Origin of the sequence: Cupriavidus necator (assembly GCF_013141915.1) — a bacterium.
Taxonomy (GTDB): Bacteria; Pseudomonadota; Gammaproteobacteria; order Burkholderiales; family Burkholderiaceae; genus Cupriavidus; species Cupriavidus necator_B.
Genome location: NZ_SROX01000006.1, coordinates 114,150 through 229,492, shown reverse-complemented (window position 1 = coordinate 229,492; position 115,343 = coordinate 114,150). Strand labels below are relative to the sequence as shown.

The window sequence follows — 115,343 nt, the reverse complement described above, 5'->3', positions numbered from 1 at the left end:
TTCATCCGGGTGGCGCGCGCCGAGCCGGGCGTGGCGCCAGACCCGGCCGCGTTCTCGGCCCCGCAGCGCATCGAAGTCATCGCCATGCTGCGCGATGGGCAGGGCGGCGCAATCGGCTCGGGCGACCGGCCGGACGGCGGTGGCCGCATCCGGCTCCACTGACGCTCCCGGCCCGCCGGGCGCGCACGCAGAGTGGCGTGCGGCAGGGCGCGCATTCGGCCAGCGCACGCTGGTCGAATGGTGCCTGCTGGCCGCCGCGGTGCTGGCGCTGGTGATGCTGGCGGCGCGCCAGGGCTGGACCGAACGCGCCGACCTGGCCGCCTACGACATCGCCATCGCGGCCCAGCATCATTCCGCCCGCAACGACATCGTCATCGTCGGCATCGACGACGCCAGCCTTACCGCCATCGGCCGCTGGCCGTGGCGCCGCGCGGTGCTGGCGCAACTGCTCGAACGCATTGCCGCCGGCCGCCCGCGCGTGATCGGCCTCGACGTGATCCTGTCCGAGCGCGATACCCGCTATCCGCAGGATGATGCCGTGCTGGCGCGCAGCATGGCGCTGGCCGGCAACGTGGTGCTGCCGGTGGTGGCCGAGCCCGGCCCCGGCGGCATGCTGGTGCGCTACCCGCTGGCGGGGCTGGGCGCCGCCGTCGGCCATATCAACATGGTGGTCGATACCGACGGGGTGGCGCGCCAGGTCTACCTGCGCGAGGGCCCGCACCCGGTGGCCGCCGCCGGCGTGCCGCATCTGGCCGCGGTGATGGCGGGCTTCGGGCGCGCCGGCGGGCAGCCCGCCGGCGTGCGCCAGGAGCCGGCCGTGGTCACCGAAGCCAATGGCTGGGAACGCAGCGGCCGCCTGCGCATTCCGTACGCCGGCCCGCCCGGCACCTTTGCCCGCGTGTCGGTGCGCGAGGTGCTGGAGGGCCGCATCGATCCGGCCATCTTTGCCGGCAAGGCGGTGCTGATCGGCGCGCTCGCCACCGGCATGGGCGACGTGCTGCCGACGCCGGTCTCGCGCGATGGCCGCGGCATGAGCGGGGTAGAGATCCTGGCCAACGCGGTGCAGGCGGTGACCGACGGCGATGCCATCGTCGCGGTATCCCCGGCGTGGCAGGCCGGCGGCACGCTGCTGGCGCTGCTGCTGGCGGCGCTGGCCGCGTTGCGGCTGCCGCCGCGCGGCGCGCTGGTGGCCACCGGGTTGCTGCTGGCGGGCCTGCTGCTGGGCTCCCTGGCGCTGCTGGCGCTGGCGCGGCTATGGTTTGCCCCGGCCGCCGCGGTGCTCGGCTGCGTGCTGTTCTATCCGCTGTGGAGTTGGCTGCGCCAGGAGGCGGCACTGCGCTTTCTCAGCGACGAACTGGCGCGGCTCGAGCGCGAGCCCGGCGTGATGCCCGCGCCGCGCCACACCGGCGCCACGCTCGACAGCCGCATGCGCGCGGTCTACGGCGTGGGCGCGCAGTTGCGCGGGCTGCGGCGTTTTCTCTCCGACGGGCTGGAAAGCCTGCCCGACGCCACCGCCATCTGCGACCTGGACGGCGGCGTGCTGCTGGCCAACCGGCGCTGCGTGGCGCTGGCCCCGGACGTCCTGGAGCGCGAGTCGCCGCGCGCGCCGGGAGAGCCGGGTCCCCCGCGCGCCGGCATCCGCGCCCTGATCGAGGCGCTGTGTCCCGCGCCGGAACCGGCCCTGGCCTACTGGCAGGCGCTGCACGAGCGTTACGCTGCCGCGTCCACCGCCCCGGCAACGGTGCCCGAGGGCGGCATCGAAGTGGCCGGGCGCGGTGATCGCCGCTACCTGCTGCATGGCGCGCCGCTGCATGGCGAAACCGGCGCCGCGGCCGGGCTGATCGTCAGCGTGATCGACATCACCGCGATCCGCCTGGCGGAGCGCCAGCGCGAGCAGATGCTGCGCTTCCTGTCGCACGACATGCGCTCGCCGCAGGCGTCGATCTTGGCGCTGATCGAATTGCAGGGGCGCCGCGCAGGCCATGCGGCCACGGCCAGCGGCGATGCCGCGCCGGACAGCGGCGTGCTGGCCCGCATCGCGGCCCATGCGCGCCGGACCCTGACGCTGGCCGACGATTTCATCAGCGTCGCGCGCGCGGAGTCGAAGGCGCTGGCGTTCATGGAGGTGGAGCTGGGCGGACTGGTGCTCGATGCCACCGACCAGTTGTGGGCGCTGGCCAAGGCACGCGAGGTCACGCTGCAGATCGACCTGCCCGACGATCCCGCGGTGTTGCAGGGCGACCCGACCTTGCTGGCGCGCGCCATCGCCAACCTGGTCAGCAACGCGATCAAGTTCAGCCCGCAGGGCGGGACCGTGACGGTCGCGCTGACGCGCGAGCCGGAGCGCTGGGTGGTGGCCGTGCAGGACCATGGGCCGGGCATTGCCGAGGCCGACCAGGCCCGGCTGTTCGAGCCGTTTGCGCGGCTGCATGAAGGCCAGCAGGGCGCACCGGAAGGGACCGGCCTGGGCCTGGTGCTGGTGCGCGCGGTGGCCGAGCGGCATGGCGGCAAGGCCAGCGTGCGCAGCCAGGCCGGCATGGGTGCGGTGTTCCGCATCGAGCTGCCTGCGGCGCCGCCCGCGTCCTGAGGCGTGACGCAGGCGCAGACCGGCACACGTTCAGGGGCACTGCTTGTTACGGCCGCCGACACAATTGTTGGCAGTCGCAAAGGGGGGAATTGCGTAGCATCGGAGCACCGCTGGAGCCGCATCCGGCGGTCTTCACGCCCACGCCAGCTCCCCCAAAGCCGTAACTGGCGTGGGCGGCTTTTTTCAGCCCCCGGCGCGAAGCCAGGCCGGAAACGTCAGGGTAAAGCGCGTCCTGCCTGCCGCTGACGCCACCGCGATGGCGCCGCCGTGCGCGGCGACGATGGCCTGTGTGATTGCCAGCCCCAGACCCAGTCCCGCGCCGTCGGACTCGGGCCGCGCGCGCGACTTGTCGGCGCGGAAGAAGCGGTCGAACAGCGCCGGCAGCAACTCGGGCCCGATGGTATCGCCTTCGTTCTCTACCACCACCTGCACGGTGTCGGCAGCGGGTGTGATTTCGACCACGATACCCTTGCCCGCGGGCGTATGCCGCAGCGCATTCGACAACAGGTTGCTCAGCGCCCGCCGCAGCATCAGCCGGTCGCCGGTGATGCGGCCGCGCCCGCGCAGGCCGAGCCGCACGCCCTTGTCCTCGGCGAGCGCATCGTAGAAATCGAACAGCGCCTCGACTTCATCCGCCACCTCGATCGGTTCCGCATTGGGCAACGTGATGCCGTGTTCGGTCTTGGCCAGGTACAGCATGTCCGACACCATGCGCGAGAGTCGCTGCAGCTCTTCCACGTTGGAGGCCAGCACGTCGCGGTAGCGCGCCGCGTCGCGCGGCTGCGACAGCACCACCTGGGTTTGCGTCATCAGGTTGGTGATGGGCGTGCGCAGTTCGTGCGCCAGGTCCGACGAGAATTCCGACAGGCGGGCGAAGTCGCGCTGCAGGCGCTCCAGCATCGCGTTGAGGGTGGCGGCCAGGTCTGCCATTTCCACCGGCACGGCATCGACCGGCATGCGCTCGTCCAGCTTGTGCGCGGTGACGGTGCGGGCGCGCGAGGCCATGGTGCGCAGCGGCGCCAGGCCGCGGCGCGCGGCCCACCAGCCCAGCAGCCCGCTCGCCAGCGCCGCCAGCGTGCCGTAGAACGCCAGCGAACTGCGGAACGCGTGCAGGAAATGGTCGTGCAGCGCCGTGTCCATGCCGACCAGCACCTGCAGCGCGCCCGGCGGTCCGCCGGCGGGCGCGACCGGCACCTGCACGCGCAGGCCGCGGTAGGTCTGGCCATCCTGCTCCCAGGTAAAGGCGTCGCGCCGTGCCGGAAGCTGCGCCGCGGCGGCCAGCGCCAGGCTGAAGTCGAAGTCCTCGGTCGCGTACAGGCGCTGGCCATCGGCGCCTCGCACTTCGGCGACGAAGCCGGCGTGGTGTTCCAGCGCCGGCCCGAGCCGTTGCGGCAGCGACGCCGCCGGCCCGTCGGCGGCGATCGTCCCGATCAGGCGCACGTTGTCGCCCAGCACGGCGTAGTCCTCGTCGGCGAAATGATGGTCGATCGCCAGCCAGATCAGCACGCCCAGGCCCAGCAGCACCGCCGCCGACGACAGCGAGAACAGGATGGTGAGCCGCGCCGTCAGCGACAGCCGGGGCTTCATGAGAGTTGCCCGTCGGCTTCGTCGGCCGCTTCGGGTGCTTCCAGCACATAGCCCATGCCGCGCACGGTCTGGATCAGCCTGGCCTCGAAGCCGTCGTCGATCTTGGCGCGCAAGCGCCGGATGGCGACGTCGATGACATTGCTGTCGCTGTCAAAGTTCATGTCCCAGACCTGCGAGGCGATCAGCGAGCGCGGCAGCACCTCGCCGCGGCGGCGCGCCAGCAGTTCCAGCAGCGCGAACTCCTTGCTGGTCAGCGTGATGCGGCGTCCGGCGCGCGTGGCGCGGCGGCGGGTCAGGTCCAGCACCAGGTCGGCCACCTGGATGCGGTCCAGCGTCATCTGCGCGCTGCCGCGGCGCAGCAGCGTGCGCACGCGCGCGAGCAGTTCAGAGAAGGCGAAGGGCTTGACCAGGTAGTCATCCGCGCCCAGCTCGAGGCCCTTGACGCGGTCCGCCACGCTGTCGCGCGCGGTCAGGAACAGCACCGGCACGGCATTCTGCGCCGCGCGCAGCGCCTGCACGATGCGCCAGCCGTCCACGTCCGGCAGCATCACGTCCAGGATGATCAGGTCGTACGGCTCGGTCATGGCCATATGCTGGCCGTCCAGCCCGTTGCGCACCAGGTCAACGACGAAGCCCGCCTCGGTCAGCCCCTGGCGCAGGTATTCGCCGGTCTTGGACTCGTCTTCCACCACAAGCAGTTTCATCAGCGCTTTCCTTGCTCGATTGGCTCTTGCACAGAGCCTGGCAACTCTACGCCGGCGTCGCCGGCGCCAACATGACCGCAAGATTACCGGATTGTCATGTTCCGGTCAGACCGCGGTAGGGTGGCTTTCGCTACGCTTGGCGGGCGATCTACACGGACTGATGTGACATGCGACGCCATCCAAGCTCCGGCAGCCTGCTGCTGCCTCATTCGTTACCCCAAGCGCCCGACCTGCGCCGCCGCCGCTTCGTGCAGGGGCTGGCCGCCGGCGGCGTGGTGGCCGGCCTTGCCGGGGCAGGGTTGGGCGGCAGCGCCTGGGCCCAGCATGCGGGGCACGGCGGCGCGCGCGCGGGCCAGCCCGCGCCGGCAGGCAGCGGTTCGGCGCCGGTGCTGCGCGGCACCGAGTTCGAGCTGGAGATCGGCGAAGCGCTGGTCAACTACACCGGCACGCCGACCATTGCCACCACCATCAACGGCATGCTGCCCGGCCCGACGCTGCGCTGGCGCGAGGGCGACACCGTCACCATCCGCGTGACCAACCGCCTGCGCGAGGCCACCTCGATCCACTGGCACGGCATCATCCTGCCGTTCCAGATGGACGGCGTGCCCGGCATCAGCTTTCCCGGCATTGCCCCCGGCGAAACCTTCACCTACCGCTTCAAGGTGGCGCAGACCGGCAGCTACTGGTATCACTCGCATTCCGGCTTCCAGGAGATGACTGGCGTGTACGGCGGCATCGTCATCGATCCGGCGTCGGGGCATGAGCGTGCGCACGCCGACCGCGACCATACCGTGCTGCTGTCGGACTGGACCGACGAAGACCCGATGCGGGTGCTGAACAAGCTCAAGATCCAGGGCGACTACTACAACTACAACCAGCCCACGGTGGTCGACTTCTTCCGCGACGTGTCGCGCGACGGGCTGAAGCAGGCACTGGACAAGCGCCGCATGTGGAACCAGATGCGGATGAGCCCGACCGACCTGGCCGACCTGTCCAGCGCCACCCTGACCCACCTGGCCAACGGCGTCACGCCGGCGGGCAACTGGACCGCGCTGTTCCGCCGCGGCGAGACCGTGCGCCTGCGCTTTATCAACGGCTCGGGCAATACCTTCTACGACGTGCGCATTCCGGGGCTTAGGCTGCGCGTGGTGCAGGTCGACGGCCAGGACATCGAGCCCGTCACCGTCGACGAATTCCGCTTCGGTCCGGGCGAGACCTGCGACGCCGTCGTGACGCCGCGCGACGATGCCTACACGCTGTTCGCGCAGTCGATGGACCGCACCGGCTATGCGCGCGGCACGCTGGCGGTGCGCGAAGGCCTGTCGGCGCCGGTGCCCGCGCTCGACCGGGCCGAATGGCTGACCATGACCGACATGATGGGCGCGATGACGGGCCACGGCGGGCAGGCAGGACATGGGGGCCACGGCGGCGATGGCGGACACGGCGGCCATGCCGGGCATGGAGCCATGCCGATGGCGGGCATGGACCACGCCGGCATGGACCACGGCCAGCACGCGATGGCGCCCGCCGATCCGCTGCGGGTGCCCAGCAAGACTGCGCGGCATGCCCGCACCGAATACGGCGCCAGCACCGACATGCGCGTCGACATGGCCCGCACCAACCTGGACGACCCCGGCATCGGCCTGCGCAACAACGGCAGGCGCGTGCTGACGCTGGCCGACCAGCACACCATCGGTGGGGCCATGGATGCGCGCGGGCCGGGGCGCGAGGTCGAACTGCACCTGACCGGCAATATGGAGCGCTATACCTGGTCGTTCGACGGCGTCGAGTTCGGCAAGTCCACGCCGATCTACTTCAAGCACGGCGAACGGCTGCGCGTGATCCTGCACAACGACACCATGATGACCCACCCGATGCACCTGCACGGCATGTGGAGCGAACTGGAGGCACCCGACGGCAGCTTCCAGGCGCGTCGCCACACGATCCCGGTGCAGCCGGCACAACGCATCAGCTTCCTGGTCACCGCGGACGCCCTGGGACGCTGGGCCTGGCATTGCCACCTGATGCTGCATATGGATGCGGGCATGTTCCGCGAAGTGGTGGTGGCGTGATGATGCAACGTGAACCTTCGATCCTGATGCACGGACCCAGGCAGACCCTGCTGGCGGCGGCACTGGCGCTGGGCGCCATGGGCGCTGCCTTTGCGCAAGACCCCCATGCCGGCCACGCGCACGGCCAGGCGCAACCGGCAGCGCCGGCGGCGCCCGCCACGATGCAAGGCATGGACCACAGCCAGATGCAGGGCATGGACCAGCAGGAGATCCAGACCATGGACGGCGCCAATGCGCCGCCGCAGGATGCGGCCCCCCCCATGGACCATGGCGACATGAAGATGCAGGGCGGCAGCGCGCCGCCCGACGCGCGCGATCCGCATGCGTATTCCGGCGGCTACCAGCTGGGCGTCGGCCAGTACGCGCTGGGCGACAAGCGCCAGCTGGTGATGGCCGACGAGCACCTGTTCGCCTCGGTGCTGGTCGACCGCCTCGAATGGGCCCATGCCGACGGCAACAATGCCGCCGCCTACGAGGCGCAGGCATGGTTCGGCAACAGCTACGACAAGCTGGTGGTCAAGGCCGAGGGCGAGGCCGCCCACGGCAAGCTGCACGAAGCCCGCACCGAACTGCTGTGGGGCCACGCCGTGGCCAGCTACTGGGACACCCAGCTGGGCCTGCGCAACGACACCGGCAGCGGCCGTCCGGGGCGCAACTGGCTGGCGTTCGGCGTGCAGGGCCTGGCACCATACTGGTTCGAGGTCGATGCCACTGCCTATGTCGGCACCAGCGGCCGCACCGCGCTGCGGCTATCGGCGGAATATGAACTGTTGCTGACGCAGCGCCTGATCCTGCAGCCGCGCATCGAAGCCAATCTTTATGGCAAGAACGATCCGGAAGTGGGCATCGGCAGCGGCTTGTCCAACGGCACCGTGGGGCTGCGGCTGCGCTATGAGTTCAGCCGGCAGTTCGCGCCGTATATTGGCGTGGAGCGCTACCAGACCTTCGGCAATACCGCGGACATGGTCCGCACCGCGGGCGGCAAGGCTGGCGAAACCCGCTTCGTCGCCGGCGTCCGCGTCTGGTTCTGACGCGATCGCCACCACCACGACCCCTTTGACATTCCCGAGCGGAGACCACCATGCATGCCCATCGCCCCCTCATCCACGCCATGATTGCGGCCGCGACCGCGCTGGCCAGCAGCCTTGCCTTCGCGCATCCGAAACTGGTGTCGTCGGCGCCCGCCGACAAGGCCGAGGTGCCGGCGCCGCAGAAGATCGAACTGCGCTTCTCCGAGAATCTGGTCACCCAGTTTTCCGGCGCCAACCTGCTGATGACCGGCATGCCGGGCATGGCCGACCATGCGCCGATGAAAATGGCCGTGAAGGTGTCAGGCAGCGACGACCCCAAGACCATGGTCATCACGCCCACGCAACCGCTGCCGCCGGGCAGCTACCGGGTGGACTGGCGCGCGGTCTCGTCCGACACCCATCCCGTCAATGGCAACCTCGCTTTCACGGTGAAGTAATTGGCGCAGCCGGAGTGGCTGGCCGCCGGCTTGCGCCTAGCGCTGTATCTCGACCTGGCCCTGGTGTTCGGGCTGCCGCTGTTCTGCCTCTATGCACTGCACCGGGACGAACGCACCGGCCGCTTCGCGCGGCGTTGCCGGGCACTGGCGCTGGCTTGTGCCGGCGCCGGCATCGTGCTGTCGCTGGGCGCCCTGGCCGAGATGGCGCGCGCCATGACGGGCGCGACGGATTATGCGGCGTTGCAGGGCCATGTCTTCGCGATGATCGTTACCGGGACGGATTTCGGCGTGGCCTGGACCGTGCGCGTGGCGGCCCTGCTGCTGTTCCTGCTGGCCGGCATCAATACGCGCCGCCTCGGTGCATCCTTTGCCGTGCTTGCCACGTACGGCGGCGCGGCGCTGGCCACGCTGGCCTGGAGCGGGCATGGCGCGATGCACGACGGCGCGATGCGCGCCCTGCACCTGGCGTCGGACGTGACGCACTTGCTGGCCGCAGGCGCATGGGTCGGGGCGCTGGCGGCGCTCCTGCTGCTGGCGCGGCCCAGCCCAGTGGCGCCCGGCGCGGCGCTCGCGCTGCTGAGCCGCGCAGTTGATGGTTTCGCGCGCATCGGCACCCGCATCGTTGCCTTGCTGGTGTTCACCGGCGCGCTCAACTACTGGTTCATCGTCGGGCCGGCCATGCCGGCATTGGCGCCCATGTCCTATGGCGGGCTGCTGGCCGTCAAGCTCGCGCTGTTTGCCGTCATGCTCGGGCTGGCGGCGGCGAACCGCTTTGCCCTGGCCCCGCGCCTGGCCGCCGCCGTGCGCGCGGGCGAGCCGGGCCCGGCGTTGCGCGCGATACGGGCGCTGCGGCGCAGTCTGCTGCTGGAGGCCGGCGCCGCCGTGCTGGTGCTGGCCTTGGTGGCGGTGCTGGGCATGCTGTCGCCGGGGTGAACCGGCGGCGGCGCTAGCGCTCGCGCAAGGCCTCGGCGGCGCGGCGCAGCGGCTTGAGCAGGTAATCCAGCACGGTGCGGCGGCCGGTCCGGATCTCGGTGGTGGCGACCATGCCGGGCAGGATCGGGTGGCGTTTGCCGTCGCTGGTTTCCAGGTAGGCGTGGTCGGTCAGCACGTAGACGCGGTAGTAGTAGATACGCTTGTCGACCTGGTCTTCGATGGTGTCGGGCGAGATCCGGTCCACGCGCGCCGGCAGCGTGCCGTAGATCGACGGCTCGAACGCCGTGATCTTGACCGTGGCCGGCTGCGCCGGGTGGATGAAGGCGATGTCGCGCGGACTCAGCCGTGCCTCGATCAGCAACTGGTCGCCCAGCGGCACGATTTCCATCAGCACGCCGCCGGGGCCGACCACGCCGCCGATGGTGGAGACGCGGATGTCCTTGACGATGCCGCGCGCCGGCGAGTTGATGGCGGTGCGGCGCAACTGGTCGGCGCGGCCTTCGCGTACCTTCAGCAGCGGACCGAGGTCGGCCATGGTGGTGGCATAGTCGGCCTTCAGCGCCACGTAATACTCGCTTTGCGTGGCGGCCAGCTTGGTGGAGAACTCGGCTACCTTCTGCCGCAGCCGCAGCACCTCGACTTCATTGGTGGCGCCGGTGCGCAGCAGCGGGATGGCGATCTGCAATTCATTCTCGGCCAGCCGCAGCTGCTCGCGCAGGTTGCCCACGTTCTCGCGGAAGGCGCGCCGGTTGGCGGCAAAGAGCTGGCGCTCGCGTTCCACCACCGCGGCGTTGCCGGCCAGCTCCGCCGGAAAGGCCACGTTGGCGGCATCGTTCATTTCGGCATGCAGCCGCGCCGCGCGGGCCTGCAGCGCCGCGATCCGCTCCAGCGTCTCTTCCATCGACGCCCGCGCCTGCACCGGGTCGAGCGTGGCCAGCTGCTGGCCGGCGTCGACCACGTCGCCCTCGCGCACCGCCAGTTCGGCCAGGATGCCGCCTTCCAGGCTCTGGATGATCTGCCCCTTGGAGGCCGGCGTCACGCGGCCCTCGCCGATCGCCACTTCGTCCAGCCCGGCCAGCGCCGCCCACAGCAGGAACAGTGTCAGCGCGCCCACGATCACCCATAGCAGGTAGCGCGGACCCTGGGGCTGCCCGCCGACGCGCATCCAGTTCGCGGTCTCGTTCACGCGCGTGCCCATGGCTCAGTCTCCCTTCGCGTCGAGCGGGCCGGCCGGCTGAGCCGCACCTTTGCCGCGCAGCGCCCCCAGCACCGCGTCGCGGGGGCCGTCGCGCACGATGCGACCGTTGTCGACGACGATGATGCGGTCGACCAGCGCCAGCACCGCGTAGCGGTGCGTGGCCACCACCAGCGTGCGCTGGGCCAGCCACGGCCGCAGCCGCGCAATCACGTCCTGCTCGGTGGCCTCGTCCAGCGACGCGGTGGGTTCGTCCAGCAGCAGCACGCTGGGCGCGCGCAGCAGCGTGCGCGCCAGGACCAGCGCCTGCTTCTGGCCGCCCGACAGGCCCACGCCGTTTTCGCGGATGGTCAGGTCCAGCCCGTGCACCTGGTTGAGCAGCAGGCGGTCGGCGCACGCCAGCCGCAGCGCCTGCAGCATCGCTTCATCGGTGGCGAGCGGATCGGCGACCAGCAGGTTGTCGCGCAAGGTGCCGTAAAACAGGCTGGATTCCTGCATCACCATGCCGACGTCGCGGCGCACGTCGGCGGGATCGATCAGCGGCAGCGGCGTGTCGTTGAACAGGATGCGGCCCTGTACCGGCGTCGCCAGCCCGCCCAGCAGGCGCAGCAGCGTGGACTTGCCGGCGCCGACGCGACCCAGCACCGCAATCCGCTCGCCGGGCGCGATCTGCAGCTGCGGGATGTTCAGTACCGGCTTTTCCTGCGGATCGAAGCCGTACACCACCTGCTCGAAGCGATACCGTCCCACCAGCGCGGGCCGGTGGTACGCGTCGCGCGCCGGGTCGTGATCGAGCGGCAGGCTCAGCAGCGCGTCCAGGCCTTGCTTGCCGACGCGCGCGTTCTGGATACGCCCCAGCACCGCGGGGATCTGCGCCAGCGGCGCGATAGTGCGGCTGGTCAGGATCGAGCAGGCCAGCACCGCGCCGAACGACAGGCCGCCGTCCAGGATGCCATGCACGCCGGCCACCAGCACCCCGACATAGGCCAGTTGCTGCACCGTCTGCGACAGGTTCAGCAGCAGCCCGGCGATAAAGCGCTGTTTCAGGCCGATCTCGCCGTTGACCGCGTTGGCCTGGTCCCACAGCTTGCGAAAGCGCGGCTCGGCCTGCAGGGTCTTGATGTCCTCGGCCCGGTAGATCGATTCCATCAGGATTGCGTTGCGCAGCGCCGCCTCGCTCATGCCCTGCGTCGACAGCCGCGCCAGCGGAATCTGCGCCACCAGGCCGGGCAGCACCAGCAGCGGGATGGCCGCCAGTGGCACCAGCACCAGCCAGCCGCCCAGCAGCCAGATGATGACCAGGAAGCCCGCCACAAAGGGCAGGTCGATCAGCACCCCGAGCGTGCTGGAGGTGAGCAGCTCGCGCAGCTGCTCCAGGTCGCGCAGCTGCGCCACCAGGGTGCCGGGCGAACGCGGGCGCGCATCGTTGCGGATATCGAGCACTCGCGCGAAGAACATCGCCGACAGCCGCTGGTCGACCTGCTTGCCGAAATGGTCGGCGATCGACACCCGCACGGTGCGGATCAGCAGCTCCAGCACCAGAGCCAGCGCCACGCCGCTGGCCAGCACCCACAGCGTATGCAGCGAACGCGCCGGCACCACGCGGTCCCACACCTGCATCGCGAACAGCGAGGTGCCCACCGCCAGCAGGTTGCCGAACAGCGAGCCCGCGCCCAGTTCCACCAGCGTGCGCCAGTTGGCGGTGAAGATGCTGCCGAGCCAGCCTTCCGGGCGTGCCGCCAGGTAGGCGTCGAGACGGCCGCTGCGCGGCGCCACCCGTTCGCGCACCAGCAGCAGGCGCACGGTGCCGTTGCCGGCCTGCCGCGCCAGTGCCGCCAGCGCGGGGGTGCGTTCGATGGTGCCGGCTTCGGTAGGCAGCTGCAGCACCGCCTTGCCGTCGGCGATGCTCGTCAGCAGGCCCACCTGGTTGCCATCGAGCGCCACCAGCGCAGGGAGCAGCAGCGGCGACAGCGCGGCCGCCGGCAGGTCGGTAAATTGGGCGGACAAGCCGGCGGCGGCGGCCATTTCGACCACGGCGCGGTCAGCATCGGCGCGGTCGGCCCACGCGGCGGCGCCGCGCACCAGTTGCGGCGATGGCGACAGCCCGAGATGGCGGGCCGCCAGCAGCACGGCCTCGGCCCAGGCCTGCGGCAGCTGCCCCGGCTGCGCCGGTGCGCCCCCGTGATCGGGTCTGGCGCCGGCAGGCGTGTTGTCGTCAACCGGTGCGTCAAGGGTGGCTTGCACTGTCGTGCTCCCGCAGCAAGGCCACGAACCTGCCGGTGGCGGCGTGCGCCTTGATGCGCGCCAGCATGCCATCGGCGACCGCGCCGATCCACTCCTGCTCGGCCAGGAAGATCTCGCGCTCGGGATTGAGCACGTCGGTCAGGGTTCGCTTGTTAAGGATGTATTCCTGCCAGTACAGGTCGCGCGACGCGCGCAGCAGCGCGATCATCTGCGCATAGCTTTGCGTGCGCGCCGCGGCGCCGGCCGCCTCGGTGGCGGCGGAATTCAGCGTGGTGCGGGCCAGCAGCCGTTCGTTGTCGAGCGCCTGCTGCGCGGCACGCTGGCCGGCGCGGGCGGCGTCGATGCGGTGCCGGTTCAGCCCGCCCAGCGAGAAATCGCCGGCGATGGCCACGCCGATCCAGGTGTCGTCGTTGGCATTGGCACGCCCGGTCGACACCGAGCGGCTGACGCCGACACTGACCGACGGAAAGCGCTCGGCCTCGGCCAGCGACACACGCGCGTGCGCGGCTGCGGCCGCAGCCGCGGCGGCCAGCACCTTGGGGGTGTGCTCGATGTCGTCGCCCTCGTCCCCCAGGCCGCGGATCTCGTCTTCGGTGCGTGCCAGTTCGGCCACGCGCGCGGGCCGCACCCCGATCAGCTCTGCCAGGCGCGACGCGGCCACGTCGAAGCGGGTGCGCGCGCGCAGCACTTCGGTGCGGGCACGCTGGATCGCCACGTCCGCCATGGTGCCGTCCGAGCTGACCGACAACCCCGCGCGCACCCGCTGGCCGATCTTGTCGCGCGTGACCGCCAGCGTCTCGAGCTGGCGCTGCGCGGCCGCCATCACCGCCTGGCTCGCGGCCAGCTCGATATAGATCGAGGCGGTGTTGTAGGCGATCTGCTCGACCGTGTCAGACAGCTCATGGCGACGCTGTACCAGCGACGCGTCCGCGGCGGAGATCTTGCTGGCGGTGCGGCCGAAGTCGTACAGCAGCTGGGAGACGCCGACCGAGGCGCGCGCGCCCACGTCATTGCCGCCGCTGCCGAAGCTGCCGCCATAGCCGGGGCGCACGCCGTATTCCAGCTTGGGGTACCAGGCCGCGCGGGCCACCGCGATCTCGGCCTCGCTCTGCGCCACCACCGCGTTGGCGCGGCCGATATCGGGATGGCGCGAGATCGCAATGCCGACGGCCTCGTGCAGCGCCATGCCCGCCAGCGGGATGCGCAAGGCCGCCGGCACGCCGTCCGGTACGGCAGCACCTGGCGCCTGCGCGGGGGCCAGCGTGGCCGTGGCGGCAAGCGCTGGCACCGGCGCTGCGGCGGCCGGCACGTCCATCAGCGTGGTCGCCAGCAGTGTGGCGAGGAAAAAGCCTGCCGCGCGCGAGGCGGTGGAACCGGGGAACAGAACGAGGCCGAAGCCGGGGCCGGCGCCTGCGCCGGCATCAAGGGTCAGTCTGACTGTGAACAAAATGGCGATGCCGTCCGGATGTGTCGATTGCGCCGGCATGCACGCATGGCTGCCGGCGCCACGGCCGGCCCGGCTGCTCGCGCATGCCGCCGGGCCGGGGGCTTCAGGGTCAGACCAGGATCTGTTGGTTGGCCAGCAAGGTCTCCAGGTTGGTGGTCACGTTGGTCAGCGTCACCAGCGTTTGCGCGCTGTAGGTGGCCCCGGCGCCGTCGCGGTCGATGGTGATCACGGTGTCGGCGCCGGACTGCGTGGCGCTGAGGTACTGGCCGATGTCGTCGCCGGCATCGATGGTGGCCACGCCGTTCTGGTAGTGGGCCGGGCCGTTGGCATCGGCGGCGTAGCCCTGCAGCAGCGCGGACACATCGAGCACGTCGTTGCCGGCTAGCCCCGGCGCGGAGCCCACGGTGAAATCCGTGATCGTGTCGGTGCCGTTGCCGCCGGTGTTGTCGTTGCCGCGGTCTTCCCACAGGAACACATCGGTGCCGGCGCCACCGCTCATGGTGTCGTTGCCGGCACCGCCGATCAGCACGTCATTGCCGCCCTCGCCGTCCAGGATGTCGTCGCCGGTGCCGCCGCGCACCAGGTCGTTGCCGTCGCCGGCATTGATGGTGTCGTTGCCGCCGTAGCCATAGAGCCGGTCATTGCCGGCGCTGCCCGTGAGCGTATTGCCGCTGGCATCGCCTTCGATGATCGCCGACGGCTGGCTTGCGCCGAGCAGGCTGGTCAGCACGCCGGCGCTGACCAGCTGGCTGCCGGTCGACGTGGTGGTCAGGCCCGTGGTGTCGGTGGCGGTGATTGTCATGGCGTCGAGCAGGCTCACGCTGACACCCAGCAGGCCGCCTTCCAGCGTGATCGAACCAAGCAGTTCGTTCAGGCTCAGGTTGTCGATCGCGCCGCCGTCCAGTGCCGTGATCGTCAGCGTGGACGACGGGCCGATGACCCCAAGAATGCCGGGGCTGTTCACCACGTCAAAGTCCAGCCCGAGTTCGGCAGCCAGCGCGGCGCTGGCGTTCAGCTGCTGCATTCCGACGCCCAGCACGCCGCCATATCGGACCACAACGTTATCGATGTTCTCGTTGTAGTCGCTGGCGGTGAAGAACTGCTGCGCGCTCAGGTCGATCAGTCCCAGCAAATTGGCATCGGCAATGCCGAGCAATCCGCCGGCTTCATTCACGGCAGCCTCGGGCGCCACCTGCTGCGCCACCGTGAAGTTCTGGGTGGTGACCGTGCCGAGGTTGCCGGCGCTGTCGGTCACGTGCGTGGTGATCGTATAGATGCCGTCCGCGAGCTGTCCGGGCGCGAACCATTGCCACGTGGTGCCCGTGACGACGGCATCGGTCCAGGTGGCGCCGCCGTCGATGCTGACTTGCAGCGTCTCGTCGGGCGCCAGCGCCGCGCTGAGCGTGCCGGTGACGACGGGGGTGGTGTCGCCGGTAACCCAGTCGCCGGTGGTACCGGTGTCGTCGGTCAGCGCGGTGACCGTCGCCGTGGCGGTCGGCGCGAGCGTATCGACCGTCAGGTTGAACGCAGGGGTCGGGTTGCTGATATTGCCCGCCGCATCGGTGGCGGTGGCGGTCAACACATAGGGGCCATCGGTCAGCGGCGGGGTGGGGGTGAAGCTCCACGCCCCGGTGGTGGCATCGGCGGTGGTGGTGCCGAGCAGCGTGGTGCCGTTGTAGATGCTGATGGTGCTGCCGGCATCGGCGGTGCCGGCGAGTGTCGGTGTGGCATCGTTGGTGCTGTCGCCGGACGCGAGCGGGCTGGGGGCCGGGTCGTCGTCGGTGACGCTGGTGATCGCCGGGATGGCGGGCGGCACGGCGTCAATCGTCACCGTCGCGGGGCCGCTGGTATTGCCGGCGGCATCGGTGGCGGTGACGCTGGCCACCGCGCCATCGGGCAGTCCACCGGCGGGCGAGTAGGTCCACGCGCCGGTGGTGGCATCGGCTGTGGCGGTGCCCTCCGGGATGCCGTCGCCGTTCAGGTCGATATTGACCATGCTGCCGGGCTCGGCGTTGCCGGCCAGCGTGGTGCCGTTGGCAACGGTGATGCCCGGGTCAGCGGGCGGCGCCGTATCGACCGTCAGGTTGAAGGCGGCGGTCGGCCCACTGATGTTGCCCGCCGCATCGCTCGCGGTGGCGGTCAGCGCATAGGGCCCATCGGCCAGTGGCGTGGTCGGCGTGAAGCTCCAGGCGCCGGTGGTGGCATCGGCAGTAGTGGTGCCGATCAGCGTGGTGCCGTTGAAGAGGCTGATGGTGCTGCCGGCATCGGCGGTGCCGGTGAGGGTCGGTGTGGCATCGTTGGTGCTGTCGCCGGAGTTCAGCGGGCCGGGGAGGGGGTTGTCGTCGGTGGCACCGGTGATCGCCGGGATTGCGGGCGGCACGGCATCGATGGTCACCGTCGCGGGGCCGCTGGTATTGCCGGCGGCATCGGTGGCGGTGACGCTGGCCACCGCGCCATCGGGCAGTCCGCCGGTGGGAGAGTAGCTCCACGCCCCGGTGGTGGCATCGGCGGGGACCGTGCCCTCCGGGGTGCCGTCGCCGTCCAGGTCGATGTCGACCGTGCTGCCGGGCTCGGCAGTGCCGGCCAGCGTGGTGCCGTTGGCAACGGTGATGCTCGGGTCAGCGGGCGGCGCCGTGTCGACCGTCAGGTTGAAGGCGGCGGTCGGTGCGCTGACGTTGCCTGATGCATCGGTGGCGGTGGCGGTCAGTGCATAAGGCCCATCGGTCAGCGGCGTGGTCGGCGTGAAGCTCCAGGCGCCGGTGGTGGTATCGGCGGTGGTGGTGCCGATCAGCGTGGTGCCGTTGTAGAGGCTGATGGTGCTGCCGGCCTCGGCGGTGCCGGTGAGGGTCGGCGTGGCATCGTTGGTACTGTCGCCGGAGTTCAGCGGGCCGGGGACGGGGTTGTCGTCGGTGACGCTGGTGATGCTGGGCGCGGACGGTGCGAGGGCATCGACGGTGGCGGTAGCCGGTGCGCTGGTGTTGCCGGCGGCATCGGTGGCGGTGACGCTGATGGCGGTGCCGTCCGGCAGCGGCGCGCCGGGCGTATAGGTCCAGGCCCCGGTGGTGGCATCGGCGGTGACGGTGGCGTCCGGCGTGCCATCGCCATCGAGGTCGATATCAACGGTGCTGCCGGCCTCGGCAGTGCCCGCAATCGTAGTGCCGCTGGCAATGTTGATGCTCGGATCGGCGGGCGGTGCCGTATCGACCGTCAGGTTGAAGGCGGCGGTCGGCGCGCTCACGTTGCCGGATGCATCGGTGGCGGTGGCGGTCAGCGCATGGGGTCCATCGGTCAGCGGCGTGGTCGGCGTGAAGCTCCAGGCGCCGGTGGTGGCATCGGCGGTGGTGGTGCCGATCAGCGTGGTGCCGTTGAAGAGGCTGATGGTGCTGCCGGCATCGGCGGTGCCGGTGAGGGTCGGCGTGGCATCGTTGGTACTGTCGCCGGAGTTCAGCGGGCCTGGGACGGGGTCGTCGTCGGTGACGCTGGTAATGGCCGGCGTCGCCGGCGGCGTGGCGTCCAGCGTCAACGTGAAGGCAGTGGTGGGCGCGCTGGTATTGCCCGCGGCATCGGTGGCGGTCACCGACAGGGACACGGCGCCGTCGGGCAGGGGTGACGTGGGCGTGAAAGTCCACGTGCCAGTGGTGGCATCGGCGATGGTGGTGCCGAGCAGCGTGGTCCCGTTGTAGACGCTGATGGTGCTGCCGGCTTCGGCGGTGCCCGACAGTGTCGGCATGCCATCGTTGGTGCTGTCGCCGTCAGCAAGCGGGCCCGTCGACGGCATGGCGTCGTCGGTCACGCTGGCGAGCACCGGCGTGGCGGGCGCGCTGGCATCGACGGTGGCGGTGGCCGGCGCACTGGTATTGCCGGCGGCGTCGGTGGCGGTGACGCTGACCACGGTGCCGTCGCCCAGTGCCGGCGAAGGGGTATAGGTCCAGTTGCCGCTGTCGTTGGCGGTGACGGTGGCATCGACGGTACCGTCGCCGTTCAGGTCGATATTGACCGTGCTGCCGGGCTCGGCGGTGCCGGCGATCACGGTGCCATCGCCCGGCGTGATCGCGGGGGCCGCGGGCGCTGCCGTATCGACCGTCAGCAGGAAGGGCGCGCTGGCAGGCCCGGTATTGCCGACCGCGTCGGTGGCGGTGACCGTCAGCGCATAGTTGCCATCGGTGAGCCCGGCTGGCGGCGTGAAGCTCCAGTGGCCCGCCGCGTCGGCGGTGGTGGTGCCCAGCAGGGTCGTGCCGTTGTAGATGCTGATAGTGCTGCCCGCTTCAGCGCTGCCGGAGAGGGTGGGCGTGGTGTCGCTGGTGCTGCTTCCCGCGACGATTGCCGTGCCGGCATCATTGCTGACCGCGTTGATCGTCGGTGCCACCGGTGCCGCGCCATCCACGGTGGCCGTGGCCGGCGGGCTGGTGTTGCCGGAGGCGTCGGTGGCGGTCACGCTGACCACGGTGCCGTCGGCCAGCTTCTGGGGCGGCGTGTAAGTCCAGTTGCCCGCGGCATCGGCGGTGACCGTGGCATCGGCCTTGCCGTCGCCGGTGAAATCGATGCCGACCGTGCTGCCGGCGGGCGCCGTGCCGGACAGGGTCGCGCCGTTGGAGGGCGCAACCGTTGGCCTGGCAGGTGCGGTGCCGCCGCCGGAGCCGACGCCGACGCCGCCACCGCCATCGTCCCCGCCGCCGCTGCTGGCCGCGGCCGCAATGATGCCGGCACCGGCCGCGGCGCCCAGCAGCCCCAGCAGCAACGCCGTGGAACTGCTGTCACCGATCGGCTCGTACAGCATTGCCGCCTCGGCAATGCCGTCGCCCTGCGCGCCCAGCGCCTGGCCGAAATCGGCCAGCCACTGGCCGTCTTCCTGCACGAACACCAGGTTGTTGAACTGCGCGCCGTGGGTGAAGAAACCCTGGATCCGCAGCGTGTTGCCATCGCGCATCGTCAGCAGCAGGTCGTTGCCTTCGCGCGCGTAGTTGGCGACGCTGTCGCGCTGCGCGGCAATCAGGAAGTTGGCGGGGCCGTCAGGTGAGGCGACGGTGCGGGTGCCAGTGGCGACAGGAACATCCGTGTGGTTGAGCAGAACGCCTGACGAAGCCATGCTGAGTCTCCTTCATCCTGAGTGACCGGTAGGTGGTGCATGCACAGTATTCGCGCCTGCCCACATTCGTCCATGCGTGATCTGTTTCAGATTCGATACAGTGCGCCGGTTTGATAGGCGCTGCGCAATCCCGATAGCGACAGGCCCGGTGTTGCGCGGGCGCGGCTCAGCCGGGCATGCCGCCGCGGCTGGCGAAGGCCTCGTCGTTTGACGCGCTCTGGCGTGCGCGCCGCGTTTCAGAGGGCGTTTCGCCGAAGGCCATGCGGTAGTCATGGGCGAACTGGCCGAGGTGGCTGAAGCCCCATTGCCGCGCGATCTGCGCCACCGAGTGCTCGAGCTCGCCGCCGCGCAGCGCGCCATAGACGCCTTCCAGCCGCACGCGCTTGGCATACTGCATCGGCGAGCAGCCCTGGAAGCGGGCAAAGCCGGCCTGCAGCGTACGCACGCTGACGCGCGCGGCCCGCGCAATGTCGTCCAGCGCCAGCGCGGCGCGGGCATTGGCATGGATATAGTCGATCGCGCGCTTGACGTGCCGCGGCGAGGGCCCGGCGTGGCGCTGTTCCAGCAGCAGCGAGTAGTTGTGCGGGATATCGTCCAGCACGGCGTAGGCCAGGGCATCGGCCAGGCTCAGCGCCAGCTCTGCCGCGCAAGCGCGCATGCGTGCGTCATCGCGCCGCAAGCCCGGCGCGGCCCCGGCCAGCGCGCGCGCGAGCTGCAGCGCCGGGGCATCGGGCGGGACCGACGGGTGGAATTTCACGCGCTGCACCAGCGGGCGTTCCAGCAGGTGCCGCAGCCGGTTGTGCAGGCGCGCGCCGTCGATCATGACCATGTCGTAGCTGCCGGGCTGCCAGCGCCAGACGCCCACTTGCTGCATGTCCAGCACGAACGATGGTGGCATCGGCGACAGCGGCGCGGACGGGCTCTTGCCGATTTGAAGGCCGGCCCCCTGCGCGGCGGTCAGCAGCAGGTAGCCGTCAACACGCTGCACCAGGTTCAGCTGGATTGCCGCGCTGGTCGACAGCCGGATCACCGCCAGTTCGCCAAACTGGTGTTGCTGCAGTTCGAAGTCCAGCGCTGGCGACGCGCTGTGTACCGCAACCCCGGGATAGAGCGGCGACAGCGCCGCGCGGATCTGGTCCGGATGGTTTCCCGCGATGCGTGCGGTCTGGATCGTGGCTTTGCTCATGTGCCGATGCGTTTCCTGGGTGACAGCCGAAGCCGGCCTGGCGGAGCGGATGCGCCGCCAAGTTTCCCCCACGAAAACCACGGCAAGGCCGTGATGGCAAACCGGACTTCATGTTGGCCCCCACCCTTGCAGCCATGCAAAGGGGTTCCCCACGCGCCGCGGCGTACGGACCCTGCCTGCAAGGCTCGCCGCAGCCCATGTCGGGCCGCATCCGCGGGAGCCAGGTATTGCCAGCAAGACCGTCGCCGATCATTTTTATCGGCAAGCCAGACCTGAATAAAATTAATATCTGGCAGCAAAATTTCCATTTCCGACAATGCGTGACACTTTAATCGAATGTCAAAAATGTGAATACATTGTGCTTGGCCGGAAATCCGACGGGGATTGGCGTTTACGCGCAGGGGCGCGTGCCTGGCGCGGGCATGCTTCGTGCCGGTGTGCCGGTGTGCCGGGTCAGGCGTGGGCGATCAGCCGTGCGGTGCAGATCACGAGCAGCCATGCGGCGATGGAGAGGATGGCATTCAGGCGTGCGCCGGCTGGCGGCGGTGCGTCGGCGTCCCAGCCGCGCTTCCACGATGGCGCCGAATAGCAGCGCCATGCCGGCGAGATGGACAATCTCCACCGCGGGACAGGTGCGGTATAGGCGCCGGTTCCCGCCGTTGCCGCAGCGCCGGGCGCTGCCTCAGCGCTGCGCGCGGCAGGTGTCGGCGCGCTGCACCAGCCGGCGCAGGCTGGGGCTCATGGGCTTGAGCGCGGCGCGCTCGGCCGTGAGCGCGAGCGCCAGGTTGCCGCTGCCCTTGCGCAGCGCCGCTTCGATCAGGGTCAGGCCGATCACGTCGCGCTGGGCGTGGCTGCCGCCGAAGCGGTGGGCAACCAGGCGCACCGGCATCAGCAGCTCGATGGCCGTGCCGTAATCGCCCTGCGCGAATGCCACCAGCGCATCGGCCATTGGCAACCCCACCTCGCGCGACATCATCGCGTTGGTGCCGTTGCCCAGCGCGGCACGCTCCAGCGCGGCGCGGACCTGATCGACCGCCGCGGGGCGCTGCGCGGCCAGGCTGGCCATGATCGCATGCACGTCGTTGAAGGCGTAGTAGCCCGCCGCACCGCGGCCGAGCCAGTCGTCGGCCACCGCGTGCCAGCGCCGGCCCACGTCGACGCCGCGCAGGTGCAGCCGCCACAGCAGCGCGGAAGCGTCGACCAGGTCGAGCGCAATGGCGGGCGCGGGCCGGCTGATGGCGTTGTCATACAGCGCCAGCACGTCGTCGGTCCGGTCCTCTTCCAGCAGGAACAGCGCCAGGTGCCACCAGTTGTGCACGGCCAGCATGTTGTCTGGGGCCCAGTCCTGGCGGCGGCCTTCCAGCCAGGCAATGCCGTCGGCCAGCCGGCCCTGCATCTCCATCACGTGCGCCACCGCGTGCACCGCCCATGGGTCGCGCGGCTGGCATTCCAGCGCGCGCCGTCCGGTTTCCTCGGCACGCTCGTACAGTTGGGTCTCTTCCAGGCCGAAGGCGTGCATGCCAAGCAGGTAGCCGTAGCCGGGCATGCCGGCATCCCAGTGCGGCAGCGCCTGCGCCACGCGGTCGCGCAGCATGGTCGACTGGCCGAGCAGGAAGTCGCCCAGGTGCGCGGTCTGGAGCGCCAGCAGGTCGCGTGGATAATCGATCACGATGTCGCCATAGCAACGCACGGCGCGCTCGAAATCCCCGTCGAGCCAGGCGCGCGCCGCGGCGATGTGGCGGCGCTCGCGCTCGTTGGCGCGGGCGTGCAGCGCTTCGCCGGCTTCGACGCTCTGGCGCAGCATGGGTTCGGCGGTGCCATCGCCGGCGGTCAGCGCCAGCGCGGCGCGAAGGGCATGGCCCATGGCGAATCCCGGGTCATCGGCGAGCGCCGCGTCGATCACCGCGAGCGGGTCGCCATAGTAGCCATTCAGCAGGCGCAAGGCCGTCTCGTACTGCGCCACCGAGCGCGCGTTCTGGGTCGAGACCGCGAGGTCCCTGGAATCCGTCAGTGCCATGGCCGTCTCCATGTGCCCGCGCGGCAGCGGGCTGTCACGAACCATCGTAGACGGCAAAACGCCCGGTGTAACGGGCGCGGCGCGGTGCGGCGCACCATGCCCGTGGCGCGTCCGCCGTTGCCGCCCGGCGCTGCCGGGTGCGCGATATGCCGCCGCCGCCATACCGGTGGCGTGCGTCGGTTAAACTGCCGCATCCCCAATCAGACCTCGAGACCAGGCCTTCCATGAAAACACTCGCGCTCTTCCTTGGCACCCTGACCCTTGCCGGCGCAGCCTGCGCTGCCGGGCCGGCCGCTTCGGCCCCTGCCGCGTCTGCCGCCTCTGCCGCAGCCGCGGCGCCGCAGACACTGGCGTCGGGCATGACCATCCAGCACCTGGTGAAGGGCAACGGTGCCTCGCCCAAGGCCACCGACACGGTACAGGTGCACTACCGCGGCACCCTGGCCGACGGCACCGAGTTCGACAGCTCGTACAAGCGCGGCCAGCCGATCTCGTTTCCGCTCAACCGTGTGATCCCGTGCTGGACCGAGGGCGTGCAGGCCATGCAAGTGGGCGGCAAGGCCCGCCTGACCTGCCCGCCGGGCACCGCCTACGGCGCGCGCGGCGTGCCCGGCACGATCCCGCCGAACGCCACGCTGACCTTCGAGGTGGTGCTGCTGGGCGTCGGCGGCTAAGCGCCTCGGCGCGGCGCCTGCGGCTGTGCGGGCGCTGGCGTGGCTGCGGGCGTGGCGGGCGTGGCGGACGAGTTTGATGCCGGCTCCGCGCCGCCGTCTTCGTCATCGCCGTAGTCCGGCAACGCGGTGTTCTCGCCGAGCAGGTAGCGCCGCCGCTGCAGGTACGCGTCGCGCACGAACGCGTACCGGTCCAGCGCCGCCAGCTTGAGCAGGTCGGTCGCCCCCAGCAGGTTGGTGCGCACGTCGACCACGTTCATTCCGTACAGCGAGTTGCGCACCGCCGGCTCGGCATAGGTGGTGGGATCGAACCAGAAATTCACATACAGGCCAGCGCCGTCGCGAAAAGAACTGGGGCCAAACAGCGGCAGCACCAGGTAGGGCCCTGACGGCACGCCCCACGTGCCCAGCGTCAGCCCGAAGTCCTGCGAATGCTTGGGCAGGCCGGCGGGCGTCGCAAGGTCGATCAGTCCGCCCAGTCCCAGCACGGAATTCATCGCCACCCGCATGAAGCTCTCGGCTGCCGCCACGCCCTTGCCCTGCAGCAGGTTGTTGGCAAAGTTGCCGATGTCCGCAAGGTTCGAATAGAAGTTGCTGACCGCCGTGCGCACCGGCGCCGGCGTTACCGCCTGGTAGCCCTTGGCCACCGGCACGGCGACATACTGGTCCAGCTTGTCGTTGACGGTGAAGATGGCGCGGTTCATCGGTTCCAGCGGATCGTCCGGACTGGCTTGCGGGCCGGTGGCGCAGCCGGTGAGCATGGCGGTGGCGAGGGTAATCGTGGCGAGCGTCGGAAAGCGAAGCGGAACAGGCATCAAATCAGGCAGGATCGGTCGCGCGAGAAGAACGGTTCAGGGCCGGGCCGGCCGGTCCGGGCCGTGATGGCCGCCTTCGCGCGGGCGGCCCATCAGGATCGGCTGGAAGAACACGGCCCCCACCAGCGTGCAGGCCAGCGCCAGCGCCAGCAGCTTGCCCATGCTGGCGGTGCCGGGATGATGCGACAGCCACAGGCTGCCGAAGGCGACCGCGGTGGTCGCCGCGCTGTACAGCACGGCGTGCGTCAGGCTGGATTGCAGCAACTGGGTCTTGCCGTGCCGCCACGCGATCACGTAGTAGATCTTGAAGGCGACGCCCACGCCGAGCAGCAGCGGCAGCGCGATCACGTTGGCAAAGTTCAGCGCAATGCCGGACACCACGCACAATTCCAGCGTGACAATGGCCGACACCAGCAGCGGGATCAGCGTGCGCAGCACGTCGCCGAAGCGGCGCAGCGTAATCCACAGCAGGATGGTGATCGACAGCACCGCCCAGGCGCCCGCCTGCGCAAACGCGGTCATGATGGTATCGGCCGAGCCGCGGATGGCGATCGGTCCGCCGGTGGCCTCGGGCGCCACGCGCTGCACCGCGGCCATGAAGCGCGTCAGCTCGGCTTCGCGCCGTGCGCTGGCGGGCGGCGGCAGCCTGGGGCTGACGTTGACCAGTGCGCGGCCATCCGGTGTGACCCAGTCGCGCACCAGCTCGGGCGGCAGCGTCTGCCGGCTGACCGCTTGCGGGTCCAGCGCCAGCTTCAGCCTGGCCAGCGCCAGTTGCAGCGGCACGGCGATGGCGCGCTCGGCGCGGTCGCGCATGGGCGCATCCGCGCTGGCCAGCTGTTTCAGCGTGGCGGCCAGGTGCGCCGCTTCGGCGGCGCCCGGGCCGGGATGTTCGTCGGCGGCGATGGCCAGTTGCCGCGCGGCGTTGCGCAGCGCATTGACGCGCGCGCTGTCGGTGGCGGGCGTCGCGGTGGGCTGCGTCAGCGCCGGCATCAGCGCGGCCGAGGCCTGGCCGATGGCCTGCCGCTTGGGCGGCTGGTCGTCGGGAATAAAGCTCTGCAGCGTGACCGCGCGCGCGACTTCGGGCAGTGCCGCAAGCTGGCCGGCAAGCGCGTGCGCGGCCGGCAGCGACGCGGCCAGCACGGTGACATCGTCGGTGCCGGCCTGGGGGGAATCCTTGAGCGCCACCAGCGTGGCCATGGATTCGGACTGCGGATCCTTCAGGTGCAGCGGGTCGAAGTCGAAGCGCAGGTGGGGCAGCAGCGGCGCGCCAGCCAGGATCGCGAGCACCGCGACCAGCAGCACCGGCTTGCGGTAGCGGTCGAAGAAGCGGTCCGCGGGCGCCAGCCAGGCAAAGCCGGGTGACGCCGATTCGCCACCGGGCTTGAGCACGGCAATCAGCGCCGGCAGCAGCGTGAAGGTGGTGGTGAACGCCACCATCATGCCGACGCCGGCGATCAGGCCCAGTTCGGCCACGCCGCGGTAGGCGGTGGGCAGGAAGCAGAAGAACGCCGCCGCGGTGGCCGCCGCGGCCAGCGCCAGCGGCGCGCCGACGGCACGCGCGGCCAGCCCGAGCGCATCGACGATATGGTCGCGGTCATGGCGCTCGGCGCGGTAGCGTACGCCGAACTGGATGCCGAAGTCCACGCCCAGCCCGACGAACAGCACCGCGAATGCCACCGAGATCATGTTCAGCGCGCCGACCATGGCCAGCCCGAGCGCGGCGGTGATCAGCAGCCCGGCGAACAGGCTCGCCAGCACCGCCACGATCAGCCGCGCCGACCGCAGCGCCAGCCAAAGGATCAGCACCACCGCCAGCACGGTCAGCACGCCGTTGAGCACGGCACCTTCGCTGACCGAGGCGAATTCATCGTCGGCCAGCGCCTGCGGGCCGGTCAGCCGCACCGTGGCCTGGTAGCGCTGCGCCAGCCGCAGCTCGGCCGCGGCCTGCCGGATCGCGCCCGCGGCCGCGGCGCCGGCTTTCAGGTCGCTGTAGTCGAGCACCGGGCTGAGCGCAACATAGCGGTAGACCAGGCCGTCCGGGCCGGGCCTGAGGCTGTCGTCGAGCAGCCCCGCCCACGACAGCGCGGCGGCTTTGCCGGCCAGCACCTGGTCCAGCGTGCTGGCGCTGCGGTCCAGCAGCCCCGCCATGTCGCCCAGTTTGACCTGTCCCATCTGCAGCGGCAGCGCCAGCGTGGTGGCGAGCACATCGGACAGGCCGCGCAGCGTCGGGTCGTGCGCGAGGGCGTTGATCAGCGGGCGCGCCTGCGTCAGCTGCTGCGTCAGCTGGCGGACTTCACCGGTGCCGGCAAAGAGCAGGCCGTTGCGCGCGAAGAAGGCGCCGCCCCCCGGCTGGCTGACCGCAGTGAAACGCGCCGGCTGCTGGCGCAAGGCGCCGGCCAGCGCATCGGCGGCGGCATCGGCCAGTTCCGCGGCCGGCGCCTGCACCACGGCCAGGATCATCTGGCCGCGCTGTGGGAAGGCCTTGCCGATGGCCTCGTCGCGCACCGCCCACGGGGCGTCAGAGTCGAGCAGGCGGCCGATGTCGGTGTTGATGGCAAAGTTGCGGGCCACATAGATGCCGCTGGCGGCCGTCAGCAATGCCGCCAGCACGATGACGCGCCACGGCCAGGCGGTGGCAAGCCGGACGATGCGTGTCAGCAGCGAAGTCAGCATGGACGGATCCGGAAAGAGCACGAACCGCGAGTATATCGGCTGGCGCCGCGCGGCATGCGCGCTGCGGCGCCGGAGCCGCAGCGATGCGGGCGGATCCGCTATACACTGTCAGCCGCGCGCCGGCCGTTGGCGCGGTGCCGCCGCGTCACGCTCGTTGGTTATTTCTCCGCTCTTGCATCCATGACGATTCACCGCTTGCTTTCCGTGGCGCCGCTCGCGGCGATGGCCATCGCTTCCGTCGCGCACGCCCAGGCCGTCCAGCCGGGGGACCTGCGCACCAGCCCCGAGCGGCAGGTGCAGGCCGCGGTGGAGGGCGTGATCGGCACCATCCAGTCCCAGCCCGAAACCCGCGCGGGCGACCTCGGCAAGATCACCGCGGTGGTACAGAAGCAGTTCCTGCCCTACACCGATTTCCAGCGCACCACGCGGCTGGCGCTGGGGGGCGCCTGGCGCACGGCCACGCCGGAGCAGCAGCAACAGCTTTACGAGCAGTTCCAGACGCTGCTGGTGCGCAGCTATGCGGTATCGCTGGCGCAACTGCGCGAGCAGAATGTGAGGTTCCGCTACCAGCCGGTCAAGGCCGCCGGCGGCGCCAACGACGTGGTGGTGCAGACGCGCGTGATCAACAATGCCGACGAGATGCAGATCGACTACCGGCTGCAGCGCACCGCCGCCGGGTGGAAGATCTATGACATCAACATGATGGGGGCGTGGCTGATCGAGGTCTACCGCAAGCAGTTTGCCGACATCGTCGCGCGTGGCGGCGTCGACGGCCTGGTGAAGTATCTGACCACACACAACGCGCGCCAGGCGTCGGACATCTGAGCGGTTGCGCCGGAGCGCGCGCTAGCGCGCGGCGTGCCCGCTATCGTCGCGGTTGCCATCAGCGCTGCGAGTGCCGCCGCGCCGCCAGCGGCGCAGTTCGACCCATTGCCATGACAGCAGCGCCGGCACCCCGAACAGGACCTCGCGCGCGCGCTTGACCAGCGCCAGCGCCAGCGCCACCTGCGCGTCCATTCCCAGCACCTGGCCCAGCAGCATCACCACGGCTTCCTGCACGCCCAGCCCGGCCGGCACGAAAAACGCCACGTTGCGCGCGGCCTGCGTCAGCGACTCGATGGCCAGCGCCTGCCAGAACGGCACCGGATGGCCCAGCAGCCACAGCGCCAGCCAGATCTCGAGCGTACCGCTGAGCAGTCCGGCGAGCTGCCAGCACAAGGCCTTGGCCAGTTCGCGGTGGCGCCGGTTGAGGGCGCGGATATGCGCGTCCAGGCGCGCGCCGTCGATGATCGCGACGATGCGGTGGTCGGCGCCGAACAGCCGGCGCGCCGCGCCTTCCAGTTTCTCGAACAACGCGGCGTGGCGCAGCGACAGCGCGAACAGCACCGGCACCGGCAGCGACAGCAGCAGGCCGGCCAGGATGATCCACGCGCCGGCGCGTTGCTGCAGCGCGGCCACCAGCATCAGCACGCCGGTAGCGGCGAACAGGTATTGCGAGAACATTGTCACCATCACTTCGACCACCACGCTGGCGGTGACCGCGGTGGTGTCGTGGATGCGCAGGCGCGTCAGGCGGATGCCGACCAGCTCGCCGCCCACGCCCACGGTGGGCAGCAGGCGGCCCACCGCCTCGCGCACGGCGGCGACCCACCACAGGAAGCCCAGGCCGGCGCGTTCATCGGGATCGGCGGATGTCAGCAGCACGCGCCAGCCCTGCGCGTCGAGCAGCAGCGGCAGCGCGTGCAGCGGCACCAGCAGCAGCAGCGGCCAGCCGCCCCGGGCCATGAGGGCGGCGATATCGCCGGCGCCCTGGTGCATCACCAGCGCGGTCAGCGCCAGCAGCCCGAGCAGTCCGGTCAGGTAAGCCAGGCGTTTCATCGGCAAGCTTCAGGAGAGCGCGCCGCCGCCGAGCACATCGGCAAAGCCGCCGCGCCGCCGGGCCGTGCGCTCCAGTGCCGCGCGCACGCGCGGCGACAGCAGCGCGGCCAGCTCGTCGGCATGGCGGTACCCGCGCATCGATGGAGCGATCGCCGCGCCGGAGACCACCGCCGGGTGCAGGTAGATCTCGCCCACGCCCGCGGGCAGTTGCGCCAGCGCCTGCAGCAGCGCCGCCTCATCCATCTGGCCGCTGCGCGCGATGCCGACCACGTAGTCATTGTGCGCAATGCCGGCGCGCTCCAGCCGGCGCCGCAGCAACGCCAGCCAGGGCCGCAGCAGCCATGGCGCGCCCGCCTCGCGCGGCAGCCGCATCGCGCGCAGGCCGTAGTCGCGCCCGATCGAGAGGATCAGCGATAGCACGGTCGGATGCAGGTGGAAATGCTTGTGGGTATTGACGTGGTCCAGCGGCAGGCCGGTGGCGGCGAAGGCCTCGAACTGCGCGCGGATTTCCGCGGCAAGCTGGCGGCGCACCGCGGGCAGAAAGAAGAAGCGGCAGCCGTCCAGCGCCATGGCCGAGCCGAAGCGGCCGTGCGCATCGACCAGGTCGGGGATACGCGCGCGCGGCAGCGTGGCCGGGCCATCGGCCAGCACCACGTGCAGTCCCACGCGCAACGCGGGCAGCCGGCGCGCGCGCGCCACCGCGTCCGCCATGGCCGGTGCACCCACCATCAGGCTGGCGGCGTTGAGCACGCCGTCGCGGTGGGCCAGCTCCACCGCTTCGTTGACGGCCAGGTGCAGCCCGAAGTCGTCGGCGGTGACGATCAGCGCGCGCTGCGACGCACAGGAAAGCGCCCGGGCCAGGATCAGGCCTCGTGCGAGCGCAGGAAGCGGAAAAACTCCACGCCTTCGCGCAGGCGCCGCTTCATCATGTCCCAGCTGCCGAGCATTTCGCGCACGATTTCCCAGATCTTGCCGGGGCGGAAGTAAAAGCGCTTATAGAAGGTCTCGACGCCGTGGTAGATGTCTTCCTTCGACAGGTGCGGGTAGCTGATTGCCGCGAGCTGCACGCCTTGGTCGTTGACCAGGTTGATGACCTTGTTTTCCTCGAGCCAGCCGTTCTCCACCGCCTGGCGGTACAGCGTGGTGCCGGGGTAGGGAGCCGCCAGCGAGACCTGGATGGTATGCGGGTTGATTTCCTTGGCGTACTCGATGGTCTTCTCGATGGTCTCGCGCGTCTCGCCCGGCAGGCCCAGGATGAAGGTGCCGTGGATCTGGATGCCCAGCTTGCGGCAGTCTTCGGTGAAGCGGCGCGCGATGTCGGTACGCAGGCCCTTCTTGATGTTCAGCAGGATCTGGTCGTCGCCGGATTCATAGCCCACCAGCAACAGGCGCAGCCCGTTTTCCTTCATGATCTTGAGCGTGCTGTACGGCACGTTGGCCTTGGCATTGCACGACCACGTCACGCCCAGCTGGCCCAGTCCGCGTGCGATCTCTTCCACGCGCGGCTTGAAGTCGGTGAAGGTGTCGTCGTCGAACATGATCTCCTTGACCTCGGGCATGTTCTCCTTGATCCATTTCACCTCCGCGATCACGCTCTCGGCCGAGCGCGTGCGGTAGCGGTGCCCGCCCACGGTCTGCGGCCACAGGCAGAAGGTGCAGCGCGAACGGCAGCCGCGGCCGGTGTAGATCGAGACGTAAGGGTGCTTCAGGTAGCCGATGAAGTAGTTGTCGATCTTCAGGTCGCGCTGGTAGACCGGCGCGACGAACGGCAGCTCGTCCATGTTCTCGATCATCGGGCGCTGCCCGTTGTGTTCGAGCGATCCGTCCGGCAGCCGGTAGGAGAGGCCCAGGATGTCCTTGAGCGGCTTGCCGGCGGCCACGTCCTGGCAGGTGTAGTCGAATTCCTCGCGGCAGACGAAGTCGATGGCGTCGCTCGCGCCCAGCGTGCCGCCCGGATCGACCGCGGGCTTGGCACCGACCATGCCGATCATCACGCCGGGGTGGCGCTGCTTCAGTTCCTCGGCGAATTTGGCATCGGTGGGGAAGGATGGCGTGCTGGTGTGGATGATGACCAGTTCATAGTCCGCGGCAATCTCCAGCGTCTGCGCCACGCTCAGGCCGTCGGCCGGGGCATCGAGCACGCGGCTGCCGGGCACCAGTGCGGCCGGCTGTGCCAGCCAGGTGGGATACCAGAACGACTTGATCTCCCGCTTGGCCTGGTAGCGCGAGCCGGCGCCGCCGTCGAAGCCGTCGAAGGACGGGGCCTGCAGAAACAGGGTTTTTTTCATAGCGGCCTCTGGGTATGGATGCCGGTGAAGGGTGGGGTGTCAGGGGAGGACTTCGTGACCATCGCGGATTCCGAGCCCGCTTGTTTTCTCGCCTCTCCCGCTTGGGGGAGAGGGGCCGGGGAGAGGGTGGGCGCTTGCCCGGCGTGCAGGGCCTCACATACCGTAAACGTTTGCTCCCGCCACTGCACGCGCCTGCCAAGCAGCGCAAACACCCACCCCGCCAGCAACAACGCATCGCGCAGCGGCGCCCGCAGTGCCGCGGCGATGCTGCCGGCCAGCACGCTGCGTGCCACCACGCCCAAGGCCGCCACGGCGAGCACCAGCGGCAGCGGCGCCAGCCACGCCCCCAGCGCCAGCATCGGCCAGGTGAATGTGATGAAGGTAAAGGCAAAGCCAGCCGGATTCAGCGAGCGCACCGTGCGCAGCCAGCGCAATTCATGCCGCCACAAATCGGCGAAGCGGTCTTCGGCGATATCGGTCGTCACCACCACATCCGACAACACCGTTCGCAATCCCTGCCGCCGCGTCAGCTCGCCCAGCCAGAAGTCGTCGGCCAGCCGGTCGCGCAGGGTTGCGAATCCGCCGATGGCCGCCAGCGTATCGCGGCGCAGCGCGATGGTCGCGCCAAAGGCAAAGCGCCGCGAGCCGCCCGCATGCGCGATGCGCACCGCCGGCGCGAACCAGTCGTCGATAAACTGCGCGCCGATACGCGACCAGAACCCGCCGATGGCATGGCCGCGGTACAGGCAGGTGACCACGCCGACGCCGGCATCGGCCAACGGCGCCGTCACGCGCGCCAGGTAGTCGGGCGCCACCGCGATGTCGCTGTCGGCGATGACCAGCGCATCGTGCCTGGCGGCGCCCAACAGGTTGATCAGGTTGCTGACCTTCAGGTTGCTGCCATGCACCTGCGGATCGATCACCAGCGTCATGTCGCAGGCCGGGAAGTCGCGGCGCAGCCGCTCGACCACGGCGATGGCAGGATCGTCCGCGGCGCGCACGCCGAACACCAGCTGGAACGACGGATGCCGCTGCCGGCAGAACGTCGCCAGGTTGGCGTAGAGCCGGGGTTCGGCGCCGCACAGCGGCTTGAGCACGCTGACCGGCGCGGTGGCCGTGCCGGCGCTTGCCACGGGTGCGCGGCGCGACAACCAGGCCGCCGCCAGCGCATAGCCCGCCGACACGCAGGTCAGCGCTACGCCGGGCAGGGTGGCAACCAGTTCCGCGGCCATCGCAATCGGTTCAGTGCGTGACCGCGTTGGCTTGCGCCTTGGCCGGCCCGGGCTTGTTGGCGGGCGGTTTGGCGCGCTGGATTTCCTCAAGCTTGATCTCGACGTGGCGCGAGAACACGTACTCGGCCGGCCGCTGCCGGTCCAGCGCAATGTCAGGCGCCATCTGGCCGCTGGTGCGCACGCCGCGCAGGCTGACGCCGAGTGCCTTGAGCGGATGGGCGAAGGTGTCGGCCACGGCGGTGGCTTCGTAGCCGCTGTGCACCATGCAGTCGGCGCATTTCTCGTAGTTGCCGGTGCCGTAGGCGTCCCAGTCGGTCTCGTCCATCAGCTCGCGGAAGGTGGCGGCGTAGCCTTCGCCCAACAGGTAGCACGGCCGCTGCCAGCCGAATACCGTGCGCGCGGGGTTGCCCCACGGGGTGCAGTGGTAGGTCTGGTTGCCGGCCAGGAAGTCCAGGAACAGTGTCGACTGGCTGAACGCCCAGTTCTTGCCCGCGCGGCCGCGGCTGAGGATGTCGCGGAACAGCTGCCGGGTCTTGCCTCGGTTCAGGAAGTGCTGCTGGTCCGGGGCGCGTTCATAGGCATAGCCCGGCGACACGGTGATGCCATCGACGCCCAGCGCCTTGACCGAGTCGAAGAACTTCGCCACGCGCTCGGGCTGCGCATCGTTGAACAGCGTGCAATTGATATTGACGCGGAAGCCGCGCGCCTTGGCCAGGCGGATCGCCTCGATGCAGCGGTCGTACACGCCCTCCTGGCACACCGAGCGGTCATGCATCTCGCGATCGCCGTCCAGGTGCACCGACCAGATGAAATACGGGCTGGGCTGGTACTGGTCCAGCTTCTTTTCCATCAGCAGCGCATTGGTGCACAGGTAGACAAACTTGCGCCGCTTGATGATGCCTTGCACGATCTCCGGCATGTCCTTGTGCAGCAGCGGCTCGCCGCCGGCGATGGACACCACCGGGGCACCGCATTCATCGACCGCCTCCAGGCATTGCTGCACCGACAGGCGCTGGTTCAGGATGGGATCGGGGTAGTCGATCTTGCCGCAGCCCGAGCACGCCAGGTTGCAGCGGAACAGCGGTTCGAGCATCAGGGCAAGCGGATAGCGCTTTTGCCGCGACAGGTGCTTGCCGACGATATAGGCGCCCACGCGGGCAACCTGCAGGAACGGAATGGCCACGACAGCTTCCTCTGGTTGGTTCAGCCTGCAATCTTCTCGCTGGCGGTGGCCGGCGCGGCGTCCGTGTCAGGCTGGCGCGGTGCCGGAGCCGGGCTCACGTCGGCCAGCTCGGCCGGCAGCCGGAATTCGGCATGCTCCTCGCGCCCGGCCATGGTGCTGACCTCGACCGGGCCCAGCCGGCGCAGCGTCGCGATCACGTCTTCGACCATGGCCTCGGGGGCCGAGGCCCCGGCGGTGATGCCGACCACGTTGGCGTCGCGCACCCAGGCCGGGTCCAGCTCGCTGCCGTCGGCGATCAGGTAGCTGGGCACGCCGCTTTCGGTGCCGATCTCGCGCAGCCGGTTGGAGTTGGAACTGTTGGTCGCGCCGATCACCAGGATCACGTCGGCCAGCTTGCAGAGGTCGCGCACCGCGCTCTGGCGGTTCTGCGTGGCGTAGCAGATATCGCGGGTATCGGGACCGACCAGGTTGCTGAAGCGCCGTGCGAGCGCGGCGATGATGTTGCGGGTATCGTCCACGCTCAGCGTGGTCTGGGTGACGTAGGCGACCGGGGAATCGTCGGGCAGCTCGAGCTTGCCGACATCGGCCTCGTTCTGCACCAGGATCACCTTGCCGGGGATCTGGCCCATGGTGCCTTCGACCTCGGGGTGGCCGGCATGGCCGATCAGGATGACCGTGCGGCCGCTGGCGGCGTACTGGCGGCCCTGGGTGTGGACCTTGATCACCAGCGGGCAGGTGGCGTCAATGGCATGCAGCTGACGCTGGCTGGCATCGGCGACGACCGCGCGCGAAACCCCATGCGCGCTGAAGATGGTCACCGCGTTGGCCGGCACTTCGTCCAGTTCCTCGACGAAACGCGCGCCCTTCTCCTTCAGTCCCTGTACGACGTGCTTGTTATGCACGATCTCATGCCGCACGAACACCGGCGCACCGTGCTTCACGAGGGCGCGGTCGACAATCTCGATCGCGCGCACCACGCCGGCACAGAAGCCCCGGGGCTGAGCAAGAATCACCTGCATGGAGTAGGCCCCCGACCCATTTGCAACGGGTTTCAGTGTTTGGGATCGCGCAACGGAAAACGGTGCCCGGTATCCAGCCAGACCCACCGGAGATCCCACCACGGATCACATTTTCCTCGCACGGTGGTTACTATATACCCGACACGCCGGCTTTGTCTGGAGCCGCCATGATCGGCGCAGGGCCGGCCCCGGCGATGCCGCCTTACAGGACAACGGGCTGATGACCAAAAACGATGACGTGCTGGTAACCGGTGCAGCGGGCTTCCTGGGATCGGCGGTGGCGCGCCAGGCGCTGCTGCGCGGCTGGCGCGTGCGCGTGCTGGTGCGCCCGCAAAGCCCCCGCACCAATCTTGCCGGCCTGCCGGTGACCGTGGCGCAGGGCGACATGCGCGACGCCGCAGCCGTGGCCGCGGCGCTGCAGGGCGTGCGCTACGTGTTCCATGTGGCCGCCGACTACCGGCTGTGGGCGCGCGACCCGGAAGACATCGTGCGCACTAACGTCGACGGCACGCTGGCGGTGATGGAAGCGGCGCAGCGCGCCGGCGTGGAGCGCGTGGTCTACACCAGCAGCGTGGCGACGCTGCGCGTCGCCGGCGCGCAGGCGCCGGTGGACGAGACCGCGGCGCTGCGTCCGCACGAGGCCATCGGCGCCTACAAGCGCAGCAAGGTACTGGCCGAGCGCGTGGTCGAACAACGCGTAGCCGAGCACGGCCTGCCGGCGGTCATCGTCAACCCGTCCACGCCCATCGGCCCGCGCGACGTGCGGCCTACGCCGACCGGCCGCATCATCGTCGAGGCCGCCACCGGCAAGATCCCGGCCTTTGTCGATACCGGGCTCAACCTGGCCCATGTGGACGACGTCGCCAACGGGCATTTCCTGGCGCTGGAGCGCGGCCGCACCGGCGAGCGCTATATCCTCGGCGGGCAGGACGTGATGCTGCAGCAGATGCTGCGCGATATCGCGCAGTTATGCGGCCGGCGCCCGCCAACCGTGCAGCTGCCGCGCTGGCCGCTGTATCCGCTGGCCTACGGGGCCGAAGCGGCGGCGCGGCTGACCGGCAAGGAGCCCTTCCTGACTGTCGACGGGCTCAATATGTCGCGCTACCGGATGTTCTTCACCTCGGACAAGGCGCGCCGGGAACTGGGGTATCAGCCGCGGCCGTACCAGGAGGGCTTGCGCGACGCGCTGGCTTGGTTCCGCGCGCACGGATACCTGGGCCGAACCTGATCCGGCGGCCGCGCGCTCAGGAGCGCGCCGGCGCCTGGGTGCGGCCCTTCCACTGCCCGCCGCGCCGCAGCCGGTAGCGCCGCGCCGAGTCGAGGGTTGCGCCCAGGTAGAACAGCGCCGTCACCGGCAGCAACGGCGCCAGCCACCAGGGCTGCCGGTACTCGCGCAGCATCGGCAGGTAGGCCAGCGCCATCGCGGCCCACGCCAGCCATGCCGGCCACAGCTGCCAGCCGAGCGCCAGCACCGGCGGCACCAGATAGGTCAGCACCATGCCGGCGACCGCGCCCGCCAGCCACAGCGGCGAATAGCGCAGCTGCGTGTAGGCGCTGCGCGCGATCATGTCCCACAGGCTGCGCCAGCTGTCATAGGGCCGCAGCGACACGCTGTCTTCGGCCAGATCCAGCCGGATCGCGCCGCCGGGCTTGATGCGCGCGGCCAGGCTGCAGTCGTCGATCAGCTCGCCCCGGATCGCGGCAAAGCCGCCGATGCGTGCCAGCGCCGCGCGGCTTGCCAGCATGCAGCCCCCGGCCGCGGCGGCAACGCGGCTGCGGGCATCGCGCACGCGGGCGAACGGGTAGAGCTTGGCGAAGAAAAAGACAAAGGCGGGCACGACCAGCCGTTCCCACGCCGATTCGCAGCGCAGCCGCACCATCAGCGAGACCAGGTCGCGCCGTTCCGCCTCGGCGCGCGCGACCAGCGCGGCCAGCACGCCGGGCCCGTGCCGGATATCGGCATCGGTCAGCCAGACATAGCGCGCCCGCGGTGCGATGCGATCGGCGGCGGCCAGGCCTTCGGACTGGGCCCAGACCTTGCCGCTCCAGCCGGACGGCAGTTCGCGCGCGCCGATGACGGTGAGCGCGCGCGGGCGGGCGGTGGTGGCCGCGGCGGCGCGGGCGATATCGGCGGTGCCGTCCGCGCTGTGGTCGTCCACGACCACCAGCGCGAGCGGGCCGGGGTAGCGCTGGCCCAGCACCGCCGCGACCGCGCTGCCGATGACCTCGGCCTCGTCGCGCGCGGGGATGATGGCGACCACCTCGGGCCAGTGCGCCGGAGCCGGTGCCGCCGGCGGCTTGCGCACGCGCCAGAAGCCGGCGCGCCCGAACAGCAGCACGGCCCAGATTGCGAGCGACAGCAGCGACAGCGCCATGGCGATGTGCATGGAATGCCCCTATTTCACGAAGCGCCGCGCCAGCCGGGCCAGCCGCGGCACGGTAACGGGGCGCAGCAGGCGCGCGTCGTAGCCTGCCATGCGCCGGTCATTCTCGGCCAGGCACAGCCCGATCATCGCGCCCGGCGTCAGCGCCTCGCCCAGCGCGGCGGAGCCGTTCAGGGTGAAGTTGGCATCCTGCGCCACGCCGTCGGCGTCGATGCCGCGCGCGATGCCGATCCGTTCCCAGACCAGGAAGGCCCATACCCGCGCTACCTTCAGCGCAAACCGCGGGCGGCGCCACCACGGCAGGTTGCGCCGGTACCACGCGGCCCAGTTGACGAAGAACAGGATGTGCCGGCCTTCTTCCTGGATCACCGGCTCGAAGGTCTCGACTAGCTCGGCGGGGAAGAAGCCGGAGCGCCTGGCCGCGGCAAAGAGACCGAAGGCGAAGAAGCTGTCGATGCACTCGCTGTAGCCCGTGACCAGCCAGCCCCATTCGGGATCGCGCGGCGGCGGGTAGTCCGGCTCGGGCGCCAGCGCGATGCCGTAGGCCTCGACCAGCTTGGACAGCACCACCTTGTGGCGCGCCTCTTCGGCGCCGTCCATTTCCAGCGCGCGGCGCAGCAGCGGCTCGCTGACGGTGTCGGCAAAGGTCTGGACGCGGATCGAGGCGCGCCCCTCGGTCTGCACGGCGATATCCCAGATCGGCAGCGAGGTGACGCGATGCAGCGCCTCCGGCGCCAGCGCCGGCCAGTCGATCACGGCGGGCTTGTAGGGGTTGTGGGTTTGCAGCAGCATGTTGCAGAACAGCTGCAGGTGCCGCGCAGAGCCGATGCGCACCGGTCCCGGGCTGGGGTCGGTCCAGTGACGCATGGCGTGATCGGCCTGTTCGACGGTGCCGCCGGGCGGGGTGGAGGCCCGGCCCAGGGCAGCGCTGCCGCGCAATGGCGGCGCAACCGGCTCGGCGCGATCGGATGTCTCGGACATTCTGCCCCCTGGCGATGGATTGCCCGGGAGCCATTGTAGCGAGGCGCGCGGCGCGGCGCACGCCGCGTCGGCGCGCCTTGGCGCCGCTGGCTCAGGCGCGGTAGCTGACCGGCCCGCGCGAACGCATGTCGAGCGCGTAGTAGCACACCGTCAGCAGCACCAGCCAGCCCGGACCCACGTACAGCGCCACGCGGGTATCGGGGAACCAGGCCATCAGCGCCACCACCAGAGCCAGGAAGGCCAGCGCGATATACGAGCCATACGGCCAGAACGGCATGCGGAACGCCAGCGCCTTGCGCGCCGTCGGCGCCAGCCCGCGGCGGAACTGGATCTGGGTAACCAGGATGATGGCCCAGGTCCAGACCGCGCCGAAGGTGGAGATCGCAGTCACCCAGACGAACACCTTTTCCGGCACCAGGTAGTTGAGCAGCACGCCGGCCAGCAGCGCGGCGATCGACACCAGCAGCGCGCGGCGCGGCACGCCGTTGCGGTCGACCCTGGCGAAAGCCGCCGGCGCCTGGCCCTGCTGCGCCAGGTTGTACAGCATGCGCCCGGTGCTGAAGATGCCGCCGTTGCACGACGACAGCGCCGCCGTCAGCACCACGAAATTGATGATGCCGGCGGCGGTCTTGATACCCAGGCGCTCGAAGGTCAGCACGAACGGGCTGCCCTGCGCGCCAATCTCGTTCCACGGGTACAGCGCAAGGATTACGAACAGCGCGCCGACGTAGAAAATCAGGATGCGCCAGAACACCGAGTTGATCGCGTCCGGAATCGACTTCTTCGGATTGCGCGCCTCGCCGGCGGTCAGGCCGATCATCTCGACGCCGAGGTAAGCGAACATCACCATCTGCAGCGACATCAGCACGCCCGAGGCGCCGTTGGGCATAAAGCCGCCATGCGCCCACAGGTTCGAGATGCCGGTGGCCACGCCGCCGTTGCCGAAGCCGAACACGATCATCGCGCCGCCGCCGATCAGCATCAGCACGATGGTGACGATCTTGATCATGGCGAACCAGAACTCGAACTCGCCATAGGCCTTGACGGCCATCAGGTTGACCGAGCCCATCGCGGCCAGCGCGGCCAGCGCCCAGATCCACCGCGGCACGTCGGGGAACCACATGCCCATGTAGATCGCCACGGCCGTAATCTCGGCGACGCAGGTCACCAGCCACAGGAACCAGTAGTTCCAGCCGGTCAGGTAGCCCGCCAGCGGGCCCATGTGGTCCTGCGCGTAGCGGCAGAACGAGCCCGCCACGGGGTTGTGCACGGCCATCTCGCCCAGCGCGCGCATGATCAGGAAGATCATCGCCCCGCCGATCAGGTAGGCCAGCATGATCGCGGGGCCGGCCATCTTGATGGCATTGCCGGCGCCCAGGAACAGGCCCACGCCAATGGCCGATCCCAGCGCCATCAGCCGGATATGGCGTTCGCCCAGGCCGCGTTGCAGATGTTCTGCGCTTGCACTCATGTGTCGTTGTCTCCGTATCATCTGAATGGCCGCGCCGGACCTTGTGGGGCTGGCGCGGGCAGCGGATTTTCACGTTTGCATGGGGCCGTGGGTGGGCCGGATTGCGGGTCGCGGCCAGCAAGCCGCAAAGGCGCCGCTGAGAGGCGTCGCGATCGGTCGCCCACCGGTTGGGCGCTGCAAACGGAAAATAGCGGGCAGGTTAATCAGATCGGAGGGACATTTGTTGCTGAATTCGATAGGGAATTCAGAAAAAAATGCTGGTTGCGCGCGCAGGTCTACGTGGCGCGCAATCTCCTGCCCGATGTGCGCGGCGATGCGTGGGGGGCGGCAATTCCCCGCTGGGGAGCCCCCTTGCCGCGTCTAGCGTGCCGAAGGGCGCAACGCTCGCATGCCGGCCTTTACCACGCTGACCGCGGCCAGCACCAGCGCGCCGGCGACGATGCCGGCCAGGCCATCCATCAGCACCGGGGCCAGCACCGCCAGCACGCCGCCGATGGCCGGCACCGCTGCCACAGCCAGTGCCGCGGCTTCGGTCAAGTGGTGCAAGGCCGGGATGCCGTGCATCAGGATGCCGCCGCCCACCAGGAACATCGCTGCCGTGCCGACCACCGACAGGGTCTTCATCAGCAACGGTGCCAGCCGAAGCAAGCCCCGGCCCAGCCAGCTGAGCCCGGCGGACGACCGCTGGCTGAGATACAGCCCGGCGTCGTCGAGCTTTACGATGCCAGCCACCAGGCCATAGACGCCGACCGTCATGATGACCGCGATCGCGCACAGGACCGCGAGCCGCTGGCCGAAGGGCGCGTTGGCGACGGTGCCCAGCGAGATCACGATGATTTCCGCCGAAAGGATGAAGTCCGTGCGGACCGCGCCCTTGATCTTCTCTTTCTCGAAAGCCACCACGTCGACGACGGGGTCCGACATGGCCTGGATTTCACGGGCGTGATGGGCGGCGTCCTCGGCCTTGCTATGCAGGAACCGATGGGCCAGTTTTTCAAAGCCTTCGTAGCAAAGGAACGCGCCCCCCACCATCAGCAACGGCACCACGGCCCAGGGTGCCCAGGCGCTGATCGCCAGCGCCGCCGGCACCAGGATCACCTTGTTGCGCATCGACCCCAGCGCGACCGCCCATACCACCGGCAGCTCGCGCTCCGCCCTGACGCCGCTGACCTGCTGCGCATTCAACGCCAGGTCATCGCCGAGCACGCCCGCGGTCTTCTTGGCCGCCATTTTGCTCATCATGGCGACATCGTCCAGGATGGTGGCGATGTCGTCGATCAATACCAGCAAGCTTGAGCCGGCCATGTCAGGACCTCCGCGTGCGGCAAGGCTTCCGCTCATGCAGCGAATTTATCATTCGGTGATGCTCCGTGATGTCGTTGGTCCCGCCCAAGCAGGATTCGTACCGTCCACCCGTCCAATGCTGCGTCGCCGGCCTTGCCAATGGTGGCCTGCCGGCCGCGAGTGCTGCGGGTACCGCAGAGGGTTGCGCAGCCGGCGAGATTGTAAAACATGGGCTGGGCGTCAGCTCTCGGGGTCATACCCAAACTCGCGGAGTTCCTGCGAACAGCGGCAGGCTTTGGCGATCCTGGCAGCCCACAGGATGGCGGCATCGCGCGACGGGAGCTCCAGGACACAGAAGCCGCCGTCGAACTCCTTTGTCTGGGGATAGGTTTGGTTGGTGACCGTGCCGTCCGAGGCGACCATGACGGGTGCGACATGCTCGTTGATACCACCACCGAACACGTACACGCCCGCGGCCTTAGCCTCGCGTATGACCGCGTGTGCCGCTTCGCCCACCGCGGCAAAGTCCTCGGCGGGGACTTCCATCGCGCTTCCCGGAAAGGAGATCAGGTACTTCGTCATCGCTTTGTCCTTCAGTTGATGTCGGTCCTGTTTGTAAGGGCTGACGTGTATGAGCGGTGTGTAACGTACTTGATATGGGTAATGCGCCTAACGCGTGGCGAACCTGGTTGCACGTTTCCCGCGATGGCGACGCGCACTTGGCCCGGCGTGCCGACAGCCTCAGTGGTGGTCGAAAGCCGTCACCCGCGGCAGCACCACGGCGAGATAGTCCACCAGCGTGCGGACCGCGGGAAGCAAGCCCGTGCGATAGGGGATGAGGGCAGTGATACGGGCGTCCGCCGCAATCCAGCCCGGCAAGACCTGCCTGAGCGAGCCGGCCTTCAGCTCCGTCTGGCACGCGTAAACCGGCAGCGCGGCGACGCCAACGTTGGCGCACGCCGCCTCTTTCAGCGAGATCAGGCTATTGCTGAGGAATCTAGGTTCGAACGGCACCGTCGCCACGCGCTGGTCTGGTCCCAGCAGTTGCCATTGCGACGCGCCCTTGCCCGCCATGGCGATGATGGCGTGGGACGCCAGCTCCTCGGGCTGTGCCGGCACCGAGGTCCGCTCGAGATAGTCGGGGCCCGCGAACAAATACCACGGCGTCCTGGCCAGCGGATGCTGGACCAGGTTGGAGTCCTGCAGCTGGCCGACATGGCCCCGGATCGCCAGGTCGAAGCCCTCGCCGACGATGTCCACGATCCTGTCCGTGGCAGTTTCCTGAATCCTTACCTTGGGGTGGTCGGAGAGGAAGGTCGGCAAGACGTGGCGCAGCGCGAACTGGGCGATGTCCGTCGCCGTGGTCACGCGGATGACGCCGCTTGGCTCTGCCAGCCGCTGACGCATGGCTTCCTCGGCAAGGTCGGCGCTGCGCATCAGCGCCATGGCGTACTGGTAGAACTCGTGACCCACCTCCGTCACCGCGAAATGGCGCGATGTCCGGTTGATCAGCCGCACGCCCAGCGAGCCTTCCAGTTCCTTCACGCGGTGACTCAGCGTTGACTTCGGCAGCCGGAGTGCGTCCCCAGCCGCGGTGAATCCGCCACGGTCCACCACCTGCACGAAGTAATAGACGTCCTTCAGGTCGAGCATGGCATGGCGACTCACCGGCCAATCCCATGGCGGCGGCGATGATCGGGAAGCGAGTGGGTGTCGCGGATCATACTCCATGGCCGCGGCCCGACGCCACCCGGGCAAGCCCTTGGCGCACCGCCGTGTCCGCGCCCGTGCCGCCCCGGCATTTCCCGCCCGGCAGGCGCCCACCGTCTTGCGTGATGCCATCGTCCAAGTTTGCCGAACCCTGCGTACAACCCTGGCGGCTGCCCAAGCGAAATCTGTCGTCATAAGCTGTTGCGCAGGAGCGGCGCTACGCCGTTTCCACATGCCAATTTCAAACTGGAGAGGACAATGACCATGCTCAAGGGGTTTCATCACCTGACCGTCGGCGTGCGCCATGCACAGGAAGATGTCGACTTCTACGTCAAGCTGCTCGGACAGAGCCTCGTGAAGAAGACCGTGCTGCTCGACGGCGAGGATCCCATCTACCACCTGTATTACGGCAATGCGAATGGCGATCCGGGTACGCTGGTGACGTCGTTCCCGTTTCGCCAGCGGGGCGTCATGGCGCGCCAGGGATCGGGCCAGGTGAGAGTCATCAACTACTCGGTGCCCACCGGTTCGCTGTCGTTCTGGCGCAGCCGCTTCGATGCCATGGCGGTGCCGTATGACAGCGAGATCGTCGAACGCTTCGGCGAGCGCCGCCAGCGGTTCCAGCATCCGTGCGGCATCGAGTTCGATCTCGTCGAAACGGACCTCGACGCGCGTCCGGCTTGCGTCGCCAGCGATATCCCCGAGGCCCATGCCATCCGCGGCGTGCACAGCATCACGCTGTCGCTGCGCGATGTCGCCGAATCGATCCGCTTCATGAGCGAAGTGATTGGCTTTCGCAACGTTGGACAGGCCGGATCCTATTACCGCTTCGAGACCTACACCGGCGGCCCGGGCATGATTGTCGAGTTGCTGCATGAGCCGGACCGGCTCCAGGGCTCGTCGACCTACGGCGAAGGGACGATCCACCATGTGGCCTTCGCCGTGGATAACGTCGAACAGCAGGCGATCCTGAAGGAAAAGCTGTTCGCGCTGGGCTACATCGATACCTCCGAATCGGTGCACCGCAACTACTTCCGCTCGATGTACTTCAAGATGCCCGGCGGGGTGATGTTCGAGGCGGCCACCACCGACATCGGTTTCGCCATCGATGAAGCGCCCGGCCATTTCGGCGAGGCGTTCCAGCTCCCGCCGCGGCTGGTGGAACGCAAGGATGAACTGCTGGGCCGGCTCGAGCCCATTTCCGCATGACATTGCCGGAGACCGACATGCGTAAACCCAGGGTACTGATCGTCTTCTATTCACGGAACAGCGCCACCGAGATGCTGGCCAAGGCTGTCGCCGAAGGGGCCCTCGAGGCTGGCGCCGAAGTCCGCATGCGACGTGCGCGGGAGGTGGTCGGCCCCGACGTCATGCGCCAGGCGCCGGGCTGGCTCGAGAATGCCACCGAGATGAACGCGAAATACGATGCGCCGACCGAAGCGGATGCCGAATGGGCCGACGCCATCGTGTTCGGCACGCCGACGCGGTTCGGCACCATTTCGACCGAGCTGAAGGCCTTTATCGACGGACTCGGCGGCCTCTGGTTCGCGGGCAAGCTCAATGGCAAGGTCGGTTCCGTGTTCGGCTCGACCTCCTCGCGCCACGGTGGCAATGAAGCCACGCTGCTGGCGGCCTACACGCCCATGGCCCACCTGGGCCTGATCATCGTGCCGCTGGGCTATGCCGACGCGGCGATGTTCAAGGCCGGCACCCCGTATGGCGCCACCCATGTTTCGCACCGCGACACCGTGAAGCCCGACGACGATCACCTCGACGTGGCGCGGTACCAGGGCCGCAGGGTGACGACCGTCGCGCGTGCGCTGCGCGTCCAGCCGGAGCCGGTGGCGGCCTGAAAGCAAAGCGTCGACGAAAGAAAAGGGCGGAGACCCGCTGTCTCCGCCCGATGTCTTCATCGGCACAGGCCGATGACAGAATGGCTGCCGTTCAGGCCGGCGCCGCCTCCGCGCAAGCGCCCAGCGCATCCATGTGTGGCGATGGCGGCAGCGAGTCGATCGTGGCGCGGACCGCCTCCCTGCACAGCGAGGGTCGCTTGGCCAGCAGGCCGACATAGCGGCCAACGTTGGGCAGGTCGTCCCACATCGACGCCAATCCCAGATACGCGAGCCGGACCAGGTTGACGCCCCACAGCACATCCGCCAGAGAGAACGCGTGTCCCGCAACATACGGAGACGGTGATGCCCCCAGGGTGCGGTCCAGCTCCTGCAACGCGCCCGCGGCGTGATGGCGGGCCGCGCGCTGGAATGCGGCATCGCGGCGGACCGCGCGGCCGCCGCGCTCCTTGGCGAGCTTGGCGCGATAGGCGGTAACGAGTTCGGTGTCTCCGGCATTGCCGGCAAGCATGGCCTCGATCGCCGCGATCTTGTGGTCGTAGACCGTTTCCATGACCGTCTTGAGCGCCTCTGGCCGCCGGTCGGCGTCGGGGTGCGCGCCGTAGAGCATGGCGCCGTTTGGCATCTGGTCGACGATCTCCATTTGGCGCATCACCGCGGCACGCGCCCGGTCATCGTCAGGCAGGAGCTGGACCGGTGCGCGGGAAACCGCGTCCAGATAGCAGCAGATCCGCCGCGAATCCGCGATCACGCGGGAGGCTTGGTAGTCGACGAGCAGCGGCACGACGCAGGGGTCGAAGCCGTCAGTGTCCACGGCAGTGCGACCGCTATAGCCGCTGACGAAGTCCCGCCCGATTTCCCGTCCGGCCATCAGCCGCAGGCGGACATAGGGCGGGTGATAGTGCTCCGCCGGAATGACGCCGTCCGGTCCCATCGCGCTCAGGATCAGCATGTCGTTCGATCGGTACGGCAACTGCTTCTCGAACAGCACCGTGCGGACCTTCTGCGAACACAGGGAACTGGCCGCGTGGAACAGCTCGAAGCGCGGCTTTGCATCGTTTCCCACGATGGTGATCCGTGCGGGATCGGCGATGGCGGCGCGGGCACTGGCTGCCAGCTTACTCATGAAATCATTAGGCATAGGTTTCCTCCTGCTTGATGGTCAGTTGCTCGTTCCGTTTCCCGGGGCGCTTTGCTGGCCGCCGGCGTGCGGGCACACCGCGGGCGGGTCGCCGATAAAGCCGCGCGCGGACCAGAGTTCCGGGAACGGGATCTCGTTCATGGTTGGCACCAGCCACGCAATGCCTTCGGTGCCGAAGTAGGCCGGCCGGGCGCCGAAAGTGCGGCGTGTTGCCATCAGGTGCAGGTGCTTCCATGCGCAGAATCCCTCGGCGATATCGGCCAGCGTTTCACCAAGCTGCTGCAATTCGCGGTGACGGTCCGGGGCGGCGTAGACCTCGCGCCAGACCTTCTCGACCGCCTGGTCCGGCGTATAGGGCACGCTGAAGTCCCGCTCGGGGGCCGTCACCGGTACGGCGAAGCCCTTGCGGCCCAGGTGGGCAAGCACGTCGTCGTACAGGCTCGGCTCGGCCAGCGCCTTGCTGAGCTGCTCCCAGCGCTGCGGCTGCGGCAGGAAGTGCTGCAGGTGCTCGCCCTGCTTGATGCCGAGCAGGTAGACCATGTGGCGGAACGTCCAGCCCTGTAGCGCGGTGTCCTTGCCGTATTTGGGGCCAACGCATGACAGGATGGCCAGCAAGTCGACCGGCGTCATCCACGCGATGGAGCGCCAGGTGGCATTGAGCGGCTCATGGTGGGCGACCACGCGCCGCAGCGTGCTGCAGGCCCCCGCCAGGTCGTCGGCACGCAGTTGCGCCTGCGCGGCCTGGATTTCGCGGACGATCAGCATCCAGTAGAGCTCGGACACCTGCGCCGATACGATCCATGCGTATTCGCCGGGATGCTTGCTGACGGGGTGCTGCAGCGAGTGAAGCAGGTCGGTCTGCAACCAGTCGCTGTATGGCGTACGCCCGGCCGGGGCTTCCGCCGGCGCCAAAGGTGCGGACTTGGCGGTATCGTTCATTCTGGTCTCCTTGTGGTGGTGTGGTCAGGCAAGTCTTGTGCAACGGAGGCAGGCCCCAGCATGGATTCCACCTGCTGCGCGAACTGCAGCAGCGCGCCGTCGCCGCCAGGCCTGGCGACAATCTGCAATGCCGCCGGCAGGCCGCCGTGGCGGGACGGCAGGGGAATCGAGATAGCCGGAAACCCTGCGACGTTGAAGGGGGCGGTATAGGTCATCAGGGCCTCGCGGACCGTGCCGGTCCAGGCGCCGATGTCGACCGTGCCGGCATCGCGGGGTGGGGCGGTGCAAGGGCAGGTCGGCAGCACCAGAAAGTCGAAGGTCGACATCGCCGCATGCAGCCGGGCCGTGAAATCCCGCCTCGCCTGCTGGGCCGTCGCATAAGCGCGCAGGTCCATGGCCTGCGCGCGCCGCAGCCGGTCGACCGTCTCGGGGTTGTAATGCGTGGCGATGCGTTCCCAGTCATGGCGGCGCAAATGCTCGATGCCGCCCTCGATCAGGACGATGGTCGCGAAGGCGTCGAACACGGCGTCGAACACCGCGTCCGAGCGCTGGCTTTCGCCCAGGTCCTCGCAGGCATAGCGCCGTGCCAGTCGCTCCACCACCGCATCGAAAGCGCCGGCAACCTCCCCGCTCAGCGGCACCGGCGCGATGTGCCGGACAATGCCAAGGCGAGCGCAACGCCTGGCATCGACTGGAGGCGTGGCGATGCCGACGGCATTGGCGAGCACCCGCACGTCGTCGACCCTTGCCCCCAGCAGGCCGACATGGTCGCAGGTGGGCGCCAGCGGAAACACGCCGCGCGTGGAAAGCGTGCCCAGCGTCGGCTTGAAGCCCACGACACCGCAGAGCGCGGCCGGAATCCGCACCGAGCCGCCGGTGTCGGTGCCTACGCCCGCCAGGACCGCGCCATGCGCGATCGCCGCCGCGGCGCCACCGCTGGAGCCACCGGGAATGCGGGCAGGGTCGATGGGGTTCAGGGTATCGCCGAAGCTGGGGCTGGCGGTCGTCACGCCCCACGCAAATTCGTGGGTGGTGGTCTTGCCGATGACGATGGCGCCGCATTCCGTCAATGCCTTCACGATGTCGGCATCGGCAGCCGGAACATTGCCGCGGCACGCCGCCGATCCGTACCTGGTCTCGATGTCCTTGGTGTCGATCAGGTCCTTGATCGCGATCGGCAGGCCTTCCAGCGGTCGCTGGCTGCCTTCGCCGTAGCGGCGGTCGCTTTCGGCCGCGGCCTGCAAGGCGCGTTCCCCGTCAATGACCGCGAACGCGTTGAACGCTTGCTGGCAGGCTTGCGCGCGGCGGATCGCCGCTTCGGTCAGGTCTTTCGCGGTGATCCGCCGGCTGGCCAGGGCCTCGAGGGCGGTGCGCAGGCAGGCGGGGTGCGGGAAGCTGTCGGAGGGCTGGCGGTTCATTACCACAGGCTCTCCAGCAGCGCATCCAGCTTGGTGCCCGCATTGTCGCCAAGATCGCCGACCTCGGCCGGATAATTCTGCCTGAGCAGCGCCGACAGCTCGGGAAGCCTGGCCCGATCGAAATCGAGGTCGCCGAGGCGGCTCGGCAGTTGCAATGCGTGCACGGCCGCTTCGATGCGGTCCGCGAGAAAGGCAGCGGGCATGCGGCTGCCACGGTCCGTGGAGAAGATCTCGAGCTTGCGGCCATAGGTGCCGGCACAGGCGCGGATGACTGGCGCCAGCGCTATGCACGATGTCAGGCTGTGAGGGACGCCGAAGGTACCGCCGAGGATGTGCCCGATGCGATGGCTCAGGCCGTAGATGACCGATGCGGGGTAGAAATAGCACTGCCACGCGGCGAGTTGAAGCTGCAGCAGGTCGTCGGTCGAGACCAGGCCGCCCGCGATGGCTGCGCGCGTTTCGAGCTTGCGCGGCCACTTTTCCAGTACGGCCAGGAAGCGCTCCACGCCCCTGGCGGCCAGGATCGCATGAGGATGGTCCACCTCGACCCGGCGCATGCCTTCCACGGCATGGTCGATGCCCTTGATGGCCGAGCTCAGCAGCAACGTGCGCGGGGTGTCGACAAGCATCCGCGGGTCGAGCACCACCAGCCTCGGCGTGGTTTCGCGAACCGCATGGCTGCGCTTGAACTTCCGCGGACCGTCTGTCTCGGTCACGCCGAAATAGTGTGAGAACTCCGAACCCGACAACGTCGTCGGGATCGCCGCAATCGGCAGGTAGCGGCCCGTCTGCTGGAAATGCAGGTGCGAGACTGCCTTTGCGGCATCGAGCACGGAGCCGCCGCCGAGGGCGATGATCGATTCCGCATGGGCCCCGATGCAGGCGCGCAGCCCGTCATGCACGGCGAAATCGGGAACATGCGGCGGCAGGTCGGTGAAGGTCCCCACGCTGTCGCCAATGGCAGGTTGCAGGTGCTCGCGGTTCAAGGCGTCAAGGAACGCGACGGTGAACGTGATCGGGCGGCGGATGCCGTAGTTGCCCATGGACGCCGCGGCGGCTTTCAGCACGTCGAGTCCCCAGACAATCTCTTCCTGCGGCAGGCATTTCAACTGATTCATTCCACATCTCCACCATATGTTCGTATGGGGTCGGGGCTCCGACCTGAGTAGGAAGATAGGCGAATCGGCTGCGCGCGTGCGCGTGGGATTGCGGAACGCAGCGTCCCGGAATCTGGACGCTGGAGCTGTGCGGATGGGCGCTGGTCGTTCGCAGTTTCCGGACGGAGCTTTCCAGACTTGGCGTCTTCACAAGGCAGGGGAGATGTCTATGATCTTTTCCATCGCAGCGACCCCACCACTAGAACGGAGACATGACGATGGAGACCATCCAACTGACGGAAGCGCTGATTCGCGGACGCCAGAGCAAGCGCGGCTTTCTCGACCGCCCGGTGCCGATCGAGACGGTCAGGGACATCCTGTCCGTCGCGAAATACGCGCCAAGCTCGAGCAACACGCAGCCCTGGCGCTGCTATGTGCTGACCGGCAAGGCGCGCGACAAGATCACGGAAGCCGCGGTCGAAGCGTACCGCGCCGCGCCCACGGAACTCGCGCCCGAATACCCGTTTTTTCCCAAGGAACTGCCGGCGCCGTTCTCTGCGCGTTTTAATACGTTTCGCGGGATGCTGGGCGATGCGCAGGGTGTGCCACGGAGCGATATCGTCGGGCGCCGACGCGACGTCGAGCGGCAGTTCCGGTTCTTTGACGCACCAGTGGGGCTGATCTTCACCATGGACAAGCGCCTGGAGTGGGCCAGCTTCCTCTGCTATGGCTGCTTCTTGCAGAACATCATGCTGGCCGCGCGCGCGCGCGGGCTGGATACCTGTCCGCAGCAGATCTGGTCGCTGCAATCGGCGGTGCTTCGTGAAGGCGTGGGCATCTCCGGCGGGGAAATGATCGTGGCCGGCATGTCGCTAGGCTATGCGGACAACAGTATTCCGGAGAACAACATGGAGCTCCGCCGGCTGGAGCTGGACGAGTTTGTCTCGTTCGTGATGGGCTGATACACGGCCTGCCAGGCTGGCGGGCGCCAATGGCGTACCCGCCTTGCGGCCTAACGATAGTCACCCAGGACCGTGGCCCGCGTGAACTCCTCGATATTGTCCAGCAGCGCGTCGAGCGCAGCGCCGGCGCCGTCGACTTCGCCGCGCGCAATGGCCGATGCCACGGCGGCGTGCAGCTTCGACATGGTGGGCAGGTCCGCGGCTTCCTTGTAGTGCAGGTACCAGAACCGGCGCGACAGGCCGTGCATCAGCCGCATGGCGCCGTCGGCGAATTCATTGCGCGCCGCCACCAGGCAAAGCTCGTTGAATTCACGATCGGCGCGGACGAACGCGACATCGTCGCCGTTGCGTGACGACTGTTCGAACTCCTTGGCCAGCCGCTTGAAGTGATTGCGCTGTTCGGGCGTGGCGCGCCGCGCGGCGCTGCGGCAGATCAGGCGTTCCACCTCGCGGCGGGTCTCCAGCAGGCGCAGTTGCTTGCCGACGTCGATCGGCGCGATCAGCAAGCCGCGCTGCGGCAGCACCATGATCAGGTGCTCGCGCGCCAGCCGCTGGATCGCTTCGCGAATCGGCGTGCGCCCGATCCCCGTCATTTCGCTCAGCTGCAGCTCGGATACCGAGCTGCCCGGCGCCAGCTGCAGCGTGACGATGGCTTCCTCGATCTGCTCGTAGGCCAGGTCGGTCAGCTTGCCGCGCTGGCTGGCAGCCTCTTCAGGCTCTGGTGCCGTCGCGGCGCGGGGGCGGGTGGCAGTTCTTGCGTTCATGGCCAAAGGTTCGGAAGCAGGAAAACCGATTGTATATGAGCCGTACGCAGCTTTTGTACACATCGCACAGCAAGCTTGCACACGCGCTGTGATCTGCTACTATCCGACTAATATATTAGATGTGTAGGGAGACCCGATGGCGGACGATGACGTATGGGTCGTAGGGCGGGGCCCCGTGACAGTGGTCGCCGTGCATGGCATCCAGGGCACGCGCGGCGCCTGGGTGCCGTTGGCGGAGCACCTTGCCGACCGGTGCACCTTCGTCCTCCCCAACCTGCCGGGGCGGGGAAAGGCGCTGCCACCGGCTGGTGCGCAGGCTTGCTCGCTCGAGGCCAGCGCCGATGTGTTGCGGCGCACGCTTTGCACCTGCGTGAGCGGCCCGTTCGTGCTGGCCGGATGGAGCATGGGCGTTTCGGTGGCGCTGGCCTATCTTGCCGCTGCGCGCCACCGCCGGGGTCAGCCAGTGCCTGCAGAGCTGCTGCTGGTTTCCGGCACGCCGCAGCTGAACGCGGTGCAATGGTTCGAGCCCGCGCCAGCCGGGACATTGCTGGACGCGATTGCCACGCGCGAACGGCGGCTGGGGCTGGTCGAGGCAGCGGACCATCGCACGGTGGCGTGGACCTGGGAATCGATCCGCCACACGGACCAGCGTGATGCGCTGGGACAGGTGCGTTGCCGGACCCTGGTCATCCACGGCAGCGAAGACCAGGACTGCCCACTTGCCCACGGCGAGATGCTGGCAAACGGCATTGCCGGAGCCCAACTGCTCGTGCTGCAGGGCGCAGGCCATGGCGTGCTGACGCAGCGCACGCAGGAAATCGCCCGTCACCTGGAGGCGCGCTGGCCCGCACGGCTGGCATAGCGGCGCCATCCACCGCCATCCCCATCAGCCGAAACCACCCCACAGGAGACAGCATGAGAGTGGAAGACCTCGTATATTTTTGCGCCCCGGCGCGGCTGGTCATGGGCGCGGGATGCCGTGCGCAGCTGCCCGCGCTGCTGCGCCGGCTCGGCTATCGCCGCGGCCTGCTGGTGACGGACAGGTTCTTTAGCGGCGCCACGCCGTGGGTCGACGAACTCGTCGCTGGCGCGCGCGCGCAGGGCGTGGAGTTGCTCGTCTATGACGGCGGCATGGCCGATCCCACCACCACGTTGTGCGACACGGCCACGGCGGCCGTGCGCGAACGGCTTGGCGGCCTGCCGGTCGACCATGTCATCGCGCTGGGTGGCGGCAGCAACATCGACCTGGCCAAGGCGCTGTGCCTGACCCTGCCGGGCGGCAAGCCCGTGCGCGCGTTCCTTGGCCGGATCGACGCCGGCACGCCCATGCTGCCGCTGGTGGCCATGCCCACCACCGCCGGCACAGGCTCGGAGGCGACGCCCGGCGCGATCCTGGTCGATCCGGACAACGCCACCAAGGTGGCGGTCATGGACAACCGGCTGCGCCCTGCCGTGGCGCTGGTCGATCCCGAATTCACCTATACCTGTCCGCCGCGGGTCACCGCGGATGCGGGCATCGATGCGCTGACCCATGCGATCGAGTCCTACCTGACACTCGATTCCGCCAGCTTCGATCGTGGCGGCGATCCAGACCCGGGCTACAGCGGCCGCAACGCGGTGACGATGCTGTTCGCGCACGAGTCGATCCGCTTATGCGGCCGCTACCTGTTGCGCAGCTACCAGGACGGCAACGACCGCGAAGCGCGCATCGGCATGAGCTACGCCAGCACCTATGCGGCGTTGTCCTACGGCAGCGCGGGACTCAACGCCGTGCATGGCATCGCCTACGCCGTCGCGGGCCAGACGCATCTGTCGCATGGCACCACCAACGCGGTGATGCTGCCGTATGTGCTCGATGCGCTGGGCGACGTGCGCCGCGAGGAGTTGCTGGCCATTGCCCGCCTGCTGGACATCGCCGAGAGCGATCCCGATATCGCGGTGGCACAAGTGCCCGGAGCGCTGCGCGGCCTGGTGGCGTCCGTTGGCCTGCCGACCACCCTCCAGGCTTGCGGCATCGAACCGGGCGACCTCGACGCGCTTGTGCGCGATGCGCTGGCGGTCACCCGGCTTGCCAAAGCCTTCCCCGCGCCGGACGTCTCAGCGCGCTATGACGCCATTGTCCGCAATGCATGGGCGGGCACGCTGTCCGGTGACGCACCCGCCGCGACGCAACCGCGGCGGGTCGCATAGGTTGCTGAGGGGGCCCCTTTTGCCGGAGTCGCCGGCCGGCCTACGGTAAACCATTACTTGAACATCAGTCATGTGCAACTAATATATTACGAAAGCGCGCCACCACAGAGCGCGTCTCACTGACACAGGAGACAACCATGGATATGTCTGCAGGCGCCCTCAAGCTGGAAGCGGGTATCGCGGCGCGGCTGGAACGATTGCCGATGACCGGCTACCAGCGCTCGCTGTTCGGCATCATCGCCACGGCGTGGTTTTTCGATTCGATGGATCTGGGCCTGATGACCTTCGTGCTGGGCTCGATCAAGGCCGAGTTCGGCCTGAGCGCGGCGCAGGCCGGCCTGCTGGCCAGCTCAAGCTTCCTCGGCATGTTCCTGGGCGCCGCGATCGCCGGCCTGCTGGCGGACCGCTTCGGCCGCAAGCCGGTGTTCCAGGTCAGCATGATCTTCTGGGGCGTGGGCAGCCTGATGTGCGGGCTGGCTGACAGCGTGACGTCGCTGATGATCTATCGCGTGCTGCTCGGCTTCGGCATGGGCATGGAGTTCCCGATCGGCCTGTCGATGGTGTCGGAGATCGTGCCAGCGAAGAGCCGCGGCAGGTATGTCGCGATCCTGGAGGGCTTCTGGCCGATCGGCTTTATCGTGGCCGGCGCGCTGACCTACCTGCTGCTGCCGGTGATCGGCTGGCGCGGCATCTTTATCGCGCTGGCAGTGCCGGCGGTGTTCGTGTTCGTGGTGCGGCGCATGGTGCCCGAGTCGCCGCGCTGGCTTGAGGACGTCGGCCGCAAGTCCGAGGCCGATACGGTCATGGCTGGCATCGAGCAGCGCGTGGAACGCGCCTGGGGCCGTCCACTGCCGGCGGTGTCCGCCACCTTCGGCGGCCCGCAGGCGCCGAGCCGGAAGGCGCGCTTCATGGAGCTGTGGAGCGGCCCCTACGCGCGCCGCACCATCATGCTGTGGTCGGTCTGGTTCTTTGCGTTGCTGGGCTACTACGGGCTGACCACCTGGCTCGGTGCGCTGCTGCAGCAGGCCGGCTATGCCGTCACCAAGTCCGTGCTCTACACGGTCTATATCTCGCTGGCCGGCATCCCGGGGTTCATCTTCTCGGCATGGCTGCTGGAAAAGTGGGGCCGCAAGCCTACCTGTGCGCTGATGCTGATCGGCAGCGCCGTGGCCGCGTATGCCTACGGCCAGGCGGCCGTGCACAGGTTGCCCGTGGAGCAGTTGATCGCCGCGGGCTTGTGCATGCAGTTTTTCCTGTTCGGCATGTGGTCCGTGCTCTATGCCTATACGCCGGAGCTGTACCCCACGCGTTCGCGCGCGACGGGCTCCGGCTTTGCCTCATCGGTCGGCCGCATCGGCTCGCTGGCCGGACCCTACCTGGTCGGCGTGCTGCTGCCGGTCGCGGGACAGGGCGGCGTCTTCACGCTCGGCGCCCTGTCCTTTGCGGTGGCCGCAGCAGTGGTGCTGCTGCTGGGCGTCGAGACCCGCGGCAAGGCGCTGGAGGAAGTCTCGCATTGACGGTTGATCGCGCGGCGTCCTGCCGCGCCTGCATTGGCGCCCCTGGCCACCAGGGGCATTTTTTGGATCGACGCACTTTTATATCCAACTAATATGTTAGTGCGGCGCAAGTTTTCGGAGACGCAATCATGATGACGGAACGTCAACGCAAGTTCAGGGAGCAATACAAGGCCGATATCAGCCCCCTCTACAACGGCTTGCTGCATATCGCCGTGATCTACGGGGTCGGCACTGGCGCGCTGTGGTGGGCCATCCAGCGGCTGCACAACGTGACCTGGGAGTGGGCGCTGATCGTGCCGGTATTCCTGGCGGGCAATTTCGTGGAATGGTTCCTGCACAGCTATGTCATGCACCGCCGCATCAACGTCTTTGCCCTGCGGGCGATCTATGAGCGCCACACGCGCCAGCACCACCAGTACTTCACCGACCAGGAGCCCACCATCGATACCACGCGCGAATTCCGCATCGTGTTCTTCCCGTGGCGCGTGCTGGCGACACTTGGCATGGGCGGCGGCGGGCTGGGCTACCTGGCATCGCTGATCTTCAATGCCAACGCCGGCTACTTTGTCTTCATCACGATGGTGGCGCAGTACCTGGTCTACGAGACCTTCCACTATTGCTGCCACGTGCACGACAACTGGTTCGTGCGCAACATGCCCTTCATCAACACGATCCGGCGCCACCACACCGCCCATCACAACATGGGCATCATGATGAAGTACAACATGAACCTCACGTTCCCGATCGCCGACTACATTATGGGGACTTCCGACCTGCGCCGCGGCCTGCTCGGGCACCTGTTCAACGGATACAGCGAAGCGCACATCAAGGAAGAGCTGAAGCCGATCATCCGGAAATTCCGCACCGATCACTCGCGCGTGACGCTGGATGGCCCCGTGCTGGATGAGGAGGAGCGCCGGGCGATGGCCGCCTAGCCGGCGTGCGTTCCTGAGCGTCGCCTGCCGCGCTACTGGACCGAGTCGGCCACCTCGTCCTGCTCTTCACCCAGGAAGCCGCCACTCTGGTGCCGCCACAGCCGCGCATAGGTGCCGTTCTTCGCCAGCAATGCGGCGTGTGTCCCCTGTTCGATGATGCGCCCCTGGTCCATCACGATGAGGCGGTCCATGGCGGCAATGGTGGAGAGGCGGTGGGCGATCGCGATCACGGTCTTGCCCTCCATCATTTCGTCGAGGCTTTCCTGGATGGCGGCCTCGACTTCGGAGTCCAGCGCGCTGGTGGCTTCGTCCAGCAGCAGGATCGGCGCGTTCTTGAGCATGACGCGGGCGATCGCGACGCGCTGGCGCTGGCCGCCCGAGAGCTTGACGCCGCGTTCGCCGACCAGGGTGTCGTAGCCGGCGTGGCCATGCTGGTCGCTCAGCTGGCGGATGAAGTCATCGGCCTGGGCATGCACGGCGGCGCGGCGGATCTCCGCGTCGGTGGCGGTGGGGCGGCCGTAGGCGATGTTGTCGCGGATCGAGCGATGGAGCAACGAGGTGTCCTGGGTGACCATGCCGATGGCGCTGCGCAGGCTGTCCTGCGTGACCCCGGCGATGTCCTGCCCGTCGATGCGGATCTGGCCGCTGTCCACGTCGTAGAAGCGCAGCAGCAGGTTGATCAGCGTGGACTTGCCCGCGCCGGAGCGGCCCACCAGGCCGATTTTCTCGCCGGGTCGCACGGTCAGGCTGAGGCCGTCGAGCACCTGGCGTTCGCCGTTGTAGTTGAAGCAGACCTGGTCGAATTCCACTTCGCCGCGCTTGACCTGCAGCGCGGGCGCGCCCGGCGCGTCCTGCACCTTGGCCACGTGCGTCAGGGTGGCGATGCCGTCCTGCACCGTGCCGATATTCTCGAACAGCGAAGCCATCTGCCACATGATCCAGTGCGACATGCCATTGATGCGCAGGGCCATGGCGGTGACCGCGGCCACCGCGCCGGTGCCGATCTCGGCCCCATGCCACAGCCACAGCGCATAGCCGCCCGCCGCCAGGATCAATCCCGCCACCAGGGCCTGGTTGACGATCTCGAACTGGCTGACGAGGCGCATCTGCCGGAACCCCGTTTCCTTGAAATCCTCCATCGCCGCGCGCGCGAAGTGCGCCTCGCGCCGGGTATGCGAGAACAGCTTGACGGTGGTGATGTTGGTGTAGGCGTCGGTAACGCGTCCGGTCATCGACGAGCGCGCATGGGCCTGCTCCTGCCCGACCTGGCCCAGGCGCGGCACGAAATACAGCATGGCCAGGCCGAACAGCACGATCCAGCCGATGAAGGGCAGCATCAGCCGGCCATCGAAGCCGCCTGCCAGCGCGATGATGGTGATGAAGTACACGCCGATGGCGAGCACGATCTCGATGAAGGTGAACAGCACTTCGCGCACCGCCAGCGCGGTCTGCATGACCTTGGTGGTGACCCGCCCGGCGAACTCGTCGGAAAAGAAGGACAGGCTCTGCCTGAGCATGAGCCGGTGAAAGTCCCAGCGCAGCCGCAGCGGCAGGTTGATCGCCAGCACCTGGTGCTGCACCATGGTGCGCAGCGCCACCAGGCCGATGCTGGCCACCAGCACGATGCCGATGCCCCACAGCACACGCCGTTCCTGTGCCGATGCTTGCCGGCCAGCCTGCCAGGCCGAGAGCAAGTCCACTACTTGCCCGAGGAAGGCGAACAGCCACGCCTCGTAGATCGACACGCCGGCACTGAGCAGCGCGAGTGCGACGAAATAGCGGCGTGTGCCGCGGGTGCAGGCCCACAGGAAGGCCGCCAGGCCCTTGGGCGGCGGCGGCGCCTCGTCAGGCGGGAAGGGATCAAGCAGACGTTCGAACGCGCGCAGCAAGGGGATCTCCGAAACGACAGAAGGACCGCTATCGAGCCGGCATGCGGCCGACCTGACGGCCTTCTTCGGTGTGAGGCGCAGATTCTACCCCCGCAAGCGCGGCGGTGCAGGCCCGGGCGCGGCAGCGCCTATTCCGCGACGATCTTGCGTTCCACGGCGATGCGCTTCCACTGTGCAAGGTCCTGCTTCATGCGGGCGCCGAACTCCGCGGGCGTCGCGGCCAGCGGGCGTGACCCGTCCGGCTCCAGGATCGTGCGCACTTCCGCGGATGCGGCAATCTCGGCGATCTCGCGATTGAGCCGCTGCACCAGCGCGGCGGGCGCACCCGCTGGCGCCAGCACGCCGACCCAGATTTCGATGCCATAGCCCGGCACCGATGCGGCCAAAGGCGGCAAATCCGGAAACGCAGGATTCGGCGCAGCGGAGGTCACCGCCAGCGGTTTGACCTTGCCGGACTTGATCTGTGTGGCGATCGAACTGTAGTTCGACATCATCACGTCGATCTGCCCGGCGGCCAGGTCGATCAGCGCGTTGGCGGCGCCCTTGTAAGGCACGTGCATCATCTGGACCTTCGAGATGTCGCACAGCAGTTCCGTGGCGAGCTGGCCGAGCGAACCCACCCCGGCCGAGCCATAGCTGATGGCTCCCGGCCTGGCCCGCGCCGCGGCGATGAGATCGGCCGGGGTGCGGATCGACCGGGATGCCGCGATGGTTGACGACACCGCCAGCAGCAGCGGACCGTCGGCGACCAGCGCGACCGGTGCGAACGCGGTCAGCGGGTCATACGGCGAGCGCGCCTGGGTGGCGGCTGCGGTCAGGAAAGTCGACGACGTCAGCAGCAGCACGGAACCGTCGCGCGGCCCCTTGGCCACGTAGTCCGCGCCCAGCACGCCTGCAACCCCGGGGCGGTTCTCCACGATGACGGTGTTGCCCAGGCGCCTGGCCAGGGCCGGCGCGATCGCGCGGGCGATCACGTCGTTGCTGGCGCCCGCCGAAAACGGCACCACGATCCGCATCAGCGGCGGCACCGCAGCCGCATGCTCGGCCGGCGCAGCGCTTGCGGACAGTGGCGAGGCGGCCAGCACGGCCGCGGTCAGCGCTGCGGGCAGGCGGGGTGCCAGCCGGTGCCAGGTACGCTTGAAAAGGGTCTTGTCCATACGTCTTCCCGAACTTGTCGTTGTGCAGCAAGGCAGCGGGCAATGCTGCGGAAGCGGCCGGCGCGGCCTGGACCGATCCGGGCCATGCCAGGCCGCGCGGAGGCATCAGGCCGGGATTTCCAGCGTCAGCAACGGCGCATACTGCTGCGCCCCGAAGATGTCGCCATCGCCCGCGCTGCCGCTGGGCTGCGCGCGGTACATGGTGAACTTGATGGCGAAGGCTGGCTCGTATTCGACGAAATCCGAAATGCGCGCCACCGGCACGCGGAACAACGCGGCCATGCTTTCGGGGGTCAGCACGCGGGACCGCTTGACCCGTTCATATTCGGCCTGCTCGCGGAAAATGATGTCGAACGTGATCTTGTTGACGCCGGCGTTCTTGCTGCGGATGGTCTTGGCGAGCGCGTGCAGCGGCTGCGTCGGCGCCGCGGCGGGAGAGGAGGAATTGGCAATGGTCATGGTGGTATCCCTGGCAACGGGGCGCGTCAAACGCCGGCTTCGACGATATGGGTGGGGAACAGCGCGAGCGGGTCGCGCACGGCCATGGTGTGGTTCAGCGTCCAGCGGTAGGCGGGGCTGGCGTGCAGCACTTCGTCCAGCGGGAACGATACCGAGCCAGCGGTGCCCTTCACATCCGGCAGCCGCGCGTAGAACATCTGGCGCAGGCCGATCATCGCGACTTCCTCGGCCATGGCGCGGGTGGGTGCCACACCTTGCACCATCACGCAAAGTTCGTGGCCGGGGCGGTCGCGCAGCGGTTCCAGTTCGCCCATCACCCCGTCGCGCCCATAAACGTTGTAGTGCAGTGCATAGCCGGTGTCGCCGAAGCGCGCGCGCACCTGCTCGCGCGCCCACGCAATGACGCGGTCCACGTTGGCAATGGTGTACGGGTCGCGGATGCCGCACAGGCCGACGTAGCGCTCGCCGACCTTGCCCGAGCCCTCCAGCTTGACGCGCACCTGTGACGCGGGCTCAAAGCGGGAGCCGGTGATGCGCGTGGTGCGCGGATCGATCTGCTCGTAGCGGCACTGGCTCATGTCGAGCCTGCCGCCGGCGACGAATTCCTCGAACGGATTGGAGCGCTCATACATGGCATGCCCGGCCACCGAGGCAATGGTGCAGCGCTGCTCGGGATGCATGGCGGTCACGCGGACGTCGCCATGCGTGATTTCGCCCAGCACGGTCTCCTTGCCGCCGTACGGCTCCGCGCAGAACGACGCGCACTCCAGCACCTTGCCCAGGTAATAGGCATGATCGGCGGCAAAGCCGTGGTGCAGCGCCGGTGCGGCGAACACGGCGGCATCGGAGCTGCGGCCGCCGATGATGACGTCGACGCCCTGGCGCAGCAGTTCCAGGTACGGGTGCACGCCCGCCATGGCGACGATGCGGTCGGTGGCATCCAGTTCCGGCAGCGTCAGGTCGCCAAAGCCGTCGAGGCCGCGGATGGCTTCCCCGGCGCCCAGCTGTTCCCGCACCAGCGACTTCGGCACCTCGGAATAGAAATAACCAATGCGGAACCGCGGCAGGCCATGCCGTTGCGCGATGTCGCGCAGGATATCCACATAGAGGTCGACGCGGCTGTTGGTGCCGGTATCGCCGGCCGAACCGATGATCATCGGCACGCCCAGCCGCCGCGATGCCAGCAGCATGTGCTCGAGGTCATGGCGCTGCCACGCTTCGGGACTGGTGGAGGTATCCGAGCCGAGCGGCACCGGGCCGACATCATCGCTGCCCGAATCGGCCGCGATGTAGTCCGGCGCAGCGGCCACGCCGACCTCGAAACTGCCCGTGCGCAGCGGGGCAAAGCCGAGATGGCCATTGGGGCAAATGATCTTCAGCGACTGCATTCAACATTCTCCGGTTAGGTGTCGCTTCGTTAAAGCGAGACACGCGACACCCACTACGCAGAAGCTATGCCAGCCGGAAGATGGCGAAATTTCCCTTGAGGATCAAGGAGTTGTGAAAACAGGAAGAGGCGCTGCGCGAATTTCACGCGTCGGGGCGGCGTGCAATTCACGCCTTTGCGCGGGATCCGCGCCGCGTCAGCCGGAGGGCAGTCCCAGCTTGCTCATCTGGTGGCGCAACGCATGGCGGCTGAGTCCGAGCCGGCGCGCGGCCTCGGCGAGATTGCCGCCGCAGGCCGACAACACCTGTTCGATCAATCCCGCCTGGAAGCGCGCCGTAGCGGCGTAGTAGTCCAGCGGGCCGACCGGCGCTTCGCTTGCTGGCGGCGCGGCAGCCATGGGCGCGGCGCTGGTCGGCGTCGCGGCGACGTCCAGTTCGCGCAGGATCCGCGCCGGCAGGTGTGCCGGCACCACGCAGTGGCCTGGCTCAAGCAGGCAGATGCGCTCCAGCAGGTTCTCCAGCTCCCGCACATTGCCGGGCCAGCGGTACGCACGGAAGATGCGTTCGACTTCGGGGTCGATCCGCTCCATCCGGCTGCCGTACTGGCGGTTGTAGCGCTGCAGCGCATGGTGCGCGAGCAGCAGGATGTCGTCGCCGCGCTCGCGCAAGGGCGGGATATTGATCGAGATGACTTGCAGCCGGTAGTACAGGTCCTCGCGGAACTTGCCGGCATTGACTTCGCTGAGCAGGATCTTGTTGGTGGCGGCGATAAAGCGCACGTCGACGCTGATCGGCCGGATCGCGCCCACACGGCGAAAGCGCCGGGTATCCAGCAGCGTCAGCAGCTTGGACTGCATCACCAGGTCCAGTTCGCGCACCTCATCCAGGAACACCGTGCCGCCATTGCCGGCCTCGATCAGCCCTTCCTTCTTGCCCACTGCACCGGTAAACGCACCGCGTTCATGGCCGAACAACTCGGACTCCAGCAGCTGGCTTGGAATTGCCGCGCAATTGATGTCGATGAACTCTGCCGCCGCGCGGCTGGATTGCTGGTGCAGCATGCGCGCCACCAGGCTCTTGCCGGTGCCGGTTTCACCGTAAAGCAGGACGGTGCGGGCCTGGCTTCTTGCCACGCGTGCAACCAGGTCGCGCAAGGCGGCGACCGACGGATGGTTTCCGACGAGTTCCAGGGGGGCAGTCATTGCGAACGGGTGAACGACGGTCAGGGGAGTGCGCGATCCATCCGAATCGCAACGCTTGCGCAAAATTCTAAACGAGCCGCCAGGGGTGGCCGCGTGCTGGTGGCATGCGCCGGACGCGATCTGCGCGCACGCAACCTGCGCAGGTGCTGAACTCTGAGATTAGCGTTTTTTAATCCGCAGCATGCTGCCACGGCGCTTTGCGGATGCTGCACCGGCTTTTGCCCATGCACTGCTTACGAAATGCGCCAAATCCTCTATGCTGTAACCGGATGTTGGTGCGGCCTTGCGCGATCGGGCGCATCGGCATGACCACCCTGCATGGCTGGAGCCCGCGGCATGATTTGCGGGCGTCAGGGATTTCACCAGCATCTTCTGTACCGGTCAACTGCGCTTGGCCGCTCGTGTTCTTTCCCATGGTCATGGTGACCAAAGAAAAATAACGCCAGCCCAGAACGAAAGCATGACAACAGAACAGCCCCGTCGGTCCATCCGGTTGCTTGTGGTTGCCTATGTGCTGGCGGGATTGGCGTACCTCGCCTGGCGCGTCGACACGATCAATGTCTCGGCGCCGCTGCTCTCCATTCCGCTTTATGCGGCGGAAGTCTACGGCTATATCAGCGGCCTGCTCTTTGTGCTGATGACGTACCGGCTGTCGGTGCGGCAGGCGCCGCCCCCTGAACCAGGCCTGTCCGTCGATGTCTACGTGCCGACCTATAACGAGTCGGTCGAGCTGATTCGCCGTACGCTGCTGGCGGTGATACGCATGGATTATCCGCATGCCACCTGGCTGCTTGACGACGGCCGCCGGGAATCGATGCGCGCGCTCGCGCAGGAGCTGGGTTGCCGCTATCTTGCGCGGGGCGACAACGCCCACGCCAAGGCCGGCAACCTGAACCACGCGCTGCAGCACAGCAGCGGCGAACTGATCGCGATCTTCGACGCCGACCACGCGCCGCGCAAGGATTTCCTGGTCAAGACGCTGGGTTATTTCCGCGACCAGCGGGTCGCATTCGTGCAGACGCCGCAGGACTTTTTCAATATCGATTCCTTCAACCACCGCCTGGGCAAGAAGCGGGTGTGGGATGAACAGGCGCTGTTCTTCAAGGTGATCCAGCGCGGCAAGGATGCGCTCAATGCCGCGTTCTTCTGCGGCAGCTGCGCCGTGATCCGGCGCGCCGCGGTGGAGCGGATCGGCGGCTTTGCGACGGAAACCGTGACCGAGGACGTGCACACCGCGATCCGCATGCACAAGCTCGGCTACCAGTCCGTGTACCATGCCGAGTCGCTGGCGTTCGGCCTGGCGCCGCATAGCATCGATACCTACCTGAAGCAGCGCATGCGCTGGGGCATGGGCTCGATGCAGGTATTCCGGCGCGAGAACATCCTGTTCGGGCGCGGGCTTACGCTAGGGCAGCGCCTCAACTATCTGGCCTCGGCCCTGTTCTTCTTCGAAGGCTGGCAGAAGCTGGTTTTCTTCCTGACGCCGCCCGTGGTGTTCCTGACCGGCGTGCTGCCGATCATCTCGCCGCTGAACACGTTCCTGCTGCTGTTCTGCCTGTATTACCTGCTGTCGATCCTGGTCCACCTGGAACTCGGGCGCGGCTACAACTCGCTGTTCCTGAGCGAACAGTACGCCATGGCGCGGTTCTTTGCCTTCATGTCGACCAGTGTCGGCCTGTTCCGCAAGAATATCCCGTTTGCCGTCACCGACAAGCAGATGTCCCAGACCGGCAAGATGTGGCTATGGCTGTCTCCGTTGCTGGTCCTCTGCGCCTTGGCCGCGGCCAGCGTGCCGGTCGGCCTGTATCGGATTTACACCGGCAGCATCGCGCTCGGCGCCGGCCTGGTGACGCTGTTCTGGACGCTGATGACGCTGGGCTCCGCCGTCGCCGTGGCGTCCTATGCCCGCAAGCACTCACGCAACCGCCGCACGGAATATCGCTTTCCGCTGCGCGTGCCGACCACGCTGACCATCAACGACAAGACGTATCTCGGACTGACCGCGGACCTGTCACCGAACGGCGCGCTGTACCGGGGCGAAGCGATGCCGGGCCTGGCGTTGGGCGACGTGGTCGGCGTTGCGGTGCATCTGCCCAACCTCGTTGTCCGCGACACCGCTATCGCTACCTTCGTCAAGGCGTCCCGGCCTGGCGCTTCCTACGGCATGTCGGTCGGCCTGCGCTTCAACTGGACAGCGGATGGCAACACCGGCGCGCTGGAGACGTTCCTGTTCGGCAGCCGGCTCCAGCTCGAGATGGGCGCGCTGCGCGAGACCGAGACGCCGCCGCTGACGCGTCTTGCCGAGATCCTCAGGCGTGACGAGGGCCGGTCGTCGGCCGCGTATATCTGGGCAGCGGCGTTGTTGATGCAGCCGTTGCGCGTTGATATGCTGCCGGTTGCCATCGCTACCATGGAAGGCGCGGCGCCGCTGCTGTTCAGCAGCATCGAACTGGACCTGAACGCCGGTGCGACCCTGCGCCAGCCGCAGGCCACCGAGGCGGGCGCTGCCCATGAACAGGCCATCCGGCTCACGCCCACGGGGCGGGTGACCACGCCGACCGGCGACTTCCACCTGTACAACATTGCACCGCATAGCGCGGCTTAACCTGGGAACATTCATGATGGCGTACAGAGGCCATGGCGCAGCATGCCGGCGGCTTGCAGCGACACTGCTCGGCGGCTTGTTGCTGCTGGCCGCGCTGCCGGCGGCCGCGGGTCCCTTTCTGTTCGGTGGCGCAAGCCTTGCCGGCGGCGGCGAGCGCAGCGAATACGCGGGCATCACCGGCAATCTCACGCCTGTCCCATTCCTGACCCAGAAGTTCGTGGTCAGCGATTACCACTACAAGTATGGTGCGAACGGTACCACCGTGTCGGTAAACGGGCAGTCCGCCGAAGCGGCGCTTGGCGTGCAGAAGGGCTGGGCAAGCGGCTGGGCCGAGGCCTCGGTCGGGGCACGCTACCGCTACAACCGGGTGTCGCCCGAGGGTGCGGACAATCGGTCCGACGGCGGCGAATGGGGGCTCGCGCTGACCGTGCTGGGGCAACAGGAGTTCGCGCGGAACTGGGCAGTCAACGGCATCGCCAGCTACAACTTTGGACCCAAGGCCTACTGGGCGCGCGGCCGCCTGCTTTACAAGGTCTTTGGCGATGCCTGGGCCGGCGTGGAATTCATCAAGCACGGCGACCCGTTCTACCATGCCACGCAAGGTGGCCTGGTCCTGACCGGCATTGCCATCGGCAAGGGCGTGAACCTTGGCTTCTTCGGCGGCGTCAAGAAGACAGCGGGCGAGCCGCGTGCCTTCTATGGCGGGCTGGAGCTGAGCAAGGCGTTCTGAGCGCAGACCGGATGCGTCGGGGCGGATTCCGCCGGCTTGCAAGGGGCAACCTCGGAAGCGGGCCCGCCGCGGTTGGGCAAGGCGAGGCCGATGCCGGACCCTCAGGACGCCATCTTCATCATCACGAGCCCGCTGACAATCAGTCCAGCCGCCAGGATTCTGGCTGCGCTGGCGGGTTCGCCCAGCACCAGCAGCCCCACCAGGAACGCGCCGACGGCGCCGATGCCAGTCCATATGGTGTAGGCCGTGCCGAGCGGCAGGCTTTTCATTGACAGCGATAGCAGGGCGAAGCTGGCAATCATGGCCACGATCGTGATGGCCGAGTAGCCAAGGCGTGAAAAGCCTTCAGACTGCTTCATGGAGTAGGCCCAAAGCACCTCGAGCACTCCGGCGATGACGAGAAATATCCAAGCCATGACGGCTCCTTGATCAAGAGCCGGGCCGTCCCGGACATTCATACCCGGTGCGGGCGAGGTCGTCCTCGAAAGACAGAGATTGTAGCGGATCGCATGGGCAGTCGAGCGCCGTGGCGACGTGCAGCATGGTATCGTCGGCATGTCGCGGTCAGCCTTGTGCGTCCACAAGTCGGGGGAAGAATGAAAATGAGGCTGGCGCTCTGGTTCGCCGCGGTGGCGATGCTTTTGCCGCAATTGGCCCTGGCCGACGAATTCGGCAGCAAGGGCGGGCCGGAGCCCGCCAACATCGAGCAGATCGCGGCACGTCTTCGCGAAGACCCTTATGACCTGGAGCTGCTGATCAGCTTTGGCACGTCCAAAGGCGGATCCGCCGGCCATATCGCGCTGGCGCTGCGTGACGATGCGGTTGGCGACGAGGTGGTGTATTCGGCCAACTTCTATGCGGACGGGGATCCCGCGCATGCCGGCGGCCGCTACACCGCGGACCTGATGATCGCCATACCCAAGCAGGAGTATCTGTTCAAGACCGTTTCGACGGTCGCCGCGACCGCATCGTTCGGGCTCGACTTCGGCGAGATCTACAAGCGTTCGGTGATCGGTGTGCGGGTCTACGGCGTGCCGGCGGCGGACAAGGCGGCGCTGGCAGCCTATCTTCGCCGCATCAACGACGACTATCACCAGCAACGCAGCAACACGGAATATCACCGTGGCCCGATCCGGTACGACTACCTGCGCCTGAACTGCGCCAAGACCATTGGCTCCGCCTTCAAGTTTGGCGCTGGCTACCGCGACCTGGCGGTGACCAGCGCCTGGCTGTTTTCGGGAACGCGCGTGGTGGCGGCAGCGACCGCCAATATCCCGACCGAGATGGCGATGAAGCTGATCAGGGAATGGGCCAAGCGCAACTACGGCATGGATGTCGTGCTGTACAAGAAGTACCGCGGCTCAACCTATGTCGATCCGCAAGAGGAAGAGAAGGTGGCCTTCAAGGACCTGCCCGACCGCTTTCCCTCGGTGCTGTCGCTGGACTTCCGCCGCGAGGCCGGGGCATACCAGGACTACGACAACCTGCTGGCGATGTACCTGCTGTTCAATCTGGGCAAGTACAGCGTGCGTGTCAACGAGCAAACGATGCAGCTCGAGATCGAGGCCTCGAAGGCGCCCTTGCCCTACGCCGAGGCGCTCCAGCTCGCCACCCGCGATGCCCGCGCCGACAGCGAAAAATACCAGCGACATATTGAGTTCCGCCCGAGTGGCGAGGGCTTCGGCGAGGCCCCTGACAACACGCACCTGTACCACTTCGGCGAGGATGCGGCCGCGAAGGCGGTGCGCTAGGGCTCGAATCCAGCATGCCGTGCGGCAGGATCGCAAGGTGGCCGTGCACTCAGTCCAGCGCCAGCCCGCCGTGCGCCAGCAAGCGCCGAAATACCGCCAGGCGCGCATCGCCGGTTTGCGCCAGCCGCTCGCAGACATGGAGGTAGCGGGACATGTCGCTGTGTCCGCGCAGCGCATCCTTGCACTCGCGCTCCGAGATTTCGAGGTGGACGCCGGTCAGCAGCGCCAGGCCCTTGCCAACCCGTGCGCTGACGATGGCGGGCGGCGTGCCGGGGATGCCTGCATAGACGGCCAGGACCTGGGTCTCGGGCCCGGGGGTGTCGGCGAGGTCGAAGCGGCAGCCGCCATGGTAATGCGTGTACAGCGACATCGGGACCTCGGTCAGCCGGTCCGTGGTCGTGAGCTCCACCGCGGCCGTGGTGCGCGGCGTGCCGTCATAGCGCTTGCCGCCGGTGAGTTCGGGCAGCGAGCCGACCGCCACGGCGTCAACCAGGCGCAGTTCGCGCGGCCCGCAGATGGCGCCCCGGGTGCCGGCATGAAACGCCAGTTCGCGACACGCGTAGTAGGCGCCCGCGCAGATGCCGAGGTAGACCCCGCCCTGCTCGACGAACTGCCGGATGCGTGCGTTCGGTGCGCCGTTCAGCAACGCGCAATAGGGCAGGTCGGCGCCGCCCGGCATGACGAACATTACGGCATGGTCGAACAGCGTCGCATCGTGCCGGATCTCGTGGGCCATCACCGCGCGGATTTCGTAAGCCCCGGCAGCTAGCTGATGGCCGATGGTGCGCATCAGGCATGCGGTCCAGTCTGAAGCGCCGGCGTCGACATAGGTAAGGATCTGAGGCCCGGGCATCGCCGCATCCGTGGCTTGTAGTTTCCGACTCTAGCCGTTCGTTATCGAAAGCGCCATGCCGTGATGCCCGGGCGTTGCGGAACGCGGGCATCGCCGTGCCCGCGCGCGGCGCAACGGTGCGCTGGCTGAAACGCGCAATTCGCCTCAGCCACGCGCGCCTGCCCGCCACGCCCCCGGCGGCAGTCCGAAGCGCCGGCTGAAGCTGCGCGTAAACGTAGTCTGGTCGGGGTAGCCGGACATCAGCGCGATCTCGGCCAGCGGCAGCCGGGGATTCGACAGCCACTGCAGCGCGCAGTCCAGCCGCAGGCGGGTCTGGTAGCGGTGCGGGGTGTCGCCGAAGGCCTCGGCGAACAGGGTCTGGAAGCGCCGCGCGCTCCAGCCGAAATGCCCGGCCAGTTCCGGCACGCGCAGCGGCGCGGCCAGGTTGGCGCGCAGGTAGGCATCGACGGCCATCAGCGGAAACACCTCGCCGTCGGCGGGCATGCCGAGGCGGTCAGCCAGCGCCGCGGCGAGGGTGGCGGCGAGTTGCCAGTCGTGCTGCGGCCCGCGCGCCGCGGCCGCGGCGCGCCTCGCCGCGAGGGCGCGCACGCGGCTGCCGAAGGCCCCGTCGAGCGCGAAGGTGCGCGGGCGCGCCACCAGCCGCGCGGGCAGCGCCACCGACTGCGCCGGAAAGTCCGCCACCAGTTGCAGGTTGCCGTCGTGGCCCAGGTAGTCATGATGGCTGCCGGCCGGCACGATCAGGCCGGTGCGGTCGTCCACGCGGTAGCCATGGCCGTCGAGTTCCAGCTCGGTGGCGCCGGCCAGGCCGAACAGCAGCTGGTGATAGCCGTGCTGGTGGCCGTCGGCCTGCGGCCGGTAGCGCCGGTGCTCGACCAGTGGCGCGGCGCGGGATTCAGCGGGCCTGGGCATGCCGCATCCTGCCGGGGGTCTGGCACAGCCAGACGCCGGCCCCCGCCACCGCCATGCCCAGCGCCTGCACCGCGCCGAGGCGCTCGCCAAACAGCAGCCAGGCCTGCAACGCCGCCAGCGGCGGCGCCAGGAACATCAGCGCCGCGGCATTGGCGGCCTGGCCGCGCCGTACCAGGCTCACCAGCAGCCAGGTGCCGGCGCCGGACAGGCCGATGGCGGCCCAGGCCAGGCCGGCCCACAGCGCCGCCCCGCCATGCCAGTGCAGCGGCGCGCCGGCGGCCTGGATCGCCACCATCGCGGCGGCGACCAGCATGGCGCCAAGGTTCTGCCACGCCGAGCTGGCGCGCAGGTCACAGGCGGCGATGGTGGTCTTCTGCAAGAGGGTTCCCATGGTGATGGAGACAATGGCCAGCACGCCCAGCAACACGATCCAAGGCGACACCGGCCGGGCCGCGCCGTGCAGGCCGGCCTGCATCGCGGGGGCGACCACCAGCGCGACGCCGAGCGCACCCAGCGCCAGCCCGTGCCAGGTCCGCCTGCAAGGTAGCTCTTTCAGCAGGGGGATGGCAAGCAGCGCGGTCAGCAGCGGCTGCAGCGCGCCCAGCAGGGCCATGATCGCCGGCGGCAGGCCCCGGGCCACGGCGCCGTAGCCGGCGCACAGGTAGATGCCCTGCATCAGCGCGCCGGCCAGCAGGTGGCGCGGCGCCTCGCGCAGCGGCGGCCATGCCGTGCGCGCGGCCAGCGACCATGCCACGAACATCAGCCCGGCCACGGCAAAGCGGCCCAGCAGGAACAGGCTGGTGTCGGCCAGCGGCACGATGGCCTTGCCGACGATAAAGCCGGTGGACCAGATCAGGATAAAGGCCACGGCGGGCAGCCAGCCGACAGTGGACAGGGGACGCGACATGCAAGCAGGCGTTTCCGCTCCGGGGCGGGAAGGGCAGGGCAAAACGCAAGGCTAGCGAGGCGCGGCGTCGCTGTCTTGGCAAATCCGGCAATCGCCCGCTGAAAGCATTGGTAACACTCGCGCGGCGCCGCCGCGTCAACCGGCCCGGGCTTGCCACGTAACATGGTGATGGGATCGAACCGGACGAGGTGAACCACATGGATCCAGCGCAGCATCCGAGACCACCCGGCCGCGGGCGCCTGGCCGCCTGGCGCGCCGCCGCGGCGCTGGCGCTGGCCGCGTGCCTGGCAGGCTGTGCCCAGTTGCCCGGCGCGGCGGGCAACGGCGACGGCCATGGCGCCACCGCCGCCGCCGACCTGCGCTGGCTCAATACCGTCACCTACGGCGCCGACCAGGCTTCGCTGGACGCGCTGCGCCGGCTGGGCCGCAAGGGCTTCCTCGCGCAGCAACTGGCGCTGCCCCTGGCCGATCCGCCCGAGCTGGCCGCCGTCATCGCCGCCTTGCCCAACCTGCGCGACGGCGCCGCGGCGCAGGTCCGGGCCGCACGCGAGGCCCGCCAGCGCATCGACGCCCTGCCTGACGACGCCGGCAAGCAGCAGGCGCGCCAGGCGCTGAATGCGCACGGTCGCGAGATCGTCGCCGACGCAAGCCGGCGCCACCTGCTGCGCGCGCTGTATTCGCCGGCGCAGCTGCGCGAGCAGATGACGTGGTTCTGGATGAACCATTTCAACGTCTATGCGGGCAAGGGCCAGGTCGGGCTGCTGCTGGCCGACTATGAGGAGCACGCCATCCGGCCCCACGCGCTGGGCCGTTTCCGCGACCTGCTGTTGGCCACGGTGACCGCGCCGGCGATGCTGGTCTATCTCGACAACGCCCAGAGCAGCGCCAATCGCGTCAATGAAAACTACGCGCGCGAACTGATGGAGCTGCATACTCTGGGTGTCTCCGGCGGGCCCAGCGGCTCGCGCTATACGCAGCAGGACGTGCAGGAGCTGGCGCGCGTGCTGACCGGCGTGGGCGTGAACCTGCGCGGCACGCCGCCGCCGAAGCTGGCGCCGGTGCGCGCGGGCCTGTACCGCAGCGACGGGCTGTTCGAGTTCAATCCCGCGCGCCACGACTTCGGCGCCAAGGTACTGCTGGGCCAGCGCATCGAGCCGTCCGGCTTTGACGAAGTGGTGCGCGCGGTGTCGATCCTGGCGCGCGAGCCGGCCACGGCGCGCTTTGTCAGTGCCAGGCTGGCGGCCCACTTCATCGCCGACAACCCGCCGCCCGCGCTGGTCGAGCGCATGGCGCAGACCTTCACGCGCACCGATGGCGATATCGCCGCGGTGCTGCGCACTATGCTGCTGGCGCCCGAGCTGGACCGGCAAGCGGACCTGTTGCCGCGCAAGTTCAAGGACCCGATGGTCTATGTGGTGTCGTCGCTGCGGCTGGCGTACGAGGGCCGCCCGGTGGCCAACCTGCGCCCGGTGATGAACTGGCTGAACCAGCTGGGCGAGCCGTTGTATGGCCACGTGGCGCCCGACGGCTACCCGTCGGCGGAAAGCGCTTGGGCCAGTTCGGGGCAGATGGTGCGGCGCTTCGAAATCGCGCGCGCGATCGGCTCCGGGCCGGCGGGCTTGTTCGCCGGCGATGACACCACGCCGCGCGGCGCGCGCTTCCCGATGATCGGCAACAAGCTCTACTACGACGCCATCGAAGCCACCCTGGGCCCCGCCACGCGCACCGCGCTGGCCCAGGCGCAATCGCAGGCCGAATGGAACACCTTGCTGCTGGGCTCGCCCGAATGGATGCAGCGCTGAAGACAATGGGAGGGCATGCCATGCAACGCCGACAATGGCTCAAGACGATGGGGGGCGCCGCGCTGGGGCTGGCGCTGCCTGCCATCGCCGCGCGCGTCTATGCGCTGCCGGCGCAGGCCGATGCGCGCTTCCTGCTGGTATTCCTGCGCGGCGGCTATGACGCCGCCAGCGTGCTGGTGCCGGCCGGCAGTGATTTCTACTACGCCGCGCGCCCCAATATCGCCATCCGCCGCCCGCCCGCGCCAGGCGCCGACGTGGATCCCGATGCCGCGGTGGCGCTGGCAACCGCCTTTGGCGCCGACAGCGCCGTGCGCGGCATCGGCGACTGGGCCCTGCATCCGGCCCTGGCGCCGACCCTGCTGCCGCTGTGGCAACAGGGCCAGCTGGCCTTCGTGCCGTTCGCCGGCACGCACGACTTGTCGCGCAGCCACTTCGAGACCCAGGACGGCATCGAGGCCGGCCTGCCCGGCGACGGCGCGGACCGCCAGGCCGTGGCGGCGTTGCGCGGCAGCGGCTTCCTCAACCGGCTGGCACAGGCGATGGGCGGCAAGGCCGCGCCGGTGGCGTTTACCGACGGGTTGCCGCTGGTGCTGTCCGGCCCGCGCGACGTGCCCAACGTCTCGCTGAAGGGCGCCGGCCGCGCACCGTTCGATGCTCGCCAGGCCAGGCTGCTGGCGCAGATGTACCGCGGCACGCGCTTCGAGTCACTGATCGACGAGGGCTTTGAGCTGCGCGAGACCGTCGCTCGCCAGGCGCAGGCTGAAGCGCCGAAGGGCGGCCCGGCCGGCGCTGCCCCGGCCACGATGGCGTCGCGCCAGCAGGAGATGCAGGCCGCCAGCCGCCGCGCGCTTAGCGCCCGCGGCTTTGAAGCCGAGGCCCGGCGCATGGCGGGCCTGATGCGCGAGCGCTTCAACCTTGGCTTTATCGACGTGGGCGGCTGGGACACCCATGTCAACCAGGGCGGCGCGCAGGGCCAGCTGGCCGGGCTGCTCGACAACCTTGGCCGTGGCTTGTCGGCCTTTGCCGCGGAGATGGGTCCCGCATGGAACAAGACCACCGTGGTGGTGGTATCGGAGTTTGGCCGCACCTTTCGCGAGAACGGCACGCGCGGCACCGACCACGGCCACGGCACGGTCTACTGGGTGCTGGGCGGCGCCGTGCGTGGCGGGCGTATCGCCGGCGAGCAGGTCGCGGTGGAAGCGGCCATGCTCAACCAGAATCGCGACTGGCCGGTGCGCAACGAGTATCGCGCGCTGCTGGGTGGGCTGTTCCGCCGGCTGTATGGGCTGGACGAGGCGCGGCTGGCGCAGGTGTTCCCCGGGGTGGCTTGGCGGGATATCGGGTTGGTGTGAAGCGCGCCCCGGCAGACGGAGCGCATGGTTCAGCGACTACCGTTGGCCGGCCGGGGTGATGATGGTGGGCGCCAGAGGCGTGGTCGGTGCCGCGGGCGGCGCTGCCGGAGCCGGCGCGGAAACCGGCGGCGCTGCCGGCGACGGGGATGCGGGCGGCAGCGCGGGGGCAGGGGCCGGTTCAGTTGCCGGGGGCAGGGCAGCCGGCGCGCTTCCGTCGTTCATGTCCGGAGGAGGCACCGCTATCACCGTTTCGCCCCGGTCCAGCGCCAAGCTGGACGCCTCATGGTCACTGTCCGCCGCCGCGGCCGGGGCCGCACTGGCCGGCGGCGCGATCTCGGCTTCCTGCGCGGGCAATGCCGGGCGGCGCGGCGCCGGGCGCGGTGCCGGGGTCTCGCTGGCCTTGTCGCGCGTGAACAGCTGGCTGAACCATCCGCGCAGTTGCGTGCCCAGCGACGCGAACAGATGGGTTTCCTCATGCTCGGCAAAGCGCGCGCGGCCGTCGATGATGCGGGCGCGCAGCGCGCGCTGGTAGAAATCGCCCACCATCGGCAGCGCGCTGTGCGCGCCCTGGCCCCAGTAGTCGCTGCGCAGCGTGATGCGGCTGTCGTTGAAGCCGACCCAGGCGCCCGCCACCAGCTCCGGATGCATCAGGATGAACCAGCCATCGGCATTGTCCTGAGTGGTGCCAGTCTTGCCGGCCACGTCGGCGCGGATGCCGAAGCGCGAGCGGATGCTGGCGCCGGTGCCGCGGTCGATCACGTCGCGCATCACGTCGAGCAGGGTTTGGTTGGCCGCGGCGGGCAGCGCGTGCTCGGCGCGCGCGGGGCGGAACACCTGCAGCACATTGCCCTGGCGGTCTTCGATGCGCGTCACCATGGTCGGCGCGATGTAGTCGCCGGCATTGGCGATGGTGCCGTAGGCGGCCACCATTTCCTTGAGCGTGACCGGGCTGGTGCCCAGCGCCAGCGACGGCACCACGTCGAGCTGGCTGTCGCGCACGCCCATCTCGCGCGCCAGCCGCGCCACGCGCGCGGGGCCCACTTCCTGCATCAGCTGCGCGGTGATGGTGTTGCGCGAATAGACGAGGCCGTCGCGCAGCGTCATGGCGCGGCCGGTGGGGCGCCCTTCGTCGCTGGGGCGCCAGATCTCGCCGCCGGCCAGCTCGATTTCCACCGCCTGGTCCACCAGCGTATCGTCGGGCGTCTTGCCCTCGTCGAAGGCTGCGCCGTAGACAAAGGGCTTGAAGGTGGAGCCCGGCTGGCGGCGCGCCTGCTGCACGTGGTCGAAGGCGTCCTGGGTGTAGTCGCGGCTGCCGACCCAGGCGCGGATCTCGCCGTTGCGCGGGTCGATCGCCAGGAAGCCGGCCTGGATGCGGGTCTTGTTCTGGTGCAGCGCGCGCAGGAAGGCGCTGTCGGCCGTCAGGTGGCGCAGCGCCTCGTCCGGGGCGGTGCCGGCGGCGACGGCGGCGCGGTACTCCGGCGTCTCGCGCACGAAGGCCTGCACCAGCGGCTGGTTGGCCGCCCAGCCCGCGCGCGGCGCCCAGGCCGCGTTGGCGATCGCCTGCAGCCGGTTGCCCTGCTGCACCACCGCCTGCGTGGCCATGGCCTGCAGGCGCGCGTCGATGGTGGTGTGGACCACCAAACCGTCAGCGTAGATGTCGTAGCCGTTGCGGTCGGCCCAGCCGATCAGCCACTTGCGCAGTTGCTGCGCAAAGTGGGGCGCGGGGCCGGGCGGCTCGGTTTGCCGTTCAAAGTCGATGCGCAGCGGCCGCTTCTTCAGCTGCTCGTAGCGCGCCGCATCGAGCTTGCCGCGCTTGACCATCTGCCCCAGCACCGTATTGCGCCGGTCCAGCGCGCGCTCCGGGTTCAGCACCGGGTTGTAGTAGCTGTTGCCCTTGAGCATGCCGATCAGCGTGGCGCTCTGCAGCACGTCGAGCGAGCGGGCCGGGCGGTCGAAGTAAGTGCGCGCCGCCATCTCGATGCCGAACGCGTTGTACAGGAACGGCACGGTGTTGAGATAGGTCTCGAGGATCTCGTCCTTGGTGTAGAGCGCCTCGATCTTCAGCGCGGTGATCGCTTCCTTGAGCTTGCGCGTGAGCGTGGGCGCGCGGCCGATCTCATCGGGATAGAGATTGCGCGCCAGCTGCTGGGTGATGGTGGAGCCGCCCTGGCGGTCGCCGGAAAACGTATGCAGCGCGGCCGAGGCGAGGCGGCGCCAGTCCAGGCCGTGGTGCTGGTAGAAGCGGTGATCCTCGGTGGCGATCAGCGCCGCCACCACGTTGGGCGAGATCTGCTTGAGCGGCACCCAGTCGCGGTTGGCCCACTTGAACACCGCCAGTTCCTTGCCGTCGGCGGACAGCACCTGGGCCGGCTGCTCGGACTTGGCCTTGCGGATATCGCTGATGCCCGGCGTGAACGGAATCAGTACCAGCACATAAAGCAGCAGGGCCGCCGGGATGGCGACCAGGCCCGCCAGCAGGCCGCGCCGGGTGGGTCGCAGCGTGCCGGGCCGGGTCAGGCCGGCACGCGCGGTGCGCGCGGCCAGGTGTGACAGGCGTTGCTGAACGGGGACAGGCAGCGAAGCCCGTAACGAGGCCAGCAGCGGGGCAAGCCTGGTCTTGATCTCAGCCAGCCTCATGAGGCGAAGCGGTCGAGGCACAGGCGCGGGGCGGCACGGGACACTGGCATTACCGTCGTCGGAAAAGCCTGCATCCTACCAAAACGTTCCCGCTGGTTACAGGGAAAACCCCCATGCGCAAGCGATGCGCCACTTCCTGCTGCGCAGCATGGGTCACAAAGCTTTCATATTGCGCCGTCACAATGCGGCGGCCGCCAATCGTGCGGACGATGCGCCGTTGCCGGTTTGCCCGGCGGGGCCGGGTCGCCATGACTTGCCATGACGATCGGGCCTTGGGTCCGGTGCGGTGTCGTGCCTCAAACAGAACACAGAGAAACTACAGTGAAGAAAGCTCTCCTTGCAATGACGGCAGCAGCGGCCGCGTCGGCCGCATCCGGGGTGGCCTCAGCCCAATCCACGTCCAACGTGACGCTCTACGGCATTGTCGATGCCGGCGTCGAAGTCATCAGCAACGTCCCCGGCAGCGGCGGCGCCGAAGGCACCGCCGTGCGCCTGAACTCGGGCAACCTGTCCGGCTCGCGCTGGGGCCTGCGCGGCACCGAAGACCTCGGCGGCGGCCTGAAGGGCATCTTCGTGCTGGAGAGCGGCTTTGACGTCGACACCGGCACCTCGGGCCAGGGCAACCGCCTGTTCGGCCGCCAGGCCTACGTCGGCCTGCAGGGCGGCTGGGGCGCGGTCACGCTGGGCCGCCAGCAGAACGCGCTGTACGACCTGTTCGGCGCCTTCGACCCGATGGGCGTGGGCCCGCGCTACTCGCTCAACAGCGTCGACTCGGCCTTCAACGGCCGCGCTGACAACGCCATCAAGTACACCGGCAAGTTTGGCGGCCTGACCGCCACCGGCTTCTACAGCTTCGGCCGCGACAACAACGGCGAAGTCCCGGGCGAGGCCAAGGTGGCGCGCAACTTCGGCGGCGGCCTGTCGTATGCCGCGGGCGGCTTCTCGGTCGGCGCGGCCTATGACCAGTACCAGGGCGCCACGGTGGCGCTGCAGGACCGCGCCGCCAAGCGCGCGGCGGTGGGCGCGGCCTACGCCTTCGGCGGGGCCAAGGTGTTCGCAGGCTACCGCTGGCTGCTTGACGACGGCGTGTCCAGCGCCACCGCGGCCTCGACTCGCAGCAACGTCTACTGGGCGGGCGCGCAGTACCGCTTCACGCCGGCGTTCCAGCTGACCGGCGCGGCGTACTACAACGACACCCGCAACAGCGATGCGGATCCGTGGATGTTCGTGCTGTCGGCGGACTACTCGCTGTCCAAGCGCACCGATGTGTACCTGAACCTGGGCTACTCCAAGAACAAGTCGGGCTCGGCGCTGGGCCTGAACGGGGTCGGCACCGTGGTCGCCGGCGAGAACCAGGCCGGCGCCACCATCGGCCTGCGCCATCGCTTCTGAGCCTCTGCCTGATGCCCGCCTGGCGGCTGCCATGGCTGCACGGGCGGGTGCTTAACACTCATATCGACACCTGCGGCTGGTCTTGCGGGTTTCGTTGGGCCGGTTGCCTTGATCGGCCTCTTTTTGCTTTGGGCCGCGTGCCTCGCCACGCCCGGGGACGCCATCCCTAGCGATACGCCGCGGCGCCGATGAACTGCCCGAAGCGCTCGCACCAGATCACTACCGCCGCATATTGGGACGGGTCCACCCCGGCCGGCAGCGCCACGGTGAAATTGCCGAAGGTCTTCAGTTCACCGACCTGCACCGACCGCTCCTTGATTTTCAGAAAGGCCGCCTTGTTGTCGACGAATGCCGGCGCCAGGTACACCCGGTAATCCGGTCCCGGCGCGACGCTGCCTTCAAAGCCAAGCGCAGTTGCCGAGACATGGAGCCGCCCGCTGGCCCAGTGCAGCGCGTCGCTGCCAGCCAGGTCCTTGCGGAAGGTGCCGGCATAGCGTGCCTGCTGCGCCACCGCCTGCACCTGCCCTGCGCTGGCCCCCGCCTGCGCCGTCAGGATCGGCAACACATAGATGCCTGCGGCAAAGCCGACGGCCAGCATGGCGAGGTGGGTCAGGACGAGGATGGCGGGCCTGGCAGGCATGTCTGGCTCCAAGGGGCGGGAAGATGCCAGTAGGTCGACGCTGGCGCCGGAACCTGACAGCGCCGTGGCACCTTGGCACATTCGCAACGGTTCGACCGACTTGTTTCACCAATCCCACACACGGAAGTGGTTATGATCTGGTAGTTGCCCTGTCGAGAAGCTGCCTATGACCCTCCACGTCACGATCCGCACCATCCGTACCGGCACGATGCAGACCGCCCGCTATCAGGCGCGCGTCTACCTGACCACCGATGCCGAGGCCCTGCCGTTGCTGGCAACGGATTGGAGCGAGCGCGAGGCCGAAGCCTTCCGTACCGCACAGTTCTGGGCGCAGCGCCACGCTTATGTGGTGTCTAATCCACGCGCAGGAACGTTCTACGGTGTCTCGTGCCGGCGTTGAAGCCGGCCAGCGCATCCCTTATCTGACTGGCGTCCCGGACGCGGCAGGGAACTTGCCGGGCCTGGCGGGGGCAGGCGTGGTTCTGGCCTGACCCATGCTGTCCAGCACCTTGGCCGCCGCCAGATGCTGCGGAATCAACAGGCCCTGGCGCGCCGTCGCCACGGCGATCTGCCCGCCCTGGGCGCTGCCGCGCGCAACGAAGTCCCGCCCGTTGCGGTAGACCAGCCGCGTCAGGTCGGCCACTTCAGCGTCGGACAGGTCCGGACCGGTCACCAGGATGGCGGCGGTGGCGATGGTGCGTACCGGCGCGCTCAGCCCGGGATACGTGCCCGGCGCAATCGCTGCGCGGAAATAGCCGGCTTTCTGGCCCACCAGTGCGGCGATGGCCTTCTCGTCCAGCGGCAGCAGCCGCAGCGGCATTTCCGCCAGGGCATCGCGGATGCTGTCGGCAGGCACGCCGATCACCTGGATCACGGCGTCGACCTGGTTCTGGCGCAGCGCCACCAGGCCGGTGCCCAGCCCCACTTCCTCGGCCTTGAAGTCCTTGTCCGCCAGCCCATGCGCGGCCAGCACGCGCAGCGCCGTGCCGCGCGAAGCCGAGCCGCGCTCGCCCACCGCGATGCGCTTGCCACGCAGGTCCGACACCGAGCGCGCGGGATCGGCTTCGCGCACCAGCACCTGCACGGGTTCCGGATAGAGGCTGCCGATGGCGCGCAGCGAGGCCTGCGGGCCGTCCTCGGCGAAGGCGCCCTTGCCTTCGTAGGCGTCCAGCGCGGCATCGCCCTGCGCCAGCGCCACCGAGACCTTGCCCGTTCGCAGTAGCCGCAGGTTCTCGTCGCCGCCGTGCGTGACCAGCGGCATCGCGCGCACGCGCGTGCCGGCCACCAGCGCCTGCGCAAAGCGCAGGTACTGGCCGTGCTCGGCGCCGGCGGCAATGGCATAGCCTTCATTGACTCGCGCCAGCCGCGCGCGGATATTGGCGTGCGCGGTGGTCAGCTCCTGCTCGATCACCGCGCGCTGCGCCGGCGAGGCATCCTTTTGCACGGAGTCGATCACCTTGCGCATCGCGTCCAGGATCGCCGCCGGCCCGCTCTGCGCATTGGTGGCGACAGCCGGGGCCTCGGCCGGGCGGTAGCCGGCCGGCAGCACGCCGACCCAGCGCTCGCCGTCGCGCCGGTACAGCGCGGTGCCGTGTGCACGGATGATGTCGCCGGCCTTGTTGCCGCCGCTGGTAATGCCGGTGATGCCGCGCGGACCCGAGCCCAGCGCTGACACCAGCCCGGCCACGCCGGGTGAATCCCAGGCACCGAAGTCATAGTCGCGCTGCAGCTTGAGCTGCGCATCGAAATAGACGATGCGGCGCGTCTCGCCGGCCGGGGCCTTGGTGTCGGCTTGCGAGCCGCGGCGCTCCAGCGCAACCACCTGCACCGTGCCCGGCGGCAGCGCCAGCGCCAGCCGTTCATCGACGCCGGTGCGGATGCCGTCGGCGGCCGGACCGCCGCCGCAGCCCGCCAGCCAGGCGCTGGCCAGCAGCGCGAACAGCAGAGTCAACAGGGCGCGGCGCATGTCAGCCTCCGATCAGCGGCAGCGCCAGCATCATGGTCAGCACCAACGCGTTCATCAGGTCGACGAAAAACGCGCCGGCCAGCGGCGTGATCAGGTAGCTGGTGGGCGCCGGCCCGTAGCGCGCGGTGATGGCGCGCATATTGGCCATGGCGGTGGCGGTCGAGCCCATGTTGAAGCCGATGAACGCGGCCGAACTGACCGCGGCTTCGTAGTCGCGCCCCATGAAGCGGAAGCACACCAACACCACGTAGAGGATGATGAACACCACCTGCATGGCAATGATCAGCAGGAACGGACCGGCGGACAGCGCCACGTCGGCCAGGTCCAGCGCCATCATCGTCATCACCAGGAACAGCGACAGGCAGACATTGGTGATCAGGTCGGTGCCGCGGTCGTCAAAACGCATACCGGCAAACGGCAGCAGGTTGCGCAGGGCGATGCCGAGCATCATGCACCAGAGGAAGCCGGGGATGGTGATGGCGCCGGTCGGCATCTGCGCGGCGATCCAGCGCCCGCCGATCACCGCGGCCAGGATGCCGGCCAGCGAGCCCAGTGCGCCCACGGTGGTGATGGGCGAGAGCGCGGCCGCTTCGTCTTCGGTGTCGCCGGGCTCGCGCGCCGTGGAGCGCAGCTGGTAGCGCGAGATCAGGAATTGCGCCACCGGTCCGCCGATGATGCCGCCCACGATCAGGCCGACGGTGGCCACCGTCATCGACAGGTCCATCACCGCCTGCAGGTTGTTGACCTCGGCAAAGCGCTCGGCATAGGCGGCCCCGGTGCCGTGTCCCCCCACCAGCGTGATGGAGCCGCTTACCAGGCCGAAGATCGGGTGCAGGTCCAGCACCGCGGCCATGGCCACGCCCACCACGTTCTGCACCACGATATAAGGCAGCAGGATGGCCAGGAAGATCACCAGCGCCTTGCCGCCGCGCTTGAGCATGCGCAGGTCGGCGCAGAGGCCGACGCCACCGAAGAACATCAGCAGCAGTACCGGTTTCATGCCGGGATCGATCACCACGCGGACGTTTGCCACCGCCACCGCAATCGACGCGATGACCGCGAACAGCAGGCCGCCGGTGACGGGATCGGGAATGTTGTAGCGCGACAGCACGCCGACGCTGCGGTTGACCAGCGTACCGATCAGCAGCACCACCACGGCGGTCAGCAATGAGGCCAGCAAGTCAAGGTTCATCGGGGGGGCGTCCTGACGAGTCGCATGCATCACTACGGGTTGTAGTCGGCGGTCGGGGAGAAGGCAAGGAAAGGATGCCCCACGCAATGGCTAAGGTTACTCGCTCTCCCCTCATGGGGTGAGGGCCGGGGTGAGGGGTGGTCTAGCTGGCAGTCTCATCAAACCGGGCCAATGGTGTTTCAGGACCTCACCGTCGTGGAAGCGCCTGCCCTCACCCCCTGCCTCTCACGCAAGCGGAAGAGGGGAGCAAACCGGCAGGAGTGCGCATCGTTCAACGCGCCCGCAGCGCGTCCACGATATTCATCCGCGCCGCCCGCACGGCCGGCAGGAATCCCCCGACCAGCCCCATCGCCATCGAAAACGCCAGCGTCTGCAGCGCAATGGCCGGGGTCAGGATGAAGCGGAACGACAGGTCGGCAAAGGTCTGGAAGTTGGTGGTCGAGAACGACGCGAACTGCATCAGCGCCGCGCAGGCCAGGCCCGCCGCGCCGCCGACCAGGCCCAGCAGCCCCGCTTCGGCCAGGAAGGCGGCCAGCACGCTGGCACGCTGGAAGCCCAGCGCGCGCAGCGTGCCGATCTCCGCCACGCGGTTGGCCACCGAGGCATACATGGTGATCATGGCGCCGATCATCGCCGCGATCGAGAAGATGGTGGACAGCGTGAAGCCCAGGATGTTGATAAAGCCGGACAGGGCCTTGGACTGGTCGCTGTAGAACGCCTGCTCGCGCTTGGCTTCGTCGGCGAGTCGCGGATCGACGTCGATATCGGCGCGAAAGCGTTCGAACAGCGCGGAATCGGCCAGCCTGACCACCATCGACGAGTACGCGTTGCGCCGGAACGATTGCATCAACTGGTCCACGTCGCCCCAGATCTCGGAGTCGAAGCCGCTGCCACCGGCGTCGAAGTGGCCGACCACGGTCCAGTCGCGCTGCGCAAAGCGCAGGTGCTCGCCGATCTGCACGCCGGCAAAGCCGCCGGCGATGCTGCTGCCGACGATGATCTCGGACGAGCCCGGCCGGAACATGCGCCCCGCCAGCAGCCGCACCTGCGGGCGCAAGTCCATGCCGGCCGGCGAGATGCCGCGGATCACCACGTTGGACGGCTGGCCGGTGCTGGCCTTGGTCAGCGAGATCAGCACCACCGCCTCGCGCGAGGCCAGCGGCCGGCCGGCGCCGCTCAGGGCCACGGCCGGGTGCATCTCGATGATGCTGGCCTGGTCGCGGTTGACCGCGCTCTGGATCTCGGTCTCGGCGCCCTTGCGGATCACGACCACGTTATCGTGCTCGCCGGTGGTGACCAGGGTCTTCTTCAGGCCGGCGTCGAGCATCAGCATGGTGGCGAAGACAAACACCACCAGCGCCAGCCCGGCCGCGGTCAGCGCGGTGGTCAGGCGCCGCGCCCACAGGTTGCGCGCGATATAGGTCAAGGGGATGGCCACGGCAGTCTCCTTGCGCTAGCCGATGGCTCGCAGGCCCTCGACGATGCGCACGCGCGCCGCCTGCACCGCCGGCACGATGCCGGCAAAGACCCCCACCGCCAGCGCGCACGCCGCCTGCAATTGCATGGTCTGCGGCGAGACCGTGAACACCGGGAACACGCCGCCCACCGCCTGCTTGAAGGCGCTGGCCATCGGCGGCGTGGCCAGCATGCCGAGCGCGCCGCCCACCACGCACAGCGCCAGCGATTCGCCGAACACCAGCAGCGCCAGGAAGCCGGGGCCGAAGCCCAGCGCCTTGAGCGTGGCGTATTCCACGGTGCGCTCGCGCGCGCTCATCGCCATGGCGTTGGCCATCACCGCCATGATGATCACGATCACCACATAGGACACCACGCGGATCGCCGCGATGATCTGGTTGGACATGGCGACGAAGCCCAGCTGGAAGGCCTGCTCGGTTTCAGTCAGGGTTTCGGCCAGCGAATTGCGGAACACGCCGTCGACCTGGCGCGAGATCGCCGCGGTGTTGTCGGGGTTGTCCACGCCCACCACGTAGACGCCGACCTGGTCGGCCTGGCGCGGGGTGCGCTTGCGCACGGTCTCGTTCAGGTATTCCCAGTGGAACACCATCTGGCGCGTGATGGTGCTCTCGTCGCGCCCGTCCATGATGCCGCGCACCACGAACTCCCAGGTGCCGGGGTAGATGGTGCCCTTGATCGGGATCACGTCGCCGACCTTGAAGCCGAACTGGTCGGCCAGCTGGCGCCCCACCAGCGCGCCCTTGCGGTCGCGCTGGTAGTCGGCGCGTTGCGCCGCCGGCACGATGAATTCGGGGTAGAGGTCCAGGTAGTTGTCGGAGACGGCGAACTGCGCGAAGAAATTCTTGGGATCGCGATAGGTGCCGCCGAACCAGTTGGAGCGGGCCACCTGCGTCACGCCGTCGATGCCCTTGATGCGGCTTTCGTAGCTGAGCGGCAGCGGGAACACCAGCGAGATCGCGTTGCGCGTGACCAGCCGCGCGCTGGAGGCGGCCGACGCGCCCGCATACCAGGCATCGATCACCGTCTGCAACAGCCCGAAGGCGAGCACCGCGATCACCAGCCCGAACACCGTCAGCGCGGTGCGCAGCTTGTGCCGCAGCGCATTGCGGGCGATCAGCTTGAGCGCGTACATGGGTGATGGAGGCTACGCCGGCTCGCCACGGATCAGCTCGCCTTTTTCCAGGTGCACCAGCGATCCGGCCGCGGCGGCGGCGTGCGCATCGTGCGTGACCATGATGATGGTCTTGCCGGCATCGGCATTGAGCCGCTGCATCATCGCCAGGATCTCGGCTGCGGAGGTGCGGTCGAGGTCGCCGGTGGGCTCGTCGGCGACGATCAGCGTGGGGTCGGTGATGAGCGCGCGCGCGATCGCCACGCGCTGCTGCTGCCCGCCCGACAGCTCCGACGGGTAGTGGCTCATGCGGTCGGCGAGGTTGACCATGTCCAGCACCAGTTCCACGCGCGCGCGCCGCTCCGCGCGTGGCAGGCGGGTCAGCATCAGCGGCAGCTCGACGTTCTCGAACGCGGTCAGCACCGGCATCAGGTTGTAGAACTGGAAGATAAAGCCGACATTGGCGGCGCGCCAGTCGGCCAGCGCGGCTTCGGGCAACTGCGTGATGTCCAGACCGGCCACGCGCAGCGTGCCGTGGTCGGGCCGGTCGATGCCGGCAATCAGGTTCAGCAGCGTGCTCTTGCCCGAGCCCGAGGGACCCATCAGCGCGACGAAATCGCCTGCGCCGATCTCCAGCGAGATGTCGGTCAGCACCGGCACGGTCTGCATGCCACGCCGGTACGACTTGGCGACGTGGTCGATCTGCACCAGCGGCGCGGCGCTCATGCGGGCCTCATCATGGCTTGGCCGTCGTGACCCGGCTGCCGTCGCCGATCCGGTCGCCGGGCGACAGCACGACCACGTCGCCTGGCTTGACCCCCTGCACGGCGATCAGTTCGCCCAGCTTGTCGCCGGTCCTGACCGTCATCTCGTGCGCCTTGCCGTCCCTGACCACGTAGACCACGTGGCGCCCGTCGCGCGTGGCCACGGCGGCCGGCTGCACCGCGACCACCGGCTGGCGGTCCTGCGCGGTGGCCGCGCGCGACAGGAACGCAATCTTGGCGCTCATGTCGGGCAGCACGCGCGCATCGCGATCGACAAAGCGCACCTTGACCAGCACGGTGGCCTTGGAGCGGTCTACCGTCGGCACGATGCGCGCTACCTGCCCGGCCAGCCGCAGGCCGGGCAGGGCGTCGAGCAGCAGCTCGCAGGGCTGGTCGACGCGGATCCTGGCGATATTGGATTCGGCGACATCGGCCTCGACTTCCAGCGTTTCCATGTCGGCGATGGTGACGATCGCGCCCTTGGTGTCGGCGGCGGCGGAGAAGGGCGTGATGTTGTCGCCCACGTTGGCATGCTTGACCAGCACCACGCCGTCGAACGGCGCGCGCACCACGGTCTGTTCGACCGCCACCTCGGCCGCGCGCGCATTGGCCTGCGCCGACACCACCGACGCGCGCGAGCTGTTCACCGACGCCCGCGCCTTGTCGAAGCGCGCCACGTCGGCGTCGTACTGGGTGCGCGAGATCGCGTTCGGCACGATCAGCACTTTGGAGCGGCGCAGGTTAACCTCGGCGTCCTTGAGCTCGGCCTGCTGCAGCGCCAGGTTGGCCTGCGCCACCTGAACCTGCGCCTGCGCCTGCGCGAACGAGGCGGCAACGTCCTTGCTTTCCAGCCGCGCGATGACTTCGTCCTTCTTCACGCGCGAGCCTTCCAGCACGCCCAGCCATTCCAGCCGGCCCTGCGCCTTCGAGGCGACCGCCGCCTTGCGCTGCGGCACGACATAGCCGGTGGCGTTCAGCAGCGTGAAGTTCTGCGTGGGGTAGGCGGAGGTAACGGTGGCGGTCTGCACCGGCCGCGGGCCGAGCAGCCGGATGGCAATGCCGGCCAGGGCGAGCAGCACCACCGCGATGGCCGCGTAGCGCAGCCACCTGCGCCGCGGGTGGATACGGGCGCCGGCCGCGGCGGCTTGCCGGTCGATCTTGAGCCTGGACAGGTCGTGGTCAGCCACTGCGCGCTTCCTCTCGCTGGAATGGGCGGGGCTGTCAGTATAGCGGTGATGGAGAAGGGTTTCGTTGCTTGCGAGGGTAGTCAACGTCCTCGGGTTTGCCCCTCTCCCGCAAGCGGGCGAAGGGAGCAAGCCGGCGGCGCGATCGAGGTGGTCGCTAGTGACTGCCCTCCACCGCCAGCTTCAGCTTGCCCAGCGCAAACTCCCACTGCCGCCCGATCGCTTCGAGCGACCGGCGCGCGGCTTCCAGCTGGCCGGGCTCGAATTGCCACAGCCGCTCGCGCCCGGCGCGGCTGTCATGCACCAGCCCGGCCTGCGCCAGCACCTGCAGGTGCTTGGTCACCGCCTGCCGCGTCATGGCGCTGCCTGCCGTCAGCTGCGCGATCGACATCGCGCCGCCGGCGCACAGCGCCGCCACCAGCCGCAGCCGGGTTTCGTCGCCGAGCGCGGCAAATACCGCGGCGGTGTCCTGCAGGCCCAGCGCGGGCGAGGACTCAGGCCGCGGCGCCGACATGCTTGCGTAGGTTTTCCATCTGGCCATCCCAGCCGCCACTGTTCATGCGGAAGGCTTCCATGCGGCGTTCCGGCGGGATCTGGTCGAAGCCGGATTCGACCACGCTCAGCAGCGTGCCGCCCGCGCTTTCCGTCAGTTCGAAGACCACCAGCGTCGGCGGCTCGGCCGAATAGTCGCGGCCACGCTCCACCGGCGCCGGATGCCAGCGCCAGGACAGCAGCCGCGGCGGCTCCATGCGTTCGATCACCACGTCGAACTTCAGGTACTCATAGCCGGGGTAGGTGACGCTGCCCACGGCGCGCTGACCTGGGGCGAAGGTCGCGCCGTCGAATTTCACGCCAAACCAGCTGCCGAAGGTCTCGGCATCGGCCAGCGCGTGCCAGACGCGCTGGATCGGGGCGGCCAGCAGGATGCTGCGTTCGATGCGGTCGGTGGATGAAGCCATGTCCGGTCTCCTTGTACGGGGTTTCAACATGCAACGCGATGGTTGCATGTTAGGGGCCCGCACCCGGAAACGCAACCAAAAGGTTGCGAGTCCTGATGTTTTACTGATCCTTGGCGGCAAACGCTGCCGCGCATTTCTCTTGTTGCTGCCTCCGTCACATGGCGCCATGGATATATCGTTTGTTTCAGAGTAAACCATACTGGAACATTTGTTTCATGCTCGGCTATGATGGCATCTCCTGGCGCCCGACCCCCGGCGCCTGTACAAGGAGGAGGTCCATCATGTCCCTGGCCAAGCCAGCCATGCCCCAATCGCCGGGCCACGCCGGCGCGCTGCCGGACGCCGCCGACACGGCGTTTGCCAAGGTCACGCGCCGCATCGTGCCGTTCATCGTGCTGTGCTACTTCTTCAGCTACCTTGACCGGGTCAACGTGGGCTTCGCCAAGCTGCAGATGCAGCAGGCGCTGGGGCTCAGCGACGTGGTCTACGGGCTGGGCGCGGGCATCTTCTTCTGGGGCTACATGCTCTGCCAGGTGCCGGGCAGCCTGCTGATCTACCGCTTCGGCATGCGCCGCTGCATGGCGGCGATCATGATCCTGTGGGGGTTGGTCTCGGCGGCGACCATGTTGGTGGCCACGCCGGTGGAGTTCTACGTCGCGCGCTTCCTGCTGGGCGTGACCGAGGCCGGCTTCTTCCCGGCCGCGGTGATGTACCTGAACAAGTGGTACCCGGCGGACCGCCAGTCGCGCATCATGTCGCTCCTGTTCCTGGCGATGCCGCTGGGCATGGTGCTGGGCGGGCCGCTTTCCGGCGCGCTGATGTCGGCCACGCACGACCTGCATGGGCTCGATGGCTGGCAATGGATGTTCCTGATCGAGGCGCTGCCCGCCATCGTGCTTGGCCTGCTGCTGTTGCGCATGCTGCCGGAAGCGCCGGAGAGCGCGCCCTGGCTGACGCCGGCCGAGGCCGCCGCCATCACCCGCACGCTCGGCACCGAGAATGCGAAGAAGAACACCCGCTTTATTGCCGCGCTCAAATCACCGATCCTGTGGGTGCTGATGGCGATCTGCCTGCTGTTCAATATCGGCAACTACGGGCTGGTGTTCTGGCTGCCCACCATCATCCAGTCGACCGGGATGTCGTCGCCGCTGGAGATCGCCATGCTGACGGCGATTCCGTATGCGGTCGCCTGCGTGGCGATGAACGTCAATGCCGCGCACGCCGAGCGGACCGGCGAGCGCCGCCTGCACGCCGCGCTGCCGCTGCTGGTGGCAGCCGCGGGCATGTGGGCCAGCACGCTGTTCCCGCACGACACGGTGCTGGCAATGGTGTTCCTGACCATCGGCATTTCCGGGCTGATGGCCACGCTGTCGATGTTCTGGAGCCTGCCGGGCCGCGTGCTGGCCGGCACTGCGGCGGCAGGCGGCATCGCCATGATCAACAGCGCGGCCAGCCTGGCCGGCCTGATCGGCCCGGTGCTGATGGGCGGCATCAAGCAGAGCACGGGCAGCATCTCGCTGGGCGTGCTGGCGCTGGCCGGGCTGATGCTGGCCGCGGCGGTGCTGATCCTGGCGATTCCGCGCCAGCTGATGCAATCGCGGAACTGAGCCATGGTGCAAGCACGTGGCGAGGATCCCGCTGGCCTGGTAGCGCAAGCCGCCGCACAGCTGCAGGCGCCGGTCGCGCAGCAGGATTGCGAGCAGGCCGCCGCGCTGCTGGCCGGCATGGCGGTCATGGTGTCCAGCTTGCGCCAGGCGCTGGCGCAAGGGGAGGGCAAGCATGACCACTGACACGCTGACCGCCGCTGCCATGGCGGCACAAGTGCGCGACGGCGTGCGGCCTGCCGTTGCCGTGGTGCGAGACGCCTTGCAGCGCGCCGAAGCCGCCGCGCCGCTCAATGCCTGCTCGGCCCTGCTAGCGCACAGCGCGCTGGCGCAGGCCGCCGCGCTGGACCACCAGCGCGCGCAGGGCCGGCCGCTGCCGCCGCTGGCCGGCGTGCCGTTCGTGGTGAAGAACCTGCTGGACGTGCGCGGCCACGCCACCCTGGCCGGCGCCGCGGCGCGCGCGCAGGCGCCGCCGGCTGCGCGCCACGCGGATACCGTCGAGGCGCTGGTGGCCGCGGGCGCGGTGCCGGTGGCGCTGGCGGCGATGGACGAATACGCGTGCGGCGCCACCGGCGAGAACGTGATCGGCGGCCCGGTGAGCAACCCGCTCGACCCGTCGCGCATCACCGGCGGTTCGTCGGCGGGCACCGCGGCACTGGTGGCGGCCGGGGTGGTGCCGTTCGGGCTGGGCTCGGACACCAACGGATCGATCCGCGCCCCGGCCGCTTTCTGCGGCATCTGGGGGCTGCGCCCGACCACCGGCCGGCTGTCGTTGGCGGGATGCGTGCCGTATGCGCAAAGCCTGGATACGGTCGGCCCGATGGCGGGTACCGCGGGCGACCTCGCGCTGGCCTATGCGGCCCTGCTCGGCGTGGACATGCCTGGCGAAACGCAAGGCCGCGCGGTCGCGACGCTGCGCGTTGGCGTGCTAGGCCGCGGCTTTGCTGATTTTGCCGAGCCCGCGGTGCAGGCCGCCGTGCTGCGCGTGGCGTCGGCCTTTGGCGCGGTGCGCACCATTGACCTGCCCGAAGCCGATGCCGCGCGCGATGCGGCGTCGGTGATCTCCGCCTATGAAGTCGGACGCAACCACCAGCGCATGGGGTTCGCGACGCGCCATGGCGGCTACAGCGCGTTTGTGCGCCAGCGCATCCTGGCCGGACTGGCGCTGCCGCGCGACTGGTACGACACCGCGCGCCAGTACCAGGCGGCGTGGCGGCAGCGGCTGCTGGCGCTGTTCGACGAGGTCGACCTGCTGCTGGCCCCTGCGACGCCCTATGCGGCAACGCCGATCGGCGCCGAGTGCGTCGAGGGCGCCGGACGCATCTACCGGCCGCGTGCCGATGCTGGCCATATGACGCGGCCGTTGTCGCTGGCGGGCCTGCCCGTGGTGGCCGCGCCTTGTGCGGGGGAAGGCATGCCCGTGGGCGTCCAGATCGTGGCGGCGCCGTGGCTGGAAAGCCTGGCGCTGGCGGCGGCGCGTTATGTCGAGACGCAAGGGCTATGCCGCAGGGCCGTACCGTGATCAACGTAACGAATGTTTCATTTCACGTCGTTTCATATTTAGCGATGATTTGTGAAAGTCATTGGGGTAATTATGTTGTGTTCAGACGGTGAACGAAACATATGTTGCATCGACCGCGGTGGCGCCCCTATACTGCAAGCGCGTAACCGGGCCGACCCCAGGTACTGAACGGGATATCGAGATGCAAGAGCAAAGGCAGCAGCAAAAGCGGCGATCGCTGGCCACCCTGTTATGGCTGGGCGCGTCTGTCCTGGCCGGCCCGGCGCTGGCGGATACTTATCCGGTGCGTCCGATCCGCCTGGTGGTGCCGTCGGCGGCCGGCGGCAGTCCGGACGTGCTGATGCGCGCGCTGGGTGCCGAGGCTGGCAAGTCGCTGGGCCAGTCCTTCGTGATCGACAACAAGCCCGGTGCTTCGGGCGTGATCGGCATCTCCGAACTGGAGCGCGCCGCGCCCGACGGCTACACGCTTGGCTACGCCAACAACGTCACGCTGTCGATCAACAAGAGCACCTTCCGCAAGCTGCCATACCGGCCCGATGCCTTCGTGCCGGTGGTGCTGCTGTTCAAGGTCCCGAACGTGATCGCGGTCAGGCCCGACATGCCGGTGAAGACCTTTGCCGAACTGGTGGCCTACATCCAGGCCAATCCGGACAAGCTCACCTATGCCTCGCCGGGGCAAGGCACGTCCGGGCACCTCACCGGGCAGTTGCTGGCGGACAAGGCGGGGCTTGCCTGGACCCATGTCGGCTACAAGGGCAGCCCGCAGGCCGCCACCGATGTGATGGGCGGCCAGGTCCATGTGCTGATCGACAACATGCCGACCATCCTGCCCTTGATCAAGGCCGGCCGGCTCAGGCCGCTGGCGGTGACCAGCCTGGCGCGTTCACCGCTGCTGCCGGCGCTGCCCACCATCGCGGAATCCGGCGTGCCGGGTTTCGAGGGCGTGGCGTGGGGCGGCCTGGTTGCGCCGCAGGGCACCTCTGCTGACGTGGTGGGCAAGCTCAATGGCGCCTTCAACCGCGCGCTGGCGGAACCGGCTATCCGGGAAAAGTTCGCCGCGCTGGGCGCCGAGACCGTCGGTGGCACGCCGCAGGCGCTGGCCGGCTATGCCGCGCGGGAAACCGACAAATGGGCGGCCGTGGTCAGGCAGGCGGGCATCGCGCCGCAGTAAAGCCAGTGACGAGAAAAGGACCAACATGGCATCGCCTTCCCCCGCGCCCCGGCGCGCCGACCTGATCTTCCGCAACGCCACGGTCGTGGACGGCACGGGCGCGGCCCGCCGCATCGCCGACGTCGCCGTTGCGGGCGACCGCATCGTCGCCGTGGGCGACTGCGACGGCATGGCCGCCGACCATACCGTCGACGCGGCCGGCCGCGTGCTGGCGCCTGGCTTTATCGACGCCCATACGCATGACGACGGCTACCTGCTGGTGCACCGGGACATGACGCCCAAGGTGTCGCAGGGCATTACCACGGTGGTGACCGGCAACTGCGGCATCAGCGTGGCACCGCTGGTCAGCAACGCGCCGCCGCAGCCGCTGGACTTGCTGGGCCCGCCCGCGCTGTTCCGCTTCGATACCTTCGCGCAATGGCTCGACACGCTGCGCACGGCGCCGGCCAACGTCAACGTGGTGCCGCTGCTGGGACACTCCACGCTGCGCGTGCGCGCGATGCCGGAACTGGACCGGCCCGCCAGTGACGCGGAAATCGCCGCGATGCGCGACGAGGTCAGGCTGGCGATGGAGGCCGGCGCCTTCGGTGTGTCGACCGGCACGTTCTATCCGCCCGCGGCCGCCGCTACCGAGGCCGAGATCATCGCCGTCTGCGCGCCGGTCCGCACGCATGGCGGCATCTATTCCACGCACCTGCGCGACGAGACCGACGCGATCGTGCCGTCGATCGAGGAAGCGCTGCGCATCGGCCGCGCGCTGGACTGCCCGGTGGTGTTCTCGCACCACAAGGTGGCGGGCAAGCGCAACCATGGCCGCTCGGCCGAAACGCTGGGCCTGCTCGCCGACGCCGCGCGCCTGCAGCCGTTGTGCCTGGACTGCCACCCTTATCCCGCGACCTCGACCATGCTGCGGCTGGACCGCGTGCGCCAGTCCACGCGCACGCTGATCACCTGGTCCACCGGCTACCCCGCGGCTGGCGGCCGTGACTTCCATGAACTGATGCAGGAGTTGGGGCTGGACGAGGACGCGCTGCTCGACAAGCTGCGTCCCGCGGCGGCGATCTATTTCATCATGGACGAGCGCGACGTCGCGCGCATCGCGCAGTTCCCGCTGACCATGTTCGGCTCCGACGGCCTGCCGTTCGACCCGCGCCCGCATCCGCGCCAATGGGGCACCTTCCCGCGCATCCTCGCGCGCATGGTGCGCGAAGACCAGCTGATGACGCTCGAGGCCGCGATCCACAAGATGTCCGGGCTGGCCGCGCAGCAATACGGCCTGCAAGACCGCGGCCGGATCGCGCCGGGTGCGTTTGCCGACCTGGTCCTGTTCGATGCGCAGCGCGTGCGGGACCGTGCCACCTTCGCCGACCCGTTGCAGCTGAGCACCGGCATCCACGGCGTCTGGGTCAACGGCGCGCGGGTCTGGGAACAGTCCGCGCCGGCGGGGGCCGAGGACGCGGCCGGCAGCGCGCTGCCCGCCTTCTCCGGCCGCGTGCTGCGGCGCCTTGCCATCGCCAACCGTTCCGCCGCGCGCCACTGACGCGCGGCCGGGCATCGCCACCACCACCCTCATCATGACCCACGTATTTCATCGCAATCCGCGCCAGCAACTGCCTGTTGCCGTTGCCGGGCAGGGCATCGAACTGATCGACAGCACCGGCCGGCGCTATCTGGACGCCTGCGGCGGCGCCGCCGTATCGTGCCTTGGGCACGGCCATCCGCGCGTGATCGAGGCGATCAAGGCGCAGCTCGACACCATCGCCTACGCGCATACCTCGTTCTTCACCACCGAGGTTTCCGAAACGCTGGCCGAGACGCTGGCGCAGGCCGCGCCGGGCGACCTCGACCACGTCTATTTCGTCTCGGGCGGCTCCGAGGCGGTGGAATCGGCGCTGAAGCTGGCGCGCCAGTACTTTGTCGAGGTGGGGCAGCCCGCGCGCCGCCATTTCATCGCGCGCCGGCAGAGCTACCACGGCAATACGCTGGGCGCGCTCGCGATCGGCGGCAACGCCTGGCGGCGCGAGCCATTCCTGCCGCTGCTGGTGCCGGCGCATCATGTGTCGCCGTGCTACGCCTACCGCGACCGCCAAGCGGGCGAGACCGACGCCCAGTACGCGCAGCGCCTGGCCGACGAGCTCGAAGCAAAGATCCTGGAACTGGGCCCGGACACCGTGGCGGCGTTCGTCGCCGAAACCGTGGTGGGCGCCACCGCCGGCGCGGTGCCACCGGTGGGCGACTACCTGAAGCGCATCCGCGCGGTCTGCGACAAGTACGGCGTATTGCTGATCCTCGATGAGGTGATGTCAGGCATGGGCCGCACCGGCTACCTTTTCGCGTGCGAAGAGGATGGCGTGGTGCCGGACATCGTCACCATCGCCAAGGGCCTGGGCGCGGGCTACCAGCCCATCGGCGCGATGCTGTCGACGCGCCGGATCTATGACGCCATCGCCGGCGGCAGCGGCTTCTTCCAGCACGGCCACACTTATATCGGCCATGCCACGGCGTGTGCCGCGGCATTGGCGGTACAGCGTACCATCGCCGAGGAGGGACTGCTGGCCAATGTGCTGGCGCGCGGCGAGCAACTGCGCAGCCGGCTGCGCGAGGCGCTGGATGACCATCCCAACCTGGGCGACGTGCGCGGACGCGGCCTGTTGGTCGGCGTGGAATTCGTCGCCGACCGCGACAGCAAGGCCACGCTCGCCCCCGCGCTGAAGACCCATGCGCGGCTAAAATCCGCCGCGATGCGGAACGGGCTGCTGGTTTATCCGATGGGAGGCACGGTCGACGGCGTCCATGGCGACCACGTGCTGTTCGCACCGCCGTTCATCTGCACGCCGCGGGATATCGACCACATCGTGGAGCGCTTTGTAGCTGCGGTGCAGGCGGTGCTGCCGGCCAGCGTCTCGGCCTGAAGCACTGGAAGCTACGGCGTGCTGCTGGTTTGCTCCCCTCTCCGCTTGCGGGAGAGGGAAGGGGGTGAGCGCAGAACATTCGTTACTTCTCGTCGGCGCATCATGCGATAGATGGCCCGTGCGACCTGTTGCGGGTACGCCGCAAGGATCCTGCCGTCGAGGGCTGGCCCTCGACCCTACAGCCTGAATTCCCCCACCACCTGCTGCAGTTCCGTTGCCTGCCCCGCCAATGCCTGCGATGCGCTGGCCGCCTGCTCCACCAGTGCCGCATTTTGCTGCGTCACGGTGTCCATCTGCGCCACGGCTTCGTTGACCTGGGCAATGCCGGCGCTTTGCTGTTCAGACGCCGTGGTAATCTCGCCCAGCAGCCCGGTGACGCTGGCCACCGCCTGGACGATCTCCTGCATGGTTTCGCCGGCGCGACCCACCAGCGCCGAGCCGCTGTCCACCTGCTGCACCGAATCGTCGATCAGCTGCTTGATCTCGCGCGCCGCGGCGGCGCTGCGCTGCGCCAGCGTGCGCACCTCGCCCGCTACCACGGCGAAGCCGCGGCCTTGTTCGCCCGCGCGCGCGGCTTCCACCGCGGCGTTCAGCGCCAGGATATTGGTCTGGAAGGCGATGCCCTCGATCACTTCAATGATGTCGGTGACCTTGCGCGAGCTGGCGCTGATCGCCGACATGGTCTGGACCACGTTGCCCACCACTTCGCCACCGCGCGCGGCAATGCCGGAAGCGTTGGCCGCCATGCCGTTGGCGGCGCGGGCGCGTTCGGTGTTCTGCTGCACCATCGCGGTCAGTTCGCCCATGCTCGACGCCGTTTGCTGCAGCGCCGCGGCCTGTTCTTCGGTGCGCTGCGACAGGTCGGTATTGCCCGCCGCAATCTGGTGCGAAGCATCGGTGATGGAGTCGGTGGCAGTGCGGATGCGCGTCACCAGGCCGGTTAGCATGTCTTCCATTTCGCCCAGCCCGCCCAGCAGCCGGCCGAACTCGCCGCCTCGTTCGGTGTTGAACTCCTGGCTGAGGTCCCCCGCAGCCACGGTTTCGGCAATGTGGACGGCTTCGGCCAAAGGCGCCTCGATGCCGCGCGCCAGCCCCCAGACCGCGCCCACCGCCACGCACAGGCCGGCCGCGGCCAGCGCGATCAGCAGGCGCCGCGCGTCGGCGGCCTCCTGCAGGCGCGGCAAGGCCACCGCGATCCCGATCGCCATCAGCGACCACATGGCGCCAAACGCCGCGCCCAGGCGTATGCGAATCCCCAGGTTCTGCATGTCTGTCTCCCTCCGTCCCACTGCGACTCTATTGCGACCCCATTGCTTAACGGCCGTGAGGGGCGAGGGCTTTAACAGATTCTTTCAGGGACGATCGGGCCTGCGCTGGACAGGCCAGCGCCTTCATGGCTCGCGGCGCCTCCCTCAGGCCGCTTCTTTCAGCGCCGCCAGCGCCTGCCGGCCCGCGACCAGCTGCTGCGCGACTTCGGCCACGCGCGCGCCCAGGTGCTCGGCGGTACGCAGGTCGGCCGGAGGCGGGGCCACCTCGGCACTCACATCCGCATCCGACTGCGCGGCCGCGCCCAGGAAGAACCCGTGGCGGTTCAGCGAGTCCTCGGTCGACTTGGAGTTGTTGTGGCCCGGCGGCAGACCCAGGTTGACCCAGTGCATGCCGTGCTGCGCCGCGAAGATGGCGATCTGCTGCAGCGTGGCCAGCTTGTCGCCGGAGCGCGAGGCCGCGTTGGTAAAGCCGGCGGCGACCTTGTTGGCCCATTTGCCGCCCTTGGCAAAGACGTTGCGCGAGGTCGCGTCCATGAAGCCCTTGAACTGGGCCGAGGCGCTGCCCATGTAGGTCGGCGCGCCGAAGATGATGGCATCGACCTGTTCCAGGGTATCCCAGTGCTGGTCGATGTCTTCGACCGGGATCAGCAGGCTTTCGGTGCCCGCCACACGGCCTGCGCCGCGCGCGACGGCCTGGGCTTGCCTGGCGGTGTGGCCGTAGCCGCTGTGGTAGACGATGGCGACGCGGGTGGGGGCGGTGGTCATGATTCGGGTCCTTTGGTTTCGAAAATCTGAATGTCTTTATGCTGCTTCCCTATGTAGAAACGGTGCGGGATGCAGCGGTTGGTGAAGGAGAGTTTAGGGGGGAGCCGGAGCGCAGGCAGGGGCCATTCCGCAATAAGTTGTTGAAATTTTCTGAATATAGGTTCGCTAGTCTGGTACCGCCCAGATCCCGGGTTTTCCCGACGCCGTGGCGCATAGCCAGGGTGGCGCGGGCGGGCTAAAGTTGCGCCATATCCACCCACGTACGGCGCTGCCCCCATTGGCGCCATCGCGCCCCAACCCGCAACCGCTTCCGATTTCCATGAACCCAGGCGGCAGGCAGATCCTGGCAGTGCGCCCCCGGTACCGTTCCCCGGGTCGTTTCCAGGTCATCGGCAAGCTGGCGTACGCGGCGCTGGCGCTGGCCAGCGCCGCCGCGCCGGCCGCGGAGGCACCCGGCACGGCCGTGGCCGCGGCCACCGGCGAGACCCTGCCCGACGTAGTGGTCAGCGCCACGCGCAGCGAGCAGCGCCGTTTCGACGCGCCCGCCGCGGTGGACAGCGTGCCGGTCGACCCGTTGCGCAGCGCCACGCCGCTGGTGAGCCTGTCGGAGGTGCTGGCCGGCGTGCCGGGCGTGGCGGTGCGCGACCGGCAGAATTATTCGCAGGACCTGCAGTTGGCCGTGCGCGGCTTCGGCACGCGCTCGACCTTTGGCGTGCGCGGCGTGCGTCTCTATGTCGACGGCATCCCCGCCACCATGCCGGACGGGCAGGGGCAGGCATCCACGGCCGACCTGGCCAATGCCAGCCGTGTCGAGGTGCTGCGCGGCCCGTTCGCGCAGCTGTATGGCAATGCCTCGGGCGGGGTGGTGCAGGTGTTCACACCCGATCCGCCCACGGATGGATTCACCGCACGCGCATCGACCGGCCTCGGCAGCGACGGCCAGTGGCAGGCCGGCGTGGCGCTGTCCGGCGGCACTGACCGGCTCGGCGGCTCGCTCGATGCGTGGACCTACCAGACCGATGGCTACCGCGAGCACAGCGCGGCGCGCCGCTACCAGCTCAATGCCCGAGTGGTGGCGCAGCCCGCCAGCGGCACGCGCGTGACCGGCCAGTTCAACTACTTCAACCAGCCGCTGGCGCAGGACCCGCTCGGCCTTACCCGGGCGCAGGCCGATGCCAATCCGCGCCAGGCCGTGGCCGCGGCCACGCAATTCGATACCGGCAAGACAGTCGAGCAGACCCAGGCGGGCGTGGTGGTAGACCACCGGCTCGGCGGCACCGACAGCCTGTCGGCACGCTTGTACGGCGGCACGCGCAACCTGTACCAGCGGCTGGGCTTCAGCGGCGCCGCACCCACCTCATCCGGTGGCATCGTTGACCTGGACCGCACTTACGGCGGCGCCGCGCTGTCCTGGAGCCGGCGCACCACCACCGCCGCTGGCTTGCCCATGCTGTGGAGCGCCGGGCTCGAAGCCAACGGCATGCGCGACGGCCGCAACGGCTACGTCAACCAGGACGGCACCCAAGGCGCGCTGCGCCGCGATGAAACCAATACCGCGACCGACCTCGGCGCCTTCGCGCAATTCGACTGGACCTTCCATCCGGCCTGGCAACTGGTGGGCGGGGCGCGCGCCAGCCGGGTACGGCTGGGCATCGCCGACCATTTCATCAATGCGGCCAGCCCCGACGACAGCGGCCATGCCACCTACCGCAACATCAGCCCGGTGCTTGGCGTGGTGTGGCACGCGCTGGATTCGCTCAACCTCTACGCCAACCTCGGCCGCGGCTTCGAGACCCCGACGCTGACCGAGGTGGCCTATGGTCCCGGCGGCGCCGGCAGCAACCTGGGCCTGCAGGCATCAACCAGCCGCCAGTGCGAGATTGGCATCAAGTGGCAGGCGGCGCGACAGCGGCTGGAAGCGGCGCTGTTCGATGCCGACAGCCACGACGAGGTGGTGCCGCTTTCGAACAATGCCGGGCGCACCGTCTACCAGAATGTCAGCGGCGTGCGCCGTCGCGGCCTGGAACTGGGCTGGCGTGCCGGCTTTCTCGACGAGGTCGGCACGCCGGGGCAGGGCGGCGGCAGCCGGATCGAGGCAGGCCTGGCCTATACCTGGCTCGATGCCAGCTTCGGCGACGGCTTTATCAACGCGCAGGGACAGGCTGTGGCGGCTGGCAACCGCCTGCCCGGCACCGCGCGCCACAGCCTCGCCGCGGAGCTGTCGTGGCGGCCGCTCGCGCCGCTGACGCTGGGGGCCGAGGTGCGTGCCGACAGCCGCGTCTATGCCGACGACCTCAACACCCAGGCGGCGCCGGGCTATGCCGTGTTCAACCTGCGCGCCGGCTATGCCTTCCGGATCGGCCCGACGCGTCTCTACCTGTTCGGGCGCATCGACAACCTGGCCGACCGGCGCTACCTCGGCTCGGTGATCGTCAACGAGGCCAACGGGCGCTACTTCGAGCCGGCACCGGGCCGGCGTTTTTTCATCGGGCTGCGGGCCGCGCTGTAAGCCTGGCGCCGATTGCCTCGGCCGTCGTTGCCCTTTAAGGTGTTGGCTTTGGCCGGCGCGCATCGGGTCACCCTGCGCCGGCCGGACCGGAGCCGCACCATGACCACGCCCGCGCCCGACGACCGCACCCGCCGCATCATGCTGTGGGTGGTGGCGGTCGGTTTTTTCATGCAGACGCTGGACTCGACCATCGTCAATACCGCGCTGCCGTCGATGGCGCGCAGCCTGGGCGAGAGTCCGCTGCGGATGCAGTCGGTGGTGATCGCCTACTCGCTGACCATGGCGGTGATGATCCCGGCCTCGGGCTGGCTGGCCGACCGCTTCGGCACCCGCACCGTGTTCCAGACCGCGATCGCGCTGTTCGTGGCAGGCTCGCTGCTGTGCGCCTACGCGCCGACGCTGAACTTCCTGATCGGCGCGCGCGTGGTGCAGGGCGTGGGCGGCGCGATGCTGCTGCCGGTGGGGCGGCTCTCGGTGCTGCGCACTTTTCCGCGCGAGCAATACCTGCAGGCGCTGAGCTTCGTCGCCATCCCCGGCATGATCGGGCCGCTGATCGGTCCCACGCTGGGCGGCTGGCTGACCCAGGCGCTGTCCTGGCACTGGATCTTCCTGATCAACGTGCCGGTCGGCGTGCTGGGCGCGCTGGCCACCGTGCGCTACATGCCCAATGCGCGGCTGGCCGGCGTCGGCCGCTTCGATCTCGCCGGCTACCTGCTGCTGGCCACCGCCATGCTGGCGCTGTCGTTCTCGCTCGACGGACTCGGCGGACTGGGCTTCCAGCACGCCACCGTGCTGATGCTGCTGATCGCCAGCATGGCCGCGCTGACCGCCTACGGGCTGCACGCCAACCGGCGCAAGCAGCCACTGTTCCCGTTGCGGCTGTTCCGCATCCACAGCTTCAGCGTCGGGCTGCTGGGCAACCTGTTCGCGCGCATCGGCAATGGCTCGATGCCGTTCCTGATCCCGCTGACGCTGCAGGTCAGCCTGGGCTATGCGCCGTTGGACGCCGGCCTGATGATGCTGCCGGTCACCGCGGCCGGCATGGCGTCCAAGCGGCTCGCCACGCGGCTGATCCAGCGTCATGGCTACCGGCGCGTGCTGGTGTCGAACACCTTTGTGGTGGGCGTGGTGATGGCGGCGTTTGCGCTGATCTCGCCGCAGCTGCCGCTGTGGCTGCTGGTGCCGCTGCTGGCGCTGTTCGGCATGGTCAATTCGATCCAGTTCACGGCGATGAACACGGTCACCTTGAAGGACCTCAGCGGCGCCGGTGCCAGCAGCGGCAACAGCATGCTGTCGATGGTGCAGATGCTGTCGATGAGCCTGGCCGTGACCACGGCCGGCGCGCTGCTGGCGACCTTCCAGCACCGCTTTGGCGATGATCCCGCGGCGGTGCTGCCGGCCTTCCATGCCACCTTTGCCTGCATGGGGCTGATTACCTGCGCGTCGGCCTGGATCTTCATGCAGCTGGGCGCGCGCGAGGCCGCGCCGGCGATCCCGGTGCAGCATGGCGAGAAGGAGGTATAGGACGCGGAGCGGTTCGCCCTGGCGTGGCACATGCGGCGCTTTGCGCCGCACCGGCGAACTTACCGTGCGCTGCGCGGCTCCTATTTCTATGCCATTGGAGCCGGCCGTGGCCGGTACAAGGAGTTGTCCATGCGGCCGACCGGCAAGCCCGATTCCGAAACCGCGGTACCACCGTCGCCCGGCACCGCCACAAGCGGCAGCACGGTGCCGCGCAACGCCCCGGCCACGCCGGACGGCGCCGGCGCCGTGACGGGGCCGGCCGCGGCGCCCGGCAAGATCCATGCGGCGGCGCGCCCGGAATGGATCACGCACCGCGACTGCCCGCCGCCGCAGGCGCTGCCGGGCTGCGCCTGCGCCGACATGCTGTCGCCCGCGGCGCGCTATTGCGAGCTGTTCGTCGACGTCCAGCACAGCGGCCTGTTCGCCGACAGCAAGACCTTCCCGGACTGCATCCCCAACTGCGACCCTGAGCTGATCGTGGCGCGCTATCGCGAGATGCGCGATGCGCCCGGCTTTTCGCTGGCCGATTTCGTGCAGGCGTATTTCACCCGCGCCACCGTGCCGGACAGTCACTACGTGTCCGACCCGGCCAGCACCCTGCGCGAGCATATCGACGGCCTGTGGCCGGTGTTGACGCGCGAGCCCGTGGCCCATCCAGCGCTGTCGTCACTGTTGCCGCTGCCGCACCGCTACGTGGTGCCGGGCGGGCGCTTCGGTGAACTCTATTACTGGGATTCCTACTTCACCATGGAAGGGCTGGCCCGCAGCGGGCACGGCGACCTGATGGTGGAGATGACGCGGAATTTCGCTTACTTGCTCGATACCTACGGCCTGGTGCCGAATGGCACCCGCAACTACTACCTGAGCCGCTCGCAACCGCCGGTGTTTGCGCTGATGGTGGACCTGCTTGAGCGCGAGCGGCTGGCCAGCGCGCTCGACTTCCTGCCGCAGCTGCGCCGCGAATATGCCTTCTGGATGGACGGCGCCGACGGCCTGTGTCCCGGCCACGCGCACCGCCGCGTGGTCTGCCTGCCCGGCGGCGCGGTGCTAAACCGCTACTGGGATGATCGTCCATGGCCGCGCGAGGAGGCCTTTCTGGAAGACATGGAGACCGCGCTGCGCAGCGGCCGCCCGCACCATATGGTGTTCCGCGACCTGCGCGCCGCGGCGGAGTCGGGCTGGGACTTCAGCTCGCGCTGGCTCGACGCGCCGGACCGGCCCGCCGGCCAGCCCACTGACCTGGCCACCATCCGCACCACGGCGATGCTGCCGGTCGACCTCAATGCGCTGCTGTGGCACCTGGAAATGCGGCTTGCCGCGCTGTGCGAGTGCGCCGGCGATGCCGCGGCAGCGGTGTACCGCGCCGCGGCGCAGCGGCGCGAGGCCGCCATCCTGCAATACCTGTGGGACGGCGACGCGGGCGTCTTTGTCGACTACGACTGGTGCCGCGGCGCGCCGCGCCAGTGCCTCACCGCCGCCACCGTGATGCCGCTCTATCTCGGCCTGGCCCCCCCGGCGCACGCAGAAGCGGTAGCGCGGGCGGTGCGGGAGCGGCTGCTGGTGGACGGCGGCCTTGCCACCACGGAATGCACCTCGGGCCAGCAATGGGACCATCCCAATGGCTGGGCCCCGCTGCAATGGCTGGCGGTGTGCGGCCTGGAGCGTTATGGCCACGCGGCCCTCGCGCGCGAGATCGCGCGGCGCTGGCTGGCCACCGTGGCCAGCCTGTACACCCACCAATGCAAGCTCGTCGAAAAATACCGTATCCGGCGCATCGAAGGGGCCGCCCAGGGCGGCGGCGGCGGCGAGTATCCGTTGCAGGACGGCTTTGGCTGGACCAATGCGATTGCCGGTGCGCTGATGGCCCGCTACGGCGAGGTGCCGGCAACGTGCCGGGCGGACGACGCGGCGGCCTGAGGCGCGCACGTCAGGCGGATCGGCGCAGCGCCGGCCGCCGGCAACCGGGGCTGCAGAACTTCACCGCCACGCTCATCCAGCAGCGCCGTCCCCGGCATCGCCGTGTCGGTGTAGTTCACCCGCTTGTCGAAGAGGTTGTCATGGCCCGCGGTAGTTCACGCGGGCGCATCGCGGATGTCCTGCGCGCTGCTGGCCGCGGTGCACGACATCAGTATCGGTAATCCTGCAATAGGCTTGCTCTGCAAGCACGGGTGGTGCCGACGCATCATGCCGTTGCCCTGGCGTGGCAAAGGGAAAATTCCGAACCAGATCTAAGGCTTGCCTGATTGGTGGCATTAAGCCTCCTCCCTATATTCCACTTGTCCCCGGCGCCGGGCGGCAACGGCACAGCGTTATCGGCATTTGCACGACGGTACGGGGAAGGGCGGGATCCGCCGGATCCGCAAGCCATGACCCACCAACCTTTGAATCACCCATCATGACCCATCACAAGCTTCTCGCCGCAGTGATCGTTGCCGGTACCGCCATGGGCGCACAGTTTGCCCATGCCGCCGATGGCACCATCACTTTCAATGGCTCCATCACCGCCCAGACCTGCACCATCAACGGCAATGGCAGCGGCTCCCAGAACTTCAACGTGCAGCTGCCGGTGGTTTCGGCCACGACCCTGAACGGGCCCGGCAAGGTTGCCGGACAGACGCCGTTCAACATCGCCCTCACCAACTGCACGCCGACCACCGGCAACGTGCATACGTTCTTCGAGGCAGGGCCGACCACCGACGCCAACACCGGCAACCTGATCCTGGATGCGGGCGGCGCCCAGAACGTACAGATCCGCTTGCTGAACGGCGGCACCGCCAACACCCCGATCAAGGCGGGCTACACCGACCAGGCGCAGGGTTCGAATACCGTGCCGCTCACCGATGGCGCCGCCACGCTCTGGTACTACGCGCAGTACTACGCCACCGGCCAGGCAAGCGCCGGTGTCGCCAACTCCAGCGTGATGTACTCCATCGCCTACGAGTAAGCCTGCTGCCTCAAGGGGCGGAGCGTGTTACCGGCGCGCTCCGCGCCTTGCATCACCAGACCTCGCCGGTATCCTCTTCTCGCGGTTCACCCGGTTGCCGGTTCAGCCGAACCCGCCATCGCGCTGTCATCATGAACATGACGATCAAGTCCCTGATTTCCACCGGCGTTGTTGCGCTCGGGATCCTGAGTGCGATGCACGCCCAGGCCTCCGTGGTCATCGCCGGTACGCGGGTCATCTATCGCGCCCAGGAGACCGAGGCCACCATCAAGCTGACCAACGAAGGCAAGGCGCCGGCGTTGACGCAGGCGTGGATCGACACGGGCGATCCAAAGGCGGCACCGGCAGCCATCGAAGCGCCGTTCACCGTGACGCCGCCGGTGTCGCGTATCGATCCTGGCAAGGGCCAGACCCTGCGCATCCTCTACACCGGCGAGCCGCTGGTGCAGGACCGTGAATCCGTGTTCTGGCTCAACGTGCTGGAGATCCCGCCCAAGCCCGCGGCCGAAGACGCCGGTGCCAACACGTTGCAGCTGGCCTTCCGCTCGCGCATCAAGCTGTTCTTCCGGCCCGATGGATTAAAGGGCACGGCCGACGAAGCCCCGGCCCGCATCCGCTGGCGCCTGGTCCAGGCCGGCGGCAAGCCTGCACTGGAGGGCAGCAACCCCAGCGCCTACCACGTTTCCTTCGCCAGGATCGAACTGGTGGGGGGCGGCAAGACCGGCCGGTTTGAGGAGGGCGGCATGATCGCTCCGGGCGAAACCCGAACCTTCCCGCTTACCGGCGAGATTGCGCCCGGCCCCGACGCCAGGGTCCGCTTCCACACCATCAATGACTACGGCGGCGCCGGGCGCGGCGAAGCCGCGCTGGACGGCGGCGCCCCGGCCGCTTAGCGCTAGTCCTCGCCGGGCGGCGCCCGGCAATCTTCCAGGCTGCATTGCTTCGATTGATGATGCCGCGCCCGCGGCAGGGGCAAGTCTTGCCCGCGCAGTGCCAGATATCCGGCATAAACCATGAAAACCCAGAAGACCTCGTCGTTCCCGTCCCGGCTGCGTCCAGCCAGCGCGGTGGTATTGTCCCTGTTTGCCAGCGCGAGCGCGTGGGGGGCGTCTGGCAACGCCGGCCGTCCGGCGTTGCTTGCCGAAGTCGAGTTCAACGACACGTTCCTGCAGCAGCCTGGCGGGGTCCGCATCGACGTCAGCCGCTTCAACAAGGGCAATGTGGCCTTGCCGGGCAACTATCGCGCCGAGCTATACGTGAACGACGTCTGGCTGGGCCGGACCGAGGTGACGCTGCGCCAGGTGGGCGACGACACCCGCAATGTGCAGCCGTGCTTCGACCGCGCGGCGGTCGAGCGCATGGGGATCGACCTGGCGAAGCTGTCGCCGGAAGCCCCCGCAAGCCTGGTGGCGGGCTGCGTGGCGCTGCCCGGACTGGTGCCCGATGCCACCGCCAGCTTCGACAACGGCGAACAGCGACTGGACGTGAGCGTGCCGCAGGTTGCCATGTCGCGCACGGCGCGGGGCTATGTCGATCCCAAGTACTGGGACGACGGCGTCACCGCGGCGCGGCTGCAGTACAACGCCAATGTCTACCACTCGGATGCGAGCGGGTTCTCGACCACGCAGAGCTACGTCGGCCTGAACGCCGGCATGAACTTCGGCGGCTGGCGCTTCCGCCATGTCGGCAACCTGACGCATGGCGATTTCGACGGGACCCGCTACCAGAGCGTGCAGACCAGCCTGCAGCGCGCGCTGGCACCGATCCGCAGCCAGCTGGTCATCGGTGAAGCCTATACCGACGGCGCGCTGTTCGACAGCTTCGGCTTTCGCGGCGTGCAGGTGGCCAGCGACGACCGCATGTATCCCGAGTCGCAGCGCGGCTATGCACCGGTCGTGCGCGGCATTGCCAACAGCAATGCCCGCGTGCAGGTGCGCCAGGGCGGCAGCATCATCTATGAAACCACGGTTGCCCCCGGCGCGTTCGAGATCAGCGACCTGTATCCGACCGGATATGGCGGCGACCTGGAACTGGTGATCACGGAAGCCGATGGCAGCGTGCGCACCGCGCGCGTGCCCTATGCCGCGGCCGTCAATGCGCTGCGCCCGGGCATCACGCGCTACAGCATTACCGTCGGGCAGTACCGCAATGTGACGCTCCACAGCCGTCCGATGATGATGCAGGCAACGGTCCAGCACGGCATCAGCAATATGGTCACGGGCTACGGCGGCTTTATTGCCGCGCAGGACTACACCGCGGTCATGGGCGGCGGGGCGTTGAACACGGACCTGGGCGCCTTCGGTGCCGACATCACGCAAGCCTGGACCAGCCTGGAGAACGCCGGCGGTCGCAGCGGCCAGAGCCTGCGCCTGTCGTACAGCAAGCTGGTGGCGCCGACCAACACCAACCTGACGCTGGCCGCCTACCGCTACTCCAGCAGCGGCTACCTCAGCATGGCCGATGCCATGGCGCTGCGCGACCTGGAACAGCGCGGCATGGCCGCGGGCATGTTCATGGGCGGGATCCAGCGCGGGCGGCTGCAGGTGACCATCAACCAGATGCTGCCGCAGGGCTACGGCTCGTTCTACCTGACCGGGTCCACGCAGAACTACTGGAACCGCGGCGGCAGCGACACGCAGTTCCAGGCGGGCTACAACAACAGCTACAAGCGCATCAACTACGGGGTCTCGGCGTCGCGCCAGTTCAATGTCAACGCCGGAAAATGGGACACCCGGGTGATGCTCACGGTGGGGATTCCGCTCGGCAGCGGCCAGCATGCGCCGTACTCGATGACCAGCGTGTCCCACGATACCCAAGGCGGCACGTCGCTGCAGCAATCCGTAACCGGCACGCTGGGCGCCGATAACGCGTTCACCTACGGCGTCAATGCGGGCTACACCGGCGGCGGCAACAGCACCGACACCGCCACCGTCGGCGCCAACGTCGGCTACGTGTCACCCTTCGCCAACCTCACCGCCAGTGCCAGCAAGGGACGCAATTACTCGCAGGCCGGTCTGGGCATCAGCGGCGGCATCGTCGCCTATGCCGGCGGCGTGGCGTTCACCCCGATGCCCGGTGACACCATGGCGATTGTCGAGGCCGCTGACGCCGCGGGCGCACGGGTGGCCAATGGCAGCGGCTTGCGCGTGGATCCGTGGGGCCATGCCATCGTGCCGAGCCTGACGCCGTTCTCCACCAACCAGGTCGAGATCGATCCCAAGGGGCTGCCGATCAGCGTGGCGCTGAAGACCACGCAGCAGAACACGGCGCCAACCGCGGGCGCGATCGTCAAGATGAAGTTCGAGACCGACAACCCCGGTCGTGCGGCAATCCTGCGGGTCTTGGGCCCGGATGGGGCGCCGCTGCCGTTCGGGGCGGAGGTCACTGATGCGCAGGGCCAGGCGGCTGGCACGGTGGGGCAGGGCGGACGCATCATCGTGCGCGGCCTGAAGCAGGACCGCGGCGAACTGCTGGTGAAATGGGGCAGCGACGCCAACGCCTCGTGCGCGCTGCGCTATGCCCTCCCGCCTGAAACGGCGCGGCCGGCCAACCCGTTCGCCGTGCTTGACGCGGTGTGCGTGGCACCCGCACCGGCTGGGCGGTGACCTGGGGCCTGGCATCGTCCTGGCCCGCCAGCGTCGTGACGCGGCTGGCGGGCCCCGACAGGCCGGGATGATGATGCATAATCCGTAGGCAATTCCTTAGCCATCGGGCGCGTGGTGACGCCCGGTCCCCGAGCGGGGTCAGACAGGTTGCTGAGAAGGAGCATCGCCAATGGCCAATTGGCTGTCTCGCGCAGGCATACAGTTTCCCGGTCGCCTTCTCGCCCTCGTTGCCACCCTGCTGATCGTGGTGGTCAGCGGCTGTCTCGCCTTGTTTCTGCATAGCCGGTTCCAGCGCGTCGTGTGGGAGCAGGCGTGGGCCTCGCGCCAGCACTTTGGCGCCGTGCTGGCGGCCAAGGCCACCCACGAGTACTTTATCCGGCGCATGGCAGAGATCGCCGGGCCCGAGTACCGGCTGGTGCGCAGCGACCGGCCGGCAACCCAGCTGGAAGCCTTGCTGATGGCCGTGCCCGGCGGCAGTGCGCGTGCCATCGAGTTGCCCGGGCTGATCAATCCCGCGACCTTGATGCGCGGCGCGCCGGTGCCAGGCGCAGAGCGGTCCGCGGCGGTGTCGCACCTCATCCGCTTTGCCATCTTCGAGCGCGCGTACTGGGGCACGGCACCGCAGGGCGTGCGCTCGGTGTTTCTGATGGCAGACGGCAGCGAGGCGCTGGTGACCCCCGCGCTGCCCGCGGCACTGCCGCTGAGCGGGCCGCTGGTTGCCGACGCCGTCAGCAACTGGGCCAAGGCGCTGGCGCGCCGCGCCCGCGAGGCGCAGGCCTCGATACCGGCAGGCACGCCGCTGTGGGCCGGACCCTATCCCGGCACGATCGGGCAGGAAACGATGCTGAGCTGTTTCCTGCCTGTTCGTAATGCCGCGGGAACGCTGCTGGGCTATGCCGCGACGGCCATTCCCGTGCGCGTGCTGATGGGCGATGTCAGCATGCCGGGGGCCAGCCAGTGGGCCCAGCCGGTATCCGGCAAGCGCGCCATATTCTTCGATGAACGCGGCAAGCTGCTGTTCCAGGGCCGCGATGCCGGCTGGTTGCGTCCCCACGCCCTGAACGATCGGGTCGCGCGTGAACTGGCCGCCAGCGAGACCGGCGTGGCCTACTGGTTCGAGCAAGGCAGCCTGATGATCGGCAGCATGGCGCGCGACCAGGGTTGGCGCGCGGCCTATGCCTATCCGCTGTCGCAAGGGCTGGTCGACCACGGACTGGCGCTGGCCGCGGCGCTGGGGCTCTACGGGCTCGGCATCGCGACGGTGCTGCAAGGTGCGCGCATGGTCAGGCGCCGGATCCTGGTGCCGATGCAACGCAACGCCGAACGCATCGAGGACAGCGAGCGCTTCAACCGCACCGTGATGCAAGCCGCGCCGGTGGGCCTGCGGGTGGTGCGCATCGCCGATGCGCATGTGCGGGCCGAGAACGCGCTGGCCGCGCAATGGCTGCCGCTGGATGCGCGCACGCAAGGCCGGCCATGGCTGGACGCCATCCTGGCGCAGCGCGGCGAGGCGCCCGTGCGGCTGGAGGTGCGGGTGCCAGCAGGCGCGGGTGGGGCGCGCGACGTGCTGGTGGTCGGCCGCCGTACCCGTTTTGAAGGCGAGGACGTACTGCTGTGCGCGATCCATGACGTCACGGACGAACGCGAGGCGCACCGCAAGCTGGCGCGCGCGCGCCAGCTTGCGGACGAGGCCAGCGCCGCCAAATTGCGCTTCCTTGCCACCATGAGCCACGAGATCCGCACGCCGTTGTACGGCATGCTGGGGACGCTGGAACTGCTGTCGCTGACCAGCCTCGCGCGTAGCCAGCGCGAACTGCTGTCGACCATCCAGTCGTCGTCGCAGGTCCTGCTGCAGATCCTGGACGACCTGCTCGACTATTCGCGCGCGGAAGCGGGGCAGATGCAGCTGGACAGCGTGCGGTTCGACCCGGTCGAGGTGCTTGAATCGACGGTGCGGTCGCATGCGCCGATTGCGCTGCAAAAGGGCCTTGCGTTGTCCTGCTATCCGGAGCCCGGCCTGCCCTGCCTGGCCGGCGACCCGGTGCGGGTGCGCCAGATCATCGGCAACCTGCTCGGCAATGCGCTGAAGTTCACCGCCACAGGCCATGTCATCGTGCGCCTGGGACGGGCACCTCAGGTCGATGTGGCGGATGTGCCAGCGCAGCCGGACGCGGCAGGCAGGATCGCGCTGCAACTCGAGGTGGCGGATACCGGGCCCGGCATCGCCCCGGAGGTCCAGGAACGGCTGTTCGAGCCGTTCGTGCAGGCCGATCCTTCCACCGCCCGGCGCTATGGCGGGACCGGCCTGGGCTTGTCGATCTGCCGGCGGCTGGCCGCGCTGATGCATGGCAGCGTGTCCGTGCACAGCGAGCCCGGCCAGGGCAGCGTGTTCCGGGTCTTGCTGCGGCTGCCGCAGGCGGGTCCGCGCCGGCCGCTGGAACCGGTGCTGCCGCCGGTGGCGATACTGTCCGAGGACGACGACATCCGCAACCATGCCATCGACACGCTGCGTGCGATGGGGTGCGAGGCGATCGCCTGCGACGGGCCGGCGCCGCGAGCCGGCATGGTGCTGTTGGTCGCCTCCCGCCGTATTGCGGCGATTCCGGAAGGTTATGCCGGCGTGGTGTTCGGCCGTGCCGATGGTCCGGTCGAACCGCAGCGGGTCGGCGGCAGCTGGCTGGTCAACGCCTACCACCAGGCCGGCATCCTGCGTGCGCTGTGCCTGGCCGCCGGCATGACGCCCGCGAGCGCGCCGCCAGTCGCCACGGCAGCCGATCCCGTCCCGCAACTGGGCCTGCAGGTGCTGGTGGTGGACGACCATCCCTACAACCGGCTGCTGATGCAGCAGCAACTTGATCGCCTGGGTTGCCGGGCCACGCTGGCGGCCAGTGGCGAAGAAGCGCTGGCGGCGTGGCAGCAGCGCAGCTTTGACCTGGTGCTGACCGATGTCCACATGCCCGGCATGGACGGCAACGAACTAAGCCGCAGGCTGCGCGCGCAAGGGGCGACCGTGCCGATCGTGGGGCTGACCGCAAGCATCGCGCAGGATGAGGCGCAGCGTTGCCTGGAAGCCGGCATGGACCGCTACCTGTCCAAGCCGGTCTTGCTCGGCCCGCTCGCCGAGTGCCTGCGCGCGCTGCTGCCGACGCATGCCGCCGGGCCCGCGCAAGCGGCCGCCGACCAGCCCGGCGTGCCGCCGATGGCGGACAGCGTTGCGAGCCAGGCGTTGCTGGCGCATACCATGCGAGATGATTTTGCGGCGCTTTCCGCCGCCGCGCGCAGCGGCGAACTGAAGGCGGTCCGAGACCATGCCCATCGCATGCGCGGCGCCATGGCGCTCGCCGCAGACGGCGAAGAAATCGTCGCGTTGTGCCGCGAGCTGGAACTGGACGTGGCCCAGGCCCAGGAAACCGTGCAGGCGCATATCGACAACCTGGCTTTGTATCTTGCAGCATACTTTGACGGATCCGACGATCCGGCAAGGGGCCGGAACGGCAGTCCGAACGGCGGGCTCGGCGATTGGCCGAGTCATATTTAAGGAATGTCTTAATTCGGATTTTTCAGAAGACTCCTAATATTCAAGGCAGCGAAGATGACCGGTATTGAATGCCGGCTCAGTTCCCGGCACACCGGTGCGTGGCCACGGAACCGAAAAATCAAGGGGGTTTGAATGATCAAGGTAATCATTGCCGATGACCACCCCGTCGTCCTGGACGGAATGAGCCGGGTGCTGGCGCTCGAAGTTGGCATGCAGGTGGTGGGCAGCGCGACCAATTCGACCCAGCTGGTCGCATTGCTCGAAAGCACCGATTGCGACGTCATCGTGACCGATTACTCCATGCCGGGCGGACAGTTCGGCGATGGCCTGCCGATGCTGCAGATGCTGCGGCGCCGTTATCCGACCACGCGCATCGTGGTCATGACCATGCTGGATAATCCGGCGCTGATCCGCAATATCCAGAGGGTCGGCATTTCGGTGATTCTCAACAAGACCGATCCGGTCCAGGAACTGATTCCGGCGGTGCGTGCCGCATTCAGCGGTTTGAGCTACCAGCCGGCATCGGTGCGCGCGATCCTGGCCTCGGGCGGCCTCGATGAACCGTCGCGCCGCCCGATCCTGACGCGGCGCGAACTCGAAGTGATCAGGCAGTGCGCGGCCGGCGTGCCGGTCATCGAGATTGCGCGCCAGGCCAACCGCAGCAGCAAGACCATCAGCGCGCAAAAGAGCATTGCCATGAAGAAGCTGGGTCTGGCCAACGATTATGAGTTGTATGAATATGCCCGCACCAACGGCTTGCTGGGCGGCGCCCGATAATCGCCGCCGCAGCGCGGCGGCCGCGTGAGCGCCCCGGTTTCTGCTGCTTTTTCTTTTTCTCTTTCCCTTTCTCCTTTTCACTGGCGATTTCCGCGCGGGCGCTGGCCGGCCGGCATTGCCACGCCCTGATCGCGCGCGGCCTGCTGAGCGGCGCCGGATCAGAAAATACCGCGGACTTTTCAGGCTTGGCTGATTTCGAAAGCCAGGCGAATGGCCCATCCTGAAACCGGGATAACGCTGGAGCGTAAGGCGGCCATGGAAAAGATCCGGGTGATCGTCGCGGACTCGCAACCTGTCATGCGGCGCCTGTTGGGCCGGCGGCTCGCGGCCAGCGCCTGCATCGAACTGGCTGGCCTGGTGGCCGATGAACGCGGCCTGGTGCACGCGCTGCGGCAAGGCGCTTGCGACGTGGTGGCAATGCGTTTCCCACTCAGCCATGGCAACGACTCCGCTCCGTCCGGCTACGCCCGCCTGGGCGCGCGGCTGGCCGCGCTAGGGCGGCAGCGCGTAGTCGCCATTGCCAACATCGCGGATCGTGCCGGCGTGCTGCAGCTGATCAAGGAGGGCTGCCGCAATGTCGTGACCGCACGCGACCACGCCGACGAGGTCGTGAAGGCGGTCCGGATGGCACACCTGGAACTGGCCTCGGTCTCGGAAATCGCCTGTGACCTGATCTGGGGGCGGCGCTGCCGCAGCTTGGGCGACTACGGCGACTGGGCCGAGTTGCTCACCACCCGCGAAAGCGAAGTCCTGCGGCTCTATCTGTCCGGCTTGTCCGTGACCGAGATCGCCGTGCGTACCGGGCGAACCGTCAAGACGATCAGTACCCAGAAGCAGAGCGTCATGCGCAAGATCGGCGCCGACAACGACGTGGAGCTCGCCGCCTTCGCCATCCAGCGCGGCATGTTGTGACAGGCCAGGCGCTGCCTGCGGGCGAGCGCACGCGTCACGACTTTCAAACCGGCCGGCGGCACCGGCCGGCCGCGACATTGATACGAGGTAAGCAATGAAAAGGCTGATGCCGACCGACACCAGCGCCGCATTGCCGTTGAGCATTCGCCAGATCCGCTATCTGGTCTACCTGTTCTCGGCCTGCGTGGTGGGCCTGACCGTCTTGTCCTGGGGCGTGCTGCTGCACTACCGCCTGCGCGAGGCCATCGACCGGCAGGGCCTGGTGCTGCGCGCACAGTCCGAACAACTGCAGTCGACGCTGCACCGGGCCGAGGCGCTGACGGTGCGTGCGCAGGGCTCGCTGGCGCGGCTGTCCGATATCGGTCTGGTCGACGCGGTGGCGGCTGCCCGCGACACGCAGTGGACCGACCGCCTGCAGCGACGCGGCGACCGCCAGTACATCGCCCTGCCGGTCTCGTCGGCGCAGGCCGGCGGGACCGGCAAGCGCCTGAAGGACCTGGCCGACGTGATGACGTTCACCTTCCGGGTCAACAACCTGCAGTACCGCGACGTGCAGAACGCCTACCTGATCGACCTGCAGGCCGACCAGCTGTACGTCATCCCGCGCCGGCTGAATCCGGCGCGCGCGCTGCTGCAGGGCGACGACGCGCGCCGGGCATTCCTGCGCAACACCGTGCAGCGCCTGCGCAACGATGCGCTGCTGGCGCGCCTGCGCGCACACCCGGGGCAGGCGGTGATGCTGCCGCTGGCACAGGACTGGATCAGCGGCATGCGCACGGTCACCTTTGCCACCCTGGTGCAAGACGGTGGCGAGCCGGCCGCGGTACTGGCGATGGAGTTCCCGCTATCGCCGATGCTGCCCGACGGCCAGGCCGTGGACGGCGACTTCCTGCTGCTGACCGATGCCGGCATGGTGCTGACCGCCGATGGCATGCCGGCCGGCCCCCTTGAAGCGCCCGTGGCCGCGGCACTCGCCGCCGCGGGCGCGCAGCCGGGCACGGTGCGTTCAGCGCTGGTGCGGCACGGCCTGTTGCAGCATCTGGTGGTGCTGGAGTACCCGCTCGACGCCTGGGGCTGGCGCACCGTGGGCGTGCTCGAGGTCGGCCGCGTGTGGCGGCAGTTCCGGGAAAACACCTTGTGGATGCTGGGGCTGACCGGCTCGCTGTCGCTGCTGATCTTTGCGTGGATCTGGCTGATCGACCGGCGCATCATGCGTCCTGCCCAGCGCCAGTCCCTGCGCCTGCAAGAAAGCGATGCGCTGGGTCGCTTCGTGATCGAGGTCGCGGGGGTGGGGCTGATGATCGTCGAGCGCAGCACGCAGCAGGTGCTGCTGGCCAATGCCGCCGCCCAGTCGCTGATCGACCAGGCCACGCCCGCCGGGCTGGCGCAGCTGCAGGACGCCTGCGCATCGCGCCTGGCCAGCTGCGACGCCGGCGCCGAAGGGCCGCCGCAGGTGCTGCCTTGCTTCGACGTCGACATGGCCGGCCGCGACGGCGAGACGCGATCGCTGGAAGTCCGCCTGGTGCAGATCACCTATGAGGTCCGCGCGGCGGTGCTGGGCGCCCTCAACGACGTCACCGGGGCACGGCGCGCGGAGGCGCGCCTGCGCGAAGCGATCCGCGCGGCGGATGCCGCCAACCGGGCCAAGTCTTCGTTCCTGGCCACCATGAGCCATGAAATCCGCACCCCGCTCAACGGCATGCTGGGCAGCATCGAGCTGCTGGGCATGACCCGGCTCGATCCGCGCCAGCGCGACCAGCTGGCCGTGATGCAGCACGCCTCGCAATCGCTGATCGACATCATCAACGACGTGCTCGACTTCAGCAAGATCGAGGCCGGGCAGATGTCGCTGCAGCCCCGGCCGTGCCGCCTCGATGCGGTGGTCGAGGAGGTGACCCGTGGCTTTGCGGCCGAAGCCGCGCGCAAGCACCTGCGCCTGCTGTGCATCCCCGACCCGTCGCTGTCCGAGCCGGTGATGGCCGATGTGGTCAAGCTGGAGCAGATCCTGAACAACCTGGTCAGCAATGCGGTCAAGTTCACCGAGCAAGGCAAGGTAATCGTCACGGCGCGGCGCGTGCGAGCGGGCCATGGCGGCAGCGCCGACGGCGTCGAGATCCGCGTCATCGATACCGGCATCGGCATCGCGGCGCAGGACCAGCGCCGCTTGTTCGAGCCCTTCGTGCAGGCGGAGCAGCCCGATACGCGCCACTATGGCGGCACGGGCCTCGGTTTGTCGATCTGCCGGCGGCTGGTCGAGCTGATGCGCGGCGAGATCCGCGTGGTCAGCGAGCCAGGGTTGGGCAGCTGCTTTATCGTCAGCCTGCCGCTGCCCGGTGCCGGCATCGAGCCGCCCGCGCAGGCATGGCCGCAGGCTGCGCTGCGCGGGCTGACTGTCGGCCTGAACGTTACCCTGCGCGAACTCTACCGGGGCGTTGAGCAACTGCTGCGGTTCTACGGCGCACGCGCGGTCAGCTACGATCCCGGCGCGCCCCCGGCAACGCCGGTCGACGTGCTGGTCTGCGACGAACAGGCCCTGTCTGCCTGCGCCGATGCCGATGTGGTGATTTCCGCGCTGGCGCCGGCCTCGCCCGATCTGACCCAGACTCCCGTAGTGGCCTCGCCGTACGCCTGGCAGGGCCTGGTCGCGGCAATCGCCACCGCCGCCGGCGCAGAGGTCGCAGCGGTGCCTGCGACGGCGCCGGCGCACGCCGAGGCGCCCGCCGCGCAGCTGGCCTTGCTGCTGGTGGAGGACCATCCCATCAACCAGTTGGTCATGCGCGAGCAGCTGGAAAGCCTGGGGCAATCGGTCGACCTGGCCGGCGACGGTCCCGAGGCCCTGTCGCTGGCATCGGGACGGCACTACGACCTGATCCTGACTGACCTGCAGATGCCCGGCATGGACGGCTTCACGCTGGCGCGGCGCTTGCGCGACACGGGGCATGCGATCCCCATCGTCGCCATTACGGCGAGCGTCGGTCCCGACGTGGCCGAGCGCTGCCGGCAGGCCGGCATCGACCGCTGCCTGACCAAGCCGGTCGGCCTGGCCACACTGCGCGAGCTGCTCGAGGACTTTGCCGGCCCCCGCGTGAGCGCACGCCCGGCGCCGGACCGGCATGCCTGCGGCGGCGCCGTGCTGCACGCCGACGCGCTGCGCCGCGATCAGCGCGAACTGGCCGAGGCGCTGCGCGCCGGCGATGCCGAGACCTTTGCGCAGCGCCTGCACGGGCTGGCCGGAGCGTTGTCGGTGATCGGCCATCCGGTGCAGAGCCAGGCTTGCCGCTGGCTGGAGCAGACCGTGCGGCGCGCCGGGCTGGGCGCCATCGGTGCCGACTGGCAGGCGATCGACGCTGAACTGGAGCAACTGGCAGACAAGCTGGAAACGCAGTGCGGCAGCCACGCCGCCTGAGGCCGGCGCCGCGGTCGCGCATGCATCACTGCAGATCGGCCAGGCGCTGGCGGCACAGGCTCACGAACTGCTGTGCCGCCGTGGACTGGCCCAGGGTCGGATGGAAGGCCAGGATGGCGCGGAAGCGGACTGGAGCGGTCAACGGTACGCTGCGCAGCCCGAGCGCGACGTAGGTGCGGGCGACCAGGGGATTGGTGATCGCCAGGCCGGCGCCGGCCAGGGCCAGTGAGCATTGCGTATGGCTGTACGGGGTTGTTGCCACGAAACGCGGCGCGATGCCGAGTTCGGCAAAGCACGCCTGCAGCCGGCGTTGCGCGGGATCCGCGGCGTCCAGGCCGATCAGCGGTACGTCGACCAGATCCTCGATGCCGACTTTGGCGCGGCTCGCGAACGGATGCGTGGCGGGCGTGACGCAAACCGCCTGCACCGCGTAGAACTCGGACGCCGTCAGGCCGCTGGTGTCGGCTTCGTCGCCCATGAAGGCCATGTCGAGGTCGCGCTGAAGCAGGCGCTCGCGCAGGCCCCTGGAGCTGTCGACCTCCAGCTGGCAACGAACGCGCGGATAGCTGTGGACGAAATCCGCCACCGCCGACGGCATCACGCTGGAGGCCATGGCGTGCAAGACCCCGACGCGCAGGACCGTATTCTCATGGGTGCGCAATTGGTCGATCTTGCGTTGCACCGCGTCGAGGCCGACATAGACGCGTTCGACCTCGTCCATCAAAGACGCCGCTTCGGGCGTCGGCACCATCCGGCCTTTGCTTCGATCGAACAGCCTTAGCCGCGCCGTCTTTTCCAGCTGCAGCACGATCTGGGTCACGGCGGGCTGGCTGATGTGCAGGGCGTCGGCGGCGCGGCGGGTCGAGCCCAGGCGCATGACCATGCGGAATACCTCGATCTGGCGGGCACTGATGCCGAAGTCGGCGGCTGTCTGCATGGCTATCCTATAAGTTTTACTTAAGCTGCGCCTCGGTGTGGCCGCGCCAGCGGGGCATGGCTTCGCATAGACTCGAGCCACTTTCACTTCAGCCTTTGCCATGCGCGCCAGCAACCCTCCGTCCGTGGTCCAGCCGCTTGCCAATCCGGCAATGCAAGCGCTGCGATGCATAACATGCCACGCTGGCTATCCGCTCGCGGAACTGCCGGAGGGCTGCCCGGCCTGCGCCGGGGCCGGCCAGCCAAGCAGTCTTGAAGTCGTCTACGACACGCAGGACCTGGATTTTGCACCGAAAAGCGGAAGTTATACATGGGGGCATTGGCAGCCCTACCTGGAAGGGGTTTCCCTGGGCGAGGGCGCCACGCCCTGCGTGCCGGTGCCGGCGCTGGCATCGCTGGCCGATGTGGCAGCGGTCTGGGTCAAGAATGAGGGCGCGAACCCGACCGGCTCGCACAAGGACCGTATGTCGGCACAGGCGGTCAGTCGGGCGCTGGCGCTTGGCGCGCACGAGGTCGTGCTGGCATCGAGCGGCAACGCCGCGGTGTCGGCAGCCGCCTATTGCGCCGCCGCGGCTCTGCGGTGCGAGGTCGCGACTTACCAGGCGCTTCCCGCGGTTTTCGATGCGGCATTGCGCTATTACGGCGCCCGCCGTGTTGCCTGCGATAACGGACATGCGCGCTGGGCGCACGTGCGCCGCC

90 protein-coding genes (2 of these 90 cut by a window edge) are annotated in these 115,343 nt (G+C 68.7%); 40 read left to right on the top strand and 50 right to left on the bottom strand.

The window, feature by feature from the left end:
- Both E5S69_RS14175 and E5S69_RS14170 read left to right on the top strand, forming a co-directional pair.
- A protein-coding gene (locus E5S69_RS14175; protein WP_171515282.1) for a FecR domain-containing protein crosses the window boundary here: on the top strand, window positions 1–162 show its end. It extends 1,533 nt beyond the left edge of the window; 162 of the gene's 1,695 nt are visible here — the last part of the coding sequence; its start codon lies beyond the left edge, outside the window; the stop codon is at window positions 160–162.
- On the top strand, window positions 95–2,587 hold the full coding sequence (locus tag E5S69_RS14170) for a CHASE2 domain-containing protein (RefSeq protein WP_171515281.1): 2,493 nt from the start codon (window positions 95–97) through the stop codon (window positions 2,585–2,587). Before E5S69_RS14175 ends, E5S69_RS14170 begins: the two co-directional genes overlap by 68 nt.
- A gap of 183 nt (window positions 2,588–2,770) precedes the next feature.
- Here the strand turns inward: E5S69_RS14170 and E5S69_RS14165 are convergent, their stop codons facing one another.
- Both E5S69_RS14165 and E5S69_RS14160 read right to left on the bottom strand, forming a co-directional pair.
- Window positions 2,771–4,174: a heavy metal sensor histidine kinase gene (locus tag E5S69_RS14165; RefSeq protein WP_171515280.1), complete on the bottom strand. Its 1,404-nt coding sequence runs from the start codon at window positions 4,172–4,174 to the stop codon at window positions 2,771–2,773.
- Complete coding sequence (locus E5S69_RS14160; RefSeq protein WP_171515279.1) at window positions 4,171–4,878, bottom strand: heavy metal response regulator transcription factor; 708 nt, start codon at window positions 4,876–4,878, stop codon at window positions 4,171–4,173. Before E5S69_RS14160 ends, E5S69_RS14165 begins: the two co-directional genes overlap by 4 nt.
- A 167-nt stretch (window positions 4,879–5,045) precedes the next feature.
- Here E5S69_RS14160 and E5S69_RS14155 point away from each other — a divergent pair, with 167 nt between their 5' ends.
- Genes E5S69_RS14155 through copD form a run of 4 tightly spaced genes read left to right on the top strand, consistent with a single transcriptional unit; the run spans window position 5,046 to window position 9,351 of the window.
- Complete coding sequence (locus tag E5S69_RS14155) at window positions 5,046–6,950, top strand: copper resistance system multicopper oxidase (protein ID WP_171515278.1); 1,905 nt, start codon at window positions 5,046–5,048, stop codon at window positions 6,948–6,950.
- Window positions 6,950–7,981: a copper resistance protein B gene (locus E5S69_RS14150; RefSeq protein ID WP_236901330.1), complete on the top strand. Its 1,032-nt coding sequence runs from the start codon at window positions 6,950–6,952 to the stop codon at window positions 7,979–7,981. The genes E5S69_RS14155 and E5S69_RS14150 overlap by 1 nt, the downstream gene beginning before the upstream one ends.
- A gap of 50 nt (window positions 7,982–8,031) precedes the next feature.
- Window positions 8,032–8,418 carry a copper homeostasis periplasmic binding protein CopC gene (gene copC / locus E5S69_RS14145; protein WP_272871719.1) on the top strand — a complete coding sequence of 129 codons (387 nt, stop codon included), beginning with the start codon at window positions 8,032–8,034 and terminating at the stop codon, window positions 8,416–8,418.
- The gene (gene copD, locus E5S69_RS14140; RefSeq protein ID WP_171515277.1) at window positions 8,419–9,351 is read left to right on the top strand and encodes a copper homeostasis membrane protein CopD; all 933 of its coding nucleotides are present in this window, start codon (window positions 8,419–8,421) and stop codon (window positions 9,349–9,351) included. It abuts the gene before it with no gap.
- Window positions 9,352–9,364: 13 nt separating this feature from the next.
- Here the strand turns inward: copD and E5S69_RS14135 are convergent, their stop codons facing one another.
- From E5S69_RS14135 to E5S69_RS14105, 7 genes are all read right to left on the bottom strand, one after another.
- A complete protein-coding gene (locus tag E5S69_RS14135; protein ID WP_171515376.1) occupies window positions 9,365–10,516 on the bottom strand; it encodes an HlyD family efflux transporter periplasmic adaptor subunit in 1,152 nt (383 codons plus the stop codon).
- A 36-nt stretch (window positions 10,517–10,552) separates the two neighbouring features.
- Window positions 10,553–12,790, bottom strand: a complete 2,238-nt coding sequence (locus tag E5S69_RS14130) for a type I secretion system permease/ATPase (protein ID WP_423766630.1) — start codon at window positions 12,788–12,790, stop codon at window positions 10,553–10,555.
- A complete protein-coding gene (locus E5S69_RS14125) occupies window positions 12,774–14,237 on the bottom strand; it encodes a TolC family protein (protein WP_423766629.1) in 1,464 nt (487 codons plus the stop codon). Before E5S69_RS14125 ends, E5S69_RS14130 begins: the two co-directional genes overlap by 17 nt.
- A gap of 109 nt (window positions 14,238–14,346) precedes the next feature.
- The gene (locus E5S69_RS14120) at window positions 14,347–19,323 is read right to left on the bottom strand and encodes an Ig-like domain-containing protein (RefSeq protein ID WP_272871718.1); all 4,977 of its coding nucleotides are present in this window, start codon (window positions 19,321–19,323) and stop codon (window positions 14,347–14,349) included.
- Between the two features lie 166 nt (window positions 19,324–19,489).
- Window positions 19,490–20,509, bottom strand: a complete 1,020-nt coding sequence (locus tag E5S69_RS14115; protein WP_171515274.1) for a helix-turn-helix transcriptional regulator — start codon at window positions 20,507–20,509, stop codon at window positions 19,490–19,492.
- Between the two features lie 453 nt (window positions 20,510–20,962).
- Complete coding sequence (locus tag E5S69_RS14110; protein ID WP_171515115.1) at window positions 20,963–21,124, bottom strand: hypothetical protein; 162 nt, start codon at window positions 21,122–21,124, stop codon at window positions 20,963–20,965.
- 67 nt (window positions 21,125–21,191) lie between these two features.
- Window positions 21,192–22,526 (bottom strand): tetratricopeptide repeat protein, encoded by a 1,335-nt coding sequence (locus E5S69_RS14105; RefSeq protein WP_171515273.1) that lies wholly within the window; start codon window positions 22,524–22,526, stop codon window positions 21,192–21,194.
- A gap of 224 nt (window positions 22,527–22,750) precedes the next feature.
- Here E5S69_RS14105 and E5S69_RS14100 point away from each other — a divergent pair, with 224 nt between their 5' ends.
- Entirely contained in the window at window positions 22,751–23,200 is a 450-nt protein-coding gene (locus tag E5S69_RS14100; protein WP_171515272.1) for an FKBP-type peptidyl-prolyl cis-trans isomerase, read from the top strand.
- On the opposite strand, the gene E5S69_RS14095 is transcribed toward E5S69_RS14100, so the two are convergent.
- Entirely contained in the window at window positions 23,197–24,012 is an 816-nt protein-coding gene (locus E5S69_RS14095) for an MlaA family lipoprotein (RefSeq protein ID WP_171515271.1), read from the bottom strand. The genes E5S69_RS14100 and E5S69_RS14095 overlap by 4 nt on opposite strands.
- A 36-nt stretch (window positions 24,013–24,048) precedes the next feature.
- A complete protein-coding gene (locus E5S69_RS14090; RefSeq protein WP_171515270.1) occupies window positions 24,049–26,685 on the bottom strand; it encodes an MMPL family transporter in 2,637 nt (878 codons plus the stop codon).
- A gap of 180 nt (window positions 26,686–26,865) precedes the next feature.
- Between E5S69_RS14090 and E5S69_RS14085 the strand changes: the two genes are divergently transcribed.
- Window positions 26,866–27,510: an MlaC/ttg2D family ABC transporter substrate-binding protein gene (locus tag E5S69_RS14085; RefSeq protein WP_171515269.1), complete on the top strand. Its 645-nt coding sequence runs from the start codon at window positions 26,866–26,868 to the stop codon at window positions 27,508–27,510.
- A 21-nt stretch (window positions 27,511–27,531) separates the two neighbouring features.
- Here the strand turns inward: E5S69_RS14085 and E5S69_RS14080 are convergent, their stop codons facing one another.
- From E5S69_RS14080 to ispH, 6 genes are read right to left on the bottom strand one after another with little or no spacing between them, the layout of a single operon-like run.
- On the bottom strand, window positions 27,532–28,563 hold the full coding sequence (locus E5S69_RS14080; RefSeq protein ID WP_171515268.1) for a lysylphosphatidylglycerol synthase domain-containing protein: 1,032 nt from the start codon (window positions 28,561–28,563) through the stop codon (window positions 27,532–27,534).
- Window positions 28,564–28,572: 9 nt separating this feature from the next.
- Window positions 28,573–29,388, bottom strand: coding sequence for a hopanoid biosynthesis-associated protein HpnK (gene hpnK / locus E5S69_RS14075; RefSeq protein WP_171515374.1), 816 nt, complete (start codon window positions 29,386–29,388; stop codon window positions 28,573–28,575).
- Window positions 29,389–29,426: 38 nt separating this feature from the next.
- Window positions 29,427–30,851, bottom strand: coding sequence for a hopanoid biosynthesis associated radical SAM protein HpnJ (gene hpnJ / locus E5S69_RS14070; RefSeq protein ID WP_171515267.1), 1,425 nt, complete (start codon window positions 30,849–30,851; stop codon window positions 29,427–29,429).
- On the bottom strand, window positions 30,848–32,083 hold the full coding sequence (gene hpnI, locus E5S69_RS14065) for a bacteriohopanetetrol glucosamine biosynthesis glycosyltransferase HpnI (RefSeq protein ID WP_171515266.1): 1,236 nt from the start codon (window positions 32,081–32,083) through the stop codon (window positions 30,848–30,850). Before hpnI ends, hpnJ begins: the two co-directional genes overlap by 4 nt.
- A 10-nt stretch (window positions 32,084–32,093) precedes the next feature.
- Entirely contained in the window at window positions 32,094–33,266 is a 1,173-nt protein-coding gene (hpnH, locus tag E5S69_RS14060; RefSeq protein ID WP_171515265.1) for an adenosyl-hopene transferase HpnH, read from the bottom strand.
- Window positions 33,267–33,286: 20 nt separating this feature from the next.
- A complete protein-coding gene (gene ispH, locus E5S69_RS14055) occupies window positions 33,287–34,285 on the bottom strand; it encodes a 4-hydroxy-3-methylbut-2-enyl diphosphate reductase (protein WP_171515264.1) in 999 nt (332 codons plus the stop codon).
- Between the two features lie 220 nt (window positions 34,286–34,505).
- Here ispH and hpnA point away from each other — a divergent pair, with 220 nt between their 5' ends.
- Complete coding sequence (gene hpnA, locus E5S69_RS14050) at window positions 34,506–35,513, top strand: hopanoid-associated sugar epimerase (protein WP_171515263.1); 1,008 nt, start codon at window positions 34,506–34,508, stop codon at window positions 35,511–35,513.
- 16 nt (window positions 35,514–35,529) lie between these two features.
- Here the strand turns inward: hpnA and E5S69_RS14045 are convergent, their stop codons facing one another.
- From E5S69_RS14045 to E5S69_RS14020, 6 genes are all read right to left on the bottom strand, one after another.
- A complete protein-coding gene (locus tag E5S69_RS14045; protein WP_171515262.1) occupies window positions 35,530–36,672 on the bottom strand; it encodes a glycosyltransferase in 1,143 nt (380 codons plus the stop codon).
- 9 nt (window positions 36,673–36,681) lie between these two features.
- The gene (locus E5S69_RS14040) at window positions 36,682–37,536 is read right to left on the bottom strand and encodes a ferritin-like domain-containing protein (protein WP_171515373.1); all 855 of its coding nucleotides are present in this window, start codon (window positions 37,534–37,536) and stop codon (window positions 36,682–36,684) included.
- 205 nt (window positions 37,537–37,741) lie between these two features.
- Window positions 37,742–39,121 carry an amino acid permease gene (locus tag E5S69_RS14035; RefSeq protein ID WP_171515261.1) on the bottom strand — a complete coding sequence of 460 codons (1,380 nt, stop codon included), beginning with the start codon at window positions 39,119–39,121 and terminating at the stop codon, window positions 37,742–37,744.
- A 360-nt stretch (window positions 39,122–39,481) separates the two neighbouring features.
- Entirely contained in the window at window positions 39,482–40,426 is a 945-nt protein-coding gene (locus E5S69_RS14030; protein ID WP_171515260.1) for a DUF808 domain-containing protein, read from the bottom strand.
- 219 nt (window positions 40,427–40,645) lie between these two features.
- Window positions 40,646–40,987 (bottom strand): YciI family protein, encoded by a 342-nt coding sequence (locus tag E5S69_RS14025; protein WP_171515259.1) that lies wholly within the window; start codon window positions 40,985–40,987, stop codon window positions 40,646–40,648.
- A gap of 159 nt (window positions 40,988–41,146) precedes the next feature.
- Complete coding sequence (locus E5S69_RS14020; protein WP_171515258.1) at window positions 41,147–42,058, bottom strand: LysR substrate-binding domain-containing protein; 912 nt, start codon at window positions 42,056–42,058, stop codon at window positions 41,147–41,149.
- Window positions 42,059–42,373: 315 nt separating this feature from the next.
- Between E5S69_RS14020 and E5S69_RS14015 the strand changes: the two genes are divergently transcribed.
- Both E5S69_RS14015 and wrbA read left to right on the top strand, forming a co-directional pair.
- The gene (locus E5S69_RS14015) at window positions 42,374–43,324 is read left to right on the top strand and encodes a ring-cleaving dioxygenase (RefSeq protein WP_171515257.1); all 951 of its coding nucleotides are present in this window, start codon (window positions 42,374–42,376) and stop codon (window positions 43,322–43,324) included.
- 17 nt (window positions 43,325–43,341) lie between these two features.
- Complete coding sequence (wrbA, locus tag E5S69_RS14010; protein WP_171515256.1) at window positions 43,342–43,968, top strand: NAD(P)H:quinone oxidoreductase; 627 nt, start codon at window positions 43,342–43,344, stop codon at window positions 43,966–43,968.
- A 91-nt stretch (window positions 43,969–44,059) separates the two neighbouring features.
- Here the strand turns inward: wrbA and E5S69_RS14005 are convergent, their stop codons facing one another.
- Genes E5S69_RS14005 through E5S69_RS13990 form a run of 4 tightly spaced genes read right to left on the bottom strand, consistent with a single transcriptional unit; the run spans window position 44,060 to window position 48,581 of the window.
- Window positions 44,060–45,106 (bottom strand): glutathione S-transferase family protein, encoded by a 1,047-nt coding sequence (locus tag E5S69_RS14005; RefSeq protein WP_171515255.1) that lies wholly within the window; start codon window positions 45,104–45,106, stop codon window positions 44,060–44,062.
- A gap of 21 nt (window positions 45,107–45,127) precedes the next feature.
- Window positions 45,128–46,045: a tryptophan 2,3-dioxygenase gene (locus E5S69_RS14000; protein WP_171515254.1), complete on the bottom strand. Its 918-nt coding sequence runs from the start codon at window positions 46,043–46,045 to the stop codon at window positions 45,128–45,130.
- Window positions 46,042–47,463 carry an amidase gene (locus E5S69_RS13995; RefSeq protein WP_171515253.1) on the bottom strand — a complete coding sequence of 474 codons (1,422 nt, stop codon included), beginning with the start codon at window positions 47,461–47,463 and terminating at the stop codon, window positions 46,042–46,044. Before E5S69_RS13995 ends, E5S69_RS14000 begins: the two co-directional genes overlap by 4 nt.
- Entirely contained in the window at window positions 47,463–48,581 is a 1,119-nt protein-coding gene (locus E5S69_RS13990) for an iron-containing alcohol dehydrogenase (protein WP_171515252.1), read from the bottom strand. The genes E5S69_RS13995 and E5S69_RS13990 overlap by 1 nt, the downstream gene beginning before the upstream one ends.
- A 257-nt stretch (window positions 48,582–48,838) precedes the next feature.
- Here E5S69_RS13990 and E5S69_RS13985 point away from each other — a divergent pair, with 257 nt between their 5' ends.
- Entirely contained in the window at window positions 48,839–49,522 is a 684-nt protein-coding gene (locus tag E5S69_RS13985; protein WP_171515251.1) for a nitroreductase, read from the top strand.
- Window positions 49,523–49,572: 50 nt separating this feature from the next.
- On the opposite strand, the gene E5S69_RS13980 is transcribed toward E5S69_RS13985, so the two are convergent.
- Window positions 49,573–50,286: a GntR family transcriptional regulator gene (locus tag E5S69_RS13980; RefSeq protein ID WP_171515250.1), complete on the bottom strand. Its 714-nt coding sequence runs from the start codon at window positions 50,284–50,286 to the stop codon at window positions 49,573–49,575.
- 136 nt (window positions 50,287–50,422) lie between these two features.
- Between E5S69_RS13980 and E5S69_RS13975 the strand changes: the two genes are divergently transcribed.
- The 4 genes from E5S69_RS13975 (at window position 50,423) to E5S69_RS13960 (ending at window position 54,928) form a co-directional block, all read left to right on the top strand.
- Window positions 50,423–51,148 carry an alpha/beta fold hydrolase gene (locus tag E5S69_RS13975; RefSeq protein ID WP_171515249.1) on the top strand — a complete coding sequence of 242 codons (726 nt, stop codon included), beginning with the start codon at window positions 50,423–50,425 and terminating at the stop codon, window positions 51,146–51,148.
- A 53-nt stretch (window positions 51,149–51,201) separates the two neighbouring features.
- Complete coding sequence (locus E5S69_RS13970; RefSeq protein WP_171515248.1) at window positions 51,202–52,476, top strand: iron-containing alcohol dehydrogenase; 1,275 nt, start codon at window positions 51,202–51,204, stop codon at window positions 52,474–52,476.
- Window positions 52,477–52,613: 137 nt separating this feature from the next.
- Complete coding sequence (locus tag E5S69_RS13965) at window positions 52,614–53,993, top strand: MFS transporter (RefSeq protein ID WP_171515247.1); 1,380 nt, start codon at window positions 52,614–52,616, stop codon at window positions 53,991–53,993.
- Window positions 53,994–54,121: 128 nt separating this feature from the next.
- Complete coding sequence (locus tag E5S69_RS13960; protein ID WP_171515246.1) at window positions 54,122–54,928, top strand: fatty acid hydroxylase family protein; 807 nt, start codon at window positions 54,122–54,124, stop codon at window positions 54,926–54,928.
- Window positions 54,929–54,960: 32 nt separating this feature from the next.
- On the opposite strand, the gene E5S69_RS13955 is transcribed toward E5S69_RS13960, so the two are convergent.
- The 5 genes from E5S69_RS13955 to E5S69_RS13935 all read right to left on the bottom strand — a co-directional run bounded on the left by E5S69_RS13955 (window position 54,961) and on the right by E5S69_RS13935 (window position 61,021).
- On the bottom strand, window positions 54,961–56,817 hold the full coding sequence (locus E5S69_RS13955) for an ABC transporter ATP-binding protein (protein ID WP_171515245.1): 1,857 nt from the start codon (window positions 56,815–56,817) through the stop codon (window positions 54,961–54,963).
- Between the two features lie 128 nt (window positions 56,818–56,945).
- Complete coding sequence (locus tag E5S69_RS13950; RefSeq protein WP_171515244.1) at window positions 56,946–57,974, bottom strand: tripartite tricarboxylate transporter substrate-binding protein; 1,029 nt, start codon at window positions 57,972–57,974, stop codon at window positions 56,946–56,948.
- Window positions 57,975–58,079: 105 nt separating this feature from the next.
- Complete coding sequence (locus tag E5S69_RS13945; protein WP_171515243.1) at window positions 58,080–58,433, bottom strand: DUF4387 domain-containing protein; 354 nt, start codon at window positions 58,431–58,433, stop codon at window positions 58,080–58,082.
- A 26-nt stretch (window positions 58,434–58,459) separates the two neighbouring features.
- Window positions 58,460–59,821, bottom strand: a complete 1,362-nt coding sequence (locus tag E5S69_RS13940; RefSeq protein ID WP_171515242.1) for an acyclic terpene utilization AtuA family protein — start codon at window positions 59,819–59,821, stop codon at window positions 58,460–58,462.
- 195 nt (window positions 59,822–60,016) lie between these two features.
- Window positions 60,017–61,021 (bottom strand): sigma-54 interaction domain-containing protein, encoded by a 1,005-nt coding sequence (locus E5S69_RS13935; protein ID WP_171515241.1) that lies wholly within the window; start codon window positions 61,019–61,021, stop codon window positions 60,017–60,019.
- A 460-nt stretch (window positions 61,022–61,481) separates the two neighbouring features.
- Between E5S69_RS13935 and E5S69_RS13930 the strand changes: the two genes are divergently transcribed.
- Both E5S69_RS13930 and bcsS read left to right on the top strand, forming a co-directional pair.
- Window positions 61,482–63,626: a glycosyltransferase gene (locus E5S69_RS13930; protein ID WP_171515240.1), complete on the top strand. Its 2,145-nt coding sequence runs from the start codon at window positions 61,482–61,484 to the stop codon at window positions 63,624–63,626.
- Between the two features lie 16 nt (window positions 63,627–63,642).
- Window positions 63,643–64,356 carry a cellulose biosynthesis protein BcsS gene (gene bcsS / locus E5S69_RS13925; protein WP_171515372.1) on the top strand — a complete coding sequence of 238 codons (714 nt, stop codon included), beginning with the start codon at window positions 63,643–63,645 and terminating at the stop codon, window positions 64,354–64,356.
- A 101-nt stretch (window positions 64,357–64,457) separates the two neighbouring features.
- Here bcsS and E5S69_RS13920 read toward each other — a convergent pair whose 3' ends face one another.
- Window positions 64,458–64,772, bottom strand: coding sequence for a DMT family transporter (locus E5S69_RS13920; protein WP_171515239.1), 315 nt, complete (start codon window positions 64,770–64,772; stop codon window positions 64,458–64,460).
- A 186-nt stretch (window positions 64,773–64,958) separates the two neighbouring features.
- Between E5S69_RS13920 and E5S69_RS13915 the strand changes: the two genes are divergently transcribed.
- The gene (locus tag E5S69_RS13915) at window positions 64,959–66,107 is read left to right on the top strand and encodes a hypothetical protein (protein ID WP_171515238.1); all 1,149 of its coding nucleotides are present in this window, start codon (window positions 64,959–64,961) and stop codon (window positions 66,105–66,107) included.
- 49 nt (window positions 66,108–66,156) lie between these two features.
- Here the strand turns inward: E5S69_RS13915 and E5S69_RS13910 are convergent, their stop codons facing one another.
- The 3 genes from E5S69_RS13910 to E5S69_RS13900 form a co-directional block, all read right to left on the bottom strand.
- Entirely contained in the window at window positions 66,157–66,960 is an 804-nt protein-coding gene (locus tag E5S69_RS13910; protein WP_171515237.1) for a BPL-N domain-containing protein, read from the bottom strand.
- 144 nt (window positions 66,961–67,104) lie between these two features.
- Entirely contained in the window at window positions 67,105–67,869 is a 765-nt protein-coding gene (locus tag E5S69_RS13905) for a helix-turn-helix transcriptional regulator (RefSeq protein ID WP_171515236.1), read from the bottom strand.
- Window positions 67,853–68,776: a DMT family transporter gene (locus E5S69_RS13900; protein WP_171515235.1), complete on the bottom strand. Its 924-nt coding sequence runs from the start codon at window positions 68,774–68,776 to the stop codon at window positions 67,853–67,855. Before E5S69_RS13900 ends, E5S69_RS13905 begins: the two co-directional genes overlap by 17 nt.
- Window positions 68,777–68,973: 197 nt before the next feature.
- Between E5S69_RS13900 and E5S69_RS13895 the strand changes: the two genes are divergently transcribed.
- The gene (locus E5S69_RS13895; protein WP_171515234.1) at window positions 68,974–70,578 is read left to right on the top strand and encodes a DUF1800 domain-containing protein; all 1,605 of its coding nucleotides are present in this window, start codon (window positions 68,974–68,976) and stop codon (window positions 70,576–70,578) included.
- Between the two features lie 20 nt (window positions 70,579–70,598).
- Window positions 70,599–71,930 (top strand): DUF1501 domain-containing protein, encoded by a 1,332-nt coding sequence (locus E5S69_RS13890; protein ID WP_171515233.1) that lies wholly within the window; start codon window positions 70,599–70,601, stop codon window positions 71,928–71,930.
- A gap of 36 nt (window positions 71,931–71,966) precedes the next feature.
- On the opposite strand, the gene E5S69_RS13885 is transcribed toward E5S69_RS13890, so the two are convergent.
- Window positions 71,967–74,567: a penicillin-binding protein 1A gene (locus E5S69_RS13885; protein ID WP_171515232.1), complete on the bottom strand. Its 2,601-nt coding sequence runs from the start codon at window positions 74,565–74,567 to the stop codon at window positions 71,967–71,969.
- 321 nt (window positions 74,568–74,888) lie between these two features.
- Here E5S69_RS13885 and E5S69_RS13880 point away from each other — a divergent pair, with 321 nt between their 5' ends.
- A complete protein-coding gene (locus E5S69_RS13880) occupies window positions 74,889–75,959 on the top strand; it encodes a porin (protein ID WP_171515231.1) in 1,071 nt (356 codons plus the stop codon).
- 166 nt (window positions 75,960–76,125) lie between these two features.
- Here the strand turns inward: E5S69_RS13880 and E5S69_RS13875 are convergent, their stop codons facing one another.
- A complete protein-coding gene (locus E5S69_RS13875) occupies window positions 76,126–76,599 on the bottom strand; it encodes a DM13 domain-containing protein (RefSeq protein WP_171515230.1) in 474 nt (157 codons plus the stop codon).
- A 166-nt stretch (window positions 76,600–76,765) separates the two neighbouring features.
- Between E5S69_RS13875 and E5S69_RS13870 the strand changes: the two genes are divergently transcribed.
- A complete protein-coding gene (locus tag E5S69_RS13870) occupies window positions 76,766–76,999 on the top strand; it encodes a CDP-diacylglycerol pyrophosphatase (RefSeq protein ID WP_171515229.1) in 234 nt (77 codons plus the stop codon).
- An 18-nt stretch (window positions 77,000–77,017) separates the two neighbouring features.
- Here the strand turns inward: E5S69_RS13870 and E5S69_RS13865 are convergent, their stop codons facing one another.
- The 8 genes from E5S69_RS13865 to E5S69_RS13830 form a co-directional block, all read right to left on the bottom strand.
- Complete coding sequence (locus E5S69_RS13865) at window positions 77,018–78,565, bottom strand: TAXI family TRAP transporter solute-binding subunit (protein ID WP_171515228.1); 1,548 nt, start codon at window positions 78,563–78,565, stop codon at window positions 77,018–77,020.
- 1 nt (window position 78,566) lies between these two features.
- Window positions 78,567–79,757: a sodium/glutamate symporter gene (gene gltS / locus E5S69_RS13860; RefSeq protein ID WP_171515227.1), complete on the bottom strand. Its 1,191-nt coding sequence runs from the start codon at window positions 79,755–79,757 to the stop codon at window positions 78,567–78,569.
- 271 nt (window positions 79,758–80,028) lie between these two features.
- Complete coding sequence (locus E5S69_RS13855) at window positions 80,029–81,195, bottom strand: ABC transporter permease (protein WP_171515226.1); 1,167 nt, start codon at window positions 81,193–81,195, stop codon at window positions 80,029–80,031.
- Window positions 81,196–81,210: 15 nt separating this feature from the next.
- The gene (locus E5S69_RS13850; protein WP_171515225.1) at window positions 81,211–82,365 is read right to left on the bottom strand and encodes an ABC transporter permease; all 1,155 of its coding nucleotides are present in this window, start codon (window positions 82,363–82,365) and stop codon (window positions 81,211–81,213) included.
- A gap of 12 nt (window positions 82,366–82,377) precedes the next feature.
- Window positions 82,378–83,070, bottom strand: a complete 693-nt coding sequence (locus E5S69_RS13845) for an ABC transporter ATP-binding protein (RefSeq protein ID WP_171515224.1) — start codon at window positions 83,068–83,070, stop codon at window positions 82,378–82,380.
- 10 nt (window positions 83,071–83,080) lie between these two features.
- Window positions 83,081–84,295 carry an efflux RND transporter periplasmic adaptor subunit gene (locus E5S69_RS13840; RefSeq protein ID WP_171515223.1) on the bottom strand — a complete coding sequence of 405 codons (1,215 nt, stop codon included), beginning with the start codon at window positions 84,293–84,295 and terminating at the stop codon, window positions 83,081–83,083.
- Window positions 84,296–84,449: 154 nt separating this feature from the next.
- Window positions 84,450–84,806, bottom strand: coding sequence for an ArsR/SmtB family transcription factor (locus E5S69_RS13835; RefSeq protein WP_171515222.1), 357 nt, complete (start codon window positions 84,804–84,806; stop codon window positions 84,450–84,452).
- Entirely contained in the window at window positions 84,787–85,251 is a 465-nt protein-coding gene (locus E5S69_RS13830) for an SRPBCC family protein (RefSeq protein WP_171515221.1), read from the bottom strand. Before E5S69_RS13830 ends, E5S69_RS13835 begins: the two co-directional genes overlap by 20 nt.
- 281 nt (window positions 85,252–85,532) lie before the next feature.
- Here E5S69_RS13830 and E5S69_RS13825 point away from each other — a divergent pair, with 281 nt between their 5' ends.
- The 6 genes from E5S69_RS13825 (at window position 85,533) to E5S69_RS13800 (ending at window position 92,460) form a co-directional block, all read left to right on the top strand.
- Window positions 85,533–86,858: an MFS transporter gene (locus E5S69_RS13825; RefSeq protein WP_171515220.1), complete on the top strand. Its 1,326-nt coding sequence runs from the start codon at window positions 85,533–85,535 to the stop codon at window positions 86,856–86,858.
- Between the two features lie 3 nt (window positions 86,859–86,861).
- Entirely contained in the window at window positions 86,862–87,041 is a 180-nt protein-coding gene (locus tag E5S69_RS13820) for a hypothetical protein (RefSeq protein WP_171515219.1), read from the top strand.
- On the top strand, window positions 87,031–88,377 hold the full coding sequence (locus E5S69_RS13815) for an AtzE family amidohydrolase (protein WP_171515218.1): 1,347 nt from the start codon (window positions 87,031–87,033) through the stop codon (window positions 88,375–88,377). The genes E5S69_RS13820 and E5S69_RS13815 overlap by 11 nt, the downstream gene beginning before the upstream one ends.
- 181 nt (window positions 88,378–88,558) lie before the next feature.
- A complete protein-coding gene (locus E5S69_RS13810; RefSeq protein ID WP_171515217.1) occupies window positions 88,559–89,548 on the top strand; it encodes a Bug family tripartite tricarboxylate transporter substrate binding protein in 990 nt (329 codons plus the stop codon).
- A 25-nt stretch (window positions 89,549–89,573) separates the two neighbouring features.
- The gene (locus E5S69_RS13805; protein ID WP_171515216.1) at window positions 89,574–91,088 is read left to right on the top strand and encodes an N-acyl-D-amino-acid deacylase family protein; all 1,515 of its coding nucleotides are present in this window, start codon (window positions 89,574–89,576) and stop codon (window positions 91,086–91,088) included.
- A gap of 34 nt (window positions 91,089–91,122) precedes the next feature.
- On the top strand, window positions 91,123–92,460 hold the full coding sequence (locus E5S69_RS13800) for an aspartate aminotransferase family protein (RefSeq protein ID WP_171515215.1): 1,338 nt from the start codon (window positions 91,123–91,125) through the stop codon (window positions 92,458–92,460).
- 176 nt (window positions 92,461–92,636) lie between these two features.
- Here the strand turns inward: E5S69_RS13800 and E5S69_RS13795 are convergent, their stop codons facing one another.
- Together E5S69_RS13795 and E5S69_RS13790 are read right to left on the bottom strand one after the other, a co-directional pair.
- A complete protein-coding gene (locus tag E5S69_RS13795; RefSeq protein WP_171515214.1) occupies window positions 92,637–93,728 on the bottom strand; it encodes a methyl-accepting chemotaxis protein in 1,092 nt (363 codons plus the stop codon).
- Between the two features lie 144 nt (window positions 93,729–93,872).
- Window positions 93,873–94,493, bottom strand: a complete 621-nt coding sequence (locus tag E5S69_RS13790) for a flavodoxin family protein (protein ID WP_171515213.1) — start codon at window positions 94,491–94,493, stop codon at window positions 93,873–93,875.
- 319 nt (window positions 94,494–94,812) lie between these two features.
- Between E5S69_RS13790 and E5S69_RS13785 the strand changes: the two genes are divergently transcribed.
- The 10 genes from E5S69_RS13785 to E5S69_RS13740 all read left to right on the top strand — a co-directional run bounded on the left by E5S69_RS13785 (window position 94,813) and on the right by E5S69_RS13740 (window position 113,708).
- Entirely contained in the window at window positions 94,813–97,002 is a 2,190-nt protein-coding gene (locus tag E5S69_RS13785) for a TonB-dependent receptor family protein (RefSeq protein ID WP_171515212.1), read from the top strand.
- A gap of 99 nt (window positions 97,003–97,101) precedes the next feature.
- Window positions 97,102–98,526 (top strand): multidrug transporter subunit MdtD, encoded by a 1,425-nt coding sequence (gene mdtD, locus E5S69_RS13780; protein ID WP_171515211.1) that lies wholly within the window; start codon window positions 97,102–97,104, stop codon window positions 98,524–98,526.
- 129 nt (window positions 98,527–98,655) lie between these two features.
- Complete coding sequence (gene treF, locus E5S69_RS13775) at window positions 98,656–100,443, top strand: alpha,alpha-trehalase TreF (protein WP_171515210.1); 1,788 nt, start codon at window positions 98,656–98,658, stop codon at window positions 100,441–100,443.
- A 478-nt stretch (window positions 100,444–100,921) separates the two neighbouring features.
- On the top strand, window positions 100,922–101,470 hold the full coding sequence (locus E5S69_RS13770) for a fimbrial protein (RefSeq protein WP_171515209.1): 549 nt from the start codon (window positions 100,922–100,924) through the stop codon (window positions 101,468–101,470).
- A gap of 131 nt (window positions 101,471–101,601) precedes the next feature.
- Window positions 101,602–102,363: a fimbria/pilus periplasmic chaperone gene (locus tag E5S69_RS13765; RefSeq protein ID WP_171515208.1), complete on the top strand. Its 762-nt coding sequence runs from the start codon at window positions 101,602–101,604 to the stop codon at window positions 102,361–102,363.
- A 120-nt stretch (window positions 102,364–102,483) separates the two neighbouring features.
- Entirely contained in the window at window positions 102,484–105,075 is a 2,592-nt protein-coding gene (locus E5S69_RS13760) for a fimbria/pilus outer membrane usher protein (RefSeq protein WP_171515207.1), read from the top strand.
- Window positions 105,076–105,244: 169 nt separating this feature from the next.
- Entirely contained in the window at window positions 105,245–108,613 is a 3,369-nt protein-coding gene (locus E5S69_RS13755; RefSeq protein ID WP_171515206.1) for a response regulator, read from the top strand.
- A gap of 132 nt (window positions 108,614–108,745) precedes the next feature.
- Window positions 108,746–109,390, top strand: a complete 645-nt coding sequence (locus E5S69_RS13750) for a response regulator transcription factor (protein ID WP_171515205.1) — start codon at window positions 108,746–108,748, stop codon at window positions 109,388–109,390.
- 210 nt (window positions 109,391–109,600) lie between these two features.
- On the top strand, window positions 109,601–110,302 hold the full coding sequence (locus E5S69_RS13745) for a response regulator transcription factor (RefSeq protein WP_236901328.1): 702 nt from the start codon (window positions 109,601–109,603) through the stop codon (window positions 110,300–110,302).
- 106 nt (window positions 110,303–110,408) lie between these two features.
- The gene (locus E5S69_RS13740) at window positions 110,409–113,708 is read left to right on the top strand and encodes a hybrid sensor histidine kinase/response regulator (protein WP_236901327.1); all 3,300 of its coding nucleotides are present in this window, start codon (window positions 110,409–110,411) and stop codon (window positions 113,706–113,708) included.
- Window positions 113,709–113,733: 25 nt separating this feature from the next.
- On the opposite strand, the gene E5S69_RS13735 is transcribed toward E5S69_RS13740, so the two are convergent.
- Entirely contained in the window at window positions 113,734–114,645 is a 912-nt protein-coding gene (locus E5S69_RS13735) for a LysR family transcriptional regulator (protein ID WP_171515203.1), read from the bottom strand.
- A 100-nt stretch (window positions 114,646–114,745) separates the two neighbouring features.
- Here E5S69_RS13735 and E5S69_RS13730 point away from each other — a divergent pair, with 100 nt between their 5' ends.
- Window positions 114,746–115,343, top strand: partial view of a pyridoxal-phosphate dependent enzyme gene (locus E5S69_RS13730; protein WP_171515202.1) — the 5' portion only. Its footprint extends 575 nt past the window's final position; 598 of the gene's 1,173 nt are visible here — the first part of the coding sequence; the start codon lies at window positions 114,746–114,748; the stop codon falls past the right edge of the window.

Coding starts and splice junctions, on each gene's coding strand:
- E5S69_RS14030 (WP_171515260.1), bottom strand. CDS start 40,426: ATGGCCGGCTCAAGCTTGCTGGTATTGATCGACGACATCGCCACCATC.
- E5S69_RS13740 (WP_236901327.1), top strand. CDS start 110,409: ATGCCGACCGACACCAGCGCCGCATTGCCGTTGAGCATTCGCCAGATC.
- E5S69_RS13755 (WP_171515206.1), top strand. CDS start 105,245: ATGGCCAATTGGCTGTCTCGCGCAGGCATACAGTTTCCCGGTCGCCTT.
- E5S69_RS14040 (WP_171515373.1), bottom strand. CDS start 37,536: ATGCGTCACTGGACCGACCCCAGCCCGGGACCGGTGCGCATCGGCTCT.
- wrbA (WP_171515256.1), top strand. CDS start 43,342: ATGCGTAAACCCAGGGTACTGATCGTCTTCTATTCACGGAACAGCGCC.
- E5S69_RS13905 (WP_171515236.1), bottom strand. CDS start 67,869: ATGCCCAGGCCCGCTGAATCCCGCGCCGCGCCACTGGTCGAGCACCGG.
- hpnA (WP_171515263.1), top strand. CDS start 34,506: ATGACCAAAAACGATGACGTGCTGGTAACCGGTGCAGCGGGCTTCCTG.
- E5S69_RS13890 (WP_171515233.1), top strand. CDS start 70,599: ATGCAACGCCGACAATGGCTCAAGACGATGGGGGGCGCCGCGCTGGGG.
- E5S69_RS13870 (WP_171515229.1), top strand. CDS start 76,766: ATGACCCTCCACGTCACGATCCGCACCATCCGTACCGGCACGATGCAG.
- hpnI (WP_171515266.1), bottom strand. CDS start 32,083: ATGGCCGCGGAACTGGTTGCCACCCTGCCCGGCGTAGCGCTGACCTGC.
- E5S69_RS13735 (WP_171515203.1), bottom strand. CDS start 114,645: ATGCAGACAGCCGCCGACTTCGGCATCAGTGCCCGCCAGATCGAGGTA.
- E5S69_RS13810 (WP_171515217.1), top strand. CDS start 88,559: ATGCAAGAGCAAAGGCAGCAGCAAAAGCGGCGATCGCTGGCCACCCTG.
- E5S69_RS13770 (WP_171515209.1), top strand. CDS start 100,922: ATGACCCATCACAAGCTTCTCGCCGCAGTGATCGTTGCCGGTACCGCC.
- E5S69_RS13885 (WP_171515232.1), bottom strand. CDS start 74,567: ATGAGGCTGGCTGAGATCAAGACCAGGCTTGCCCCGCTGCTGGCCTCG.
- E5S69_RS14155 (WP_171515278.1), top strand. CDS start 5,046: ATGCGACGCCATCCAAGCTCCGGCAGCCTGCTGCTGCCTCATTCGTTA.
- E5S69_RS13900 (WP_171515235.1), bottom strand. CDS start 68,776: ATGTCGCGTCCCCTGTCCACTGTCGGCTGGCTGCCCGCCGTGGCCTTT.
- E5S69_RS13970 (WP_171515248.1), top strand. CDS start 51,202: ATGAGAGTGGAAGACCTCGTATATTTTTGCGCCCCGGCGCGGCTGGTC.
- E5S69_RS14005 (WP_171515255.1), bottom strand. CDS start 45,106: ATGCCTAATGATTTCATGAGTAAGCTGGCAGCCAGTGCCCGCGCCGCC.
- E5S69_RS13805 (WP_171515216.1), top strand. CDS start 89,574: ATGGCATCGCCTTCCCCCGCGCCCCGGCGCGCCGACCTGATCTTCCGC.
- E5S69_RS14015 (WP_171515257.1), top strand. CDS start 42,374: ATGACCATGCTCAAGGGGTTTCATCACCTGACCGTCGGCGTGCGCCAT.
- E5S69_RS14115 (WP_171515274.1), bottom strand. CDS start 20,509: ATGAGCAAAGCCACGATCCAGACCGCACGCATCGCGGGAAACCATCCG.
- E5S69_RS14000 (WP_171515254.1), bottom strand. CDS start 46,045: ATGAACGATACCGCCAAGTCCGCACCTTTGGCGCCGGCGGAAGCCCCG.
- E5S69_RS13930 (WP_171515240.1), top strand. CDS start 61,482: ATGACAACAGAACAGCCCCGTCGGTCCATCCGGTTGCTTGTGGTTGCC.
- copC (WP_272871719.1), top strand. CDS start 8,032: ATGCATGCCCATCGCCCCCTCATCCACGCCATGATTGCGGCCGCGACC.
- E5S69_RS13980 (WP_171515250.1), bottom strand. CDS start 50,286: ATGAACGCAAGAACTGCCACCCGCCCCCGCGCCGCGACGGCACCAGAG.
- E5S69_RS13825 (WP_171515220.1), top strand. CDS start 85,533: ATGTCCCTGGCCAAGCCAGCCATGCCCCAATCGCCGGGCCACGCCGGC.
- E5S69_RS13895 (WP_171515234.1), top strand. CDS start 68,974: ATGGATCCAGCGCAGCATCCGAGACCACCCGGCCGCGGGCGCCTGGCC.
- E5S69_RS13975 (WP_171515249.1), top strand. CDS start 50,423: ATGGCGGACGATGACGTATGGGTCGTAGGGCGGGGCCCCGTGACAGTG.
- E5S69_RS13935 (WP_171515241.1), bottom strand. CDS start 61,021: ATGACTGCCCCCCTGGAACTCGTCGGAAACCATCCGTCGGTCGCCGCC.
- E5S69_RS13850 (WP_171515225.1), bottom strand. CDS start 82,365: ATGTACGCGCTCAAGCTGATCGCCCGCAATGCGCTGCGGCACAAGCTG.
- E5S69_RS13745 (WP_236901328.1), top strand. CDS start 109,601: ATGGCCCATCCTGAAACCGGGATAACGCTGGAGCGTAAGGCGGCCATG.
- E5S69_RS14080 (WP_171515268.1), bottom strand. CDS start 28,563: ATGAAACGCCTGGCTTACCTGACCGGACTGCTCGGGCTGCTGGCGCTG.
- E5S69_RS13795 (WP_171515214.1), bottom strand. CDS start 93,728: ATGCAGAACCTGGGGATTCGCATACGCCTGGGCGCGGCGTTTGGCGCC.
- E5S69_RS13940 (WP_171515242.1), bottom strand. CDS start 59,821: ATGCAGTCGCTGAAGATCATTTGCCCCAATGGCCATCTCGGCTTTGCC.
- E5S69_RS13765 (WP_171515208.1), top strand. CDS start 101,602: ATGAACATGACGATCAAGTCCCTGATTTCCACCGGCGTTGTTGCGCTC.
- E5S69_RS14150 (WP_236901330.1), top strand. CDS start 6,950: ATGATGCAACGTGAACCTTCGATCCTGATGCACGGACCCAGGCAGACC.
- gltS (WP_171515227.1), bottom strand. CDS start 79,757: ATGAACCTTGACTTGCTGGCCTCATTGCTGACCGCCGTGGTGGTGCTG.
- E5S69_RS13985 (WP_171515251.1), top strand. CDS start 48,839: ATGGAGACCATCCAACTGACGGAAGCGCTGATTCGCGGACGCCAGAGC.
- E5S69_RS13875 (WP_171515230.1), bottom strand. CDS start 76,599: ATGCCTGCCAGGCCCGCCATCCTCGTCCTGACCCACCTCGCCATGCTG.
- E5S69_RS13920 (WP_171515239.1), bottom strand. CDS start 64,772: ATGGCTTGGATATTTCTCGTCATCGCCGGAGTGCTCGAGGTGCTTTGG.
- E5S69_RS14160 (WP_171515279.1), bottom strand. CDS start 4,878: ATGAAACTGCTTGTGGTGGAAGACGAGTCCAAGACCGGCGAATACCTG.
- E5S69_RS13785 (WP_171515212.1), top strand. CDS start 94,813: ATGAACCCAGGCGGCAGGCAGATCCTGGCAGTGCGCCCCCGGTACCGT.
- E5S69_RS14165 (WP_171515280.1), bottom strand. CDS start 4,174: ATGAAGCCCCGGCTGTCGCTGACGGCGCGGCTCACCATCCTGTTCTCG.
- E5S69_RS13820 (WP_171515219.1), top strand. CDS start 86,862: ATGGTGCAAGCACGTGGCGAGGATCCCGCTGGCCTGGTAGCGCAAGCC.
- E5S69_RS13945 (WP_171515243.1), bottom strand. CDS start 58,433: ATGACCATTGCCAATTCCTCCTCTCCCGCCGCGGCGCCGACGCAGCCG.
- E5S69_RS13790 (WP_171515213.1), bottom strand. CDS start 94,493: ATGACCACCGCCCCCACCCGCGTCGCCATCGTCTACCACAGCGGCTAC.
- E5S69_RS14135 (WP_171515376.1), bottom strand. CDS start 10,516: ATGCGCGTCGGCGGGCAGCCCCAGGGTCCGCGCTACCTGCTATGGGTG.
- E5S69_RS13995 (WP_171515253.1), bottom strand. CDS start 47,463: ATGAACCGCCAGCCCTCCGACAGCTTCCCGCACCCCGCCTGCCTGCGC.
- E5S69_RS13830 (WP_171515221.1), bottom strand. CDS start 85,251: ATGGCTTCATCCACCGACCGCATCGAACGCAGCATCCTGCTGGCCGCC.
- E5S69_RS14020 (WP_171515258.1), bottom strand. CDS start 42,058: ATGCTCGACCTGAAGGACGTCTATTACTTCGTGCAGGTGGTGGACCGT.
- E5S69_RS14120 (WP_272871718.1), bottom strand. CDS start 19,323: ATGGCTTCGTCAGGCGTTCTGCTCAACCACACGGATGTTCCTGTCGCC.
- E5S69_RS14025 (WP_171515259.1), bottom strand. CDS start 40,987: ATGACGAAGTACCTGATCTCCTTTCCGGGAAGCGCGATGGAAGTCCCC.
- E5S69_RS14045 (WP_171515262.1), bottom strand. CDS start 36,672: ATGCACATCGCCATGGCGCTGTCGCTGCTGTCGCTCGCAATCTGGGCC.
- E5S69_RS13965 (WP_171515247.1), top strand. CDS start 52,614: ATGGATATGTCTGCAGGCGCCCTCAAGCTGGAAGCGGGTATCGCGGCG.
- E5S69_RS13910 (WP_171515237.1), bottom strand. CDS start 66,960: ATGCCCGGGCCTCAGATCCTTACCTATGTCGACGCCGGCGCTTCAGAC.
- E5S69_RS14090 (WP_171515270.1), bottom strand. CDS start 26,685: ATGCTGACTTCGCTGCTGACACGCATCGTCCGGCTTGCCACCGCCTGG.
- E5S69_RS13865 (WP_171515228.1), bottom strand. CDS start 78,565: ATGCGCCGCGCCCTGTTGACTCTGCTGTTCGCGCTGCTGGCCAGCGCC.
- E5S69_RS13760 (WP_171515207.1), top strand. CDS start 102,484: ATGAAAACCCAGAAGACCTCGTCGTTCCCGTCCCGGCTGCGTCCAGCC.
- E5S69_RS14035 (WP_171515261.1), bottom strand. CDS start 39,121: ATGAGTGCAAGCGCAGAACATCTGCAACGCGGCCTGGGCGAACGCCAT.
- E5S69_RS13950 (WP_171515244.1), bottom strand. CDS start 57,974: ATGGACAAGACCCTTTTCAAGCGTACCTGGCACCGGCTGGCACCCCGC.
- E5S69_RS13915 (WP_171515238.1), top strand. CDS start 64,959: ATGAGGCTGGCGCTCTGGTTCGCCGCGGTGGCGATGCTTTTGCCGCAA.
- E5S69_RS13800 (WP_171515215.1), top strand. CDS start 91,123: ATGACCCACGTATTTCATCGCAATCCGCGCCAGCAACTGCCTGTTGCC.
- treF (WP_171515210.1), top strand. CDS start 98,656: ATGCGGCCGACCGGCAAGCCCGATTCCGAAACCGCGGTACCACCGTCG.
- E5S69_RS13815 (WP_171515218.1), top strand. CDS start 87,031: ATGACCACTGACACGCTGACCGCCGCTGCCATGGCGGCACAAGTGCGC.
- mdtD (WP_171515211.1), top strand. CDS start 97,102: ATGACCACGCCCGCGCCCGACGACCGCACCCGCCGCATCATGCTGTGG.
- E5S69_RS13835 (WP_171515222.1), bottom strand. CDS start 84,806: ATGTCGGCGCCGCGGCCTGAGTCCTCGCCCGCGCTGGGCCTGCAGGAC.
- E5S69_RS14095 (WP_171515271.1), bottom strand. CDS start 24,012: ATGCCTGTTCCGCTTCGCTTTCCGACGCTCGCCACGATTACCCTCGCC.
- E5S69_RS13960 (WP_171515246.1), top strand. CDS start 54,122: ATGATGACGGAACGTCAACGCAAGTTCAGGGAGCAATACAAGGCCGAT.
- E5S69_RS13750 (WP_171515205.1), top strand. CDS start 108,746: ATGATCAAGGTAATCATTGCCGATGACCACCCCGTCGTCCTGGACGGA.
- E5S69_RS14085 (WP_171515269.1), top strand. CDS start 26,866: ATGACGATTCACCGCTTGCTTTCCGTGGCGCCGCTCGCGGCGATGGCC.
- E5S69_RS13990 (WP_171515252.1), bottom strand. CDS start 48,581: ATGAATCAGTTGAAATGCCTGCCGCAGGAAGAGATTGTCTGGGGACTC.
- ispH (WP_171515264.1), bottom strand. CDS start 34,285: ATGCAGGTGATTCTTGCTCAGCCCCGGGGCTTCTGTGCCGGCGTGGTG.
- E5S69_RS14170 (WP_171515281.1), top strand. CDS start 95: ATGGGCAGGGCGGCGCAATCGGCTCGGGCGACCGGCCGGACGGCGGTG.
- E5S69_RS13845 (WP_171515224.1), bottom strand. CDS start 83,070: ATGAGCGCCGCGCCGCTGGTGCAGATCGACCACGTCGCCAAGTCGTAC.
- E5S69_RS14105 (WP_171515273.1), bottom strand. CDS start 22,526: ATGGCACTGACGGATTCCAGGGACCTCGCGGTCTCGACCCAGAACGCG.
- E5S69_RS14100 (WP_171515272.1), top strand. CDS start 22,751: ATGAAAACACTCGCGCTCTTCCTTGGCACCCTGACCCTTGCCGGCGCA.
- hpnJ (WP_171515267.1), bottom strand. CDS start 30,851: ATGAAAAAAACCCTGTTTCTGCAGGCCCCGTCCTTCGACGGCTTCGAC.
- bcsS (WP_171515372.1), top strand. CDS start 63,643: ATGGCGTACAGAGGCCATGGCGCAGCATGCCGGCGGCTTGCAGCGACA.